Origin of the sequence: Aliiroseovarius sp. S2029 (assembly GCF_023195575.1) — a bacterium.
Classification (GTDB): Bacteria; Pseudomonadota; Alphaproteobacteria; order Rhodobacterales; family Rhodobacteraceae; genus Aliiroseovarius; species Aliiroseovarius zhejiangensis.
On sequence record NZ_JALPQE010000003.1, the window covers coordinates 225076 to 340418 of the forward strand.

The 115343-nt window shown below is 61.4% G+C and carries 102 protein-coding genes and 1 tRNA gene (2 of these 103 only partly in view); 61 read left to right on the forward strand and 42 right to left on the reverse strand.

Annotation, left to right across the window (positions count from 1 at the left end; genetic code table 11):
- From MUY21_RS07990 to MUY21_RS08005, 4 genes are all read left to right on the forward strand, one after another.
- Nucleotides 1–1467, forward strand: the 3' portion of a protein-coding gene (locus MUY21_RS07990) for an ATP-binding protein (RefSeq protein ID WP_248409789.1). It extends 303 nt beyond the left edge of the window; only the last 1467 of its 1770 coding nucleotides appear in the window; its start codon lies beyond the left edge, outside the window; its stop codon occupies nt 1465–1467.
- A 33-nt stretch (nt 1468–1500) separates the two neighbouring features.
- Nucleotides 1501–2835, forward strand: coding sequence for a sigma-54 dependent transcriptional regulator (locus MUY21_RS07995; RefSeq protein WP_248409790.1), 1335 nt, complete (start codon nt 1501–1503; stop codon nt 2833–2835).
- A gap of 115 nt (nt 2836–2950) precedes the next feature.
- Nucleotides 2951–3730 (forward strand): HpcH/HpaI aldolase/citrate lyase family protein, encoded by a 780-nt coding sequence (locus MUY21_RS08000; protein WP_248409791.1) that lies wholly within the window; start codon nt 2951–2953, stop codon nt 3728–3730.
- Between the two features lie 125 nt (nt 3731–3855).
- Nucleotides 3856–4854 carry a tellurium resistance protein gene (locus MUY21_RS08005; RefSeq protein ID WP_248409792.1) on the forward strand — a complete coding sequence of 333 codons (999 nt, stop codon included), beginning with the start codon at nt 3856–3858 and terminating at the stop codon, nt 4852–4854.
- Here the strand turns inward: MUY21_RS08005 and MUY21_RS08010 are convergent.
- Nucleotides 4851–5204 (reverse strand): MmcQ/YjbR family DNA-binding protein, encoded by a 354-nt coding sequence (locus tag MUY21_RS08010; RefSeq protein ID WP_248409793.1) that lies wholly within the window; start codon nt 5202–5204, stop codon nt 4851–4853. The genes MUY21_RS08005 and MUY21_RS08010 overlap by 4 nt on opposite strands.
- A gap of 204 nt (nt 5205–5408) precedes the next feature.
- Here MUY21_RS08010 and cysS point away from each other — a divergent pair, with 204 nt between their 5' ends.
- From cysS to MUY21_RS08060, 10 genes are all read left to right on the forward strand, one after another.
- Entirely contained in the window at nt 5409–6863 is a 1455-nt protein-coding gene (cysS, locus tag MUY21_RS08015) for a cysteine--tRNA ligase (RefSeq protein ID WP_248409794.1), read from the forward strand.
- Between the two features lie 118 nt (nt 6864–6981).
- Complete coding sequence (cimA, locus tag MUY21_RS08020) at nt 6982–8601, forward strand: citramalate synthase (protein ID WP_248409795.1); 1620 nt, start codon at nt 6982–6984, stop codon at nt 8599–8601.
- Nucleotides 8598–9398, forward strand: coding sequence for a squalene/phytoene synthase family protein (locus MUY21_RS08025; protein WP_248409796.1), 801 nt, complete (start codon nt 8598–8600; stop codon nt 9396–9398). Before cimA ends, MUY21_RS08025 begins: the two co-directional genes overlap by 4 nt.
- A gap of 114 nt (nt 9399–9512) precedes the next feature.
- Nucleotides 9513–10700, forward strand: coding sequence for an ectoine hydrolase DoeA (doeA, locus tag MUY21_RS08030; protein ID WP_248409797.1), 1188 nt, complete (start codon nt 9513–9515; stop codon nt 10698–10700).
- 3 nt (nt 10701–10703) lie between these two features.
- Complete coding sequence (gene doeB, locus MUY21_RS08035) at nt 10704–11696, forward strand: N(2)-acetyl-L-2,4-diaminobutanoate deacetylase DoeB (RefSeq protein ID WP_248409798.1); 993 nt, start codon at nt 10704–10706, stop codon at nt 11694–11696.
- Between the two features lie 194 nt (nt 11697–11890).
- Nucleotides 11891–13264, forward strand: a complete 1374-nt coding sequence (locus MUY21_RS08040; protein ID WP_248409799.1) for an aspartate aminotransferase family protein — start codon at nt 11891–11893, stop codon at nt 13262–13264.
- 142 nt (nt 13265–13406) lie between these two features.
- Entirely contained in the window at nt 13407–13922 is a 516-nt protein-coding gene (locus MUY21_RS08045) for a RimK/LysX family protein (protein ID WP_248409800.1), read from the forward strand.
- Complete coding sequence (rimK, locus tag MUY21_RS08050) at nt 13919–14824, forward strand: 30S ribosomal protein S6--L-glutamate ligase (RefSeq protein WP_248409801.1); 906 nt, start codon at nt 13919–13921, stop codon at nt 14822–14824. Before MUY21_RS08045 ends, rimK begins: the two co-directional genes overlap by 4 nt.
- The gene (locus MUY21_RS08055; protein ID WP_248409802.1) at nt 14824–15867 is read left to right on the forward strand and encodes a succinylglutamate desuccinylase/aspartoacylase family protein; all 1044 of its coding nucleotides are present in this window, start codon (nt 14824–14826) and stop codon (nt 15865–15867) included. Before rimK ends, MUY21_RS08055 begins: the two co-directional genes overlap by 1 nt.
- 26 nt (nt 15868–15893) lie before the next feature.
- Complete coding sequence (locus MUY21_RS08060; protein ID WP_248409803.1) at nt 15894–16901, forward strand: zinc transporter ZntB; 1008 nt, start codon at nt 15894–15896, stop codon at nt 16899–16901.
- A 36-nt stretch (nt 16902–16937) separates the two neighbouring features.
- Here the strand turns inward: MUY21_RS08060 and eda are convergent, their stop codons facing one another.
- Complete coding sequence (gene eda, locus MUY21_RS08065) at nt 16938–17579, reverse strand: bifunctional 4-hydroxy-2-oxoglutarate aldolase/2-dehydro-3-deoxy-phosphogluconate aldolase (RefSeq protein WP_248409804.1); 642 nt, start codon at nt 17577–17579, stop codon at nt 16938–16940.
- A gap of 11 nt (nt 17580–17590) precedes the next feature.
- Complete coding sequence (gene edd / locus MUY21_RS08070; protein WP_248409805.1) at nt 17591–19396, reverse strand: phosphogluconate dehydratase; 1806 nt, start codon at nt 19394–19396, stop codon at nt 17591–17593.
- 160 nt (nt 19397–19556) lie between these two features.
- Between edd and MUY21_RS08075 the strand changes: the two genes are divergently transcribed.
- Nucleotides 19557–20768 (forward strand): class I SAM-dependent rRNA methyltransferase, encoded by a 1212-nt coding sequence (locus MUY21_RS08075; protein ID WP_248409806.1) that lies wholly within the window; start codon nt 19557–19559, stop codon nt 20766–20768.
- Entirely contained in the window at nt 20765–21313 is a 549-nt protein-coding gene (locus MUY21_RS08080; protein ID WP_248409807.1) for a PIN domain-containing protein, read from the forward strand. The genes MUY21_RS08075 and MUY21_RS08080 overlap by 4 nt, the downstream gene beginning before the upstream one ends.
- Before the next feature lie 106 nt (nt 21314–21419).
- Here the strand turns inward: MUY21_RS08080 and MUY21_RS08085 are convergent, their stop codons facing one another.
- The 8 genes from MUY21_RS08085 to MUY21_RS08120 all read right to left on the reverse strand — a co-directional run bounded on the left by MUY21_RS08085 (nt 21420) and on the right by MUY21_RS08120 (nt 27636).
- Nucleotides 21420–22103: a M48 family metallopeptidase gene (locus MUY21_RS08085; RefSeq protein WP_248409808.1), complete on the reverse strand. Its 684-nt coding sequence runs from the start codon at nt 22101–22103 to the stop codon at nt 21420–21422.
- A gap of 60 nt (nt 22104–22163) precedes the next feature.
- Nucleotides 22164–23348 carry a VWA domain-containing protein gene (locus tag MUY21_RS08090; RefSeq protein WP_248409809.1) on the reverse strand — a complete coding sequence of 395 codons (1185 nt, stop codon included), beginning with the start codon at nt 23346–23348 and terminating at the stop codon, nt 22164–22166.
- Nucleotides 23349–23357: 9 nt separating this feature from the next.
- Nucleotides 23358–23516, reverse strand: coding sequence for a hypothetical protein (locus tag MUY21_RS08095; protein ID WP_248409810.1), 159 nt, complete (start codon nt 23514–23516; stop codon nt 23358–23360).
- A gap of 47 nt (nt 23517–23563) precedes the next feature.
- Nucleotides 23564–24940, reverse strand: a complete 1377-nt coding sequence (locus tag MUY21_RS08100; RefSeq protein WP_248409811.1) for a DUF2927 domain-containing protein — start codon at nt 24938–24940, stop codon at nt 23564–23566.
- A gap of 2 nt (nt 24941–24942) precedes the next feature.
- On the reverse strand, nt 24943–25380 hold the full coding sequence (locus MUY21_RS08105) for a GNAT family N-acetyltransferase (RefSeq protein ID WP_248409812.1): 438 nt from the start codon (nt 25378–25380) through the stop codon (nt 24943–24945).
- Between the two features lie 220 nt (nt 25381–25600).
- Nucleotides 25601–26305 carry an RES family NAD+ phosphorylase gene (locus MUY21_RS08110; RefSeq protein ID WP_248409813.1) on the reverse strand — a complete coding sequence of 235 codons (705 nt, stop codon included), beginning with the start codon at nt 26303–26305 and terminating at the stop codon, nt 25601–25603.
- The gene (locus MUY21_RS08115) at nt 26302–26709 is read right to left on the reverse strand and encodes an antitoxin Xre-like helix-turn-helix domain-containing protein (protein ID WP_248409814.1); all 408 of its coding nucleotides are present in this window, start codon (nt 26707–26709) and stop codon (nt 26302–26304) included. Before MUY21_RS08115 ends, MUY21_RS08110 begins: the two co-directional genes overlap by 4 nt.
- Before the next feature lie 66 nt (nt 26710–26775).
- Entirely contained in the window at nt 26776–27636 is an 861-nt protein-coding gene (locus MUY21_RS08120; RefSeq protein ID WP_248409815.1) for a MoxR family ATPase, read from the reverse strand.
- Between the two features lie 355 nt (nt 27637–27991).
- Here MUY21_RS08120 and dksA point away from each other — a divergent pair, with 355 nt between their 5' ends.
- A complete protein-coding gene (dksA, locus tag MUY21_RS08125; protein ID WP_248409816.1) occupies nt 27992–28414 on the forward strand; it encodes an RNA polymerase-binding protein DksA in 423 nt (140 codons plus the stop codon).
- A 166-nt stretch (nt 28415–28580) separates the two neighbouring features.
- On the forward strand, nt 28581–29750 hold the full coding sequence (locus MUY21_RS08130) for an FAD-dependent monooxygenase (RefSeq protein ID WP_248409817.1): 1170 nt from the start codon (nt 28581–28583) through the stop codon (nt 29748–29750).
- Here the strand turns inward: MUY21_RS08130 and MUY21_RS08135 are convergent.
- Complete coding sequence (locus MUY21_RS08135; protein ID WP_248409818.1) at nt 29747–30574, reverse strand: isocitrate lyase/phosphoenolpyruvate mutase family protein; 828 nt, start codon at nt 30572–30574, stop codon at nt 29747–29749. The genes MUY21_RS08130 and MUY21_RS08135 overlap by 4 nt on opposite strands.
- 197 nt (nt 30575–30771) lie before the next feature.
- Between MUY21_RS08135 and guaB the strand changes: the two genes are divergently transcribed.
- From guaB to MUY21_RS08165, 6 genes are all read left to right on the forward strand, one after another.
- Nucleotides 30772–32220 carry an IMP dehydrogenase gene (guaB, locus tag MUY21_RS08140; RefSeq protein ID WP_248409819.1) on the forward strand — a complete coding sequence of 483 codons (1449 nt, stop codon included), beginning with the start codon at nt 30772–30774 and terminating at the stop codon, nt 32218–32220.
- 48 nt (nt 32221–32268) lie between these two features.
- Nucleotides 32269–33429, forward strand: a complete 1161-nt coding sequence (locus MUY21_RS08145) for an RsmB/NOP family class I SAM-dependent RNA methyltransferase (protein ID WP_248409820.1) — start codon at nt 32269–32271, stop codon at nt 33427–33429.
- A 105-nt stretch (nt 33430–33534) separates the two neighbouring features.
- Nucleotides 33535–36066 (forward strand): ATP-binding protein, encoded by a 2532-nt coding sequence (locus MUY21_RS08150; RefSeq protein ID WP_248409821.1) that lies wholly within the window; start codon nt 33535–33537, stop codon nt 36064–36066.
- 202 nt (nt 36067–36268) lie between these two features.
- Nucleotides 36269–37345 carry a recombinase RecA gene (recA, locus tag MUY21_RS08155; RefSeq protein ID WP_282568987.1) on the forward strand — a complete coding sequence of 359 codons (1077 nt, stop codon included), beginning with the start codon at nt 36269–36271 and terminating at the stop codon, nt 37343–37345.
- Between the two features lie 136 nt (nt 37346–37481).
- Nucleotides 37482–40127, forward strand: coding sequence for an alanine--tRNA ligase (alaS, locus tag MUY21_RS08160; RefSeq protein WP_248409823.1), 2646 nt, complete (start codon nt 37482–37484; stop codon nt 40125–40127).
- 73 nt (nt 40128–40200) lie between these two features.
- Nucleotides 40201–40488 carry a DUF1330 domain-containing protein gene (locus MUY21_RS08165; RefSeq protein ID WP_248409824.1) on the forward strand — a complete coding sequence of 96 codons (288 nt, stop codon included), beginning with the start codon at nt 40201–40203 and terminating at the stop codon, nt 40486–40488.
- Between the two features lie 66 nt (nt 40489–40554).
- Here MUY21_RS08165 and typA read toward each other — a convergent pair whose 3' ends face one another.
- The 3 genes from typA to MUY21_RS08180 form a co-directional block, all read right to left on the reverse strand.
- The gene (gene typA, locus MUY21_RS08170; RefSeq protein WP_248409825.1) at nt 40555–42378 is read right to left on the reverse strand and encodes a translational GTPase TypA; all 1824 of its coding nucleotides are present in this window, start codon (nt 42376–42378) and stop codon (nt 40555–40557) included.
- Between the two features lie 137 nt (nt 42379–42515).
- Entirely contained in the window at nt 42516–42845 is a 330-nt protein-coding gene (locus tag MUY21_RS08175) for an SMR family transporter (RefSeq protein WP_248409826.1), read from the reverse strand.
- 21 nt (nt 42846–42866) lie between these two features.
- Nucleotides 42867–43664, reverse strand: a complete 798-nt coding sequence (locus MUY21_RS08180) for an enoyl-CoA hydratase (protein WP_248409827.1) — start codon at nt 43662–43664, stop codon at nt 42867–42869.
- Nucleotides 43665–43721: 57 nt separating this feature from the next.
- Between MUY21_RS08180 and MUY21_RS08185 the strand changes: the two genes are divergently transcribed.
- Complete coding sequence (locus tag MUY21_RS08185) at nt 43722–44147, forward strand: PaaI family thioesterase (RefSeq protein WP_248409828.1); 426 nt, start codon at nt 43722–43724, stop codon at nt 44145–44147.
- Between the two features lie 52 nt (nt 44148–44199).
- A complete protein-coding gene (locus MUY21_RS08190; protein WP_248409829.1) occupies nt 44200–45198 on the forward strand; it encodes an SLAC1 anion channel family protein in 999 nt (332 codons plus the stop codon).
- A gap of 15 nt (nt 45199–45213) precedes the next feature.
- On the opposite strand, the gene speE is transcribed toward MUY21_RS08190, so the two are convergent.
- A complete protein-coding gene (gene speE, locus MUY21_RS08195) occupies nt 45214–46059 on the reverse strand; it encodes a polyamine aminopropyltransferase (RefSeq protein ID WP_248409830.1) in 846 nt (281 codons plus the stop codon).
- Nucleotides 46056–46568, reverse strand: coding sequence for an adenosylmethionine decarboxylase (gene speD / locus MUY21_RS08200; RefSeq protein WP_248409831.1), 513 nt, complete (start codon nt 46566–46568; stop codon nt 46056–46058). Before speD ends, speE begins: the two co-directional genes overlap by 4 nt.
- Nucleotides 46569–46876: 308 nt before the next feature.
- Between speD and rplM the strand changes: the two genes are divergently transcribed.
- The 4 genes from rplM to MUY21_RS08220 all read left to right on the forward strand — a co-directional run bounded on the left by rplM (nt 46877) and on the right by MUY21_RS08220 (nt 50312).
- Nucleotides 46877–47341: a 50S ribosomal protein L13 gene (rplM, locus tag MUY21_RS08205; protein WP_191284513.1), complete on the forward strand. Its 465-nt coding sequence runs from the start codon at nt 46877–46879 to the stop codon at nt 47339–47341.
- Between the two features lie 2 nt (nt 47342–47343).
- A complete protein-coding gene (rpsI, locus tag MUY21_RS08210) occupies nt 47344–47832 on the forward strand; it encodes a 30S ribosomal protein S9 (protein WP_248409832.1) in 489 nt (162 codons plus the stop codon).
- Between the two features lie 345 nt (nt 47833–48177).
- Nucleotides 48178–50028 (forward strand): M10 family metallopeptidase, encoded by a 1851-nt coding sequence (locus tag MUY21_RS08215; RefSeq protein ID WP_248409833.1) that lies wholly within the window; start codon nt 48178–48180, stop codon nt 50026–50028.
- 207 nt (nt 50029–50235) lie between these two features.
- A tRNA-Arg gene (locus MUY21_RS08220) sits at nt 50236–50312 on the forward strand.
- Between the two features lie 36 nt (nt 50313–50348).
- Here the strand turns inward: MUY21_RS08220 and MUY21_RS08225 are convergent.
- A complete protein-coding gene (locus MUY21_RS08225; RefSeq protein ID WP_248409834.1) occupies nt 50349–51089 on the reverse strand; it encodes a glutamine amidotransferase in 741 nt (246 codons plus the stop codon).
- Nucleotides 51090–51263: 174 nt separating this feature from the next.
- Between MUY21_RS08225 and MUY21_RS08230 the strand changes: the two genes are divergently transcribed.
- Together MUY21_RS08230 and MUY21_RS08235 are read left to right on the forward strand one after the other, a co-directional pair.
- Nucleotides 51264–52922: a tetrathionate reductase family octaheme c-type cytochrome gene (locus MUY21_RS08230; RefSeq protein ID WP_248409835.1), complete on the forward strand. Its 1659-nt coding sequence runs from the start codon at nt 51264–51266 to the stop codon at nt 52920–52922.
- On the forward strand, nt 52915–53580 hold the full coding sequence (locus MUY21_RS08235; RefSeq protein WP_248409836.1) for a cytochrome b/b6 domain-containing protein: 666 nt from the start codon (nt 52915–52917) through the stop codon (nt 53578–53580). The genes MUY21_RS08230 and MUY21_RS08235 overlap by 8 nt, the downstream gene beginning before the upstream one ends.
- A gap of 100 nt (nt 53581–53680) precedes the next feature.
- Here MUY21_RS08235 and MUY21_RS08240 read toward each other — a convergent pair whose 3' ends face one another.
- The gene (locus MUY21_RS08240; RefSeq protein ID WP_191284507.1) at nt 53681–54262 is read right to left on the reverse strand and encodes a DUF882 domain-containing protein; all 582 of its coding nucleotides are present in this window, start codon (nt 54260–54262) and stop codon (nt 53681–53683) included.
- 469 nt (nt 54263–54731) lie between these two features.
- On the opposite strand from MUY21_RS08240, the gene MUY21_RS08245 reads away from it, so the two are divergent.
- From MUY21_RS08245 to MUY21_RS08260, 4 genes are all read left to right on the forward strand, one after another.
- A complete protein-coding gene (locus MUY21_RS08245; RefSeq protein WP_248409837.1) occupies nt 54732–56258 on the forward strand; it encodes a L,D-transpeptidase family protein in 1527 nt (508 codons plus the stop codon).
- Between the two features lie 69 nt (nt 56259–56327).
- Nucleotides 56328–57434, forward strand: coding sequence for a UDP-3-O-(3-hydroxymyristoyl)glucosamine N-acyltransferase (locus tag MUY21_RS08250; RefSeq protein WP_248410040.1), 1107 nt, complete (start codon nt 56328–56330; stop codon nt 57432–57434).
- 28 nt (nt 57435–57462) lie between these two features.
- Nucleotides 57463–57729, forward strand: a complete 267-nt coding sequence (locus MUY21_RS08255; protein WP_248409838.1) for an acyl carrier protein — start codon at nt 57463–57465, stop codon at nt 57727–57729.
- A 14-nt stretch (nt 57730–57743) separates the two neighbouring features.
- Nucleotides 57744–58952, forward strand: a complete 1209-nt coding sequence (locus MUY21_RS08260) for a beta-ketoacyl-[acyl-carrier-protein] synthase family protein (RefSeq protein WP_191285270.1) — start codon at nt 57744–57746, stop codon at nt 58950–58952.
- A gap of 71 nt (nt 58953–59023) precedes the next feature.
- On the opposite strand, the gene MUY21_RS08265 is transcribed toward MUY21_RS08260, so the two are convergent.
- A complete protein-coding gene (locus tag MUY21_RS08265; RefSeq protein WP_248409839.1) occupies nt 59024–59695 on the reverse strand; it encodes an invasion associated locus B family protein in 672 nt (223 codons plus the stop codon).
- A 549-nt stretch (nt 59696–60244) separates the two neighbouring features.
- On the opposite strand from MUY21_RS08265, the gene MUY21_RS08270 reads away from it, so the two are divergent.
- A complete protein-coding gene (locus tag MUY21_RS08270; RefSeq protein ID WP_248409840.1) occupies nt 60245–61795 on the forward strand; it encodes a helicase HerA-like domain-containing protein in 1551 nt (516 codons plus the stop codon).
- 16 nt (nt 61796–61811) lie between these two features.
- Here the strand turns inward: MUY21_RS08270 and MUY21_RS08275 are convergent, their stop codons facing one another.
- Nucleotides 61812–62168 (reverse strand): hypothetical protein, encoded by a 357-nt coding sequence (locus tag MUY21_RS08275; protein WP_248409841.1) that lies wholly within the window; start codon nt 62166–62168, stop codon nt 61812–61814.
- Nucleotides 62169–62289: 121 nt separating this feature from the next.
- Nucleotides 62290–63564, reverse strand: coding sequence for an HlyC/CorC family transporter (locus MUY21_RS08280; RefSeq protein ID WP_248409842.1), 1275 nt, complete (start codon nt 63562–63564; stop codon nt 62290–62292).
- 89 nt (nt 63565–63653) lie between these two features.
- On the opposite strand from MUY21_RS08280, the gene MUY21_RS08285 reads away from it, so the two are divergent.
- Nucleotides 63654–64955 carry an MmgE/PrpD family protein gene (locus MUY21_RS08285; RefSeq protein ID WP_248409845.1) on the forward strand — a complete coding sequence of 434 codons (1302 nt, stop codon included), beginning with the start codon at nt 63654–63656 and terminating at the stop codon, nt 64953–64955.
- Nucleotides 64956–65023: 68 nt separating this feature from the next.
- On the opposite strand, the gene MUY21_RS08290 is transcribed toward MUY21_RS08285, so the two are convergent.
- The 3 genes from MUY21_RS08290 to MUY21_RS08300 are packed head-to-tail and all read right to left on the reverse strand — an operon-like array spanning nt 65024 to nt 67180.
- The gene (locus MUY21_RS08290; protein WP_248409846.1) at nt 65024–65515 is read right to left on the reverse strand and encodes a CinA family protein; all 492 of its coding nucleotides are present in this window, start codon (nt 65513–65515) and stop codon (nt 65024–65026) included.
- Nucleotides 65512–66018 (reverse strand): phosphatidylglycerophosphatase A, encoded by a 507-nt coding sequence (locus tag MUY21_RS08295; RefSeq protein ID WP_248409847.1) that lies wholly within the window; start codon nt 66016–66018, stop codon nt 65512–65514. Before MUY21_RS08295 ends, MUY21_RS08290 begins: the two co-directional genes overlap by 4 nt.
- A gap of 4 nt (nt 66019–66022) precedes the next feature.
- The gene (locus MUY21_RS08300) at nt 66023–67180 is read right to left on the reverse strand and encodes a bifunctional 2-C-methyl-D-erythritol 4-phosphate cytidylyltransferase/2-C-methyl-D-erythritol 2,4-cyclodiphosphate synthase (RefSeq protein WP_248409848.1); all 1158 of its coding nucleotides are present in this window, start codon (nt 67178–67180) and stop codon (nt 66023–66025) included.
- Nucleotides 67181–67346: 166 nt separating this feature from the next.
- On the opposite strand from MUY21_RS08300, the gene dusB reads away from it, so the two are divergent.
- From dusB to hflX, 9 genes are all read left to right on the forward strand, one after another.
- Nucleotides 67347–68327, forward strand: a complete 981-nt coding sequence (gene dusB / locus MUY21_RS08305) for a tRNA dihydrouridine synthase DusB (protein ID WP_248409849.1) — start codon at nt 67347–67349, stop codon at nt 68325–68327.
- Complete coding sequence (locus tag MUY21_RS08310; protein WP_248409850.1) at nt 68324–69406, forward strand: ATP-binding protein; 1083 nt, start codon at nt 68324–68326, stop codon at nt 69404–69406. Before dusB ends, MUY21_RS08310 begins: the two co-directional genes overlap by 4 nt.
- Nucleotides 69407–69408: 2 nt before the next feature.
- Nucleotides 69409–70782, forward strand: a complete 1374-nt coding sequence (locus MUY21_RS08315) for a response regulator (protein WP_248409851.1) — start codon at nt 69409–69411, stop codon at nt 70780–70782.
- Nucleotides 70783–70922: 140 nt separating this feature from the next.
- Nucleotides 70923–73136 (forward strand): PAS domain-containing sensor histidine kinase, encoded by a 2214-nt coding sequence (locus tag MUY21_RS08320; RefSeq protein WP_248410042.1) that lies wholly within the window; start codon nt 70923–70925, stop codon nt 73134–73136.
- Entirely contained in the window at nt 73133–74566 is a 1434-nt protein-coding gene (locus tag MUY21_RS08325; RefSeq protein WP_248409852.1) for a sigma-54 dependent transcriptional regulator, read from the forward strand. Before MUY21_RS08320 ends, MUY21_RS08325 begins: the two co-directional genes overlap by 4 nt.
- A gap of 111 nt (nt 74567–74677) precedes the next feature.
- Nucleotides 74678–76054, forward strand: coding sequence for a Trk system potassium transporter TrkA (trkA, locus tag MUY21_RS08330; RefSeq protein WP_248409854.1), 1377 nt, complete (start codon nt 74678–74680; stop codon nt 76052–76054).
- A gap of 27 nt (nt 76055–76081) precedes the next feature.
- Nucleotides 76082–77629, forward strand: a complete 1548-nt coding sequence (locus tag MUY21_RS08335; protein WP_248409855.1) for a potassium transporter TrkG — start codon at nt 76082–76084, stop codon at nt 77627–77629.
- 172 nt (nt 77630–77801) lie between these two features.
- A complete protein-coding gene (hfq, locus tag MUY21_RS08340; RefSeq protein WP_248409857.1) occupies nt 77802–78038 on the forward strand; it encodes an RNA chaperone Hfq in 237 nt (78 codons plus the stop codon).
- 8 nt (nt 78039–78046) lie between these two features.
- Nucleotides 78047–79345 carry a GTPase HflX gene (hflX, locus tag MUY21_RS08345; protein ID WP_248410044.1) on the forward strand — a complete coding sequence of 433 codons (1299 nt, stop codon included), beginning with the start codon at nt 78047–78049 and terminating at the stop codon, nt 79343–79345.
- A 13-nt stretch (nt 79346–79358) separates the two neighbouring features.
- Here the strand turns inward: hflX and MUY21_RS08350 are convergent, their stop codons facing one another.
- Nucleotides 79359–81827, reverse strand: a complete 2469-nt coding sequence (locus MUY21_RS08350; RefSeq protein WP_248409859.1) for a penicillin acylase family protein — start codon at nt 81825–81827, stop codon at nt 79359–79361.
- 111 nt (nt 81828–81938) lie between these two features.
- On the opposite strand from MUY21_RS08350, the gene MUY21_RS08355 reads away from it, so the two are divergent.
- A complete protein-coding gene (locus MUY21_RS08355) occupies nt 81939–82811 on the forward strand; it encodes an NAD(P)-dependent oxidoreductase (RefSeq protein ID WP_248409861.1) in 873 nt (290 codons plus the stop codon).
- A gap of 79 nt (nt 82812–82890) precedes the next feature.
- Here the strand turns inward: MUY21_RS08355 and MUY21_RS08360 are convergent, their stop codons facing one another.
- A complete protein-coding gene (locus MUY21_RS08360) occupies nt 82891–83457 on the reverse strand; it encodes a YSC84-related protein (protein WP_191284488.1) in 567 nt (188 codons plus the stop codon).
- A 149-nt stretch (nt 83458–83606) separates the two neighbouring features.
- Nucleotides 83607–84623 (reverse strand): porphobilinogen synthase, encoded by a 1017-nt coding sequence (hemB, locus tag MUY21_RS08365; protein ID WP_248409862.1) that lies wholly within the window; start codon nt 84621–84623, stop codon nt 83607–83609.
- Nucleotides 84624–84866: 243 nt separating this feature from the next.
- On the opposite strand from hemB, the gene MUY21_RS08370 reads away from it, so the two are divergent.
- Together MUY21_RS08370 and mfd are read left to right on the forward strand one after the other, a co-directional pair.
- The gene (locus tag MUY21_RS08370; RefSeq protein WP_248409863.1) at nt 84867–85391 is read left to right on the forward strand and encodes a component of SufBCD complex; all 525 of its coding nucleotides are present in this window, start codon (nt 84867–84869) and stop codon (nt 85389–85391) included.
- A 44-nt stretch (nt 85392–85435) separates the two neighbouring features.
- Nucleotides 85436–88906 (forward strand): transcription-repair coupling factor, encoded by a 3471-nt coding sequence (gene mfd / locus MUY21_RS08375; RefSeq protein ID WP_248409864.1) that lies wholly within the window; start codon nt 85436–85438, stop codon nt 88904–88906.
- Here the strand turns inward: mfd and MUY21_RS08380 are convergent.
- From MUY21_RS08380 to MUY21_RS08390, 3 genes are read right to left on the reverse strand one after another with little or no spacing between them, the layout of a single operon-like run.
- A complete protein-coding gene (locus MUY21_RS08380) occupies nt 88903–90123 on the reverse strand; it encodes a multidrug effflux MFS transporter (RefSeq protein WP_248409865.1) in 1221 nt (406 codons plus the stop codon). The genes mfd and MUY21_RS08380 overlap by 4 nt on opposite strands.
- On the reverse strand, nt 90120–90782 hold the full coding sequence (locus tag MUY21_RS08385; protein ID WP_248409866.1) for a DsbA family oxidoreductase: 663 nt from the start codon (nt 90780–90782) through the stop codon (nt 90120–90122). The genes MUY21_RS08380 and MUY21_RS08385 overlap by 4 nt, the downstream gene beginning before the upstream one ends.
- Nucleotides 90783–90841: 59 nt before the next feature.
- Nucleotides 90842–92386 carry a class I adenylate-forming enzyme family protein gene (locus MUY21_RS08390; protein ID WP_248410046.1) on the reverse strand — a complete coding sequence of 515 codons (1545 nt, stop codon included), beginning with the start codon at nt 92384–92386 and terminating at the stop codon, nt 90842–90844.
- Nucleotides 92387–92465: 79 nt separating this feature from the next.
- Here MUY21_RS08390 and MUY21_RS08395 point away from each other — a divergent pair, with 79 nt between their 5' ends.
- Nucleotides 92466–93092 (forward strand): XRE family transcriptional regulator, encoded by a 627-nt coding sequence (locus tag MUY21_RS08395; RefSeq protein WP_248409867.1) that lies wholly within the window; start codon nt 92466–92468, stop codon nt 93090–93092.
- A 100-nt stretch (nt 93093–93192) separates the two neighbouring features.
- Here MUY21_RS08395 and MUY21_RS08400 read toward each other — a convergent pair whose 3' ends face one another.
- The 3 genes from MUY21_RS08400 to MUY21_RS08410 form a co-directional block, all read right to left on the reverse strand.
- Nucleotides 93193–93435 carry a hypothetical protein gene (locus tag MUY21_RS08400; protein ID WP_248409868.1) on the reverse strand — a complete coding sequence of 81 codons (243 nt, stop codon included), beginning with the start codon at nt 93433–93435 and terminating at the stop codon, nt 93193–93195.
- Nucleotides 93436–93792: 357 nt separating this feature from the next.
- Nucleotides 93793–94809, reverse strand: a complete 1017-nt coding sequence (arsB, locus tag MUY21_RS08405) for an ACR3 family arsenite efflux transporter (RefSeq protein ID WP_248409869.1) — start codon at nt 94807–94809, stop codon at nt 93793–93795.
- Nucleotides 94810–94893: 84 nt separating this feature from the next.
- The gene (locus MUY21_RS08410; RefSeq protein WP_248409870.1) at nt 94894–96693 is read right to left on the reverse strand and encodes an extracellular solute-binding protein; all 1800 of its coding nucleotides are present in this window, start codon (nt 96691–96693) and stop codon (nt 94894–94896) included.
- Between the two features lie 379 nt (nt 96694–97072).
- Between MUY21_RS08410 and MUY21_RS08415 the strand changes: the two genes are divergently transcribed.
- Both MUY21_RS08415 and MUY21_RS08420 read left to right on the forward strand, forming a co-directional pair.
- Nucleotides 97073–97858: a 3-hydroxybutyrate dehydrogenase gene (locus MUY21_RS08415; protein ID WP_248410047.1), complete on the forward strand. Its 786-nt coding sequence runs from the start codon at nt 97073–97075 to the stop codon at nt 97856–97858.
- 6 nt (nt 97859–97864) lie between these two features.
- The gene (locus tag MUY21_RS08420; RefSeq protein WP_248409871.1) at nt 97865–98917 is read left to right on the forward strand and encodes a patatin-like phospholipase family protein; all 1053 of its coding nucleotides are present in this window, start codon (nt 97865–97867) and stop codon (nt 98915–98917) included.
- Here the strand turns inward: MUY21_RS08420 and MUY21_RS08425 are convergent.
- Together MUY21_RS08425 and MUY21_RS08430 are read right to left on the reverse strand one after the other, a co-directional pair.
- On the reverse strand, nt 98914–99552 hold the full coding sequence (locus MUY21_RS08425) for a LysE/ArgO family amino acid transporter (RefSeq protein ID WP_248409873.1): 639 nt from the start codon (nt 99550–99552) through the stop codon (nt 98914–98916). The genes MUY21_RS08420 and MUY21_RS08425 overlap by 4 nt on opposite strands.
- Nucleotides 99549–100292, reverse strand: a complete 744-nt coding sequence (locus MUY21_RS08430) for a DUF502 domain-containing protein (RefSeq protein WP_248409875.1) — start codon at nt 100290–100292, stop codon at nt 99549–99551. The genes MUY21_RS08425 and MUY21_RS08430 overlap by 4 nt, the downstream gene beginning before the upstream one ends.
- Nucleotides 100293–100493: 201 nt before the next feature.
- Here MUY21_RS08430 and ligA point away from each other — a divergent pair, with 201 nt between their 5' ends.
- From ligA to MUY21_RS16080, 3 genes are all read left to right on the forward strand, one after another.
- Complete coding sequence (ligA, locus tag MUY21_RS08435; RefSeq protein WP_248409877.1) at nt 100494–102617, forward strand: NAD-dependent DNA ligase LigA; 2124 nt, start codon at nt 100494–100496, stop codon at nt 102615–102617.
- 3 nt (nt 102618–102620) lie between these two features.
- Nucleotides 102621–104711, forward strand: coding sequence for an ATP-dependent DNA helicase RecG (gene recG, locus MUY21_RS08440; protein WP_248409879.1), 2091 nt, complete (start codon nt 102621–102623; stop codon nt 104709–104711).
- 134 nt (nt 104712–104845) lie between these two features.
- Nucleotides 104846–104968: a hypothetical protein gene (locus MUY21_RS16080; protein ID WP_268246012.1), complete on the forward strand. Its 123-nt coding sequence runs from the start codon at nt 104846–104848 to the stop codon at nt 104966–104968.
- A 187-nt stretch (nt 104969–105155) separates the two neighbouring features.
- Here the strand turns inward: MUY21_RS16080 and MUY21_RS08445 are convergent, their stop codons facing one another.
- Nucleotides 105156–105599: an iron-sulfur cluster assembly scaffold protein gene (locus MUY21_RS08445; protein WP_248409880.1), complete on the reverse strand. Its 444-nt coding sequence runs from the start codon at nt 105597–105599 to the stop codon at nt 105156–105158.
- 71 nt (nt 105600–105670) lie between these two features.
- Here MUY21_RS08445 and hisI point away from each other — a divergent pair, with 71 nt between their 5' ends.
- A complete protein-coding gene (gene hisI, locus MUY21_RS08450; protein WP_248409881.1) occupies nt 105671–106030 on the forward strand; it encodes a phosphoribosyl-AMP cyclohydrolase in 360 nt (119 codons plus the stop codon).
- Nucleotides 106031–106099: 69 nt separating this feature from the next.
- On the opposite strand, the gene gluQRS is transcribed toward hisI, so the two are convergent.
- The 3 genes from gluQRS to gyrA form a co-directional block, all read right to left on the reverse strand.
- Nucleotides 106100–106942 (reverse strand): tRNA glutamyl-Q(34) synthetase GluQRS, encoded by an 843-nt coding sequence (gluQRS, locus tag MUY21_RS08455; protein ID WP_248409882.1) that lies wholly within the window; start codon nt 106940–106942, stop codon nt 106100–106102.
- Nucleotides 106943–106956: 14 nt separating this feature from the next.
- On the reverse strand, nt 106957–108303 hold the full coding sequence (gene trmFO, locus MUY21_RS08460; RefSeq protein ID WP_248409883.1) for a methylenetetrahydrofolate--tRNA-(uracil(54)-C(5))-methyltransferase (FADH(2)-oxidizing) TrmFO: 1347 nt from the start codon (nt 108301–108303) through the stop codon (nt 106957–106959).
- An 89-nt stretch (nt 108304–108392) separates the two neighbouring features.
- The gene (gene gyrA, locus MUY21_RS08465) at nt 108393–111152 is read right to left on the reverse strand and encodes a DNA gyrase subunit A (RefSeq protein WP_248409884.1); all 2760 of its coding nucleotides are present in this window, start codon (nt 111150–111152) and stop codon (nt 108393–108395) included.
- Between the two features lie 196 nt (nt 111153–111348).
- Here gyrA and ctaA point away from each other — a divergent pair, with 196 nt between their 5' ends.
- The 4 genes from ctaA to MUY21_RS08485 all read left to right on the forward strand — a co-directional run bounded on the left by ctaA (nt 111349) and on the right by MUY21_RS08485 (nt 114838).
- Nucleotides 111349–112503 carry a heme A synthase gene (gene ctaA, locus MUY21_RS08470; protein WP_248409885.1) on the forward strand — a complete coding sequence of 385 codons (1155 nt, stop codon included), beginning with the start codon at nt 111349–111351 and terminating at the stop codon, nt 112501–112503.
- 6 nt (nt 112504–112509) lie between these two features.
- On the forward strand, nt 112510–113988 hold the full coding sequence (locus MUY21_RS08475; RefSeq protein WP_248409886.1) for a carboxypeptidase M32: 1479 nt from the start codon (nt 112510–112512) through the stop codon (nt 113986–113988).
- Nucleotides 113989–114030: 42 nt separating this feature from the next.
- Complete coding sequence (locus tag MUY21_RS08480) at nt 114031–114351, forward strand: hypothetical protein (RefSeq protein WP_248409887.1); 321 nt, start codon at nt 114031–114033, stop codon at nt 114349–114351.
- A gap of 64 nt (nt 114352–114415) precedes the next feature.
- Nucleotides 114416–114838, forward strand: coding sequence for a VOC family protein (locus MUY21_RS08485; protein ID WP_248409888.1), 423 nt, complete (start codon nt 114416–114418; stop codon nt 114836–114838).
- Between the two features lie 6 nt (nt 114839–114844).
- Here the strand turns inward: MUY21_RS08485 and MUY21_RS08490 are convergent, their stop codons facing one another.
- Together MUY21_RS08490 and MUY21_RS08495 are read right to left on the reverse strand one after the other, a co-directional pair.
- A complete protein-coding gene (locus MUY21_RS08490) occupies nt 114845–115060 on the reverse strand; it encodes a hypothetical protein (protein ID WP_248409890.1) in 216 nt (71 codons plus the stop codon).
- An 11-nt stretch (nt 115061–115071) separates the two neighbouring features.
- Nucleotides 115072–115343 carry the 3' portion of an alpha/beta hydrolase gene (locus MUY21_RS08495; RefSeq protein ID WP_248409892.1) on the reverse strand. It continues 382 nt past the right edge of the window, so only the last 272 of its 654 coding nucleotides appear in the window; its start codon lies off the right edge, out of view; the stop codon is at nt 115072–115074.

The following is a 115343-nucleotide window of genomic DNA, read 5'->3' on the forward strand; positions in this document are numbered from 1 at the left end:
ATTTCCTATCGCGACGAGATCGAAGCCGCGTCGCTGATGCTTCTGGACAGTGACGGGCGCGCCGTGGCCGCCACCACGCGCGAGGCCCTTGGCTCGCAACACCGCACCAACCCGTATTTCGTCGAGGCGCTCAGAAGCTCGGAAACCGTGTTCACCACCGTGCAGACTGAGGCCGGGTCCTACGAGTTCTCTTATTCCCGCAAGATCGAGGACAGCGATGGCGTGATCGGGGTGATCGTCGTGAATGTCGACCTGCGCAAGTTTGAAAGCAGTTGGTCGGGGATTTCGGACGCGGTGCTTGTCACCAACAGCGAAGGCAACGTCATTCTGGCAACCGAACCGCGCTGGCGCGGCAAACCGGAAGGCGAGGCGCTGGCCACCGTGTCAGCCACCGACGCGATCAGGCGCAGTGTGCGCGATGCGGCGGATTGGTCGGGCCTGCCGTCGGACGTGTTGTTTCTGGGCGAAGAGGTGATGCGCCACGAAAGCCGGGTGCCGTTTCAGGGCTGGCGGATTGCGTCTTTCACCTCCTATGCCTCGGTGCGCGAGAAGGTGAACGCGGTTCTGGCGCTGGAAATCATGGCCTTCGCGATGCTCCTGTCGCTGCTGTTTTATCTGATCAGCCGCCGGGCGCAGTTCCGTTCGGTTCTGTTTGCGCAGGAATCGGCGGATTTGCGGCAGTTGAACCTTGCCCTGCAACGCGAGATTGCCGAACGCAAACGCGCCGAAGAAAACCTGCAAGTGGCCGAACAGACGCTGGCGCAAAGCTCGAAACTGGCTGTGCTGGGCGAAATGTCGGCGGCGGTCAGCCATGAATTGAATCAGCCTCTGGCCGCGATGAAGACCTATTTGGCCGGCGCGAAACTTCTGTTGCAACGCAAGCGCCCCGATGAAGCCCTGTCCAGTTTTCAGCGGATTGACGACCTGATCGAACGCATGGGCGCGATCACGCGGCAGTTGAAAAGCTATGCCCGCAAGGGCGGTGACGCATTCGAGCCGATGGATGTGCGCGAAAGCGTGTCCACCGCCTTGTCGATGATGGAACCCCAACTGAAAAGCCGCGAGGTGCGCATCACGCGCAATATTCCGCGCGAACCCGTCATGGTGATGGGTGATCGCTTGCGTCTGGAACAAGTGTTGATCAATTTGCTGCGCAACGCGCTGGACGCAACAAAAACCGTTGATTTGCCGCAGGTTGATATAATTGTCAGCCGGGGTGATTATGTGTTGATCACGGTGCGCGACAATGGAAACGGAGTGGACGATCTGGATAACCTGTTCGAGCCTTTCTACACCACCAAGGCGCCGGGCGACGGGGTCGGGCTGGGTCTGGCCATTTCATCCGGGATCGTCACCGATCTGGGCGGGCGTCTGACGGCGCGCAATGGTCAGGATGGCGGGGCTGTGTTCGAGGTCGAACTGCCGATTCTGGATGACAAGAATTTGGACGTGAAAGCCGCTGAATAGGGCTGTCACGCAACTGGAAATCAGGAGGCTGCGATGGCGCAGGCAATGAAAATCGCGATCGTCGACGACGAACAGGACATGCGACAATCCATCTCGCAATGGTTGTCGCTGTCGGGGTTCGAGACGGAAACCTACCCCTCGGCCGAGGATGCCCTGAAGGTGATCGGGCAGGATTATCCCGGGGTCATCATTTCGGACATCAAGATGCCAGGGATCGACGGCATGGGATTTTTGAAGAAACTGATGAGCATCGACAGTTCGCTGCCCGTGATCATGATCACCGGCCATGGCGATGTGCCCATGGCGGTCGAGGCGATGCGGGTCGGGGCATTCGATTTCCTTGAAAAACCGTTCAACCCCGATCAGTTGACCAGTCTGGCGAAGAAGGCGACGCATAAGCGACGTCTGGCCATGGATGCGCGCGCGCTGCGCCGTGAACTCTCGGACGGGTCGACCATCATGAAAAAGCTGATTGGCGCCTCGCCTGTCATGTCGCGGTTGCGCGAGGATATTCTGGACATCGGTCAGTCCGAGGGTCACGTGCTGATCGAAGGCGAGACAGGCACCGGCAAGACATTGGTCGCCCATGCGCTGCATGCGGTCGGGGCGAAGGCGGGCAAGAAATTCGTCGTCGCAACCTGCGCAGGGCAAGACGAAGACGACCTGACGCGCCGCCTGTTTGGCCCGATGGAAGAGGGCGGCCCCCAGCCGCTGGTCGAAGAAGCCCGCGGCGGCACGCTGGTGCTTGAGGACATCGAGGCGTTGCCGATGGGGCTTCAGGCCCGCTTGCTGACATGGATGAACGATCAGGGCACGCCCGCCGAAACCCGTGTTGTGGCGATCTGCAACCTGCAAGAGCAGGGCAAGACCTGCGAAGATTGCTTGCGGCCCGATCTGTTCTATCGCCTTGCCGCGATGAAGATCACCCTGCCACCCCTGCGCCAACGCGGTGAGGATATCCTGATGCTGTTCACCGGCTTTGCCGACCAGTTCGCCGATGAATACGGCTGCGCGGCCCCGACCGTCAGCGCGCAGGAAGCCGCCCAGCTTCTGCAAGCGCCGTGGCCCGGCAATATCCGACAGTTGATCAACATTGCCGAACGCGCCGTGTTGCAGTCGCGGCGCGGCACCGGCACGATCTCGTCGCTTCTGATGTCGGACCATGACGAGGTGCAGCCGGTGATGACGACCGAGGGCAAGCCTTTGAAGGAATACGTGGAAGCGTTCGAACGGATGCTGATCGACAACACGATGCGCCGCCACAAGGGCTCGATCGTCGGGGTGATGGACGAGTTGTGCCTGCCGCGCCGGACCCTGAACGAGAAGATGGCGAAATACGGTCTGCAACGGTCTGACTATCTGCAATAACCGTGAACGAATACAGTTAACGAGGCGCGACCGATCCATTCCTCTTGTGCTTGATCGCAGGGGCAGGGGTGGCTAGGCTGAGCTTGTTCACGTGTTAAATAATTTGCGGGGCGGTATGAAAGCACCAAAAAACCGGCTGAAACGCGCTTTGGCTGCGGAAGAAATGCAGATCGGGCTTTGGCTGAACCTGGCCAGCCCCTCCGCAACCGAAATTGTTGGGGGCACCGGCTATGACTGGGCGCTGATCGACGGTGAACATGCCCCTTTCGATCCGACCATGATCCAGACGCAGCTTCGGGTATTGGGGCAGTTCGATATCTCGCCCATCGTGCGGGTGCCCGTGGGCGAGGATTGGGTGATCAAACAGGTGATGGATCTGGGCGCGCAAAGCCTTCTGGTGCCTCTGGTGGATACTGGTGCGCAAGCCGAACGCATCGTTGCCGCCACCCGCTACGCGCCCGAGGGTCGGCGTGGCATGGGGGCAGGGGTCGCTCGTGCGGCACGATTTGGTCAGATGGATGAGTACTTGACCAACGCCAATGACGAAGTGTGCCTGATCGTGCAGGCCGAAACCCGTCTTGCCGTTGAAAATATCGACAAGATTGCAAACACTGCGGGGGTCGATTGTGTCTTTATAGGCCCCGCGGACCTGTCGGCCGATATGGGCCATCGCGGCAATCCGGGCCATCCCGAGGTGAAAGCGGCGATTGCCCACAGCGTCGCCCGGATCCGCGCCGCCGGAAAGGCCGCGGGTATTCTTCACTATGACCATGCCGATTTCCGGTATTACACCGATCTTGGCGTGACTTTTCTTGGGGTGGGGTCCGAGGCGACACTGTTGCGCGCCGCGCTGGCAGACAATCTGCGCGCCGCCCGCAAGGAAACAGTGGTTTAGAGGCACCGCACGACGACAGACCCGGCCTGCGGCAATCCGGACGCGATCGAGGTCTTTTTTTGTGCGGCCACACGGGTTAAATGGGCGTCGTTGTGTTCAGCGATTGCATTTCAAGGATTCCGCCGATGGCCAAAGCCCCGTATTTCCCGCCGCCGCCGCCCATCCCGCCGAAAACCAGGATGTTCCAGCGGATGCCCCCTGCCGTTTTCACCCCGATCATGGGCGTGTTCGGGTTGGGTCTGGCCTGGCGCCGCGCCGCAGATACGTTTTCCGCGCCCGGTGCCATCGGTGAGTTGATCCTGGGGGCGGTGACGCTTCTTTATCTCTTCAGTCTTGCGGCTTATGTCATGAAATTCATGCAGCGCTCTGGCACGTTCATCGAAGATCTCAGGGTGCTGCCCGGTCGCGCGGGGCTGGCTGCGATGGTTCTGACCGGGTATCTTCTGTCTGCGACGGTTGAACCGTTTTCGCTGGTCCTGGCGGGGGCGATCCTGCTTCTGACCTTTGCGGCGCATGTGTTGCTGGCCCTGCGGGTCATCCACATGCTGATCACCGGCCCCGTTGAGGCGCGGATCGTGACCCCGGTCTGGCACCTGCTGTTCGCAGGCTTCGTGCTGATCCCGCTGGCTGCCGTGCCGCTGGGATGGGTGGGATTTGCCGAAGCGGGCTTCTGGGGCGGTTTCTTTGCCGCCGCGATCATCTGGGGCGCCAGCGCCGCCCAGTTTCTGCGCACCCGCATTCCACCGCCGCTTCGTCCGCTTCTGGCAATCCATCTGGCCCCGGCCAGCGTCTTGGGCACCGGGGCCTTTTTGCTGGACGAAACCGGACTGGCGCTGGTGTTCAGCGTCATCGCCATCGTGATCCTGAGCGGATTGATTGGCCGTATCCGGTGGCTGCTGAAGGCGGGTTTCAGCCCGCTTTGGGGCGCGTTTACCTTCCCCCTGGCCGCATTTGGCAGCCTCATGCAACTGGGGGCAGTGGTCAATGGCGGCGACATCCTGCGGATCGTGGCAGGGGCCAGTCTGGTGGCCGCGACGCTGATCATTCTGCCGATCATCTATAAGGTTGTTCAGATGTGGACCAAGGGCGAATTGGCTGTGAAAACCAACGCGGCGATGGCCTAGGTGTCGGGATCAAACGGCGCCAGCGCCGCTTGCGCCTTTTTTGTCAGACTGGCCCGGATCAGCGCATAGGACCGGTGAATGCGGTAGGTCAGTTCGTCCTGCCCGGCATCGAAGGGCAACAGCACCCATGACCGGTGGAAATAAGGGGCTTTTGAGCCGACACCCGCTTCAATCAGCATAGACGCGGTCTCAACATCCGGCGTCTTGACCGAAACCCCCTCGGTCACAGCCCCCATCGCCGCAAAGATCTTGCCGCCTACTTTCCAGACGTCATGCCCCGGCCCAAACGGTTCGGACCATTCCGCGCCGGGCAGGGCAGCGCATATCTTGTTGATGGCGTCACGTGTCATGCGGTCACGATAACCCGCTTGGCAGGCGTGGGGAAGGGTGATAGCTTACGGCCCATGAAACGGACACGCATCATCATTATCTGCTGCATTACCCACTGAGATACTCAGGCGGGCCGTTCTTCTATTCCATACATGTCAGGAACTTGCTAAGCCCGCCCGGGATAATTCTGCGGGAACGCATATGCGCAGCTTTGCGAGGGAACCATGACGGACATCAGGCTTTACAACACGATGGCGCGGAAGAAGCAGGACTTCATCCCGATCGACGCAGATAATGTCCGCATATATGTCTGCGGGCCGACGGTCTATGACCGCGCCCATCTGGGCAATGCGCGGCCCGTGGTGGTGTTCGATGTGCTCTATCGCCTGCTGCGCCATGTCTATGGCCCGGATCATGTGACCTATGTGCGCAACTTTACCGACGTGGATGACAAGATCAACGCGACCGCGCTGGCCCGCAAAGAGGCGGGCGCCGAGGGTACGCTGGAAGAACTGGTTCATCAACGCTCGGACGAGACCATCGGCTGGTATCTGAACGACATGCGTGCCTTGCGCGCTCTGGACCCCGATGAAATGCCCCGCGCGACCGAGTTCATCGGGCCAATGGTCGCGATGATCGAGGACTTGATCGCCAAGGGCCACGCGTATGAGGCCGAGGGCCATGTGCTGTTCGCGGTCGAAAGCTACAAGGAATATGGTCGTCTGTCGGGCCGGTCGGTCGATGACATGATTGCGGGCGCGCGGGTCGAGGTCGCGCCTTACAAAAAGAACCCGATGGATTTCGTGCTGTGGAAACCGTCCTCGGACGAACTGCCGGGGTGGGACAGCCCGTGGGGTCGGGGCCGTCCGGGCTGGCATATCGAATGCTCGGCCATGAGCTATGAATTGTTGGGGGCAACCTTCGACATTCACGGCGGCGGCAACGATTTGCAGTTCCCGCACCATGAAAACGAGATCGCCCAGTCGAAATGCGCACACCCCGACGCGGGGTTCGCCAATTACTGGCTGCACAACGAGATGTTGCAGGTCGAGGGCAAGAAGATGTCCAAGTCGCTGGGCAACTTCTTCACGGTGCATGATTTGCTGGAACAAGGCGTGCCGGGCGAAGTGATCCGGTTTGTGTTTCTGGGCACGCATTACCGCAAGCCGATGGATTGGACTGAGAAGAAGCGGGTGGAGGCGGAAGCGACGTTGCGCAAGTGGAAAGAACTCACAAGCTTGCTCTATGATGAACAGCTTGATGAAGCCAAGAACTCACCGGTCCCCGATGCGGTTCTGAACGCGGTTGCAGACGATTTGAACACCGCGTTGGCCGTTACAGAGCTTCATAGGATCGCGAAAAACGCGAAGGATGATGTGCGTTCTCGTTTGCAGTTGGCGGCATCCATGCAGTTTCTCGGCTTCTCGTGGGAGCAAAGATGGGATCATTCTTTTGGTCATTCACTTGAGAAGATTTTGGGAAGCCCAGTTGATTTGTCGGCATATGAAAAGCATCTAGCAGCGGTCCGCGAACAAGCGATGCTGTCCAAAGACTTCACAGAAGTTGATCGACTCAAGCTGATGCTTGTGAATGCCGGTGTGGAAGTCCGAATGTCCAAAACTGATGTCACGCTCGATGCAACAGAATCTTTCGACCCTTCGAAACTGGAGGATCTGTGATGCTGAAATGCGCTGAGGACAGCGTCCGGCCCTGGGTGGGCGTGAAGCGCCCTCCCGTGGGGAGGGTCGGGCGCTGTCCGGTCTATCGACCGGACGGGACAGTTGGGGAAGGCGCCTCATGACCGATCGCCTCTACCTCTACGACACAACCCTCCGCGACGGCCAGCAAACCCAGGGCGTCCAATTCTCGCTCACCGAAAAGCAGCAGATCGCCGAGGCGCTCGACGCGCTTGGCGTGGACTATATCGAAGGCGGTTGGCCCGGCGCGAACCCGACTGACAGCGACTTTTTCGCCGCCGCCCCCAAGACCCGCGCCACATTCACAGCCTTTGGCATGACCAAGCGGGCCGGGCGCTCGGCTGACAACGACGATGTGCTGGCGGGCGTGATGAACGCGGGCACGCCTGCGGTGTGTCTGGTGGGCAAAAGCCATGATTTCCACGTCACCACCGCGCTGGGGATCACGCTGGACGAGAATGTCGAAAACATCCGCGCCTCGGTCGCGCATCTGGTCGCGCAGCGGCGCGAGGCGCTTTATGACGCGGAACATTTCTTTGACGGCTACAAGGCCAATCCCTCTTACGCGTTGGAGTGCCTGAAGGCGGCATATGATGCGGGTGCACGCTGGATCGTGCTCTGCGACACCAATGGCGGCACGCTGCCCCAAGAGGTGCACCAGATCACCAAAGCCGTGATCGAAGCTGGCATCCCCGGCGACCATCTGGGCATTCATACCCATGACGACACCGGCAACGCGGTCGCGTGCAGCCTTGCGGCCATCGACGCGGGCGCGCGGCAGGTGCAGGGCACGCTGAACGGCTTGGGCGAACGCTGCGGCAATGCGAACCTGACGACGCTGATCCCGGTGCTACTGCTGAAAGAACCCTATGCCAGCCAGTTCGACACGGGCGTTAACCACGACGCACTTCAGGGGCTCACGCGCCTGTCGCGCCAGTTGGACGATATCCTGAACCGGGTGCCCAACAAAGCCTCGCCCTTTGTCGGTTCGTCCGCCTTTGCGCATAAGGCGGGGTTGCATGCCAGCGCCATTCTGAAAGACCCGACCACCTATGAACACATCCCGCCCGAAACCGTGGGCAACACGCGCATCGTGCCCATGTCAAACCAGGCGGGGCAGTCGAACCTGCGCGCGCGGTTGGCGGATGCAGGAATCGAGGTTGCCAAGGGCGACCCGCGCCTGGGCGACATCCTGAACCGGGTGAAGGAACGCGAGGATCAGGGCTATGCCTATGACAGCGCGCAAGCCTCGTTCGAACTGGTCGCGCGCGAGGTACTGGGACAACTGCCGCAGTTTTTCGAGGTCAAACGCTACAAGGTCACGGTCGAGCGGCGCAAGAACAAGCGCAACCAGACCGTCAGCCTGTCCGAAGCCATCGTGGTCGTGAAAATCGGCAACGAAAAGAAACTGTCCGTGTCCGAAAGCATGGACGCGACCGGCACGGATCGTGGCCCGGTGAACGCGCTGGCCAAGGCGCTGGCGAAAGATCTTGGCCCCTATCAGGACATCATCGACGATCTGCGACTGGTCGATTTCAAGGTCCGCATCACCCAGGGCGGGACCGAGGCGCAAACCCGCGTCATCATCGACAGCGAGGACCGTGACGGCCACCGCTGGTCGACCGTGGGGGTCAGCCCCAACATCGTCGATGCCTCGTTTCAGGCGCTGCTTGACGCGATCACATGGAAACTGCTGCGTGACGGGGCGCGCCCGGCATGATCGAGCTGAACCCGCGCGACCCCATCGCCGCTTGCGCCGAGATGGTGCAGAAGGGCGATCCGGACCGGTTTCTGGCGACCATGACCGGCGCTGTGGAGGAACGCAAACGGCTGTTCCCGCTTTATGCGTTCAATCTGGAAATCTCGCGCGCGCCGTTCATGTCGCAGGAACCGATGGTCGCCATGATCCGCCTGCAATTCTGGCGCGATGTGATCGAGGCGGCAACCGATGGGCGCGAGGCTCCGAAGCATGATGTCGCGACCCCGCTGTCGCAACTGGTGATCTGGGGCGATCTGCGGGCAGCGCCCTTGTTGACCATGCTGGATGCGCGCGAGCGGGATGCGCAGGGCGCGCCGCGTCGCGACGCCGGGCAAATCCGCACCTATCTGCGTGACAGCGCGGGGGCGTTGATGCTGGCAGCGGGGCAGGCCACGGGGCTTACCGATTTTGAAGGCGACCATGCCCGGGATCAGGCGCTGACCGATCTGGGCGAGGCGGCGGGGATTGCCAACTGGTTGATGTCTCAACCCGCGCTGAAAGCGGCAGGGCGGGGGCATGTCGTGCCTGATGACGGCACGATCCGCGAACTGTCCGAAGCCGGATTGGCCGCGATTGACCACGCATATACCGTGCTGGGCAAGGATGGCAACGCCGCCTTGCGCAGCGCATGGCGAAGCCGCGCGATCTTGCGTCAGGCGCAGAAATCCCCTCATTCGGCCGTGGACGGGACATTGGGACAATCGGAGTTTTCCCGCCGGGGTAGCCTGTTGTGGCGCAGCCTGTGGGGCCGGTGGTAGGCACACCGACACCCCAACCCAGGCGCGCGCCCATCACAACGCTTGCCAAGAATCACATCCTTGCGTCAGCTAGGCTGAATTGTGATGACTTATCTTGCATGGGGGAGGAACAGGATGGACGCAGCGAAGCTCTGGTTCACGCGGGACGAATATGCGGAACGCCTGGAAAAGACGCGGCGCGAGATGGCGCGGCGAGGTCTCGACCTTCTGATCGTGACCGATCCGTCAAACATGAACTGGCTGACCGGCTATGACGGGTGGTCGTTCTATGTGCACCAATGTGTGATTATCACGACGGACGGCGCGCCGATCTGGTTCGGACGCGGGCAGGATGCGGCGGGGGCGCTCCGCACCTGTTACATGACGCCGGATCGCATTATCGGCTATCCCGACCATTACGTGCAATCGACGGAACGCCACCCGATGGATTACCTGTCGGCGCAACTGGCGGATCGCGGGCTGGACAAGGGTCGGATCGGGGTCGAGATGGACAATTACTGGTTCACGGCGGCCGCCTTTGCGTCGCTACAGACCCATCTGCCAGACGCACAGTTCATCGACGCCACCGCCTTGGTGAATTGGCAACGCGCGGTGAAATCCGAGGCCGAACTTACCTATATGCGGCAGGCCGGGCAGATCGTCGGCAAGATGCACCAGCGGATCTTCGATAAAGTCGAGCCCGGCTTGCGCAAATGTGACCTTGTGGCGGAAATTTACGATGCCGGTCTGCGTTACGACAATACGCTTGGGTATGGTGGAGATTATCCGGCCATCGTGCCGCTGTTGCCCTCGGGCGCGGATGCCGCCGCGCCGCATCTGACATGGGACGACCAGCCGATGAAATCCGGTGAAGGCACGTTTTTCGAGATTGCGGGCGTCGTCCACCGCTATCACTGCCCACTGTCACGCACGGTGTTCCTGGGCAAACCCACCCAGACCTTTCTGGACGCCGAAAAAGCGGTGTTGGAAGGGATGGACGCGGGATTGGACAAGGCCCGCGCGGGCAATACCTGCGAAGATATCGCGCTGGCCTTCTTTGATGTGCTAAGAAAATACGGGATCGAGAAGGACAACCGCACCGGCTATCCCATCGGTCTGTCCTATCCGCCCGACTGGGGCGAGCGCACCATGTCACTGCGCCCGGGTGACAAGACGGTGCTTGAAGAAAACATGACGTTTCATTTCATGACTGGTCTATGGATGGAGGATTGGGGGTTTGAAATCACCGAAAGCATACGCATCGGTATGGATGGCCCGGAATGTTTGTCCGATGTGCCGCGCAAGATGTTCGTGAAGGATTGAGCCATGATCAAGAACCCTATTACGCCCACCATTCCGCTGGATCAGGACGGCGCGCATCACGGCTTTCTCAGGCTGCCCTACAGCCGTGATGACAGCGCCTGGGGGTCGGTCATGATCCCGATCACGGTCATTCAGAATGGTCCGGGACCCACCGCGCTTCTGACCGGGGCCAATCATGGGGACGAATACGAAGGGCCGATTGCGTTGCAGGAGCTGACGGTGACGTTGAAGCCCGAGGACATTACCGGTCGCGTCATCATCGTGCCCGCCTTCAACTATCCCGCCTTCCGCGCGGGCACCCGGACATCGCCTATCGACAAGGGCAACATGAACCGATCCTTCCCCGGCCGCCCGGACGGCACCCCGACCGAGAAGATTGCTGACTATTTCCAGCGCGTGCTGCTGCCCATGGCCGATATCGCGGTCGATTTCCATTCCGGCGGCAAGACGCTGGATTTCCTGCCCTTCGCGGCAGTGCATATTCTGGACGACAAGTCGCTTGAGGCTGCTTGCGTGCGGGCCATGCAGGCTTTCAACGCGCCTTATTCGGTCCGGATGCGCGAGATCGACAATGTGGGCATGTATGACACCGCGGTCGAAGAGATGGGCAAGGTGCTGGTCACGACCGAATTGGGCGGGGGTGGCACCTCCACCGCGCGGTCGAATGCGATTGCCAAGAAGGGTGTGCGCAACGTGTTGATCCATGCAGGGATCCTTGATGCCGAAATGCAGATTGACGACACCGTGACGCTGACCATGCCGGATGATGACTGTTTCCTTTTCAGTGAAGGTGAAGGGCTGTACGAGGCGTTGGTCAATTTGGGCGATCCGGTTCGCAAAGGCGATGTGGTGGCGCGGCGCTGGCCGGTAGACCGAACCGGGCAGGTGCCGGTGGACTATCACGCCCGCCGTGACGGCATATTGATCAGCCGCCATCATCCGGGCCTGATCAAATCCGGGGATTGTGTTGCCGTGATTGGCGATGTCGTGGGCTGAGCAGGCTGGATTTCACGCTCGTCTTGCGTTATCCGGGAAAAGACCCAAGCAATAAAGGCATTGCGCGCTGCTGCTGGGGCTGAGCGGAGCCGACCCGCCCGACCCAAAGCCGCAAGACGCAAAGGGTCCATGCGCAAAAGCTCCTATCGTTATCAAACCCGGCGGCGCGCCCGCCCGAACGATTGAGGTAAGCCATGCTTCACAATAACCAACTTGACCAGTGGGATCGCGAGAGCTTTTTCCATCCTTCAACCCATCTGGCCCAACACGCGCGCGGCGAAAGCCCGACCCGCGTGATCCGCACCGCGTCCGGCGTGCATATTGAAGATCGTGACGGCAACAAGCTGCTGGACGCTTTTGCAGGGCTTTACTGTGTGAATGTCGGCTATGGCCGTCCTGAGATCGCGGATGCCATCGCCGAACAGGCGCGCGAGCTGGCCTATTATCACTCCTATGTCGGCCACGGCACCGAGGCGTCGATCACCCTGTCGAAGATGATACTGGACCGAGCACCTGCGCATATGTCCAAGGTCTATTTCGGGCTGGGTGGGTCCGACGCGAATGAAACCAACGTGAAATTGCTGTGGTATTACAACAACATCCTTGGACGACCCGAGAAGAAAAAGATCATTTCGCGCTGGCGTGGCTATCACGGGTCGGGGCTTGTCACCGGGTCGCTGACCGGGCTTGAGCTGTTTCACAAAAAGTTTGACCTGCCGCTGGCGCAGGTCATTCACACCGAGGCCCCATATTACTTCCGCCGAAATGATCTGAACCAGTGCGAGGCGGAGTTCGTGGCCTATTGCGTGGCAGAGCTTGAGGCGTTGATCGACCGCGAAGGGGCTGACACCATCGCGGGGTTCATCGGTGAGCCGGTTTTGGGCACGGGCGGGATCGTGCCCCCGCCGGAAGGCTACTGGGCCGCCATTCAGGCGGTGTTAAAAAAACACGATATCCTTTTGATCGCGGATGAGGTCGTGACCGGGTTTGGGCGGCTGGGCAGTATGTTCGGGTCAGACCACTACGGCATGACGCCCGATATCATCACGATTGCGAAGGGGCTGACGTCGGCCTATGCGCCACTGTCCGGGTCCATCGTATCCGACAAGGTGTGGCGCGTGTTGGAACAGGGCACGGATGAAAACGGCCCCATCGGCCATGGCTGGACCTATTCGGCCCATCCCATTGGTGCTGCGGCAGGGGTGGCGAACCTGAAGCTGATTGACGATCTGGGCCTGATCAAAAATGCAGGCGAGGTCGGCGCGCACTTGCAAAAAGGGCTGAAAGACGCCCTGTCGGATCACCCCCATGTGGGCGATATTCGCGGCGAAGGGATGCTGTGCGCCGTCGAGTTCGTGAAGGACCGCGACAGCCGCACGTTCTTTGATGCAAGTGACAAGATCGGGCCGCAGGTCTCGGCCAAATTGCTTGAGCAAAGCAAGGTGATTGCCCGCGCCATGCCGCAGGGCGACATTCTGGGCTTTGCGCCCCCTTTCTGCCTGACCCGAAACGAGGCCGACACCGTAATTGCCGCCACAACACGCGCGGTGTCTGAGGTGCTGGGCTAGGGGCCACCCGGCAGCGCGCTTTGTGCGCATGTTCCGATCGGTCCCGGTGTGGATTGACGTGTCGTCCGTTTTTTTTGTGGAAAGGCGTGCCGAGTTCGGGAATGTTCAATGAACCGGCACACATACAACTCGGACGACACGCATGACCAAACCACCCCCCTCCAGGCCACCTCAGATCATCGGCTGGCGCGAACATATCGCCTTGCCGGATTTCGGTATTCTCGACCTGCCGGCCAAGGTGGATACGGGCGCGCGGACCACGGCGCTTCACGCGGTGGACCAGACCCTGTTTGAACGCGATGGCGCGACTTGGGTCGAATTCATGGTCCCGTTGAAAAACCGCCGCACGACCCGCCGCCTGTCCGCCCCTGTGCTAGAGGAACGCGACATCAAGAACACCGGCGGCGTGCCGGAGCGGCGACTGGTCGTGCGCACCACGCTGGTGATCGGCAAGCGGCATTGGCTGATCGACGTTTCGCTGGCCAATCGTGAAAAGATGGAGTTTGATGTTATCCTTGGCCGCAGTGCGATCCGCAGGCACCGTTTGCTGGTGGACCCGCGCCGGTCCTATCTGGCCGGAGCACCCGTTCTGACGCGGCCCGGTCAGCCGATCAAGACACAACCCACATCCGACCCGCGCACAGGAGAAGTTGAATGAGAATTGCCATGTTGGCCCGCAATGCAGGTTTGTATTCCCACCAGCGTCTGAAAGAGGCTGCGGAAGAGCGGGGACACAAGCTGGACATCATCGACACGCTCAGATGTTACATGAACATCGCGTCGCGTCGGCCCGAAGTGTACTACAACGGTGAAAAACTGCGCCACTACGATGCGGTGATCCCGCGCATCGGGGCGTCCGTGACGTTCTATGGCCTCGCCGTTCTGCGCCAGTTCGAGATGATGGGCGTCTATCCGCTGAACGAATCCGTGGCCATTGGCCGGTCGCGGGACAAGCTGCGCTCGATGCAGCTTTTGGCGCGGGACGGGATCGGCCTGCCTGTCACGACCTTCGCGCATGATCCCAAACAGACGGATGAGGTGCTGAAACTGGCCGGAGGCGCGCCCTTGGTGGTGAAACTGCTTGAGGGCACGCAAGGCATCGGTGTGGTGCTGGCCGACACCAACCGTTCGGCCAAATCGGTGATCGAGGCGTTTCGCGGCGCCAAGGTGAACATTCTTGTGCAGGAGTTCATCAAGGAAGCAGGTGGCACCGATATTCGCGCGCTGGTGGTCGGCGGACGGGTGATTGCCGCGATGAAACGCACGGGGGCTGCCGATGATTTCCGGTCGAACCTGCACCGGGGCGGCAGTGCCGAGGCGATCAAGATCTCGCCCGAAGAACGGTCGACTGCTGTGCGCGCGGCCAAGTCGATGGGTCTGAATGTCTGTGGTGTCGACATGCTGCGCGCCAATCACGGCGCGGTGGTGATGGAGGTAAACTCCACCCCCGGTCTGGAAGGGGTCGAAAAGGCCACCGGCATCGACGTGGCCGGAAAGATCATCGAGTTTCTGGAAAAGGACATCAAGCGCGGCTCGACCCGGACCAAGGGCAAAGGCTAGTGGCGCGGCGCGAACCGTTTCGTCTGGGTGGGGTCGATGTCGCACCGGGCAGCCGTCAGACCATTGACCTTCCGGTCAGCGTATTGTCAGACCATACGCCGGTCACGATGTCGGCCCATGTGATCCACGGGCGCAAACCCGGACCCACGATCTTTGTCAGCGCCGGCATACACGGGGACGAGGTGATCGGGGTCGAGATCGTGCGCCGCCTTCTGACGATCAAGAACCTGCAAACCTTGCGCGGCACCTTGATCTGCGTGCCGATTGTCAATGCACCCGGGTTTCTGATCCGGTCGCGCTATCTGCCGGACCGGCGCGATCTGAACCGCAGCTTCCCGGGGTCGGGCACCGGGTCGCTGGCCTCGCGGCTGGCGGATATTTTCCTGCGCAAGGTGGTGTCGCGTTGCGATCTGGGCATCGACCTGCACTCGGCCGCGGCGCATCGCACCAACCTGCCGCAGATCCGCATTTCGCCCGGCAATAGCGAAACCCGCCGTCTGGCCCGGCTGTTTGGTGCGCCGGTGGTGCTGCGCTCGCCCTTACGCGATGGCTCGTTGCGGGCCGCAGCCCATGAGATCGGCGTTGATGTGTTGCTTTACGAAGCGGGCGAGGCGTTGCGGTTTGATGAAATGTCGGTGCGCGCGGGCGTGATGGGCATTCTGCGGGTGCTTCAGGACAAGGGGATGATCAGCCGCCGGGGCGTGTCCCGGGCCAAGGCCGATCCGGTGTTCTGCACCACAAGCCGTTGGATCCGGGCCGGGCAGGGCGGACTTTTGCGCACCTATAAATCCGAAGGCGACACGGTGGGGCAGGGCGACGTGCTGGCCGTCGTCTCGGACCCGTTCGGCGAGGTCGAGGCCGAGGTGATCGCTACCTTGCCCGGCATCATTGTGGGGCGCGCGGTCATGCCCATCGTGAATGAAGGCGACGCATTGTTCCATGTGGCCCGCGTGGAAAACGGCCAAGAGGCCGACGACAAGATGACCGCCCTTTCCACCCAGCTTGAGGATGATCCGCTGTTCGACGAGGATGAGATCATCTGATCCCGCGCGGCAAAAGGGCACCAACAGTGAGCGAATATGAACTTCCAGCCACCGAAGCGCCCGAAGATGACGGGCTGGTCTTTGCCATTACCCTGACCGGCGACGGGCGCGGTTCGTTTGCCGATTGGCAGGCCGTCGAAAGATGGCGTGCCCCGGATGGCCCGATCTGGGTGCATCTGGACCGTGCCAGCACGCGGGCGCAGACCTGGGTGCGCCACAAAAGCGGTCTGTCCCCCGCTACGGCCGAGGCGCTGTTGGCGGAAGAAACCCGCCCCCGCGTCTTTCACGGCAAGACCGGTCTGACCACGGTGATCCGTGGCACCAATCTGAACCCCGGTCAAAGGTCCGAGGACATGATTGCCCTGCGCATCTGGTCGGACGGGATGCGGGTCATCACGCTGCGCGATCAGCGTTTGCAAAGTGTTCGCGATATTCTGGCGGCGCTGGTCGATCATGGCACCGGACCTGCAACCATTGCCGAGACCTATGTCCGTCTGATCGCGCGCGTCAACGAAAGGATCGGCCCGGCGATCGACGATATTGAAGACCAGATCGACGATATCGAAAGCAACCTGGGCGACCGCGAGGCGTCAGAGACACGCAGAGCCGTCGCCGATATCCGTCAGAAATCGGTGATCCTGCGGCGCTATCTTGCGCCGCAACGTGCCGCGATGGGCGAGTTGCTGGCAGACCCGCCAGCCTGGGCAGGCGACAGTTGGCGCACCAGCCTGCGCGAAACGACCGATCAGGTGATCGGCTATGTGGAAGAGCTGGACCAGGTGAAGGAACGCGCCCTGGTGATCAAGGATGACATCGTCAACGAGCTTGCAGAAAAGACCAACCGCACGCTTTACGTGCTGGCCGTGGTGTCGGCGATCTTCCTGCCCTTGTCCTTCCTGACCGGGCTTCTGGGGATCAATGTCGGCGGCATGCCGGGGGTCGACAACGACAATGCCTTCTGGGTGTTCAGCGGGGCGGTTGCGGTGCTTCTGATCGTTGAAATTGCGATCTTCAGGCTTCTGAAATGGCTCTAGCGCAACTGCGCCTGTCGCGACCCGGGCGTCACGGGGTCAGCGCCCAAGTTGCGCGGCCTGGGTCGCAAGCCGTGTGATTCCCGCCCAGTCGCCCGATTTGACCAGTTCGCCGGGGGCCACCCATGACCCGCCCACACAAAGCGTGTTGGGCAGCGACAGGTAATCCGTCGCGTTTTTCAGGCTGACGCCACCCGTGGGGCAGAACCGGATCCGGGGCAGGGGTGAGGAAAGCGATTTCAGGAACGTCGCGCCCCCTGCGGCTTCGGCGGGAAAGAATTTCTGCACCGTGTAGCCACGTTCCAGCAGGCGCATCGCTTCCGTGGCCGAGGCCGCACCGGGCAGAAGCGGCAGGTCGTTGGCCTCGCACGCGTCCAGCAGGCGGTCGGTGGCACCGGGCGAGACACCAAAGGTCGCGCCCGCTTTCTTTGCATTTTCAACATCCTGCGAAGACAAAAGCGTGCCTGCGCCGACAGCACCACCTTCGACGCCTGCCATCTCGGCGATCACCTCCAACGCGGCATCGGTGCGCAATGTCACCTCAAGCGCGGGCAGCCCCCCGGCGACCAGAGCCTGTGCCAGCGGGGCAGCATGGGCGACCTGGTCAACCACCAAAACAGGGATAACCGGAGCCAGTCGGCAGATTCTCTCGGCGGCGATGCTTGCCTCTTGCGGTGTCATCTGTGTCTCCTTCAGGACAGGGTGCTGGCGCCTTCGGTCGCAGGGCGGGCTGCGCGACGGAAGGTTTCGAAAAGTTCACGGCCCATGCCGTCAGTATTGGCGCTCAGGTCCACCTGCACGGCGGGTCGATCCATGGCCCCGTCGGTCAGAACCTCAAGTGTGCCCCGGTCGGCGTCCAGACGAATGATATCGCCATCGCGAATGCGCGCGATCGGGCCACCATCTGCGGCTTCTGGGGCCACATGGATGGCAGCGGGCACTTTCCCGGACGCACCGGACATCCGCCCATCGGTCACCAGCGCCACCTGCTGGCCGCGCTGCTGCAGAACCGACAGGGTGGGGGTCAACCCGTGCAATTCTGGCATGCCATTGGCGCGCGGCCCCTGAAAGCGGACGACAACGATCATGTCGCCCTCAAGCTCTCCCGCTTTGAAGGCGGTTTTCACACTGTCCTGATCGTGGAACACGCGGGCAGGGGCTTCGATGATGTGCCGGTCGGGATCGACGGCCGAAACCTTGATCACGCCTTGCCCCAGATTGCCCGACAATTGCACCAGCCCGCCGGTTTTCTGAAACGGGTCAGAGGCCGGGCGCAGGATCTTGTCGTTCAGGCTTTCGCGCGGACCGGGTTCCCAGCGCACGCGGTCCCCATCCAGTTTCGGGTCCTGTGTATAGGCGCTCAGATCGCCCATGATGGTCTTGGCATCGGGATGCAGAAGCCCCGCGTCCAGCAACTCGCCGATCATATAACCCAGACCGCCCGCGGCATGGAAATGGTTCACATCGGCCAGACCGTTGGGATAAACCCGCGCCATTAAGGGCACAATGGCCGAGATGTCGGCGAAATCCTCCAGCGTCAATATGATCCCCGCCGCCCGCGCCATCGCGGGCAGGTGCAACACAAGGTTGGTCGACCCGCCGGTCGCCATCAGTCCGACCAGCCCGTTCACGAAGGCCTTTTCGTCCAGAACATGACCTGCCGGGGTAAACCCTGCCGACCCATCCCTGGTGATTGCCAGCGCGCGGCGGGTGCCTTCGGCGGTCAGCGCATCGCGCAGGTCGGTATGCGGCGTGACGAAGGAGGCGCCGGGCAGGTGCAGCCCCATGAACTCCATCAGCATCTGATTGGTGTTGGCGGTGCCGTAAAACGTGCAGGTGCCGGGGCCGTGATAAGCCGCCATCTCGGCGGCCATCAGTTCCTTGCGGCCCACCTCTCCCGCGGCGAACTGATTGCGGACCTTGGCTTTTTCGTCGTTTGACAGTCCCGAGGTCATCGGCCCGGCCGGGATGAACACCGCCGGGATATGCCCGAAACTGGCCGCAGCGATCACCAGACCGGGCACGATCTTGTCGCACACGCCAAGAAACAGCGCCGCGTCGAAGGTGTTGTGGCTGAGTGCCACCGACGAGGCCAGCGCGATCACGTCGCGGGAAAACAGGCTCAGCTCCATCCCCGTTTCGCCCTGTGTGACGCCGTCGCACATGGCGGGAACTCCGCCTGCGACCTGAGCGGTTGCCCCTTCCGCGCGGGCCACACGCTTGATCAGGTCAGGGAATGTCGCAAAGGGTGCATGCGCCGAGAGCATGTCGTTATAGGCCGTAACGATACCGATATTCGGCGCGCGCCCTTCCGCCAGCCTATCCTGATCGGGGCCGGCCCCGGCATAAGCATGGGCCTGTCCCGAACAACTCAGATGCGCCCGTCGCGGACCGTCTTCGGCGGCACGGTTGATCTTGTCCAGATAGGTTTGCCGCGTGTCCTTCGAACGGTCGATGATCCGTTCGGTCACTTTCAGAAGATCGCTGTTCAGGGTCATGTTCGCGCTCCTGTTCCTGATCGTATCAATATGGCACAGTTGGTTGGGCTTGTGGGGCTTCTATCAGGAAGTGATAGCGCTAACAACGCCCAATTTCCGGGTTTCCATGGGCGCGGGCACAGGCTAGGCACAATTCGACCAATATGAGGGATGATATCACATGGCCCAGCCACACACACCTGATCGTGCAACGATCCGCCTGAAACCCAAGGCGAATGCGCGTGCGATCCGCCACGGGGCGCCTTGGGTCTTTGACAATGAACTGGTGACCGATCGGCGCACCAAAGCCCTTGGCGCAGGTGTCATCGCACGGCTGGAAGAGGCCGGGCGCGAGCCGTTGGGCACGGTGGCGGTGAACCCCCGGTCCCGGATCATCGCGCGGATGCTGGATCGTGATCCGGATGCGGTGATTGATCAGAGCTGGCTGGCTGCACGGCTGTCCGCGGCGGTGTCCCATCGCAATACCCTGTTCGATGCACCCTTCTATCGCCTCGTCCACGCCGAGGCAGACGGGCTGCCGGGTGTCATCATTGACCGGTTCGGCGACACCGCCGTGATCCAGCCCAATGCCGCCTGGGCCGAGTTGCTGCTGGACGATCTGGCCGCCGCTCTCGCGCAGGTGACGGGTGCAACAACCATCTTGAAAAACGCCACCGGCCGCGCCCGCGCGCTGGAGGGGTTGGACGACCAGAACGCCGTGCTTCTAGGGCAGGCACCCGATGCGCCCGTGGCCGTGCCGATGAACGGGGCAACCTATGTGGCGGATCTGACGGGCGGGCAGAAAACCGGCCTGTTCTTTGACCAGCGCCCGAACCATGCCTTTGCGGCGGACCTGTCCAAAGGATCCCGCGTGTTGGACGTGTTTTCGCATGTCGGTGGCTTTTCGCTGGCAGCCCTTGCGGCAGGCGCGTCACACGCGGTGGCGGTCGATGGCTCAGCCCCTGCGCTGGCGTTGGCGGAAGAGGGGGCGCGCCAAATGGGCGCCGAGGACCGGTTTACCACAGCGCAGGGCGATGCCTTCGACATGCTAACCGCACTGACTGATGAAAACCAGACATTCGACGTGGTGATCTGTGATCCGCCCGCCTTCGCGCCTTCGAAAAAGGCGCTGGAACCGGGGCTGCGCGCCTATGAACGTCTCGCCCGACTGGCCGCGCCCCTGGTGGCGCCCGGCGGCTATCTTGGGCTGTGCTCCTGCTCGCACGCCGCCACGATCGACAAGTTCCGCGCAGCATCGATCCGGGGGATCGGACGGGCAGGGCGCAACAGCCAGTTGATCCACACGGGCTTTGCCGGGGCGGACCACCCGATGCACCCGCAGCTTGCCGAAAGCGGCTATCTCAAGGCGCTGTTCTTTCGCCTTCTGCCATGAAAGTTCTGATCGACGCCTGCGTGCTTTATCCCACCGTGATGCGCGAAATGGTGATTGGCGCTGCCGCAGAGGGCTGCTTCACCCCCCTGTGGTCGCCCCGTATCCTGGAAGAATGGGCGCGCGCGGCAGCGAAGCTTGGCCCCGATCAGGACAGTGTCGCCCGCGCCGAGATCGCGCTTCTGACCGATCGCTGGCCGAATGCCAGCGTCCTTCCGCGAGAGCGTGACCTGAGCCGCCTCTGGCTGCCCGACCAACATGACATCCACGTTCTCGCGGCCGCCATCGCAGGACATGCGGACGTGCTGTTGACCCTGAACAACGCCGATTTCCCCCGCCATACGCTGGCCGAAGAAGGCTTGCGCCGCGAAAGCCCCGACCTGTTTCTTCTGACATTTCTCAACGAATACACGGACGCCATCACGACGGTCGCCACCCGCGTTCTGTTTCAAGCCCGCACCTTGTCAGGCGAAGACTGGACCATCCGCCGCCTGATGAAAAAAGCGCGCCTGCCGCGACTGGGCAAGGCGCTTGAGACATTGCTCTGACCCGGGTTTCTTCTGGCCACAAATATCCTGGGGTGAATGCGCGCATGCGCAGAGGGGCAAGGCCCCTTAACCTTAACCCTCAACCCTTAACCCTCAAGCCTTCACTTTACCGAACCCACTTGGCCTCGTTCTTCTCGATCGCGGCGACGCGTTCTTGCGTCTTGGGGTGGCTCATCAGCCAGGCGGGCATGACCCCCGACCGGGACTTCGTCAACGCATCCAGCTTGCCGAACAGCGTCTTTTGCGGCTCGGCCCCGATCCCCGACTTGATCAAGAGCGCAGTGGCATAGGCATCGGCCTCGTACTCGTCGCCCCGGCTCAACCCCGCTGCCACCAGCCGGGTCAGGATGTTGGCAATATACACGCCAATCCCCGGCAACAGGCGCGAGATCATCATCGCAAGCACGGTGCGCATGGCGTTCTGCCCTGCAAAATCAATCATCCGTTTGCGCGCGTGCCCCAGCGCCACATGCCCCAGTTCATGGGCGATCACGCTGGACAGTTCCTCGGCCGATACCCTGCCTTGCCGATACTCATTGTAAAACCCGCGCGTGATGAAAATGCGCCCATCCGGTGCGGCCAATCCGTTCACCGGGTCGATTTCATAGATGTGCACGGGGATCTCCGCGATATCCAGCGCCGCCGCCATCCGGTCCGTCAGCGCCTTCAGCTTCGGGTCGGCCAGTCGCGTCGATTGCGCATCCAGTTCACGATGGGTGCGCCAGACCGAGAAATGATAAAGCACCAGGCCATAAAGAACTGGCAGAAGGATCGGAAGCAGTTTCAACATGAATTAGATATGTGTCCGCTCTGGTCGAAAAGGAAGGGGGCAGGGCGGGGCCGCACGCGCTCAGCGCCCCAGGTCTTTCATCCCGCGTTCGATCCCCTCCAGCGTCATCGGCACCATGCGGCCTTCGAAGATCTGGCTGATCATCTGAACGGACTGGGTGTAACGCCAGTGATGCTCGGGCAGGGGATTGATCCACAGGTTGTCCGGCCACTGTTCGCGAGCCCGCTCCAGCCAGACCTGGCCGGGCTCATCATTCCAATGCTCGTTCGCGCCGCCGCGATAGGCGATCTCGTACGGGCTCATCGAAGCGTCGCCCACGAAGATGCACTTGTAATCGGACCCATAGGTCCGCAGCACCTCCCATGTGGGGATCTGATCGGTCCAGCGCCGCGCATTGTCGCGCCACACACCTTCATAAAGGCAGTTGTGGAAGTAATAGTATTCCAGATGCTTGAACTCGGCCCGGGCAGCGGAAAACAACTCTTCCACCACCTTGATATGCGGGTCCATTGAGCCGCCCACGTCAAGGAACAAAAGGACTTTCACCGCATTGTGCCGCTCGGGCCGGGTTTTCACGTCAAGATAGCCGTGTTCGGCGGTGGCGCGAATGGTGCCGTCCAGATCCAACTCTTCGTCTGCCCCGGTCCGCGCCCAGTTGCGCAGGCGTTTCAGGGCCACCTTGATGTTTCGTGTGCCCAACTCAATTGAATCGTCCAGATTGCGAAACTCGCGCTTGTCCCAGACTTTCACCGCGCGTTGGTGGCGGGATTTGTCCTGCCCGATCCGCACGCCCTCGGGGTTATAGCCATAAGCCCCAAAGGGCGAGGTGCCCGCCGTGCCAATCCATTTGTTGCCACCCTGATGGCGCCCTTCCTGTTCTTTCAGACGCTCTTTCAGGGTCTCCATCAGCTTGTCGAACCCGCCCAGGGCTTCGATCTCGGCTTTTTCTTCGTCGGTCAGGAACTTCTCGGCCATTTTTTCAAGCCATTCCTGCGGGATGTCCACGGCCTCTAGCATTTCTTCTGAAGAGATCGCTTCAAGCCCTTCAAACGTCATGGAAAAGGCCCGGTCAAACTTGTCGAGGTTGCGCTCGTCCTTCACCATCGCAACGCGCGCGAGGTAGTAGAACCCTTCGATGTCATAGGTCACAAGCCCGGCCTTCATCGCCTCCAGAAACGCCAGAAATTCGCGCAGGGAAACAGGGACCTTGTTGGCGCGGAGGTTTTCAAAGAAGGGCAGGAACATCGCGCAAACCTAGCGGCTGATGAAGATCGAGGCGAACAGTGCGATCAGCGCAAACACAAGCGCATGCACCGCCGCATATTGCGCGATGTCCAGCCGGTTTCCACCGCGTTTGCGGGCGCGCATGACCCCGACCAATGCCCCGAAAACAAGTGCCGCGATGACCAGCATAAGCATAAACCCCTTGCACGGGGGCCGTCACAACAGCCCCAATCCGTCTAACCCGGCGATATGGCTGCGATTTCGCTGAGCCGCGCGCCGACCTGCTCGTTCGAGCCGAAGCCATACCGCGCCCAGCCCAGACTGTCGAGCCTGACAAGCTGTGCTTCACGCGGGCGTCCTTCAAGGTCAAGCGCCTCGGCCTTGATCATCATCAGCGTGGCCAGCAGGGCGGCATTTTCGGCGCGCATCACAGGGGCGATATGCGTGTTGACGATGGCAATTGCCTGATCCGCCTGACCGGCAGACAGGGCATAGGCGGCCAGTTGCACCCCCATATGGGCCGCATGCAGCGCGGTTTCCGGATTGGTGCGATAGATCGCTTCGGCCTCGCGGAAGGCGGCGAAGGCGTCCTTGTTGCTTTGGCGCATATGCAGGCGGCCATAGGCAAACAGACTGAAGGCCAGCCGCGTGTCGCGCCATCCCATCTTGCGGGCGAGCGCGACGGCAGTGGTGGCAGCTTCGCGGCGGCGGTTGGTCGAGGCGCCCTTGCCCAGCGCGGTCGCGATGGCGTCTTTCCACGACTCGGGGGACCGGCCTCCCATGCGGGGCGCTCCGGCGCCACCTGCCGGGTTCAGCCGTGCCAGTATGGCGGGCAGACGGGCCGCCACGTCGCCACGGCTCATGCCGGACGTCAGTTCCGGGGCGTAATAGGCGCGCAGGATCAGCATGTCGAACCCGGTCAGCACGGTATGGAAGTTGTCGTCGTTGAACACGCTGTCATGCAGGCGATACAGGTCATTCACCGGCCCCAGCGCCTGCGCAACTTCTTCATGCAGGCAATCGCGCAGCTCTTGTGGGCTGACATCGCCGGGCAGGAACACGGCCATTTGGGTTCGGGTGCGCAGGCGTGTCCAATCCAGCCGGGCGGTGCCGCGCGCCGCCTTGTAGTCCTGCCAGCTTGCCACATTGGGCGCCACGAAACAGGCCGCATGGGGCACGAGGCGTTGCAGTTGCCGTTTCGGAATGATCTCAAGCGTGATCGAGGCGGTCTTGTTGGCGGCAACTTGCCGGATATTGATCCCGGCCTCGATCCGAAGTCGGGACAGCAATCGGGTCAGGTCTGCCGTCATGTAAGGCGGCGCATCCCCTGTGACGCGCAGGGTAACCGGCCCCTCGAACCGGGTCAGAACGGGCAGGGGGCGTCCGCTTTCCAGCTGGAAGGACAGGTCCAGGAAGTCCCCGGCAATGACGCTGTTGGGTCGTGATGGCCGGATGATATGGGTCGAGCCGAAGGCCTTCATCGGCGGCAGGGCCGCAGGCAGGGCGATGCGGCGGGCGGCGACTTCCTCTCGTGGACTGTTCGCGGTCATCGGAATTGAACACCCGCTGATGGTGAACGCGGCCAACAGGGTCGGCAGGATCATCATTCGCATCGTCACGCCCTCCCATACCGGATGAAGGGCGTCTTGACGCCAATCCGGTCATAGAGTTTGCGGGCGGTGTGGTTGAAATCCTGCGTCAGCCAATAGACCGACGGTGCGCCAGCCTGATCGGCGGCGGCATAGACCGCTTCGATCAACGCCCGCCCGACGCCTGTGCCGCGCACGGAGGGATCGGCATACAGGTCTTGCAGATAACAGACGTTTTCGATTTTCCACGCGTGACGATGGAACAGGTAATGCACCAGCCCCACGGGCTGATCCCCCACGCAGGCCAGAAGCCCGTGGAACTCGTTCGGATCCTCTGACAGAAGCCGGGCGAAGGTGGTTTCATAGACCTCCGGGGCGACTTCGGTCTCATAGTAGCGCAGGTAGCCTTCCCACAGGCGCGCCCACGCATCTCTATCAGACGGCGTCAATGGCCGAACGGACATGTGCGCATTGCTTCCCATAACAACACCGTCACACCCGCATTTGTGCCCCCCCAGGCAAGGGTCAGAGTTTATGGGGGCGTTGTGGTTTGACCAAGGGAAATGGCGTGAACCTGGGCGCTTTTCCCGAAAAGCCGTAAAGAAAAACAATATCTTGTGCGGGGTGTTTCATGCGGCACTAGGCCGATAAGGTTGATCGGCGCGGGGTTGGCCGAATCGATACCTATAACCCCACCACGTCAAAATCAGGGCTGCCCGACCATGTGATGTCCCACTTGGCACCGGGGCGCACGTTCTGCACCGCCGCGGGTTCGAAGGCGACAAGGCAGGTGCCACCGGGGTGACGCACGGAGGGATAGACCAACCCCCGATGCCCGTCCGCGCGCAGGTGATTGGCCAGCTCCTGCCCGCGCGGATAACCCCGTGCCGGGTCTTCATGCAGCGCGGGGTGATCAGGCTGGCCGGTCAGGTCGGGGAAGTCTCCGATGAAATCAGCCAGCAATTCGACATAACGCACCTTGGTATCGAAGACGCCAATATACGACAGCTCGCGCGTGTAGTGATATCCGACCTCGGCCAGCGAGGTCATGGCGCTCCAACTGCAATACCATGCGCCGCGTGTTTCGTCATTGAACCGGTTGCCGCCCGCCCGGCGATAGGTGAAGGCCGCGTTCACATGGCTCAAACCATAGATGCGAAGATCGGCAGCACGACGTTCCCAGGCCAGCTCCAGACGGTTCACACCCAGATCGCGCCCACGTTCGGCCATGTGGCGGGCAGAGGTCATGGCCTCGACCTCGGCCAGCAGGGCCATTTCGTCGTCGCTATCGACCAGCCCGCGCAAGACGGGCGGTTTGTGATAGGTGGCGGGGATCAGGCGGACCAGTGCGCGGTCGCTGACCGATCGCAGCGGCAACGGGTCGGTCACATCCCACCCCGCAGCGCATCGACATAATTGCGCACGCGCAGGAATTGCGGCAAGCCATCCTCGATCATCGTGTCGATTGGACGCGCGCCGTCAAACAGCGGGCCGGTATTGGCAAGGGTGATCCACTGATCGGCAATTGCCGCGTCGAAATACAGATGCAGGGACTTGTAAATCCCCACCAGCGCGGACAGCCGCAGCATCTGGTCGCGGGTCAGATCGCCCTTGAAGCCGGGATTGCGCGCGCGCTTCCATGTGGACGTGGACATATCCGCCAGTGCCGCAGCCTCGTCCAGTTTCAGCCCCCAAGCCTCGGCAATCCGGCCATAGGCCTTGAGCGCCACGGCCGCGTGGTCCGAGGTCGGACGGGCCGGGGGCGGGGTGATCGGGTGTGGGGCGGCGTGCATGGTGCATCTCCTGTCGTGTTGATCAGAAGATAAGTTCATATGGTCCGATTGTCAAGATCAGATGGGCTAATGTCGCCCGCCACGCTCCTCGCGCCGGGCCATGAAGGCCAGACGTTCGAACAGATGCACATCCTGTTCGTTTTTCAACAGCGCCCCGTGCAGCGTTGGAAGCGCGGACGCCCCGTCGCGTTTCAGGGTTTCGGGGTCAATATCCTCGGCCAACAGAAGTTTCAGCCAGTCCAACACCTCAGACGTCGAGGGCTTTTTCTTCAGCCCCGGCTGTTCGCGGATTTCATAGAACTGGGTCAGTGCCTCGGTCAGCAGACGCGGCTTGATGCCGGGGTGATGCACCTCGACGATGCGGGCCAGTGTGTCGGCATCGGGGAAACGGATATAGTGGAAGAAGCAGCGGCGCAGGAAGGCGTCGGGCAGCTCTTTTTCGTTGTTCGAGGTGATGATGATGATCGGGCGGTGCTTTGCGCGGATGGTTTCGCCGGTCTCATAGACGTGGAACTCCATCTTATCAAGCTCTTGCAACAGGTCGTTGGGAAACTCGATATCGGCCTTGTCGATCTCGTCAATCAACAGGACGACACGTTCATCGGCCTCGAACGCCTCCCACAGCTTGCCGCGTTTGATATAGTTCGCCACATCATGCACACGCTCGTCGCCCAGTTGACTGTCGCGCAACCGGCTGACCGCGTCATATTCATACAGACCCTGCTGTGCCTTGGTGGTGGACTTGATGTTCCATTCGATCATCCGCGCGCCCAGGGCGCCGGCCACCTGCTTGGCCAGTTCCGTCTTGCCGGTGCCGGGCTCGCCCTTGACCAGCAGCGGACGTTCCAATGTGACGGCGGCATTCACCGCAACCTTCAGATCATCGGTTGCGACATAGCTTTCGGTGCCTTCAAAGCGTTTTGTCATCCTGTCATCCCTTTGCGGTCACGGCGGCGCTTACCGGGGCGAAGTAATGGGACCGGTGGGTTTTGGCAAGGGTTCGGTCGTGCCATTCCGGGCCGCGGTCACTTGCGACAGTTTCACAGCATGACCCGATCGCCGCGCCCCGGTGTTCCTGTGACCCGTTCGCGCGATCCTATTCCCGAGTGTTTTTTTATATATCAGATGTTTGCCCGTTATTGGCGAAAACCTTTCCTGATCCTGCGGTTTGGCTAGTGACAACCGGCAACAGCGGGTGTAAACGGGCGCCACAAGAAGCCGGACTCCTATGGTGCAACTTGGTTGTTACGTCTTTACGGTCCGGTAAGTTGAGGGAGTTGGTATGAAAGCAGAGACTTTCCTGCCCGACGATTACAGTCCTGCCGAAGACGAACCGTTTATGAATGAGCGTCAGACGGAGTATTTCCGTCGCAAGCTTCTGGCCTGGAAAGAAGAATTGTTGGACGAAAGCCGCCATACGCTGGAAGGTTTACAAGACAACACTCGGAACATCCCGGACATCGCGGATCGTGCGTCGGAGGAGACAGATCGGGCGCTTGAACTAAGGACACGTGATCGGTCGCGCAAACTGGTGGCCAAGATTGATCAGGCCCTGCGCCGGATCGAAGAGGGCGAATACGGGTATTGTTCCGAAACAGGCGAGCCGATTTCGCTGAAACGTCTGGATGCACGACCCATTGCGACGCTGAGCCTTGAGGCGCAGGAACGCCATGAGCGCCGCGAAAAGGTTCACCGCGACGATTAGGCCGTGGTTCGGTGAAAATCACACGATGGGCGCACTTGTCGCGTGGCATGTGGCCCTGATCCATGACAAAAGGCGCTGGTGAACCCGGCGCCTTTTTTCTTTGCCTGCCCATGACGTCAGCCGGGGGTGTGTGACCGTTGGGTGAACGCCAGAGGAACGTGCAACCATGATTGCAGGACAGGACGTGACCATCCTTGGCGCGGGGATCGGCGGGCTGACGGCGGCGGTGGCGCTGGCCCGGCGTGGGGCGCGTGTCACCGTGCTGGAACAAGCGCCTGCGATCACCGAGGTCGGGGCCGGGTTGCAAATCAGCCCCAATGGCGTGCGCGTGCTGGAGGCCTTGGGTCTGGGCGAGGCTGCGCGCGACCGTGCCGTGCACGGGCATGGCGTGTGGCTGCGCGATGGAGTGTCCGGCCACGAGGTGATTGATTTCAATTTCGACAAGGTGGCGCCGGGGGCGACCTTTCTGCTGTTTCACCGGGCGGACCTGATCGACCTTCTGGCGGATGCGGCACGTGACGCCGGGGTGACCATTCGCTGCGGCGTGCGGGTCGAACGTGTGATCCCCAGCCTGACCACTGCGCAGGTCCAACTGGTCGGAGAAGGGGCGCAGGAGATGGGGTTCATCATCGGTGCCGATGGCCTGCGGTCGGTGGCCCACCGGGCGATGAACGGGGCACGCGATCCGTTCTTTACCGGGCAGGTGGCATGGCGGGCGACCGTCCCGGCCACAGGCCGCGAACCGGCCGAAGCCACCGTGTATATGGGGCCGGGGCGGCATATGGTGACGTATCCCCTGCGCGGCGGCACCATGGTCAACCTTGTCGCGGTCGAAGAACGCGATGCCTGGGCGGACGAGGGCTGGACCCATCAGGACGACCCCGACAACCTGCGCCGCGCGTTCAGCGGGTTTTGCGACGATGCGCAGGCCCTGCTGGAACGGGTCGACAGGGTGCATCTGTGGGGCCTGTTCCGTCATCCGGTGGCGGTGAACTGGCATTATGGTCACTGCGCGTTGCTGGGCGATGCGGCCCATCCGACCTTGCCGTTCATGGCGCAGGGCGCGGTCATGGCGATCGAAGATGCTTGGGTTCTGGCCGCCTGTCTGGACCGTGACGGGCCAGATGCCGGCCCGGCAAGGTATCAGCAGTTGCGCCGCGCGCGCTGCGAAAAGATTGTGAACGCCGCCAGCCGGAATGCGCGCAATTACCACTATGCCAACCCGGTTGCGCGGCGTCTGGGCCACGAGGCGCTGCGGGTGGCCGGTCGTCTGGCCCCCAGGCAGGTGTTCAACCGGTTTCGCTGGATCTATGACGCGGATGTGACTCAGATCTAGTGCGGTTTGGTAGTCAAAAGGGCATCGACCTCGCCCCCCGGCATGCCCGTCCCCAGCATCGAAAAATCTCCGCTGTCGAACATCGCCTGAGCTGCGTCACGGATCACCCGGTGGGTTACGCGCGCCAGCGCCGACCCAAGCGAGATACGCGCCACGCCAGCCTGCGCCAAATCCGCGCGGCTGACCTGTGAAAGCGGACCCGCCGCCAAGGCGTTGACGGGCAGATCCGTGGCCGCACAGACACGCGCCTGATCGGCCAGCGTGCCGGGCAAGGGAACATAGACGCAATCCGCCCCCGCAGCCTCGTAGGCGATGATCCGGGCCAGGGCTTCTTCCAGATCGTATTGCCCGTTCATCACCCCGTCGGCGCGGGCCACAAGGACGAAGTCACCGGGCAGGGCCCGCGCGGCGGATGCGGCGGCTTTGATCCGTTCGACGGCCTGCGCGCGATCATAGGGCGTGGCCGCAGGCAGGGCGGTGTCCTCGATCGAGATGCCGGCCAGACCGGCCTCGTAGGACAGGCGCACCGTTTCAGCACAGGTGTCAGGATCATCGCCAAAGCCGTTTTCGAAATCGCCCGACACGGGGACCTGCACCGCCGCGACCAGATCCTGCGCATGGGCCAGAGCTTCGTCGCGGCTGACATGCCCCATGTCGGGCCGCCCCAACGTGAAGGCGTGGGCGGCGGACGAGGTGCCGATCGCCTGCGCCCCAAGCCCCGCCAGCATCTTCGCGCTGCCGATGTCCCAGGCATTGGCCAGGATGAACGGGTTACCCTTCTGGTGCAGGGCGCGAAAGGCGGTGCCGCGGTTCTGATCGCTCATCTGATGCTCCGATCCTGTTGGTCATGTCCTGCGCAGAAGCTTTCCGGCTGACGCGGCCTTTGTCAAACACGGGGTTCCCCAACCGGCACGCCGTGAAAAAACCCGCCATGCGCAGAAATGTCGGGCAACACTCTTTCCAAACAGCCCCCGCCATGAGATAGGGACGTGCCAAACGAACACTCCCGAGGAGAAAGCCCATGGAGATTCGCGAGGCGCTCACTTTCGACGACGTCCTTCTGGTTCCGGCCGCCAGCAATGTGCTGCCGTCCACCGCAAACACGACCACCTTCGTCACCCGCTCGATTGCAATGAACATCCCTCTGCTCAGCTCGGCGATGGACACCGTGACCGAAGCGCGCATGGCCATCGCCATGGCGCAGGCGGGCGGCATGGGAGTCATTCACAAGAACCTCGATGTTGACGAACAGGCCGAACAGGTGCGCCGCGTGAAGCGGTTTGAAAGCGGGATCGTCTATAATCCGATCACCCTGACCCCCGACCAGACGCTCGCCGATGCCAAGCAGTTGCAGGAGCGCTATCGCGTGACCGGCTTTCCGGTGGTGGATGAACAGGGCCGCGTGGTGGGGATCGTGACCAACCGCGACATGCGCTTTGCCACCGATGACGACACGCCGGTCAAGGTGATGATGACCTCGGACAACCTGGCCATGCTGCAGGAGCCGGCCGAGTTGGAAGAGGCGAAAAGCCTGATGAAGGCCCGCCGGATCGAGAAGTTGCTGGTCACCAATGGCGACGGCAAGCTGACCGGGCTTCTGACGCTTAAGGACACGGAACAAGCGGTGCTGAACCCGACCGCCTGCAAAGACGATCTGGGGCGGTTGCGCGTCGCGGCGGCCAGTTCCGTGGGCGATAGTGGTTTTGCCCGCTCCGAAGCTCTGATCGACGCGGGCGTGGATATCGTCGTCGTGGACACGGCGCATGGCCATTCCGAAGGGGTGATCGAGGCTGTGAAGCGGATCAAGGCACAATCCAACAGCGTGCAGGTCATCGCAGGCAACGTGGCCACGGGCGACGCGACGCGCGCCCTGATCGACGCGGGTGCCGATGCGGTGAAAGTGGGGATCGGGCCAGGCTCGATCTGCACCACCCGGATGGTGGCGGGCGTTGGCGTGCCTCAGTTGACGGCGATCGGGGATTGTGCCGCGGCGGCGGGCGATGTGCCAGTGATTGCCGATGGCGGCATCAAGTTCTCGGGCGATTTCGCCAAGGCCATTGCTGCAGGTGCAAGCTGTGCGATGGTCGGCTCGATGATCGCAGGCACCGATGAAAGCCCCGGCGAGGTGATCTTGTATCAGGGCCGCTCGTTCAAGGCCTATCGCGGCATGGGCAGCCTTGGCGCCATGGCGCGCGGCTCGGCAGATCGCTATTTCCAGAAAGACGCAGCGTCTGACAAGCTGGTGCCCGAAGGGATCGAGGGGCAGGTGCCGTATAAGGGCAGTGCGGGCGCGGTCATTCACCAGTTGGTGGGCGGTCTGCGGGCGGCGATGGGCTATACCGGCTGTGCCACCGTTGCCGAAATGCGCAAGAACTGCCAGTTCGTGAAAATCACCGGCGCGGGGCTGAAGGAAAGCCATGTGCATGATGTCCAGATCACGCGCGAAAGCCCGAACTATCGGATAGGTTAGGGAACACAATATGTTGCAGCGTGACATTGATGTCGTAAGGTCGGTGCGGTGACGCCCGGCGCCCGCGTCGCTGCGGCGATTGAGATCCTGGACGACTATCTGTCCGGCACCCCCGCGGAACAGGCGCTGACCGGTTGGGCGCGGCGGCATCGGTTTGCCGGGTCGAAAGACCGCGCCGCCATTCGTGATCATGTGTTCGACGCGCTTCGCCGGTTGCGCTCGGCGACGGGGCTGGGCGGGGGAAAGACCGGGCGCGCCATCATGATTGGTCTGATGCGCGGACAGGGAGTCGATCCGGACACGCTGTTCACCGGTGAAGGGCACGCACCCGCTCCGATGACCGATCAGGAACGCAGCTTCACAGCCACGCTCAGCCGCGCCGAACGTCTGGATTGCCCGGATTGGCTCTTGCCGCAGGTCGAAGAGAGCCTTGGCCCTGAGACCGAAGCGGTGCTGGAGGCCTTGCGCCATCGCGCACCGGTGTTCCTGCGGGTGAACACCGCGCGCACGACGCGAGAGGGGGTGCAACGCACACTGGCGCAGGAGGGCATCGTCGCACAGCCGCATCCGCTGGCTTCCACAGCGTTGGAAGTTTTGGAAAACCCGCGCAAAATCAGTGGTTCACAAGCCTTTCTTCAAGGTTTGGTGGAGCTTCAGGATACGGCCTCACAGGCAGTGGTCGAGGCGTTGCAGGTGAAACCGGGGCAGCGTGTTCTGGATTATTGCGCGGGCGGTGGCGGCAAGGCGCTGGCCCTGGCCGCGCTAGGGGCCGAAGTGGTGGCCCATGACATCGCACCAGCGCGGATGAAAGACCTGCCAGCGCGCGCTGAGCGGGCTGGTTGCAAGATAGACATTGCCACTCCGGACACGCTGCGCGATTTTGGCAGCTTCGATCTGGTGTTTGCTGATGCCCCCTGTTCAGGCAGCGGTTCGTGGCGTCGCGCGCCGCAGGGCAAATGGCTTTTGACGCCAGACCGTTTCGCCGCGTTGTTGGACACCCAGCGCATGGTGTTGTCGCAGCTTCCCGCGCTGGCCGCATCTGGTGGGGCGATCGCCTATGCCACCTGTTCCGTTCTCAAGCCCGAGAATCGAGGGCAGGTGGATCGGTTCCTGGCGCACCACGCCGAGTTTGACGTGGTCCGCGAGCAGCAGTTTTCCCCCCTGGACGGGGGTGATGGGTTTTACATCGCGCGACTTGAGGGAAAGTAACGCTTGGCAAGAACAATCTAAGGTTGATAACCTTGATCCCATTAATCGGCGCTTAACCGACCGTGCGTCATAACGGCGGGGCCGATTCTGTAAAAGGGGATCATTGTGTCGTACGTTGACGTGTCGTCCAATCCATTGACCGAAATCGCCCTGCGCCTGTCGCAGCGGGTCGGGTATCTTCTGTTGCTTGCGGTTTTGTCGGTCAGCGCAGCGTGGTTTGTCGCCTTGCCGGTTCTGGGGCTGAGCCTGTTGCTGATCGGGCTGACGTTTCTGGCGCTGGCGCTGACGGTCATGGCGCTGTGCGCGCTTCATCAACGTCGGCAGGATGCGATGATCCGCATGGTGCATCATGTGTCTGACCATGACGGTGCGGCCAGCTTTGCAACGGATGCGGACGGGATGATCCGTTATCAGAATCGCGCCGCGACCGAAGCATTCGGCGATCAGCTCGGCGCGACTTTGGCCGGTGCCGTGAAAGACATGTTTGCCGCCCCGGCCTCGGTTCTGTTTCGGCTGCAGAACAAAGCCCAGGCCAAGGGGGCGGCGTATGAAGATGTCGTCTTGCGGCGCGGGCATGTGCGGCTGTCGGTGCATGTGATGGACGGCGGCGGGTATCTCTGGCGCATGGAAGATTTCGGCGAACGCGGGCAAGGTACGCGCAGTGCTGAACATATCAGTCTGCCGATGATGACAGTGTCGAAATCCGGCACCATCCTGTTCATGAATGAAAGTGCGCGGCGTCTTCTGGGCGGGCGTGAAACCACGCTGGACCGGGTGTTTTCGGACTTGCCGGTCCAGGCAGGCACGGTGGTGCAGGTGTCGGCCCGAAATGGTCCGGTCCCGGCCTTTGTGTGCGAGTTGGAAATCAGCGCGGGCCGGCGCGAGATCTACTTGTTGCCACCCCCGGGCGGCCCGGTGATCACGGACGAAGAATGGGCCTTTATCGAACGCTTGCCCGTGCCCCTGATCAAGTTGGACACCGGCGGTGTCATCGTGCTGGCCAATCGGCGGGCGCGGGCACTTCTGGGCGACGAAGCAGCCATCGGCACCCAGTTGGCCGATCAGGTCGAAGGTCTGGGCCGCCCCGTCTCGGAATGGCTGCGCGAGGCACATGCCGGGCGTCATCTTGGGCGGGTCGAGGTGGTGCGCGCGGTAAAACCGGACGAAGATGTGTTTCTGCAAATCTCGCTGGGTCAAGTGGCTGATGATACCGGGCGGGCGCTGGTCGCCGTGTTGCAGGATGCGACCGAGTTGAAAACCCTCGAGGCACAGTTCGTTCAAAGCCAAAAGATGGAGGCAATCGGGCAACTGGCGGGCGGTGTTGCGCATGACTTCAACAATCTGCTGACGGCCATATCAGGTCATTGCGACCTTCTGTTGCTGGGACGTGACGAGAACGACCCGGAGTATTCCGACCTGTCGCAAATTCATCAGAATGCCAATCGGGCCGCGGCTCTGGTGCGTCAACTGCTGGCGTTTTCGCGCAAGCAGACACTCTGCCCCGAGAAACTGGCTCTGACGGACTCGCTGTCGGACCTGACCCATCTGCTGAACCGTCTCGTCGGGGAAAAAGTATCGCTTGATCTGGACCATGACCTGGATCTGAAGCCGATCCGCGCTGATCGTCGTCAGCTGGATCAGGTGATCATGAACCTTGTGGTGAACGCGCGCGACGCCATGAATGGCGAAGGCGAGATCCGCGTTGAGACACGGAATGTCACCATCGACCAGCCGCTCCATCGTGACCGGGCAACGGTGCCGCCCGGTGCCTATGTTACCATCCGCGTGATTGATCAGGGCACGGGCATCCCTGCCGACAAGCTCAGCAAGATTTTCGAGCCGTTCTTCACGACGAAGGGCGCTGGCAAAGGCACCGGCCTTGGCCTGTCGATGGCGTATGGCATCGTGAAACAGATGGGCGGGTTCATCTTCGTCGATTCGATCCCCGGCGCGGGATCGACCTTTACGCTGTATTTCCCGGTCTGTCAGGACACGGACCAACTGGAACTCGCGCCCCTTGATACGGAAGACGAACAGGTTGAATTGTCCGAAGCCGTAGGAGACGATCCGATCCGGGATACGCTGGATGCCTTGTCGGCCAATGACCAGATCCTGCTTGATGGTGCCTCTGCAAGCGTCACGGGTGCAGAAGGCGCGGCCTCGTCTGACGCGCTCGCCCGAAATGGTGTGGTCGATGCAACGGCGGCGGCACCGCCCGGGCTGCCAGACGCTCCGACACTTCCAATGCCCACTCATGCCCTGAAAGACGGCAAGGACAACATTGTCTTGCTGGTGGAAGACGAAGCCCCGGTGCGCGCCTTTGCCTCGCGCGCGCTGCGCATGCGCGGGTTCACGGTGCTGGAAGCCGAAAATGCCGAGGAGGCACTGAAAACACTTGAAGATACGACACTTTCGGTCGACGTGTTTGTCACGGATGTGATCATGCCTGGCATGGATGGCCCCACCTGGGTGGCCAAGGCGCTTGAGGACCGACCGGGCGTGAAAGTGGTCTTCGTCTCGGGCTATGCCGAGGATTCGGTCTCCGAACACCAGTCGCGCATTCCGAATTCGGTCTTTTTGCCCAAACCATTTTCCCTGACGGACCTGACCGCCACGGTGCAAAGGCAGTTGCATTGACCCGTCCCAGCCTCATGTTTTTGCCGATTTTGCTGTGGTTTCAGCGTTGTTAACCCTTTGCTTACCATTCCCGGGCAAACTTGTTTTGAAAACTTGACTTGAAATGTTCCTATTTTGTGCTCATAACGGGTGATGAGAACAAGAGCAGAACACGAGCATGATTGCCGCCCGTTCGCGGGTGTGAAATAAGGGATGATAACAAATGGCAACGGCGGATATCTTTGACATGAAACGTGACGGTGACAAACAAAAGGCGCTCGACAGCGCGCTGGCGCAAATCGAACGGCAGTTTGGCAAAGGGTCGATCATGAAGCTCGGCGCCGACAACCCGGTCGCCGAGATAGAGGCGACGTCAACAGGCTCGCTGGGTTTGGATATCGCACTTGGCATTGGCGGCCTGCCCAAAGGTCGGATCATCGAGATTTACGGCCCGGAAAGCTCGGGTAAGACGACGCTGACCTTGCATTGCGTGGCGGAAGAGCAGAAAAAGGGCGGGGTTTGCGCCTTTGTCGATGCCGAACACGCACTGGATCCGCAATATGCCCGCAAGCTGGGCGTCGATCTGGATGAGCTTCTGATCAGCCAGCCCGACACCGGCGAACAGGCGCTTGAAATCGTTGATACGCTGGTGCGATCAGGGGCCGTCAACATGGTGGTGGTCGACTCGGTTGCCGCACTGACGCCCCGCTCCGAACTGGAAGGCGATATGGGCGACAGCAATGTCGGCGTGCAGGCGCGCCTGATGAGCCAGGCAATGCGTAAACTGACCGGGTCGATCTCGCGTTCGAAATGCACCGTGGTGTTCATCAACCAGATTCGCATGAAGATCGGCGTCATGTTCGGTAGCCCCGAAACCACGACAGGCGGCAACGCGCTGAAATTTTACAGCTCGGTTCGGCTAGACATCCGGCGCATCGGCGCCATCAAGGACCGCGACGAGGTGGTTGGCAACGCCACGCGCGTAAAAGTCGTGAAGAACAAAGTGGCTCCGCCGTTCAAACAGGTCGAATTTGATATCATGTATGGCGAAGGCATCTCGAAAATGGGCGAGTTGCTGGATCTGGGCGTCAAGGCCGGCGTGGTCGAGAAGTCGGGGTCGTGGTTCAGCTATGGCGACGAACGTATCGGTCAGGGGCGCGAGAATGCCAAGAATTATCTGCGTGAAAACACCCGCACCGCGCTTGAGATCGAAGACAAGATCCGAGCCGCGCACGGTCTGGATTTTGACATGCCCGAAAGCGAAAAAGACGCCGATGACGACGGGCTTCTGGAAGCATGATCATGTGATTGATCGTCACCAAAGACGAAGACAGGTCGGGCATGTCCCGGCCTTTTCTTTTTGCGGCAACAGCCGGTGGACAGGGATGGCTGGCAAAGGTAAACGGATGTGAACGCCCCTTCAGAGACAAGATAACATGGCCAGCCTTAATGACATCCGCTCGACTTTTCTGAAATATTTCGAAACTAACGGACATACGGTTGTCGACAGCTCGCCTCTGGTGCCACGCAACGACCCGACGCTGATGTTCGTCAACTCGGGCATGGTGCAGTTCAAGAACCTGTTCACGGGGATCGAGACGCGCGATTACACCCGTGCAACAACGGCACAGAAATGCGTGCGCGCCGGCGGCAAGCACAATGATCTGGACAATGTGGGATATACCGCGCGCCACCACACGTTTTTCGAGATGCTGGGAAATTTCAGCTTTGGCGACTATTTCAAGGATGACGCGATCCCGTTCGCCTGGAACCTGATCACCAAGGAATTCGGCATCGACCCCAAACGCCTGCTGACCACCGTCTATCACACAGACGACGAGGCGTTTGAAATCTGGAAGAAGGTGGGCGTGCCCGAAGACCGGATCATCCGCATCGCGACGCACGACAATTTCTGGCAGATGGGCCCAACCGGCCCCTGTGGCCCTTGCACCGAGATTTTCTATGATCACGGCGACCATATCTGGGGTGGCCCTCCGGGCAGCGCCGAGGAAGATGGTGATCGGTTCATCGAGATCTGGAACATCGTGTTCATGCAAAACGAGCAGTTTGAAGATGGCTCGATGAAGGCGCTGGACATGCAGTCGATCGACACCGGCATGGGGCTGGAGCGGATCGGTGCTTTGCTGCAGGGCAGTCACGACAACTATGACACAGATCTGTTCAGGGCGCTGATCGAGGCGTCCGCGCATGTGACGAATGTCGATCCCTATGGCGATAAGAATGTGCATCACCGCGTTATTGCCGACCACTTGCGATCAACTTCGTTTCTGATGGCCGATGGGGTGATGCCCTCGAACGAAGGGCGCGGCTACGTGTTGCGCCGGATCATGCGCCGCGCGATGCGTCATGCCCATTTGCTGGGCGCGCAAGACCCGGTCATGCACCGCCTTGTGCCGGAGCTGGTGGCGCAGATGGGGCAGGCCTATCCTGAACTTGGTCGCGCGCAAACCATGATCGAAGAGACCCTTCTGAACGAGGAAACGCGGTTCAAGAAAACGCTGGATCGTGGGTTGAAGCTGCTGGATGACGAAGTGTCCAGCCTGCCCGAAGGCGCTGATTTGCCGGGCGAGACGGCGTTCAAGCTCTATGACACCTATGGGTTTCCGCTGGATCTGACGCAGGATGCGCTGCGCGAAAAGGGGCGCGGGGTAGATCAGGCCGGGTTTGATGCGGCGATGGACGAACAGAAGGCGCGGGCACGGGCCGCATGGTCCGGCTCGGGCGAAGCGGCGGATGCCACGATCTGGTTCGATCTGGCCGAACAGCATGGGGTGACCGAGTTTCTGGGCTATGACACCGAACACGCCGAGGGTCAGGTGCTGGCACTTGTCTCGGACGGCGCGCTGACCGACAGCGCCAAGGCCGGGGACGAGGTTCAGATCGTCGTCAACCAGACGCCGTTTTATGCCGAAGCGGGTGGCCAGGTGGGCGACACGGGTCTGATCCGCACCGATACCGGATCGGCGCATATCACAGACACCAAGAAGGTGGCCGACGTGTTCATCCATTTCGCCAGGGTCGACGAGGGCGAGATTGCGAAAGGGCAGGGTGCTGAACTGGCGGTGGATCACTTGCGCCGCACGGCGATCCGCGCCAACCATTCGGCCACGCACCTGCTGCACGAGGCGCTGCGCAACGAGTTGGGCGATCATGTCGCGCAGCGCGGGTCGCTGAACGCGCCGGATCGTCTGCGGTTCGATTTCAGCCACAACAAGGCCGTATCAGCGCAGGAATTGGGCAATATCGCGCGCGAGGTGAACACCTATATTCGCCAGAATGCGCCCGTGGAAACCCGGATCATGACGCCGGATGATGCCCGCGAGATTGGTGCGCAGGCCTTGTTTGGCGAAAAGTACGGCGACGAGGTGCGCGTGGTCTCGATGGGGCATGCCGCGACCGGCAAGGGCACGGATGGGCAGACCTATTCCATCGAACTCTGCGGCGGCACGCATGTGCGGCAGACCGGCGACATTGGGGTCTGCGTGATCCTGTCGGAAGGGGCCAGTGCCGCTGGCATCCGCCGGATCGAGGCACTGACCGGCAAGGCCGCCGTCGCCTATATCGAGGAGGAGGCTGCGCGGGCATCGGAACTGCAGGGCATGTTGAAAGCCAAACCGGAAGAGGTCGTGAGCCGGGTCAAGGGGCTTTTGGACGAACGCAAGGCCTTGCAGGGCGAGATTGCGAACCTGAAGCGCGAGTTGGCGAAAGCGGCGGGCGCAGGGGCGGAAGCCAAGGATATTGGGGGCGTGAAATTTCTGGCCATGACCATTGCGGGCGTCGCGGGGAAAGACCTGCAAACGCTTGTGAATGAACAGAAAGATGCGCTTGGATCGGGGGCGGTTCTGATCATTTCGGACAATGATGGCAAGGTTGCCGTCGCGGCCGGGGTGACGGCGGACATGACCAACCGTGTGTCGGCGGTTGACCTTGTGAAAGCGGCTGTGCCGGCGGTTGGCGGCAAGGGCGGCGGCGGTCGTCCTGAACTCGCGCAGGGGGGCGGGCAGGATTTCTCGGGGGCAGAGGCCGCCGTGGCCGCAGCCGAGGCGATCATCGCCGGCTGACGCCCATTGCAAAATCTGAAAGGCCGCGTATCGTCCATCGAAACGCGACTTTTTTTTATTGCAGGAGAGACCTATGCCCGCCCTTTGGATTGCCCATGTGACCGTGACCGACGACGACGCCTATGGCAAATACGCCGCCCTTGCCGGGCCTGCGATTGCCAAACATGGCGGGCATTTCATCGCGCGCGGCGGGCGCTATGTGCAGCTTGAAGGCAAGGACCGCCCGCGCAACGTGGTGGCGAAATTCCCCAGCGTCGAGGCTGCTGAAGGCTGCTATCACTCGCCCGAGTATCAAGAGGCGCTAAGTCATGCGCGGGGCGCATCCGAGCGGGAATTGCTGATTGTTGAAACCGACGAGTAACGTGTTGTCCTGAAACGCGAAAAGCCCCGGCAATTTTCCGGGGCTTTCCTGTTTTTGTCGGGGGGATTACTGGTCGGATGACCGCGCCTGTCTTTTCCGCTCATGCGGGTCCAGATAGCGTTTGCGCAGGCGGATGTTGTTCGGCGTGACTTCGACCAATTCATCATTGTCGATATAGGCGATGGCCTCTTCCAGCGACATGGTGATCGGGGTGGTCAGGCGCACGGCCTCATCCGTGCCCGAGGCGCGGACGTTGGTCAACTTCTTGCCCTTCAACGGATTCACTTCCAGATCGTTTTCGCGGCTATGTTCGCCGATGATCATGCCCTGATATACGTCTTCCTGCGCGCCGATGAACATGCGGCCGCGATCTTCGAGGTTCCACAGCGCATAGGCGACTGAGGTACCGTTTTCCATCGAGATCAGAACGCCCGCGCGACGACCGGGGATCGACCCTTTGTGGGGTGCCCAGCCATGGAACACGCGGTTCAGAACGCCCGTGCCGCGCGTGTCGGTCAGAAACTCGCCGTGATAACCGATCAGCCCGCGTGACGGCACATGCGCAATGATTCGGGTCTTTCCAGCACCTGCGGGCTTCATCTCGGTCAGTTCGCCCTTGCGCGATCCGGTCAGTTTTTCGATCACCGCGCCGGAATACTCGTCGTCCACGTCGATGGTGACTTCCTCGATGGGTTCGACGGTCTGGCCATCCTGTTCGCGCATGATCACCTGTGGGCGCGAGATCGACAACTCGAACCCTTCGCGGCGCATGTTTTCGATCAGAACGCCCATCTGCAATTCGCCACGGCCCGAAACCTCGAACGCTTCGCCGCCGGGGGTGTCAGCGATCTTGATCGCGACGTTTGATTCAGCCTCTTTCAGTAACCGTTCACGGATCACGCGCGACTGCACCTTTTTGCCGTCGCGGCCTGCCAGCGGGCTGTCATTGATGCCGAAGGTGACGGTGATGGTGGGCGGGTCGATGGGCTGGGCGTCCAGCGGTTCATCGACGGCAAGCGCACAGATCGTGTCGGCCACGGTGGCTTTCGACATGCCTGCAAGCGAGACAATATCGCCTGCCACGGCCTCGTCAATGTCCTGCTGGGCCAGGCCACGGAACGCCTGAATGCGGGTGACGCGGAATTGTTCGATCTTCTGGCCGACACGCGACAGGGCTTGCACGGTCGCACCCACTTTAAGGCGCCCCGTTTCCACGCGACCGGTCAGCAGGCGGCCCACGAACGGATCGGCCCCCAGCGTGGTCGCCAGCATCGAGAAATCTTCGTCCTGATGGGCCAGTTGGCGCGGAGCAGGGACGTGGTTCACGATCAGGTTGAACAGCGCGTGCAGATCCTTGCGCGGCCCGTCCAGTTCGGCATCCGCCCATCCGTTGCGGCCAGAGGCATACATATGCGGGAAATCCAGTTGGTCATCATCCGCACCGAGGTTGGCGAACAGGTCGAAACACTCGTCCAGCGCCCGGTCGGGTTCGGCGTCGGGTTTATCGACCTTGTTCAAGACCACGATGGGGCGCAGACCCAGAGCCAGCGCTTTCGAGGTCACAAATTTCGTTTGCGGCATCGGGCCTTCGGCGGCGTCAACCAGCAGCACGACGCCATCGACCATCGACAGGATCCGTTCAACCTCACCCCCGAAATCGGCGTGGCCGGGGGTGTCGACGATATTGATGCGCGTGCCTTTCCATTCGACCGAGGTCGGTTTCGCGAAAATGGTGATCCCGCGCTCGCGCTCCAGATCGTTCGAGTCCATGGCACGTTCGGCGACGGCCTGGTTTTCCCGGAACGCGCCGGATTGTTTCAAAAGCTCGTCAACAAGGGTCGTCTTGCCGTGGTCAACGTGTGCGATGATCGCGATATTGCGCAGGTCCATAGGGCCACCTTAAGGGGAAAACGTATCAAACGTATGAGAAGTTAGGGGGGCGCATAGCCCGGTTGAAGGTGGAACGCCACCAAAAAAACAACTCTTGTTAATTTTCTCGCCCGGTCGGGTCCGGTGTCAATGCGGCGTCAATGCTGTGCGGATTGCGAGAAAAGGTGGATGATCAGAATCCCGCCCAGGATCATCGCAAGGCCGAAGATTGCGGGCAGGTCCAGACGCTGTCCGAACAGAGCGTATCCGATAAGGGCAATCAGTACGATGCCCAGCCCGGACCAGATGGCATAGGCCACGCCGACCGCCATGTATTTCAATGCCCAACCCAGAAGCGCAAAGCTGATCCCATAGGCCACGACCACCGTGACCGAGGGCCAGAACCGGCTGAATTGCTGGCTGGCTTGCAGGGCTGTGGTGCCGATGGTTTCCGCAACCACCGCAAAGAACAGGATCAGGTAAGGCATGGCGACCTCGCGTCGTTGGGGTTAGCGGGACTGGTCCCAATCCGGTTTGCGCTTTTCGATAAAGGCGCTGATGCCTTCTTCGGTGTCGCGCAGCATCATGTTTTCGACCATCGCGGCACCGGCGAAAGCATAAGCGGCTTCAAGCGACATATCGGCCTGATCATAGAACCCGGCCTTGCCGATCTTGACCGCCGCGCCCAGCTTCGAGGCGACGGTTTGCGCCAATTCGTCGGTGGCGGCGCGCAAGTCTTCGGGCGGCACCACGCGGTTGACCAACCCGACCTCGCGGGCGCGGGTGGCGTCAATGAACTCGCCCGTGGTCAGCATTTCAAACGCCACCTTGCGCGGCACATTCCGGGTTAGCGCCACCATCGGGGTCGAGCAGAACAGCCCGATATTCACGCCATTCACGCCAAACCGCGTGCCTTCGGCGGCCACGGCCATGTCGCAGGTCGCCAGCAACTGGCATCCGGCGGCGGTGGCGATCCCGTGAGCCTGGGCGATGACGGGCTGGGGGAGGCGGGGGATCATGCACATGACCTCGGCGCAGCGGTCGAACAGGTCTTTGAAGTACGCAGCCCCGCCATCCTCGGCCTGTCGTCCGGCCGTCATTTCCTTCAGGTCATGGCCCGCACAGAACACCTTGCCCGCGCCCGCGATCACGACTGCACGAATGCTGTCATCCTGTGCCAGTGCCTCGAACTCGGCCTTCAGCGCGGCCAGCATCGCATCCGACAGCGCGTTCAGCGCGCCGGGGTTGTTCAGGGTCAAACGCGCAACTGACGCTGCGTCCTCGCGGATCAATAGGGGCTCTGACATCTTGTCCTCGCTCGTTGTTCTGGCCCACGATAGGCGGGAAATTCACGGGGGGAAACCATGCAGTTGGAAATGTCGCGCGACGAGCTTCAGTCTTTCATGGAGACCGCGTTTCCGCAGGTCGCCCCCGACTTCGAAGTGGCGGATGTGGCACCAATGCAGATCACTGTCCGCACCCGGATCGGCGACAAGCATTTGCGCCCCGGCGGTACCGTGTCGGGGCCGACGATGTTTGCGCTGGCGGATGTGTCGATCTATCTGGCGATCCTGGCGATGATCGGGCCGAAGGCGTTGGCCGTAACCACCAATTGTTCGATAGATTTCATGCGCAAACCGGCGGCGGATACCGATCTGGTGGCGCATGCGCGGCTGCACAAGCTGGGGCGTGTGCTGGCGGTAGGGGATGTTCTGATCCATTCCGAAGGCAATGACGCACCCGTGGCCCGCGCCAGTTTGACCTACTCGATCCCGCCGGAACGGGCTTGACCGCCGGCGGGGATTGACGCACCACCATAAGGACGCAAGCGACGAGGCCCCCATGTCCGAGCAGACCACCACAGCCCCCGATCCGATCACGCCCCCGGCCGAGACAAGCCGCCTGGCGCATTTTCCGGTGACGTTCTTTGCCATCGTCATGGGGCTGATGGGCTTTACCCTGGCACTGCATGCCGGGGCGCCCGCCGCCCGGTGGCTCGCCCATGCGTCCTCGCTGATCCTGCTGGTCGGCGGTGCGGTGTTCCTGACCATCGCGGGCTTCTATCTGGCAAAGGCGCTGCGGTATCCGGCGATGGTGGCCGAGGAATGGCACCACCCGGTGAAGCTTGCCTTCTTTCCGACGATCACGGTGTCGATGCTGCTGATGGCCACCGCCGTCTTTCCGTACAACGAAACGGCGGCGACATGGATCTGGCTGGCCGGGGTTGCGGGGCAGGGGGTGCTGACCATCGCGGTTGTGTCGGGCTGGATCAGCCATCGCAGTTTTCAGGTCGGTCACCTGACGCCTGCATGGTTCATCCCGGCGGTCGGCAACGTGATCGTGCCCATCCTTGGTGCGCGTATCGGGTATATCGAAGTCTCGTGGCTGTTCTTCTCGGGGGGCATCATTTTCTGGATCGTCCTGCTGACCCTTGTGATGAACAGGTTGATCTTTCACGATCCGATCGTCGCCCGGCTGTTTCCGACGATGGTGATCCTGATCGCCCCGCCCGCAGTCGCCTTTCTGGCCTATGTCAGCATGACAGGAACGGTGGACGGATTTGCCCGCGTCCTGCTGAACGCGGGCTATATCTTCGCTGCGCTGGTGGTGGTTCAGGTGCCGAAACTGGCGAAGCTGCCTTTTGCGCTCAGTTGGTGGGCGCTCAGCTTCCCGCTGGCCGCGCTGGCCATAGCGTCGCTCAGGTTTGCGCAGCTTGAGGGCGCGCGCGGACATCAGGCCATCGGCATGCTGATCCTGGCGCTGCTGGTCGTGGTGATTGCCGGGCTGATCTGGCGCACCATGTTTGCCATCCTGCGCGGAGAGGTGTGCCGCCCGGAATAGGGCGGCAGTCCGGCTTTAGGGGATCAGCCGCGCCACATAAGGGGGCAGGGCAAAGGCACTCTTGTGCACCTCGGGTGTGTAGTAATCTGTCTTGATCGCGGAGGCCGCAAACCTTTCCTTCAACACCTCGACGGATACGTGGCGCGCATCGCTGTCGGTGCCCCAGCCAAACGCCATCGGCCCGCCCGCATAGGTCGGGATGGTGGCGAGATAGCAGGTTGCGTCCGAGAACAGCGACTGAAAGGCGCGCATGGTGCCGGTCAGCTCGTCGCCTTGCATAAACGGCACGCCGTTTTGCGTGACCAGAATGCCACCGGGGGTCAAGGCCTTCTTGGCGTGACCATAGAAGTGATCGGTAAACAGAACCTCGCCCGGACCGATCGGATCAGTGCTGTCGACGATGATCACGTCAAACCCGCCATCGGTCGTGCGCATGAAATCCGCGCCATCCGCGATCACCAGGTTCAGACGCGGATCGTCAAAGGCCCCACGGCTGAGCTGCGGCAGGTATTCCTTTGAGAACTCCACCACGCCCGCGTCAATTTCCACCATGGTCACCTGCTCGACAGACGCATGATCCAACACTGCGCGCGCCATGCCGCCGTCGCCGCCGCCGATGATCAGCACGCGCTTGGCTGCCCCATGCGCCAGGATCGGTACATGGGTCAGCATCTCGTGATAGATGAAATTGTCGCCTTCGGCGGTCTGCACCACGTCATCCAGCGTCAGAACCCGGCCAAACGTGCCGTTCTGAAACACTTTCAACCGCTGATGCTCGGTCTTGCTGTCGTAAAGCATCTCTCCGATGCGCAGCGACTGGGCATAATCGTCGTGCAGCTTCTCGGTCAGCCAGTCGCTCATGCCGCAACCTCGGCCTGTACGATCCCGTCGCCCCGCAAGAGTTCCTTGACCCGCACGTTATCGGTGCCGAAGGCCGCCTTCAGGACATCCACCGATTTCCACGGCTGCGCGTCACCACACATAAAGACGTCAAACGCGCCATAGCCGATTTCCGGCCAGGTGTGCACCGAGATATGGCTTTCCGCCAACACCGCCACTCCGCTTACCCCTTGTGGGCTGAACTTGTGGGTGTGGATGTGCAGAAGCGTGGCCCCGCAGGTGTCGACGCAATCGCGAAACGCCTGTTGAATGCGGTCTTCGTCGTCCAGCCCGTGGCCGTCCAGAACCTCGATGATCAGATGCGTGCCCGCATAGACCTTGTCACCCTTGCGGATGAAATGGTCATCACGGTCGTCATCCATGAGATCACATGCAATATTTGAATTGGCCGCAATCGGGCCAAGTGAGCCTTCCTCGTGGGCGCCTGTCTCCAGACCGATCCCCAGTTGGAAGAGGTCCGCATCTTTCATAATGCTCCCCTTCGTTACCAGCAGTTCGTTCCAGTCGGTCCCTTAGCGCCCCCCCGTTTGTCCGGGGTTGGGATCGGTCCCTCATGTGGGGCGCCATTTAGGGGGGGTGATCGAGTCGCGCAAGACCTTTCTTTGATTTTACCAGATCCGGCCTTTTTTGGCAGAAGTGCGTCGGGGCAAGGTGGGGTAAAATAATACCATAATTATAAGTGTCTGTAAACGTACATAAAAACCAACACTTTGTCGCTTGACCTGCAGATGGAAATCACTAAAACCACCGCATCCGTAACCCAATCAGGGCTGAACACATGAAAACCTTTTCTGCAACGCCTGCAGATATCGACAAGAAATGGATCCTGATCGACGCCGAAGGCGTTGTTCTGGGCCGTCTTGCGTCGATCATCGCAATGCGTCTTCGGGGCAAGCACAAAGCCTCGTTCACGCCGCATATGGACATGGGTGACAATGTCATCGTGATCAATGCGGACAAAGTGCAAATGACCGGCAAGAAGCGCACCGACAAAGTGCACTACTGGCACACCGGTTATCCGGGCGGTATCAAATCCCGCACCGCTGGCCAGATCCTTGAGGGCGAGCACCCCGAGCGTCTGTTGACCAAAGCCGTTCAGCGCATGCTGCCCGGCGGTCCCTTGAGCCGCAAGCAGATGACCAATCTGCGCGTCTATGCCGGCGCCGAGCATCCGCACGAGGCGCAAAGCCCCGAAGTGCTGGATGTGAAATCCATGAACGCCAAAAACACGCGTGAGGGCTGATCATGACTGAAGAGATCAAAACACTCGAAGACCTGAACGCCGTTGCCGAAGGCACCGAAGCCGTGGTTGAAACCGCTGCCCCGCGCGAGCCTGTTCGTGACGAGCTGGGCCGCTCCTACGCCACCGGCAAACGGAAAGACGCGGTTGCCCGCGTATGGATCAAGCCGGGTTCCGGCAAGGTTTCCGTGAACGGCAAGGACATGGACAAGTATTTCGCCCGTCCCGTTCTGCAACTGATCGTGCGCCAGCCCGAGCAAGTCGCCGGCGTGGAAGGCGAGTTTGACGTGGTTGCCACCGTCAAGGGCGGCGGTCTGTCCGGTCAGGCCGGTGCCGTGAAGCACGGGATTTCGAAAGCGCTTCAACTTTACGAACCCAGCCTGCGCGGCGCCCTGAAAGCCGCCGGATTCCTGACCCGCGACAGCCGCGTCGTGGAACGGAAGAAATACGGTAAAGCCAAAGCCCGTAAGAGCTTCCAGTTCTCGAAGCGTTAAGTCAGCTTCTTTTTCTCGGCAAAACGAAAAACGTCCGCTGTTGCGGGCGTTTTTTTTGGCCGTGAAGCGCGGTGCTTTGTCGCGCTCAAAAGACCTGACTCTGCGGTCTCGGGCTTAACTTACGCTAATTTGGCAACATCATTGCAATTGTTGCGAGATCCTCAACAAACTCGCATTCTTTGAAAACCAAAGCCGATTTTGATCTGGTCTGAACCCAAACCCTGGGCTAAGTTCTACCCGCGAAAATTGTTCAAGTTCGGATGGACCTCGCCTGTGACATTCTGCGCATGGTTGCAATCACGAGGATTCAGCTGTCTGAACCTATAACCAGAGATTGAGTAGAGCATGCAACACAAGTCATTGAGTACGCTGGCAAATTACCTTGTTTCAGGGTTTTGGAACGAACAGGGATATTCGGGTTTGAAGTGGAACCTGACTGGGTACGGCAATGATCCGCAGTATGGCAAACTGACCTATTCGGTCAGTTCGAACTGGTTTGATGGCGATGGGCTTTCGGCAGGACGACGTGAAATGGTGCGCGACGCCTTCGATTACCTGTCGAATGTCACTGGAATCAGATTTGTCGAGACATCGTCATACAACTATGCCGATATCTCCTTCGGTGACGAAGACGGTGGCGCATATGCGGGTCTTCAGGACAGTGACGGTGGCGGCTTTGCGGATTACGGTTATGTAAATGTCAGCAGCTCCTGGGACTCCGGTTCGACCAGCAGGACCAGCTATGCAATGCAGACCATCCTGCACGAAATTGGTCACGCGCTTGGGCTTGGGCATATGGGCCAATATGATGGGTGGGCGGATTATCCCTGGGATGCGAAGTTCACCAATGACAGCTGGCAGAACAGCATCATGTCGTATTTCTCGCAAAGCGAAAACTACAATGTCGATGCCAGCTATGCCTATCTGCAAACCTATATGGCAGCGGACCTTCTGGCGCTGAACCGCATGTATGGCGGACAGTCCCATAATGGTGTCACCTTCGGGACGTCGAACGCGTTCAAGGGCAATACCATCTATGGGTTCAACACGAATATCTCGCAAAACAGTGATCCCTTCTTGGCGCGCTTGAAAAATAATGCGGATACCAACGCCTATACGATCGCGGATGGCGGTGGTTATGACACCTTCGATTTCTCGGGCTGGGATGACAATCAGACGATCAACCTGAACATTTCTTGGCCGGGAAAGGGCAAGCCGACCACCTCCAGCATTGCCGGACTGAAAGGTAACCTGGCATTGTCAGTTGGCACCGTAATTGAAAAGGCAATAAGCGGGGGGGGTGATGACAAGATCTACGGAAACAAGAAGTCGAATACGCTGATTTCAAACGAAGGCGACGACAAGATCTACGACTACGGTGGGAACGACAAGATCTATAGCGGCCCCGGAAATGACAAGATCTATGCCTCATCAGGGAATGATGTGATCAAGGGCGGTAAGGGATCGGACTGGCTACTGTTTACCACCTCGAAAAAAGCGACACTCAATCTTGAAAATACCGGCGCCCAGAATACCGGTTACGGTCGCGATACGGTTTCCAGCATCGAGAATGTGTGGGGCGGTAAATCCGCGGACAAGATTTACGGCAACGATGCCAGTAATTTCCTCGTCGGCAACACGGGCGATGACTCTCTGTACGGACGCGAGGGAAACGACAAGATCTACGGTGGTCGGCATAGCGATAAACTTCTTGGGGGCAAAGGCGCGGATCAGATCTATGGCGGCAAAGGGTATGACGTGATGTATGGGGAGACCGGCGATGACCTTTTGATCGCCGGGCCACATCGTGACAAGCTGTTTGGCGGAAAAGGTGAAGACACATTGGTCGGTGGCGAAGGTTTTGACCGGATGTACGCGGGCATCGACAATGATCGCGATGTGTTTGTTTTCTACGAGGTCGAAGAAAGCGCCACAGGGTCATATCGTGACCAGATTTATCAGTTCGACAGTGGCGAAGACGATCTAGACCTCGCCGCAATTGATGCCAGCGTGAATCTGGCCGGGGATCAGGCTTTCGTGTTCTCCAAATCCGGTGCCCAGGCGCACGCCGTCTGGACTGTGGATGTCGGTTCGGACACATTGGTGCGAGCCGATATCGACGGTGATGCAAAGGCCGATTTTGAGGTTTTGGTGGTCGGCGTGGACACGTTGTACGGGTCCGACTTCATCCTCTGATCAGGGCGTGTCGTTCTGCAGGAGCGTGGGCGTCAGGCATTTTGCACATGGCGTTTCACGCGGGACGGGTCTGCTTGCTCCGCCGCTAAACCGCCGACGGTAAACCAATGTCCGCGCTTGATTTTCGTTGATTGGCGGTCGCCCGTCCTTTTCATGTTGCGGCAGGCAGGGCGATGGCCTATATCCGCGCCAGACCCAGTGTCACTGGCACCCGTAGCTCAGCTGGATAGAGCGCTGCCCTCCGAAGGCAGAGGCCAGAGGTTCGAATCCTCTCGGGTGCGCCATAAACTCTGCTTGGAAAACGTGTGTCGGCGGTCCGGTCAGGCCCGGTACCGCGTCACGAAATTGTGCAGGATCCGTGCGGGCGCGTGGACATTCGCGGCGTGCACCATGTCGACAAGCGCCTCGGCCTCTTCCGGTGGGAAATAACCGTGGTGCTTGTAAATGCCGATCCGGGTTTCGAAACTGTGGGCGTCGGCTTCGGGGTGAAACTGAGTGGCATAGACGTTCTGCCCATGACGTATCATCTGGAACGGGCAACGGGGGGACGCGACCAAATGGTGGCACCCGTCGGGCAGGTGCTGCATGGCCTCCTTGTGGCCCACGAAGGCCTCGAACCGGTCGGGAATGCCGTCGAGCAGCGGATCATTTCGCCCTTCAGGCGTGACCTCGCAGGGGCTGGCGCTGACGGGTTCGCCATATTGGTCTTTTGTCACTGAACCGGGCGCCAGGTGATGGCCCAGTATGCCTATCCCATAGCAGCAGCCCAGAAACGGAATGTCCTGAGCGGTGATCTGCGGCATCAGGGAAAGGCATTGCGCTTCGATCCGCGCCTCGACCGAAGATTTCTGACCGGGCGCATCGGACACGCAGCCCGGCCCGCCCCCGACGATGACCCCGGAATATTCGCCAAGCCGAAGACTGGCGGGAATGTCCTGTTGATCCAGCCGGATGCGATGCACCTGGTCCGGTTCCAGCCCGCCCTTGGACAGAAACGCGCGAAATTCGTCATCCGACGCATCGGTTTCCGGGCGCAGTTGCAGGATCAGAAATGGTTTCATGGCGCCTCTCATCGCAGATCGGCCGACGATGGCAAACAGGCGGGTCCGGGTCAATCGCCCGGCGCGGGTGGTGCGGCATTTTGGCAGTAGGTGTGCTTTGCTGTCTCTGATACATATTAGAATAGCAGAATGTAATCCTCCGCCGCGCGAACCGGAGTTGAGGAAGGCTGAGCCATGAAGAAAATACTTGCACCGATTCTGACGCTTGCCTTGATGGTCGGGGCGGGCGGTTTTGCCGCTGCCGAAGATCAGGCCGCAGCGCCAACCCCGCCAGCCGCAACAGCTCTGTCGATTTCCAGTGCGACGGCGGACCACACGAAATTCGACATCCTGAAAAAGCCCTTTGCCTCGGGGCCGGAAGTGACCGAGGCCTGCGTCAGCTGCCACACGGAAGCCGACGACCAGATCATGCATTCGATCCATTTCGAATGGAAATATAACAGCGATAGCGGCCAGACGCTGGGTAAATCCAAGGTGATCAATGCCTTCTGTGGCAACGTGGCCGGGAACGAGGCCCGCTGCACATCGTGCCATGCGGGTTATGGATGGGACGATATGTCAAAGACGCCCGCGCAGGCGGGGGTTACGCCCGATTGCCTGGTCTGTCACGACCGGTCGGGTCAGTATACCAAGACCGCCACAGGCGCCGGGCACCCGCCGCTTGAGCCGGTGAAGGCCGGCACCAAGACCATCACGGGGGCGGCAGCCTGGCCTGTGGATTTGTCCAAGGCGGCGCAATCTGTCGGGATGCCGGGGCGCGACAATTGCGGGAACTGCCATTTCTATGGTGGCGGTGGCGACAACGTGAAACACGGTGACCTGAGTTCGGCGCTGTATAACCCGCCGAAAGCCGTCGATGTGCACATGTCGCCCGACGGGCTGAACTTCACCTGCTCGACCTGCCATGTGGAGGACAAGCACAACTGGGCCGGATCACGATATGACACGGTGGCCAAGGATGTGATCGGGCGCGGCAAGCCGGGGGCGGTGCGCACGGCGGCGACCTGTGAAAGCTGCCACGACAGCGACCCGCACCCTTTGACCCTCAAAGGTGTGAAGCTGAACGATCACACCGACAAGCTGGCCTGTCAAAGCTGCCACATCCCAGAATTCGCGCGCGGTGGCGTCGCCACCAAGACCTATTGGGACTGGTCGACCGCAGGCCGCATGGGCGCCGATGGCAAACCGATGCACGAGTCAAACTTCGTGCAGTCCGACGGGAAAGAGCTGCACACCTATCTGTCCACCAAGGGTGATTTCAAATGGGGCGAGGACGTGGTGCCGCATTACGCCTGGTTCAACGGTCATGTGGAATATGCGACCGGAGAACAGATCGACCCGACCGCCCCGGTCGAAGTGAACCGCATCAACGGATCCCCCGGCGGCGCGGACAGCCGCATCTGGCCCTTCAAACGGATGGAAGGGCGGCAGGCCTATGACACGGACAGCAACAAGCTGGCGTATTCGCATGTCTGGGGGCCAACCACCGATACGGCCTTCTGGACCAATTTCGATTGGCCCAAGGCGATCGAGGCGGGCATGAAAGCGGCCGGGCAGGACTATTCTGGTCATTTCGATTTCGTCGATACTGAGATGTATTGGCCGATCACCCATATGGTCGCCCCGGCCGAGGACGCTTTGGACTGTGCGGCCTGTCACGCGCAGGACGGGCGGCTGGACGGGATCGCCGCGGTCTATATGCCCGGCACCGAACCGCGTTCGCCGGTGGGTCTGTTGGGCATGGCGCTGGTGGCGCTGACAATTCTGGGTGTGGGGCTGCATATCATCTTGCGCCTTGCTGGTGGCCGAAAAGGAGACACAGATCATGGCTAGGCGCGTCGTCAAGGTTTACCCCCGCTTTGAACGTCTGTGGCACTGGACACAGATGGTGATGATCATGATCCTGATGTTTACCGGGTTCGGGTTGAACGGTGTGCATTCGCTTCTGCCTTTCGGCCCGGCGGTGATGCTGCACACCATCGCGGCGCTGGTGCTGCTGGCGGTCTGGATCTTCGCCACCTTCTGGCTGTTCACCACCGGCACCTGGCGGCAGTTCGTGCCGCAGCTTGAAGGATTGTTTCAGATGGCGCGGTTCTATGCCTATGGGGTCTTTCGTGGCGAGGAGCCACCCTATCGGAAAGTTTTCTGGCGCAAGCACAACCCGCTTCAGGCCCTGACCTATTTCGGGCTGAAAGTGTTGGTGTTTCCGGCCATCTGGGGCTCAGGTCTGCTGTATCTGACCTATAATCTCTGGGCCGCCGAAGAAGGGTCGAGCTTTGCGCTTTATGTGATCGCGAATGTGCACCTGCTGGCCGCCTATGTGATCGCCGCCTTCGTGATCACGCACGTTTATCTTCTGACGGTGGGGCATGGGTTCCGGTCGCATGTGCGCCCGATGGTGACGGGATATGATTTCATCGACCTGACGCCCGAGCAGGAGGCTTATCTGGAATCCAACGAACCCGGTCGCCTGATGCCCAAGGAAAACTGATACACTCGCACAAAAAAGAAAAGGCCCTCGCTACCGGGGGCCTTTTTCGTCTGTGCAATTTTCCGGAAAGGGATCAGAGTAGGGTCAGGGCGGGGCGGTGTCACCGGCCCCAGCTGCGCACCACGCCGCAATCCATATGCACGAAGTTCGACCCGGAATACTTGCCGACGCCACCACCATTGCAGGCAACGGCGGCCTTGAACATCTGGTTGACCGAGCGGGATTTCAGCCGCAGATCGGCCGCCTGGCCCTTCATGTGCAACGAGTTCTTGGCCACCCCGCGCGACCGTGACCGCAGCATCGCGTTGGTCTTGGGCGAGCGATAGCCTGACAGCATCATGTAAGGTTCGCGCACATCCAGAAGCCCATGCGCGGCGGCCATGATGTCCACCGTTCGGGTGTCAATCTTGATCGACTGATCGGTGCGCCAGTCGCGCATGAAATGATTGATCTCTTTCAGTGCGTCCTTGATGTATTTGCCTTCGATCCAATAGATCATGTTGATCGATTCACCGGTGCGCCCGGAATACATGGCGAGCCGGCGAACATCGCCCCCGCCACGCAGAAAGCCTGCGGCATTTGCATACATCGGTGCAGCGGTCACTGCCGTGGCGGCAAAGGCCCCCAGCAATCCGCGGCGTGTCAAAATGGATTTAGATCCGACCGAATTGTCGATAGTCATGTCCCAGCGTGTCCCGTCGCTTGCCTGTTTTAGTGCCTGAAACGGATCGTTGTCCATTCAGGTTAACAAGTGTTTAGCCTCTTCCCCAAGCTTGCCGAACTTATGGCACAACTCGAATCGCGGGCCAAGCGAAGATTTGGGGTGCTTAACCTGTTCAAGCAAAATCGGCAAAATTTTGCTGAAATCACTGAAAAAGTGGTAAATCGTGACCAAAACACGTCAAAGCGCGGGGCGCATGGCACAGGCTTGGAGAACACGCTTTTTAATCGGCTTTGTGAATGGACTTGCGCCTGCCAATCATGGATGATCTGGGATTATACGCAGGTACACTACTATTGGGCGAATTATGATTTCAAACGCGCTGCCACAACGTCGTGCCAACCCCCGTACGACAATTTTTGCGACTTTGATGGGGGCTTTGTTTCTGACCGGATCCATTGCACCGGTTACGGCACAATCCAAGAACAATATGGCTGGTCAGACCAAAGTGTCAGCCTTTGCGCAAGCTGTGGCCGAAGCCGCGGCGCGCGACACTGAAATTGCTGCGTTTTATCGCAACAATGGCTATCAGCCGATCTGGACCGGATCGCAGCCGCAGGATCTTGCACGCCGGGCGGCGCTGCTCAGGGCGCTTTCAGGTGCGGCTGATCACGGCCTGCCGGATTTCAACACGGCCGAGTTGAACGCCCGCCTGCGCAACGTCGCCAGCCTGCGCGATCTGGGCCGCGCCGAGGTCGAGCTGTCGAAGCTGTTTCTCAGCTATGCGCAAGGGGTCAGCAGTGGCGTACTGACACCCTCGAAGGTGGACAGCGGGATCGTGCGCAAGGTGCCCAGACAGGATGGGGCGGCACTGCTGGCGGGGTTTGTGTCCTCGGATCCCACCCGGTTTCTGAAGGCGCTGCCGCCGAAATCGCCGGAATATGCGAGACTGATGAAGGAAAAGCTGCGGCTGGATCATCAGATCGCCCATGGCGGATGGGGTGCGCCTGTGCCTGCCAGTTCCCTCAAACCGGGGCAAGCGGGGGCATCGGTCGTGGCCCTGCGCAACCGCTTGATCCGCATGGGATATCTGAGCCGCTCGGCCAGCCAGTCTTATGATGCGACCATCCAGAAAGCGGTGCAGCAGTTTCAGGAAGATCACGGGTTGACCACCGATGGTGTGGCCGGTCCGGGCACGATGGATGAAATCAACACCACGCCCGAGGCGCGTCTGGCGTCGATCATCGTCGCGATGGAGCGGGAACGCTGGACCAATATGGAGCGCGGCAAGCGTCATATCTGGGTCAACTTGACGGATTTTACCGCAAAGATCGTCGATGGCGGGCGGGTGACCTTCACCACGCGGTCGGTGATCGGCAAGAACATCCACGATCAGCGCAGCCCGGAATTTTCGGATGTGATGGAATTCATGGTGATCAACCCCACCTGGAACGTCCCACGCTCGATCGCGACGAAAGAGTATCTGCCGATGCTCAAGCGCAATCCGAACGCGGTGAGCCATCTGAAACTGATCGACAGCCGGGGGCGCGTGGTCAACCGGTCTGCGGTGAACTTCAACGCGTTTTCCGCGAAATCCTTCCCGTTTGCGATCAAACAACCACCGTCCAGCCGCAATGCGCTGGGGCTGGTCAAGTTCATGTTTCCCAACAAATACAACATCTATCTGCACGACACGCCCTCCAAAAGCCTGTTCGGGCGCGAGGTGCGGGCGTTCAGCCATGGGTGCATCCGGCTGAGTGATCCGTTCGATTTTGCCTATGCACTGCTGGCGCGGCAAACCTCCGACCCTGAAGGCACCTTCCACAAGGTTCTGAACACCGGACGCGAAACGCGGGTTGACCTGGAACAGCCGGTGCCGGTGCATCTGGTCTATCGTACCGCCGTGGCGCCAGCGAAGGGGCGCATGAATTATCGTCGTGACGTTTATGGGCGCGATGCCCGGATCTGGGAGGCATTGCAAAACGCCGGGGTGGCGCTCGGCCACGCAGACGGGTAAATCCTTGGGCAAAGTCGGTGGGGCAGATCGCCTTCTGACAATGGACAAGGGAAACAGATGCGGGATCAGATGCAGTTCACACTTTCAGACATTGCCGCCTCACTGGGGGTCGAGGTCATGGGCAATGGTGACATTGTCCTGGTTGGTGCGGCAGAGCCCGGCGATGCCAGCCCCGATCAGCTGGCGCTGGCGATGGACCCGAAATATGCCGACGGGATTGCCAAGGGGCGCGCCCGTGCGGCACTTCTGTGGGTCGGGGCCGACTGGCAGGCGCTTGGGCTTGAGGGGGCGATTTGCCTGAACCGGGGCAAGGCGGCGATGCCACTGCTGACACGGGCATTGGACCCCGGACTTGGCATTGCCGAGGGTATTCACCCGACCGCTGTCGTTGATGACACGGCAAGAATCGGTCCCGGTGCGCGTATCGGCCCGTTGGCCGTGATCGGCGCGAATGTCACCATCGGCGCACGGGCCACGATCGCGCCTCACGCCTCGGTCGGCTATGGCACGGTGATCGGCGATGACCTTGTGCTGCATCCCGGCGCGCGCATTGCGCATCTGTGCACCATCGGAAATCGTTATATCGGCCAGTCCAACTCGGTCGTGGGCGGGGATGGATTTTCCTATGTCACGCTCGACAAGGAAAGCGCGGTGGAAAGCCTGCGGGGCGGCATGGCCGAAGGCGAAAAAGCTGTCGCTGTCGAGGGAAGCCACCACTGGGCAAGGGTTCATTCGCTGGGCGGGGTCGAGGTTGGGGATGACGTCGAACTGGGGGCGAGTTCGACCATCGACCGCGGCACCATTCGCGCCACCCGCATCGGGCGCGGCACCAAGATCGACTGCCAGGTGCAGGTGGGTCATAACGCCGATGTTGGCGAAGACGTGATGATGTGCGGTAATGTCGGTGTGTCCGGGTCCGCCAAGATCGGCAACCGCGTCGTCTTGGGCGGCAAGGTTGGTGTCAGCGACAATATTTTCATCGGCGATGATGTAATTGCGGGCGGCGGCACCAATATCTACACCAACGTGCCGGCAGGGCGCGCGGTGCTGGGCAGCCCGGCGGTGAAGATCGAGACCGAGATGGCCATTCGCCGCGAATTGCGCCGCTTGCCACGCTTGGCCGAGACGCTGCGTGAGCTTCAGAAAACTGTTTCAAAACTCGTGGACAAGGATTAGAGATCCGTAAAACGCGAAAGGGTATATCATGTCGGACAATATCAAGGACCGCGTGATCGCCATTCTGGCAGAACAGGCCATGTTGGAACCGGGTGATATCTCGCCCGAGCAATCGCTGGAAGACCTGGGCATCGACAGTCTTGGGCTGGTCGAAAGCATCTTCGCCATTGAAGAGGCGTTCGATATCTCGGTGCCGTTCAATGCAAATGACCCGACCGAAGGCGATTTCGACATATCCTCGGTCGATGCAATCATCCGTGCGGTGCAGGGCCTGGTTGCCACGCAGGCTGCGTGACCGTGAGCGGTCACATGCGCCGGGTCGTGATCACCGGTCAAGGCACCATCAACGCATTGGGCCGCAATGTTCCCGAAACGCTTGCGGCGATGCGGGACGGGCGCTGTGGCATCAGTGACCTGGAGTTTCAGGACGTGGAACGGCTGTCGATCCGGATCGGTGCGCAGATCAAGGGCTATGAACCGGAAGCCAGTTTCAACCGCCAGCAGATCGCGCTTTATGATCGGTTCACACAGTTCACTTTGTTGGCCGCCCGTGAAGCCATCGGACAATCGGGGCTGAGTTTCTCGGGCGAGCTGGCGACCCGCTCCGGTGTGGTTCTGGGCACCTCGGGTGGCGGGATGAACACGTTGGACGAGAATTATCGCACCGTCTACGAGGACGGCAAGAACAGGGTGCATCCCTTCGTCGTGCCCAAGCTGATGAACAACGCCGCCGCCAGCCACGTGTCGATGGAATGGAACCTGAAGGGGCCGAGCTTCACCGTGGCCACTGCCTGCGCCAGTTCTAACCATGCGATGGGGCAGGCGATGCAGATGATCCGGGGCGGGATGGCCGATGTGATGATCACCGGCGGGTCCGAGGCGATGCTGTGCTTTGGCGGGATCAAGGCCTGGGAAGGCTTGCGGGTCATGTCGAAAGACGGCTGCCGCCCGTTCTCGGCCAACCGAAACGGCATGGTGCAGGGCGAAGGCGCGGCGGTGTTCGTGTTCGAAGACTATGACCACGCCCGGGCTCGCGGGGCCGAGATATTGGCGGAAGTTGTCGGGTTTTCAATGACATCTGACGCGGCAGATATCGTCATGCCCTCAAAGCAAGGCGCATCGCGGGCGATTGTGGGCGCGATGCGGGACGCGGGCCTGAACCCCGAGGATGTGGGCTATGTCAACGCGCATGGCACCGGCACGACAGCGAATGACAAGACCGAATGCGCGGCGGTGGCTGACGCGTTTGGGCATCACGCCGATGATCTGATGATTTCGTCCACCAAGTCGATGCACGGGCATCTTATCGGCGGCACCGGCGCGGTCGAGCTTCTGGCTTGTATCATGGCGCTGCGGGACGGCGTGATCGCCCCCACGATCGGTTACGAAGAACCCGACCCGGAATGCGCGCTGGACGTGGTGCCCAACGTGGCGCGCGATGTGAAGGTTGAGGCGGCGCTGTCAAACGCTTTCGCATTTGGCGGATTGAACGCGGTGCTGGCCCTGCGCGCGGCCTGATCGACCACGGCCTGAGCAATTAAAAACGCCGCCCGGTTGGGGGCGGCGTTGTCTGTTTCTGAACGCGCGGTTTACTGCTGCGCAGGGACCGGCACGACCAGTTCGTTATAGGAATCGGTGAACCCTTTCAACGACATGGTCAGGTTGACCTTCTGATCAGGGGCCGCTGCCGGAACGATGGTCACGGTGGCGGTCGCGCCGCGTTTGAACCCGTCCACCTCGGCCTGGGTGAAGCCGATATTCGCCACGCAACCGGGTTGCGCGCAGAACCGGAACGGATAGCGTTTGCCTTGCCCGCCATCGACCGCAACGGTCAGTTGCTGGGTCAACAGGGTTTCCAGCGGCACGACCACAGTGGCCCCTGCCACGGCCTGCCCACCATCTGGCAGACGTCCAAGCGAGATTTCGGCCACTGCGTTGCCCTTGTCGTCTTTCAGAAGCTGATACATCTGGCAGGGGTCGTCGCCCTTACCTTCGGGCAGGGTGATGCATTTACGTTCCCAATCGCCAACGACCTTTTCGATATAAGTCTGGCCGGGCTTGCGTTCACCGTCCACCGGCTCACCCAGATCGACCTGCGGTTGGTCCCCAGTGGCTTCGGGTGCGGCCTCGGGAGCAGCCTCTGTCGCTTCCGCTGCCGGGGCATCCTCGGCGGGGGTTTCGGTTGTGTCCTGTGCAAATGCCGGGGTTGCCAGCGCCAAAAGGGCTGCCAGGGGCAGCGTTTTCATCAGCTCAGCCTTCATATCGGATCCTTGTAAATATTTCGGGTCTCATTGGATGCGTGGATAACACGACCAAAATCGGGTGTCAGGTGCAAAACCTCGATCAGAACAGGCAGACCCACGCTCTTCCCCCGATTTGGGCAAAGGATCGCCGAATCCGCTCACAGAGTCGAACGATACGTCACAGCCTTTTTACTGGTCTCTGCCGCTGTCTGCCGGCCTGAAAAAGAAAAGGGCCCGACAGGCGGACCCTTTTCTGTTGTTCTCTCCCTGCCGGACTGACCGGCTTATGGGGCAGACGCTATGTCACTTGGTCGCAGGGGTCAAGGATTTTTGCGACGTGTTTTTTGGGTGAAATGTCGGTTTTTGACGTCGCGGAAGATTTTTATGCCGTGACACGTAATTACTTCACCTTGTTAAGAAAAATGCCCCGCCCGAAGGCGAGGCCAGTCTGACAGGGAGGATGTCAACCCCGACAGTCAACATCTGCCGGGATGAATCCACTCTGGCGCAGAAGGGTTAATTTTGTATTGTTCTGACAGGTGATTTCAGCCCTTGGGGAGAGTGTGAATGGACGGTGCGATTTTTGTGGGTGGTGGCGGAGAGGATTACGCCACCAAGCAGGGGCTTTTGCTGAAATACGCCAACCGGCACGGGTTGGTCGCTGGCGCCACGGGCACCGGGAAAACCGTCACCCTGCAAATCCTGGCCGAAAGTTTTTCCGCCCAGGGCGTGCCGGTGTTCTTGTCGGATGTGAAAGGCGATTTGTCCGGGTTAGCCAAGGCCGGATCGGCCAGCTTCAAGCTGCACGAGGCCTTTACCAGCCGCGCCCAAAAGATCGGCTTTGACGATTACAGTTACGATGCCTTTCCGGTCACCTTCTGGGATCTTTTCGGCGAACAGGGCCATCCGGTCCGCACCACCGTGACCGAGATGGGGCCGCTTTTGCTGGCGCGTCTGCTGGAACTGACCGAGGCGCAGGAAGGTGTTCTGAACATCGCGTTCCGGGTGTCGGACGAACAGGGTCTGCCGCTTCTGGACCTGAAGGACTTGCAAGCTTTGCTGGTCTGGGTCGGTGAGAACGCGAAAGACCTGTCGCTGCGCTATGGCAATGTCTCGACCAGTTCCGTGGGGGCGATCCAGCGCGCGCTTTTGGTGCTGGAAAATCAGGGTGGTCACAAGCTGTTTGGGGAACCGGCGCTGGATCTGGCCGACATCATCCGCACCGATATCGACGGGCGCGGGCGCATCTCGATCCTGGCGGCGGACAAGCTGATGGGCGCGCCGCGCCTCTATGCGACGTTCCTTCTGTGGCTGTTGTCCGAATTGTTCGAGGACCTGCCCGAGGTGGGCGATCCCGACAAACCCAAACTGGTGTTCTTCTTTGACGAGGCGCATCTGCTGTTCGACGACGCCCCCAAGGCGTTGGTCGACAAGGTCGAACAGGTGGCACGGCTGATCCGGTCCAAGGGGGTGGGAGTCTATTTCATCACCCAGAACCCGGCGGATGTGCCCGAGGATATTCTGGGCCAGTTGGGCAACCGGGTGCAGCACGCGCTGCGCGCCTTTACCGCCAAGGACCGCAAGGAACTGCGGCAGGCGGCGGAAACCTATCGTGACAACCCGCGCTTTTCCACTGAAGACGCGATCCGCGAGGTCGGCGTGGGCGAGGCCGTCACCTCGTTTCTGGAAGCCAAGGGCGCGCCGGGCGTCGTGGAACGCACCCTGATCCGTCCGCCCAGTTCACAGCTGGGACCAATTGATCCGGGCGAGCGCAAGGCGCTGATCGACAACTCGCCGATCGCTGGCAAATACGAGACACTGAAAGACCGCGAAAGCGCCTATGAGGTGCTGACAAAGCGCGCCGCCGACGCCGCGAAAGCCGCGGAACAGGCCGAGCGCCGCGAAACCGAGGAAACCCTGACCTTGCGCGAGTTCAACGCCGGGCGCCGATATACGGGCAGCGAAGACGACGCGCGCCCGTCGCGCCGACGGTCGCGCAAATCTTCGGATGAAGGGTTCGGGGATGCGGTTCTGAACGTGGTGGTCAAGGAGTTGAAGGGCACCACCGGCAAACGCATCGTGCGCGGCATCTTCGGGTCGTTGTTCAAGGGGCGCTAAAGTCGCCGCGCCCGACCTATTTCAACGTATAGGTGCGTGTGGTCCCGTCTTCGCTGGTCAGAGTGGCCTGATCGCCGTCGATCGACACCTCCAGACAGCCGGACGAGCGCATCGGCTCGGGGGTCGGCTCGGTCAGGGTGCGGCAGTATTTGCCGTCCTCAACAGTCCATGTGCCAGCAAACTTCAACGCGTCATTGCCGCCGGAAATCGTGCCGTCGGGTTCAAGTTTGATCGCCAACCCGGTTTTGCCGACAAAGGATTTCCCGGCCAGTTGCTGGAACAGGGGGTCTTGGCTGTCGCTTTGGGCCATGGCGGACGGGGCGGCGATCAGCGCCGCGCAAATCGTGGCTGTCGCTTTGAAGAAGGACATCATGCAATACTCCGATACCGGTTCGTGTTGACCCAGCTAACGGCCAAAAGCCGGTCAGGTGCAAGCGTTATTCCAGCGACAATGGCGCGCAGTCCAACGCTAAGTGGCCGGGTTCGGACGGGGATCACAACGGGCGGATTTTCAGCATCGCCACCCGGTTGCCGTCGCGTTTCATCACCTCGAACCGGAAGCCGTGGAAGGAAAACACCTGTCCTTCATTGGGAATCATCTGGGCCTCGTGAATGACCAGACCGGCGATGGTGTTCGCCTCGTCATCGGGCAGGTTCCAGTCATTGGCGCGGTTGATGTCGCGGATTGTCACGGCACCGTCGACCAAAAAATTGCCGTCGGGCGCGCGTTCGATCTCCAACTCGGTCTGGTTGTCGAACTCGTCGGTGATCTCGCCCACGATCTCTTCCAGGATGTCTTCGAGCGTGATCAGACCCTCAAGCGACCCGTATTCGTCCACCACCAGCGCGAAATGCGTGTGGCGGCGCAGGAACTGGCGCATCTGGTCGTCTAGTGTGGTCGTTTCGGGGATGAAGTAAGGCTTCATCGCCACTTGCAGCACGTCAAACTCCTCGATCGGTTTGCCTTCAGCCTGCGCCATGTACATCGCGCGGCTCAGATCCTTGGCGTGAATGACGCCGATGATGTTTTCCGGCTCGTCACGATAGACCGGCAGACGGGTATGGGGCGAGGCCAGGATCTGTTCCAACACTTCGATGGCGGGGGCCGAGGCGTCGATCATCTCGATCTGGCTGCGGTGAAGCATGATTTCCTCGACCGCGCGATCCCCCAGGTCCAGCGCGCCCAGTAGGCGGTCGCGGTCTTCTTTTTCCACCGCGCCCTCGGAATGGCCCAGCGCGATGGCGCCCATGATTTCCTCGCGCACCGCCAGGATATGACTGTCCGGGTCGGTCTTTACGCCAAACAGGCTGAGCAATCCGCGGGTGATCACGCGCACCGCCGCAACGATCGGCGCAAACACCAGGATCACCATGGAAATCGGGCCAGAGGCTTTGGCCGCTGCGTCCTCGGGCCGGGTGATGGCATAGGTTTTGGGAAGCACCTCGGCGAAAATCAGGACCAGCAGGGTCATCACCAGGGTGGCCAGCGCCACGCCGCTGTCGCCGAAGAGCCGTGTGAACAGCGCGGTGGCCAGTGAAGCGGCGAGGATGTTCACCAGGTTGTTGCCCAGCAACACAGAACCGATCAGCCGCTCGTTGTCTTCGGTGATCGACAGGGCGCGTTCGGACCCCCGATCGCCCCGGTCGGCGCGTGACCTGAGCTTGCCGCGCGAGGCTGCGGTCAGCGCCGTTTCTGATCCAGAAAAAAAGGCAGACAAAACAAGAAGAGCCGCAATCGCGGCGCTGCTGATCCAAAATCCGGTATCCATGATGTTCCTGATTGCCTTTCGTATTTCCTGTTAGTGTTATGTAGCGCAACGCGTATGCTTTCAAGGGACGGACAGGAAAGGGGCGTCGGATGGGCGTGGTCATGGAGGAACTTTCGCGCTTCGGCATCGGGCCGGTGCGGGGCGATGCGGGGCACGCCGCGCGCGAGATGATGGCCCTGTCACTGATGGATTGGGCCTCGGTCACGATGGCCGGCACGGGCGAACCCGTGGCGCGGATCATGCGCGACATGGCGGTTGACGACGGGGGCGGGGCACAGGCCAGTGTGGCGGGGCTCGCGCGGAAGCTTCCGGTGCGGGCGGCGGCGATGGTCAATGGCACTACGTCCCATGCGCTGGATTATGACGACACGCATTTCGCCCATATCGGGCATCCGTCCGTGGCCGTGGTGCCGGCCGCGCTGGCCATTGCCGAATGGATCGAGGCGCCGGGCGCGGATATGCTGGACGCGGCCCTGATCGGCGTCGAAGGGTCGATTCGCATGGGGCGCTGGCTGGGACGCAGCCATTATCAGACCGGGTTTCATCAGACCGCCACCGCCGGGGCGTTTGGGGCCACACTGGCGGCGGGGCGTCTGCTGGCGCTCAGTGCCGATCAGATGGCCCATGCGCTGGGTCTGTGCGCCACCCGGGCGGCGGGTCTGAAAAGCCAGTTCGGCACGATGGGCAAACCTTATCACGCGGGGCTGGCCGCCCAGACCGGGGTCGAGGTCGCACGCGCCGCCAAGGCGGGCTTTGTCTCGACCCTTGACGGGATCGAAGGCGCGCAGGGCTTTGGCCGCACTCATGCGGCGCAGGCGGATATCTCGGCCATCGAAGGGCTGGGCCGGACCTGGGATATACTGACGATCAGTCACAAATTTCATGCCTGCTGTCACGGCACGCACGCGATGCTGGAGGCGCTGGCCAAGATCGACATCGCCGCGCCCGACATGGCCGAGATGCAGCTTTGGACTCACCCGCGCTGGATGAGCGTGTGCAACATCCCCCATCCCCGCACCGGGCTTGAGGTCAAGTTTTCCTATGCGCATTGTGCCGCGATGGCCTTGTCGGGGCTTGATACCTCGGCGCTGGACAGTTTCACCGACGCCATTGCGCGGGACAGCTATCTGACGGCGCTTGCGTCACGGGTGCATGTGGTGGCGGATGACAACATCGCCGAAACGGCGGCCCGGATCGAGGTGACGATGCAATCCGGCGCGGTCCACACGTCCGAGCACAATTTGAACCGGGCCATGCCCACCGGTTCGCGTCGCGACAAGCTCGAAGCGAAAAGCCGCGCCTTGCTGGGCGCGCGGGCTGCAGAGCTGATCGACGCGGTGGGCGCGTTGCCCGATCTGCCGACACTGTGTGCGTTGTTACGGGCGGCTTGACGGGCAGGGCGCGGGCCGGGCCTTCCAGGCGCCAGTGGTTGACTTTCAGGGCTGGATCGCGGTGCAGATCAGCGCGCATCTGCCTGTCGGGCGGCGGTCAGCAATAATGATACCGCATGTGCGGCGGCCGCCCGGCGCACCCGGTCACGGCCAATCGCGCCGAACTCCACCGTTTCGGTGGTGCAGCCGCTGCGCGTCGCAAGGCCAAAGCACACACGCCCCTCCGGCTTGTGCTCGGACCCGCCCGGCCCGGCAATGCCGGTGATGGACACCGCAATCTGGGCGTCCGAGGCGGCCAGCGCGCCTTTCGCCATCTGATCCGCCACCGGTTCGGACACCGCGCCATGGCTGACCAGCAATGCCTGGCTGACGCCCAGCATGTCCCGCTTGGCCGCGTTGGAATAGGTGATGAAGCCGCGATCAAACACATCCGAACTGCCCGCGACCTCGGTCAGCCACGCGCCGACCATGCCGCCGGTGCAGCTTTCCGCGGTGGTGACGCGCAGACCCTTGGCGCGGCACAGGTCAAGCAGTTCGGCAACAGCGCGTTGATCGGTCATGGCGACATCAAGGCCGCATGGGCGCCATAGGCGGCAAGGGTCACGGTGATGGCGGCGGCCACTCCGGCATAAACGTCATCCATCATGACCCCCGTGGCATCCCCGCGCCGGTCGGCCGTGCCAATCGGCCCCAGCTTGGTGATGTCGAAGAAACGAAAGGCAAAGAAGCCGACGATCCAGCCGGGATAGAGCGCCAGAATATCCGCACCCATCAGTTTTGCTCCGAACGACACCGGAAACAGGGTGATCCACATGCCGACCACCTCGTCTATCACCACCTCGCCGGGGTCGTGATTGTCCGACCCGGAGGTGTAGGCCTCCGTGGCCTTCAGGCCAAGGTAATAGGCCACGATCGTGGCGCCGGTCAGCAGAACCGGACCGCCGATCAGGTGCAGAAGCCACGCGGCGGGCAGGGCGGCCAGCGTGCCCCATGTGCCGGGGGCGGGCCTCAGCAATCCGGCATAGAAGAAGGTGGCGATCACCTTGGCGGTGGATTTCTGCATCGGATCAGTCCTTGATCAGGGTGGCCGACGCCAAAGACGCGATGCCTTCGGAGCGCCCGGTAAATCCAAGCCGTTCGGACGTGGTGGCTTTGACCGACACCCGGTCCACCCCGATCCCCATGATCCGGGCCAGTTCAGCGCGCATCGCGTCCGCATGGGGCCCGATTTTCGGCTGCTCACAAATCAGCGTCACATCGGCATTGGACAGGCGATAGCCGCGCGTAGCGGCCAGATCGACCGCATGGCGCAGGAAAATATGGCTGTCCGCGCCCTTCCATTTTGGATCAGAGGGCGGGAAGTGCTGGCCGATGTCACCCTCGGCCAATGCGCCATAAATCGCATCGGTCAGCGCGTGCATGCCCACATCCGCATCCGAATGGCCCTTGAGCTTGCGGTCATGTGCAAGACGCACCCCGCACAGGATAACATGGTCGCCGTCTTCGAACGCATGCACGTCGAACCCGTTGCCGATGCGGATATCCATGGTCTGCTCCTTTGCCTGTTCATTCGCCCGTTGGCGGATCATCCGTTCCGCGCGGGTAAAATCGCCCGCTGTGGTGATCTTCAGGTTCCCCTCATCGCCCATCGTGATGGTCACGTCCAGCCCGGCGTTGCGCGCGACCTCGACATCGTCAGCCGCGGGGCCGGCATGGGCGCGATGGGCCGTCAGGATCGGGGCGAAGTGAAAGCCCTGCGGGGTTTGGGCGCGATAGAGCCCGTCGCGCGCCACTGTGCCGGTGACGATGCCGTCCGCGCCACGCCAAAGCGCATCGGTGACGGGCAGGGCGGGGGCGGCGCCTTGCGCTGTTGCCAACGCCTCGATTACCCCGTCGATCACCCCTGCGCTGACCATGGGGCGCGCCACGTCGTGGATCAGCACCAGATCGGGCGCGTCAGCCGCCAGTGCCTCAAGCCCCGCGCGCACGCTGGCGTCGCGGGTGGCGCCGCCATGTACCAGTTCGACCCCCTCGATCGCTTTGGCCTGCGCCCTGTCATCGGGATGGATCACCAAAAGGCAACGGGTGATGTGCGGATGGTTGCGAAACGCGGCCACGCTGCGGGCCGCCACAGTCGCGCCTGCGACCTGTCGCCACTGTTTGGGAAGGCCCGCGCCTGCACGGGTGCCGCGCCCGGCGGCGACGATAAGGGCTGCAATATCCATGGCTCTTGTTTAGGCTGTGCCGAAATGAAGGACAATGGGGCCATTTCGGCCGAAAAAACTGCACAAAAAATAGGCAAGCTGGGAATCTAGTCCTCGCGTGCGCGACGGGAAGTTGCTATTTCACAAGGCGTCTTTCAACGTCACGGGTGTTGCACAAGGATTAGGCATGACAGTCCGCGTCAGGGATATTTCCATTGATCCTCCGGTTTTACTGGCCCCGATGGCTGGCATTACCGATCTTCCGTTTCGCACCCTCGTCTCCGGTTTCGGCGCTGGGTTGGTGGTGTCGGAAATGGTGGCCAGCCAGGAAATGGTACAGGCCAAACCCGGTGTGCGCGAACGGGCGGAGCTGGGGTTTGGGCACGCCAACACCGCAGTCCAACTGGCGGCGCGTGATGTGTATTGGGCCGGAGAGGCCGCGCGGATGGTCGAACAGAACGGCGCGAAGGTCATCGACATCAACATGGGTTGCCCCGCGCGCAAAGTGGTGGGGGGGCTGTCGGGGTCGGCCCTGATGCGCGATCTGGATCGCGCGCTTCGGCTGATCGAGGCGATTGTGGGCGCGGTGTCGGTGCCCGTCACACTCAAGACCCGCCTTGGTTGGGATGATAACAGCCTGAATGCCGCCACGCTGGCGCAGATGGCCGAGGCTGCGGGCATTCAGATGATCACCATTCATGGCCGCACCCGCTGTCAATTCTACAAGGGACACGCCAATTGGGCGGCGATCCGCCCGGTGAAAGAGGCCGTTTCGATCCCGGTGATTGCCAATGGCGACATCGTGGACACAGCGACCGCGCGGCGGGCGTTGACACAAAGCGGCGCGGATGGCGTGATGATCGGGCGCGGCAGCGGGGGGCAGCCTTGGCTGCTTGCACAAGTGGCCCATAACATCTGGGGCACGCCCGCCCCCATCATTCCGCAAGGAATGGCGCTGGCGAACATGGTGACGGACCATTACCTCGCCAGTCTTGATTTCTATGGGCCGGACCTGGGCGCGCGGGTCATACGCAAGCATCTGGGCTGGTATATGGATTGGGCGGGCACCGAGGCCGGGTTGCGCCGGCGCGTCCTGTCCAGCCGGAACACGGCAGAGGTGCTTGCCATGCTGCCCGACGCGGTGCTGACCGAACGGCGCGCGGCATGAGTGGGGACGGACATCTCTGGTCGGCATTGCCCGTGCCGGCGATCGAACTGGATGCGGATGCGCGCATTCTCAGGGTCAACGGAACCGGCGAGATGTTTCTGAACACCTCGGAACGCAGCCTTCAGGGCTCACGGCTTGGGGCAAAGATCGCGCTGTCGATCAATGTCGACGACGCGATTGACCGGATCACTGGCACCGGCGGGCCGCTTTATGTGGACGGTGCCAAACTGACCCTGCCGGGCGGAGAGCTACGCGAGGTCAACCTTCAGTTTTCACCACTTGCCACATCTGCGGGGGACACCGGGCATGTGCTGGTCCTGCTTCAGCCGCGCAGCGGTGCCGAGCATCTGGGCTGGGTGCAAGGCTCGCAGGTGGCGACACGACAAGCCATCGGCATGGCCGAGATGCTGGCCCATGAAATAAAGAACCCGCTGGCCGGGATCACCGGGGCGGCGCAGCTTCTGTCGATGTCACTGTCGACCGAGGACCGGGAACTGACCGACCTGATCGTGGCCGAAAGCCGCAGGGTGGTGGCGCTGCTGGATCAGGTCGAGCATTTCGGCGATCTGCGCCCACCTGCCTGTGCGTCGGCCAACATCCATGATATTCTGGACCGGGCACGGGCCACGGCGCAGGTTGGGTTTGCGCCCGGCATGATGATCGCGGAACACTATGATCCGTCGCTGCCTGACGTCTGGGTCGATAGCGACCAGATGCAACAAGTGTTCCTGAACCTTCTGAAGAACGCCTCGCAAGCCTGCAAAGGGGAAGGGAAAATCGAGATCAGGACCTTCTATGAGGGTGGCCTGCGTCTGCGCTTGCCGGACGGAGGCCATGCAAGTTTGCCGTTGCAGGTCGAGGTGATCGACAACGGCCCCGGTCTGCCCGCCGACATCGCCAATCACGTGTTCGATCCCTTTGTGTCCGGGCGCGAGAACGGCACCGGCTTGGGGCTGGCCCTGGTGTCCAAGATCCTGACCGATCACGGCGCGTTGATCTCGGTCGACAGTCGCCCCGGACGCACCGCGTTCCGACTGTCCCTGCCAATCGCCCCGGCGCCCAATCGAAAAGGAACCTGACCATGGATGGCACCGTTCTTGTCGCGGATGATGACCGCACGATCCGCACCGTGTTGACCCAGGCGCTGACCCGTGCCGGGTGCCGGGTGCATGCCACCGGGTCGATGGCGACCCTGATGCGCTGGGTGGAAGACGGGCGCGGGGATGCGGTGATCTCGGACGTGGTGATGCCCGACGGCAATGGGCTTGAGGCCCTGCCACGGATTGCCAGGATCCGCCCCAACCTGCCGGTGATCGTGATTTCGGCACAGAACACCATCATGACCGCCATCCAGGCCGCCGAGGCCGAGGCGTTCGACTATCTGCCCAAGCCGTTCGACCTGCCGGACCTGATGAAACGCACGGCGCAGGCGCTGGAACGCAAGCGGCTGCGTGTCACACGCGATGACGAGGGGACGACCACAGACGAAGCCGCAACCGACCTGCCTTTGGTGGGCCGCACGCCGGCGATGCAGGAACTCTATCGCTTGGTGGCGCGGGTTCTGAATGTCGATCTGCCGGTGCTGATCACTGGGGAAAGCGGCACCGGCAAGTCACTGATCGCGCAGGCGCTGCACGATTTCTCGGATCGGCGTGACGCCCCGTTCATCATCGCCACGCCTGATGATCTGGCGCCCACTGACGGGGCCAGTGACGTGGTGCGCCGCGCGCGGGGCGGCACGATCCTGTTTGATGGCGTTGGCGACCTTGACGGCGATGCGCAAGCCCGCCTGTCCCGGCTGCTGGACGGGTTGGGTCCGTCCGGTCCGCGCGTTCTGGCCATTTCGCAAGGTGATCTGGCCAAGGCGGCGGCGAAAGGGGCCTTTCGCGAGGATCTCTACTATCGCCTTGCCGGGGTGGTGATCCCGGTGCCCAGCCTGCGTGAACGGATGGAGGATATTCCTGCGCTGTCCGATCATTTCCTCGCCCGCGCCGCGCGCGATGGCCTGCCCGAACGCCGGTTTTCACGCGACGCCGCGCAAACCCTGCGGGCCTTCCCCTGGCCGGGCAATGTGCGCGAGCTGGAAAACCTGGTGAACAGGCTGGTCGTCACCAGCGCCGAGGATGAAATCTCGAAATCCGAGGTGGATCTGGCGCTCGGCGGCATGGCGGCGACCAAATTCGTCGCGACCGATCTGTCGGATGAACGGCTGTCGGATTCGGTCGCGCGCCATCTGCAACGCTATTTCGATTTGCATGGCGGAACACTGCCGCCGGCGGGGCTTTACCAGCGGATTCTGCGCGAAATCGAGCTTCCTTTGATCGAAATCGCGCTGGATGCGACCGGCGGCAATCAAGCTAAATGTGCCGATTTATTGGGAATCAACCGCAATACCTTGCGTAAAAAGATCACCGAGCTCGAAATCGAGGTGACACGCCGCCGCAAATTGATGTAAAAGGGCAACAGAGCGTGGCAATTGGGCACAAGACCCGGGCCACACAGGCGGTCGCCGCGGCAACGCGGCCATGACGAGTAGGGGCGAGCACAGTGGCGCGACGCGCGGTGCGGAAGTCGAGGCTGGATCAATATCTGTCCATGCGCCGGTGGCGCAGGTTCAGGTCCGTGGGGGCCTTTGGCATGGTCGTGCTGGGGCCGGTTCTGACCATCGTGACCTTCCTGACGCTTGGACCCTTTGCACAGCGCGCCGACAGCAATACGCTGCGGCTGATCCTTCTGGCGGATGCGATCTATGTGATCATGGTGGCCGGGCTGGTTCTGGCCGGTGTGAGCCGGATGATCGTGGCGCGCCGTCAGGAAAGCGCGGGCTCGCGTCTGCATCTGCGCCTGACCATGGTTTTCGCGGTCCTCGCGCTCAGCCCGACCATCCTTGTGGCCATCTTTGCCATGCTGACCCTGAATATGGGGCTTGAGGGCTGGTTCTCGGACCGGGTGCGTACGGTTGTCGGCAATTCCCTGTCGGCCGCTCAGGCCTATAAGCAGGAAAGCCGCGACGGGCTGGTGCAGGATGGCGAGGCGCTTGCCCTGTTTCTGGAACGCCAGCGCCAGTCGCAGCTTCTGCTGACCGATGCCGAACTGGGTGCGCTTCTGACGCAGGGGCAGGCGCGTATCCAGCGGGGGCTGCGGGAAGCCTATGTGATCGACTCCAATGGCGAAATCCGGGTGCGGGGCGGTGGCTCTTATCTGTTTGACTATGAAAAACCTGATCAGGCCGCGCTGGACCGGGCGCTGGCGGGCGAAACCGTGGTGATTGAGGATTGGCAGAACAACGAGTTTCGCGTGCTGATCAAGCTGGACAATTTCTCGGACCACCTGATCCAGCTGACCCGCGACGTCAACGGCGCGATCCTTGATCTTGTGGATGAAACGCAAGAGGCCGCACTGGTCTATAACCAGTTGGAAAGCCAGCGTGGCCAGCGGCTGTTCCAGTTCGGACTGATTTATCTGGGCTTTGCCGTGATCCTGATCCTGGCCGCGATCTGGATGGGCATGTCCTTTGCCGAACGGCTGGCCCGCCCTGTCGGACGGCTGGCGGGTGCTGCACAGCGCGTCGGCGCCGGTGATCTGGATGTGCGCGTGATCGAGGAAGAGGGCGATGACGAGATTGCCATGCTGGGGCGCTATTTCAACCAGATGACCACGCAACTGAAGGCGCAACGCGAACGGCTGTTGGAAAATACCGAACAGATCGAACGCCGCCGACGCCTGTTTGACAGTGTGCTTGGGTCCGTGACCGGGGGGGTGATCGGGCTGAACGCTCGCGGGCAGGTGACCTTCGTGAACCGCGCCGCAGAAGACGTGCTGGACGTGCGCGATGAGACCGGCATTGAACAGGAACTGGCGCTTGTGGTGCCCGAATTTCAGCCTTTGCTGGACGAAGTTGCCAGCGGCACCCGTGAAACCGCCCAGACCGAGCTGCGGCTGACGCGCGGCGGCAAACAGGAAAACCTGTTGGTGCGTATCGCCACGCGCCGCTCGGACGAGGGCGGGTTGGAAGGGTATGTGGTGGCCTTTGATGATGTGACCGAACTTGTTTCGGCCCAGCGCATGGCCGCCTGGGGCGATGTGGCCCGCCGGATCGCGCATGAAATCAAGAACCCGCTGACCCCCATCCAACTGTCGGCAGAACGGATCAAGCGCAAGTTCAGCCGTGTGGAGGGCATCGATGTCGAGGCGCTGGAACAATATACCGATGTGATCGTGCGCCAGACCAATGATCTGCGCCGCATTGTCGACGAGTTTTCAAAGTTTGCCCGCATGCCGGAACCCGAACGCCGCGCCACGGATATCGTCACGCTGGTGCGGGACGCGGTGGTGCTACAACAGGCGGGGCAAGAGGGTGTGAGCATCAAGGCCAACCTTCTGAACGGTCCGATTGACGTCGAAATCGACGCCACCATGATCGGGCAGGCGTTGACGAACTTGATCAAGAATGCCGGGGAAGCCATTGAAACCCTGCAGGAAAAAGGTGTGCCAGAAGGACACGCGCCGGAAATCCGGGTGGATATGACCAGCGTTCCCGGCGGGATCGAAATTACCATCGCCGACAATGGCATTGGTCTGCCGGAAGACCGCGCGCGCCTGTTTGAACCTTATGTCACCACGCGCGCCAAGGGCACCGGGCTGGGGCTTCCGATCGTAAAGAAGATTATTGAAGAGCATGGTGGGCGCCTGACCCTTGAGGATGCGCCTGCCTTCAACACGGACAGCGCCCATTTCGGAGCGTTGGCCCGTATATTCCTGCCCACCGAGCATGGGCAGACCGAGCAGCAGAAAGCGGGGGCAATATGAGCGATATTCTGATTGTCGATGACGAACGGGACATTCGGGAACTGATCTCGGATATTCTGGAAGACGAGGGGTTTACGACCCGATTGGCGGGCACCTCAGACGAAGCGGTGGCCGCGGTGAAAGAGGAATTGCCGTCCTTGATGATCCTGGACATCTGGCTGAAGGACTCGGCCATGGACGGGATCGACATTTTGAAGATGGTCAAGCGCGAACATCCCGAGGTGCCGGTGGTGATCATCTCGGGTCACGGCAATATCGAAATTGCCGTCGCCGCCATCAAGCAGGGGGCCTATGATTTCATCGAAAAGCCCTTCAACATCGACCAGTTGATGGTGGTAATCACGCGCGCGATGGAAACCAGCCGTCTGCGTCGGGAAAACACCGAACTGAAACGCCGCGACACTCATCCGACCGAAATGATCGGATCAAGTGCGGCGTTCAAGGCTTTGAAATCACATCTGGACAAGGTGACCAAATCCAACGGCCGCGTGCTTCTGTCAGGCGCAGCCGGGGCGGGCAAGGAAATGGCCGCGCGCTATGTGCACGCCAATTCAGACCGCGCATCAGCGCCGTTTGTGGTGGTCAACTCCGCCTCGATCGAAGCGGACCGGATGGAAGAGGTCCTGTTCGGTCGCGAAAGCACCGAACGCGGGGTCGAGCCCGGCCTGCTGGAGGAGGCCAACGGCGGTGTGCTCTATTTCGACGAGGTGGCAGACATGCCGCTGGGCACGCAATCGAAGATCCTGCGCGTTCTGGTCGATCAGCGGTTCCAGCGGGTCGGCGGGACGGACAAGGTGTCGGTCGATCTCAGGGTCATATCCTCGACCAACCGCGATTTGCAGGCCGAGATTGCGCAAGGACGGTTCCGTGAGGAACTGTATCATAGGCTGAACGTGGTGCCGATCGCCGTGCCGCCTCTGGGCGAGCGGCGCGAGGATATACCGGAGCTCGCGCGCTATTTCCTTCAGGCGTTCAACCGCGATCAGGGTTTGCCCCTTCGCGATCTTGCCGAAGATGCTGAAGCGATGCTTCAGACCATGCAATGGCCGGGTAACGTGCGGCAGTTGAAGAACATGATCGAACGGGTACTGATCCTGGGCGAAGGCACGGGGCCGATCCAGGCATCGGATCTGCCGGGGCAGGACGGTGGTGGCGAGGATAGCGGCGACCAGGGGATCGTGGTGTCCGGCGCGCTGGCGATGATGCCACTGCGCGAAGCCCGCGAGGCGTTCGAGCGGGAATACCTTTTGACCCAGATCAACCGCTTTGGTGGAAATATCTCACGCACGGCAAATTTTGTCGGCATGGAGCGGTCGGCGCTGCACCGCAAGCTGAAATCCCTGGGCGTCGTGACCGGGTCGAAGGCAGGCGCGCGGATTGCCTATGTGGCGGACGAAGCAGAAGAGGCCGGGATCGAGGCCGAGGCCTGATCTTCGGGGCGGATTGTCCACCTTGGGGTGCTGGCGTCCGTGCCCTGCGGGCATTGACCCGGATCGGGCCATCTGCCAAGTGTTTCCTGATGTGACATCAAGGGGAACCGGATGAAGGTCATCATTTGCGGTGCCGGTCAGGTGGGCTGGCAAATTGCGCGTCACCTGTCCAGTGAAAAGAACGATGTGACGGTTGTCGACAACAATGCCGAGCTTGTCGCACGGGCCACCGACACGCTGGACGTACAGGGGGTGTCGGGCCATGCGTCCTATCCCGATGTGCTGGACCGGGCCGGGGCCAGGGATGCCGACATGATCATCGCCGCGACCCATTCGGACGAGGTGAACATGGTCACCTGCCAGATCGCCCATTCGGTCTTTGCCATCCCGCGCAAGATCGCGCGGCTCAGGGCGCAAAGCTATCTGGATGCGATCTATGCCGACATGTATCGCCGCGACCACCTGCCGATTGATGTGGTGATCAGCCCGGAACGCGAAGTTGCACAGGCGGTGCTGAAACGGCTGCAAGCGCCCTCGGCCTTTGACATCGAAAGCTTCATGGACGCACGGGTGCAGCTTTTGGGCATTCAGATTGCCGATGACTGCCCGGTGGTGAACACCCCCCTGCGGCAATTGACCGACCTGTTCTCGACGCTCAGCGCGGTGGTGGTGGGCATTCGCCGCGACGGGTCGCTGTTTGCCCCCGAGGCGGGCGATCAGTTGTTCGGCGGCGACCAGATCTATGTTTTCACCCGCACCGAGGATGTAAACCGCACCCTGGAAGTGTTTGGCAAATCGGTCAAACGGCAGGAACGGGTCGTAATTCTGGGCGGGGGCAATGTGGGCCTGGCCGTCGCGCGCGAGTTGGAAAACCGCACCGACCGCATCCGCGCCAAAGTGGTCGAGCTGAACCGCACTGTCGCAGAACGGGCCGCTGATGCGTTGGAGCGCACCGTGGTCCTGCATGGCGACGCCATGAACATGGAACTGATGAAAGAAGCCGGGGTGCCCCGCGCCGATGCCATTCTGTCGGTGACGGACGACGACAAGGTGAACCTGCTGGCGGCGGTCCGGGCCAAGACGGCCGGCACCGCCATGTCGATTTGCCTGATCAACGACCCGTCGCTGGTCAATCTGCTGGCCCCTTTGAAGATCGACGCCTATATCAACCCGCGCACCCAGACCGTCAGCTCGATCCTGCGCCATATCCGCCGCGGCAAGGTGCGCGAGGTCTATTCGCTTGGCGACGCCGAGGCCGAAGTGATCGAGGCGCAGGTACTTTCGACCTCGCCCATCGCAGGCAAGGCGGTGCGCGATATCGACTTTCCCGAGGGGGTTCTGGTCGGGGCCATTCTGAAGGGCGACAAGGTCGTGAAACCCACAGCCCAGACGCGGATTGACGAAGGCGACGTGGTCGCCCTGTTCTCGATGGCCGCCGATGTGCCCGAGGTCGAACGCCTGCTTCAGGTGTCCATCGACTTCTTCTGATCCCGATGCACCGATAGGGCCGACATCATGCTTGCGACCATCGCCAAACTGCCGCTGCTTGTGATCCTGATGGGGATCAGCGCGCTTGCGATGCTTTTTCCCGCCGGGTTCGGCTGGATGATCGGGGAGTTCTATGAAGCGCGGGTGTTTCTTTATGGGGCGCTTTTGTTCGGGTTCATCACCTCGTTTCTGGCGATGGCGATGGCAGACCGCGAACGCTCGACCCGGCATCGGCGCCACCTTCTGGCGCTGTTGGGCCTGTTCGTGCTGTTGCCGCTGATGCTGGCAGTGCCGTTTCACCAGGCGGTGCGCACAACGACCTTCCTGAACGCCTATGTCGAGATGGTGTCGGCCCTGACCACCACCGGCGCGACCCTGTTCGAGGATGCCAGCCGCATCGCGCGGTCGGTTCACCTGTGGCGCGCGTTGGTCGGCTGGATGGGCGGGTTGTTCATCTGGGTGGGTGCCATCGCGATCCTGGCCCCCATGTCGCTGGGCGGGTTCGAGGTGCGCGCGCGCTTTGGCAAGCGCGGCACATCCGCCCCCGATGACACGCGGTTCGGTGCGGGCATCAGCCAGATTATCCGCGTCGCCGATTTTTCGGAACGGATCCGCACCTATGGGATCCGGTTACTGCCGATCTATGCCGGGCTGACGCTGGCCTTGTGGCTGGGGCTGATCCTGGCCGGCGATACCGCCTTTGTTGCGCTGTGCCACGCGATGTCGACCATGGCCACCAGCGGCATTTCCCCGGTCGGCGGCCCTGTGGGCAGTCAGTCGGGCTATGTCGGTGAAATGATGCTGGCACTGTTCTTCTTCTTTGCCATTTCCCGCGTGACCTTTGCCTCGGACATGCAGGGCAGCGAACGGCGGCGGCGGCTGCCAGAAGATCCTGAAATCCGCTTGGCTCTTGTGATCGTGATCGTCCTGCCCCTGTTTTTGTTCCTGCGCCACTGGGTCGGTGCTTATGAGGTCGACGAGGAACAGAACTGGATCGCCGGGCTGACCTCGCTTTGGGGCAGCTTCTTTACGGTTCTGTCTTTCCTGACGACGACCGGCTTTGAAAGCGCCGCCTGGTCCGTCAGCCGCGACTGGTCCGGCCTTCAGACGCCGGGGTTGATCCTGATGGGGCTGTCGCTGATCGGGGGCGGGGTCGCCACCACCGCGGGCGGCGCCAAGCTGATGCGGGTCTATGCGCTTTATCTGCACGGACTGCGCGAGATGGGAAAGCTGGTCCACCCCTCATCGGTGGGCGGGTCGGGCACCGAGGCGCGGCACCTGCGGGGGCGCGGCGCCTATATGGCCTGGGTCTTTTTCATGCTGATGTCGATGTCCGTGGCGCTGGTGATGGGGCTGTTTTCGCTGCTGGGGCAGGACTTCGAAAGTGCGATGACCCTGACCATTGCCGCGCTGACCACCACAGGACCGATTGCGCAGGTGGCGGCGGCAGAGCCGATTTCCTATAGCACCCTGTCCGACCCGGCCAAGGCGGTGCTGGCGGGGGCGATGATCCTCGGGCGGCTGGAAATGCTGGCGATCATCGCGCTTTTCAGCCCCGAGGTCTGGCGGCGCTGACCCGCCACGCGACATGTGCCACCCACCCTGAGGCACCTGTTCTGCGCGGGGAACGGACGCAGATCAAAGGGTGAAAAAAGGGGTGGAAAAGGACAAAACCACACGCCATAGTGGCGTCACGATGAACTTCTGCCGGGGGTCCGGCAGCACGAGAGAAAAAAGGAAAAAAGCGATGGCTGCCGACAAACAGAACCTTCAGGACGTCTTTCTGAACCATGTTCGAAAATCAAAAGTCCCGGTGACGATCTTTCTGATCAACGGTGTGAAACTACAGGGCGTGATCTCGTGGTTCGACAATTTCTGCGTGCTCTTGCGCCGCGATGGGCAGTCGCAGCTTGTCTATAAGCATGCGATTTCGACCATCATGCCGGGTCAACCGATCAACCTCTATGATGGCGAAGACAGCTGAGCGACTTCATTGACCGGGAAGAACAGCCCACGCGGGCCTGGGTCTTTCACCCTGAACTGACAGCCGACCGCAACCGCCGTGACGCGGCCCCCGCGCTTGAGGAAGCCGTGTCGCTGGCGTTGGCGCTACCGGACATTGACGTGGTCGGGGCCGAGATTGTGCGCTTGCCCACGCCGCATCCGGGCAAGCTGTTCGGCAAGGGCAAATTGCAGGAACTGGGCGCGAAGCTGTACGCCGCAGAAGTGGAGCTGGTTCTGATCGACGGACCGGTCAGCCCGGTGCAGCAGCGCAATCTTGAGAAGGAATGGAAGGTCAAGATCCTAGATCGGACCGGCCTGATCCTTGAGATCTTTTCCGACCGCGCGCGCACCCGTGAAGGGGTGTTGCAGGTGGAAATGGCCGCGTTGTCCTATCAACGCACGCGACTGGTGCGCGCCTGGACCCACCTTGAACGCCAGCGTGGCGGGCTTGGCTTTGTCGGCGGCCCCGGTGAAACCCAGATCGAGGCCGACCGCCGCGCCATTGACGACCAGTTGAACCGGCTGCGCAAGCAGTTGGAAAAGGTCGTGAAAACCCGCGAACTGCATCGCGCCGCGCGCGCCAAGGTGCCATATCCGATCGTGGCGCTGGTTGGTTATACCAATGCGGGTAAATCCACCCTGTTCAACCGGATGACAGGGGCTGATGTATTGGCCAAGGACATGCTGTTTGCCACGCTGGACCCGACCATGCGGCAGATCGAATTGCCCGCCGTGGGCAAGACGCCCCAGCAGGGCGGCGGGCGCAAGGTGATCCTGTCGGACACCGTGGGCTTCATCTCGGACTTGCCGACCCAGCTTGTGGCCGCCTTCCGCGCCACGTTGGAGGAGGTGCTGGCCGCCGATCTGATCCTGCATGTGCGTGACATCAGCCATGACAGCACGGACGAACAGGCCCGGGACGTCGAACAGATCATGGCCGATCTTGGCGTCAGCGACGACACCCCGCAGTTGGAGATCTGGAACAAGATCGACCTGCTGGACGAAGAAGACCGCGAAGCCCGCCGCCGCGAAGCCGCGCGAAACGACACGATCCTGACCCTGTCGGCGCTGACAGGCGAAGGGTTTGACGCGCTGGTGCAGGCCATCGACACGGCGTTGGATGTGCCGCGCCGGACCGAAACGCTGACCCTTGCCTTCTCAGACGGGCGCAAGCGCGCCTGGCTGTTTGACAAGGGCATTGTCGAGGCCGAAGAGCCGGGCGAGGACGGCTGGGCGATCACCGTCACCTGGACCGAACGGCAAGCGGCGGAATTTGAAAAGCTTTAAACCCGATCTCTGATCAGTCTTTCGGCAGCAACTGCGTCACCCCCACCGAGGCTGCCCGCGCCAGCGCCGGGTCCAGCGACATCGGCGTGTATTCCCCGCGCCGCCACAACTCGCCCAGATCGTCGTAATGGCGAGACAGCGGATGGCCCGACTGCCCGGTCGAGATCACAAAGAGCGAACTGTTGGGGTCGGCGAAATCATAAACCCCGCGAAACCCGGCGCCGTGTACGTTGCGATAGGGGTTTTTCCCGGTCCCCGCGGTGCGCCCGCGCAGAAGCGTGTTGTCGCCGCCCGAGGTGGATTGGCGAATGTTCACAAACCATTTCAGGAACGGCACATCCCCCAGAACCGGGTGCTTGTGTGTGGCCTCGTGATAATCGCCCCAACGCAGGCTTTCCTGTGCGCCGCCGGCGTTTTCATTCAACCACAACAGGGCATCGTCCAGCGCGTCGCGGGCAATGTCGGTGCAGGTTTCGATCGGCGCGGACTGGATCACGTCGCACCAGACACCGGCCCCTTCGACATCTCGAAAGACCCGCTCGATGAAGATCGGTTCCACGTGTTTGAACTCGGTCGCGAGCGGCCCAAGTTCGTCCCGGATCAGGCGCGTTTGCAGGGCCCGCAGCCAGGCCGAATAGATCAGCGGCTCGGGCATGTGTTCGTTCATCTCGCCGTTCCAGTTGGCCAGAAGCTCCAGCGCGCGTTGGCGGGCGCGTTCAGGGGTGCCGTCGGGCGCGGCCTCGCCGGTGAACCACAGATCGGCCCCGACCAGCGGCAGCAGCGTGCGCGCCGTGACCGAGACGGGATCAAGCTGCGCCTCGATGAAACTGTCGCGGGTGTGCACCTCGCGCGCCTGCATCAGGCGGCTCCACCGCTGGACGCGCTGGCTGTCGCCCCAGTCATAGCTCATGTGGTTGGGGAAGGGGCGGTCGACCAGCTTGTTGTTGGTATTGCCGACAATACCGCCGGTGGGCTGCACAAACTCGGGGTTGGCGGAATAGCTCAGCACCCCCTGCCAGCGGTTTTCGGCGATCCAGCCGGGGCTGGGGATGCGCCCACGGGTCTGGTGCTGCGCATCGCGCCGGGGCATGGCACCAATCACCTTCATCGCGATGCTGTCCTGATCCGCCAGGGTCAGGGTCAGGCTGGGCGCCACATAGTCCGCCCCCGCCGCGATCCCCTCCATCACGGTTTTTGACCGCATCAGGCGGATCGCCGCGCTCATCGAGCGGTCTTCGCGGGTCAGCAGGGTCCAGTTCAGCGACATGGCATGGCCGGGTGGGGTGATGATCCCCAGATCAAACAGATGCCCAGGCAGGATCGGGCCATTGTCGGACCATTGCAGGTCGAAGGTCACGGGGGCTTCGTCCTTGATCTGCACGATCGAGCCACGTTTGGTCAGCGGTTTGAACCCGTCGGGTGTCTGCACTTCGCTCGGGTTGTCGGGGTTCAGCTTTTCAACATGCAGGTCCTGATCGTCCAGGTAGGACGATGTGATCCCCCAGCCAAAGCTGTCGGACCGGCCGACCATCATCGCGGGCATACCGGGAATGGTGCCGCCGATCACGCCCCCCGTCGACAGCTCCAACCGGGCCAGATACCAGATCGAAGGCGCGTTGAACCCCAGATGCGGGTCATTGGCCAGAAGCGTGCCCCCGGCGGCCGAGCGTTTGGGCGCCGCTGCCCAGGCGTTGGACGCCCCGGCAAGGCCCCGACGTGGGGCAGGCCACAAATCGGGGCGGTCCTCACGGGCGGGCAGGTTGGCGAATTGTGACTTTGGCACACCCAGCAGTGCCGCATAATCGGGCAGGGCAGCGATGCCCGTGCCGGGAATGTCGGGCAGGATGTCCTTGACCCGTTCATCGGGCAGGGCAAGGGTGACGCGGGCGCGCAGCAGCTCTTCTTCCAGATGGCCGGCCAGTTGCACCCCCATCAGCTTCAAAATCGCGATGCTGTCGGCGGGTTGCCAGGGCGACACGTCATTCGAGAACAGGAAGAACTCCGGTGCGCCACGGCCCAGCGCCTCGGCGTTCACGCGGCTCAGATACGCATTGACGCCTGAACTATATGCCTTGAGTGCCACGCGGGCATCGTCATCCTGCACCTCGACCGCCGCCTTGGCCAGCGTGTACAGATCCAGTCGCCGCATCAGCTCGTCCACCTGCAGGGTGCGACGCCCGAACACCTCGGACAGGCGCCCCTGCGCGGTGCGGCGCATCACCATCATCTGCCACAATCTGTCCTGCGCATGTGCATAGCCCAGGCCGAAAAAGACGTCGGCGTCGTTCTGGGCAAAGATATGAGGGATATTGGCGTTGTTGCGCACGATCTCGACCGGGGCAGAGATGCCGGCGGTCTTTCGTGTGACGCTGTAGTCGGGCAGCGATTGCGCCGCCAGGTAATAGACCAGAAGCGTCGCCAGGCTGGCCAGAACCAGAAGGCCCGCCACGATGCGGATCATCCACAGAACGACCTTGCCCATCACACCCTATCCATCACTTGATCTGCATTTCACTCGCGGTCGACGTTGACCTTGCCCGCTGTCGCGGTAACTACTGTGCATCACAGGGGATTTCAACGGAAGGACGCGGTTATGGCGAAATGTGCATTTTTGGGTTTGGGCGTGATGGGCTATCCGATGGCCGGACATCTTGCGGCCAACGGGCACGAGGTCACCGTGTTCAACAGGACCGCCGAAAAAGCCGATCGCTGGGCGGCGCAACATGGCGGCACATCCGCCGCCACCCCGCGCGAGGCCGCCATGGGTGCGGATTTCGTGATGGCCTGTGTGGGCAATGACGATGACTTGCGCACGGTGGTTCTGGGCGAAGATGGCGCTTTGGCAGGGATGCGGAACGGGACGGTCTTTGTCGATCACACCACCGTATCCGCTGCCGTGACCCGCGAGTTGTTCATAGCCGCCGCCGATCAGGGCGTGTCTTTCGTGGATGCGCCCGTGTCCGGCGGGCAGGCCGGAGCCGAGAACGGCGTCTTGTCGATCATGTGCGGCGGCGATCAGGCGGCGTTCGATGCGGCGCTTCCGATCATGCAGACCTATGGGCGCAGCGTGAAGCGGTTGGGCGACAGCGGCGCGGGGCAGTTGACCAAGATGGTCAACCAGATCTGCATTGCCGGGCTGGTGCAGGGCCTGTCCGAAGGATTGCATTTCGCCGAGAAAGCCGGGCTGGACATTCGCGAAGTGGTGGATGTCATTCAAGGCGGGGCTGCGGGCAGCTGGCAGATGGTCAACCGGCACGAGACGATGGCGGATGATCATTTCGATCACGGGTTTGCCGTGGACTGGATGCGCAAGGATCTGGGCATTTGCCTGTCCACCGCGAACGAAAATGGCGCGTCCTTGCCCGTGACCGCGCTGGTGGATCAGTTCTACAAGGATGTGCAGAAGATGGGCGGCGGGCGCTGGGATACATCAAGCCTGTTCAAAAGGTTGAAGGCACTGGGATAAGGTGCTGAGATATAAGGAAAGGGCGGCCTTTTGCCGCCCTTTTTGCGTGTGATCCGGTGTCGGTTCTGTTCCGGTTGGATCAGGGAATGATCCGCGTGTATTTCGCCCCTTCGATCGAGGCACCGGCGATCAGCCCGGCCTGACCGAACACCACGGCCACGACCGGCGACGAGGCCGTGATCGTGTCGGCGGTCAGGCGGTCGCCATCGGTCTGGAAGGCATATTTGATGTCGGCAGATGCGACCCAACCAGCGGCGCTGCGGAAATCCTGCAACGCCTGGTCGGTCATGAAAAACAGCACATGCGCGAATTGCTGGGCGCCGATTTGCAGCCCCGCGCTGGCCTGCGTTAGCAGATAGTAGTCCACCGTCGCGTCATTGATACGCAATGCACCGCGCCCGTAAGCACCGCCAAGACCGAAGCCGGCTTCGGTAACAAGCGGCATGATCAATTGACCTGTTGATTTCGCGGCCAGTTCGCGCGTGCCGGGATAGCGGTTATAGAGATAGTCCAACGTGCTGTCGACGCGGGCGTCGATCCGTTCGCCACTGCGTGACCCAACCCCGTTGGCACAAGCCGCCAGCGACATGCTTGCGCCGCCTGCGGCGATGATGAATCCTCTGCGGGAAAGCCTGTTCTTTTCCATGTATTCGCCTCGTAAGATGCGCCTGCGGCGCGATTGTGTGCTCGTTTGTGGCTCTGGGTCCACTTGGCCACAAGATATAGCGCGTTGTGGCAGGGCTGTCACCCTCAATGCGATGACAGTGCGAAAATTGGCCGATGAAGCGCCTTGGTTTACAAGCCGTTAAGCAAACGCGCCATGCGTGGGGCGAAATAGGTCAGAATGCCGTCGCAGCCCGCGCGTTTGAACGCCATCAGGCTTTCGGCCATCACCTTGTCGCCATCCAGCCAGCCGTTCTGGGCGGCGGCCATCAGCATCGCGTATTCGCCCGATACCTGATAGGCGAAGGTGGGCACCCCGAATGTGTCCTTGACCCGGCGGCAGATGTCCAGATAGGGCATCCCCGGCTTGACCATGATCATGTCCGCGCCTTCGGCCAGATCACGCTCCACCAACCGCATGGCTTCATCCGAGTTCCCCGGGTCCATCTGATAGGTTTTCTTGTCGCCCTTCAGCGCCCCCGATGCCCCCACCGCATCGCGGAACGGCCCATAGAAGGCCGAGGCGTATTTGGCCGTGTAGCTCATGATCGTGACATTCCGATGATCGGCGGCCTCCAGCGCGTGGCGCATGGCCCCGATCCGCCCGTCCATCATGTCCGAAGGGCCAAGAATGTCCGCCCCGGCGTCTGCTTGCGCAAGCGCCATTTTCACCAGCGCCTCGACGGTCTCGTCATTCAGGATCTCGCCATCCACGACGATCCCGTCATGGCCGTTGATGTTATAGGGGTCGAGCGCGACATCCGTCATCACGGCAATCTCTGGCACCGCATCCTTGATGGCACGAATGGCGCGGTTCGACAGGTTGTCCGGATTCCACGCTTCTTCGCAGCCTTCGGTTTTCAGGGACGGATCGGTGTTGGGAAACAGGCAGATCGCCGGAATGCCCAGATCGGCAGCCTCGCGCGCCGCCAGTACCAGACGGTCGATGGATTTACGTGCAACACCGGGCATCGAGGGGATGGGTTCCTCGTGGTCCTGTCCATCCACGACGAAGACCGGCCAGATCAGGTCATCCACCGTCAGCGTGTTTTCCCGCACCAGATTGCGCAGGTTGGCGCTGGACCGCGTGCGGCGCAGGCGAGTCATGGGAAACGGGGCGACCGTGGTGGGGTGGGGGGTGCGGCTCATCTGGGTCTCCTGTGGCTGGGGCAGGGCATGGGCGGCCCCGTCCGCATTGGCTGTGAACTTCCTGCCACGGGATCGCACCCGTCACAAGACTGCAATCGGGTGTCTTTGGGTGCAAAACCGGGCTGGCCTTGACCCGCTGCGGCGGCTAGTCTGACCGAACACAAGACAGGCCCGAGCAGGCATAGCGTCCGATCCCGCACCCGGACCGCCCGGAATACGGCCAAAATGCAAGGTAAAGCGCCCGTGGATTGGTATTCCACCGTATTCGAAATCATCGACATGCGATCATTTTCCAACCTGTGGTATTGGATCGCGCTGGCCGTGGCCTGGTCAACGGTCAGCCACTGGGTCGTCGGCGTGCCCTATGACCTGATCCAGAAAGCCGCCCGGCTTGAAGGCGAGGCGCAACAGGATCTGGAAGACATGGTGCGCATCAATTGCAACCGGATATTGTATGTGGCGGGTGTATCCGGGCTGTGGATCCTGGGGTTCGCCGCGGCGCTGTTCACGTCGATGGCGATCCTAGGGTTCTGGTACAAGGTCGAATTTGCGCAGGCTGTGTTTTTGCTGTTGTTCCCCATTGCACTGGCCGGGTTGATGTCGCTGAACACGGCGGCGGTGATCCGGGAACGGGCGCTGATGGGCGAAGACCTGCGCGACCGTTTGAACCGCCATCGGGTTCAGACCCAGTTTCTGGGGATGGGCGCGATCTTCATCACCTCGCTTTGGGGGATGTATCAGAACCTGTCACTGGGTGTGCTGCGCTGACCGTGCGCCCTTGACACCAGACCACAGGGCGTTACCTCCGCGTCATGGAAAAATTGCTGCTCTCTGGTGCCCCTGAAGGGTTTGACGCCACGTTGCTGGTCAAGGAACTGGACCGTGGGTCCGGGCCGGTCGTGCATGTGGCGCGCGATGACAAGCGACTGGCCGCGATGGAGGCCGCGCTGGCGTTCTTTGCGCCTCAGGTGCCGGTGATCCGCTTTCCGGGCTGGGACTGTCTGCCCTTTGATCGCATGTCGCCCAATGCCGCCATCTCGGCCACGCGCATGGCGACCTTGGCGGGGCTTGCGACCGGGCAGATCTCGGGGCGCTTTGTCCTGTTGACCACGCTGAATGCGGCGATTCAGCGCGTGCCGGAACGCGCGCTGTTGCAGGAAACATCCTTTACTGCCCGCGTCGACCACCAGATCGACGTCGATCAACTGCGTGCCTTTCTGGTGCGCATGGGGTTTTCGCAAGCCCCCACGGTGATGGAGCCGGGGGATTTCGCCGTCCGGGGTGGCATCATCGACATTTATGCCCCCGGCCATGACGGCCCGGTGCGGCTGGACCTGTTCGGCGACGTGCTGGACGGCATCCGCCGGTTTGACCCGATCACGCAGCGCACAACCGACACGCTGAAATCCATCGAACTGGCCCCGGTGTCCGAGGTCATCCTGGATGCGGCGGCGATCACCCGGTTCCGGCAGAACTACCGGATCGAGTTTGGCGCGGCCGGGTCCGACGATCCGCTGTACGAAGCCATTTCGGCGGGGCGCAAGCATCAGGGGAACGAACACTGGCTGCCGTTCTTTCACGACCGGCTCGAGACGATCTTCGACTACGTGCCCGATGCATCCGTGATGCTGGACGATCACCTGACACCCGCCCGCCTCAGCCGGTGGGAGTCGATTGTTGACCAGTACGAGACCCGCAAGATCGCGATGACGGCAAAGAACCGGATGGATACGGTCTATAAACCCTGTCCACCGGAGCTTCTGTATCTTGATGATACGGCGTGGGAGGCCACATTGGCGGACACCCGCGTGGTTCAGTTTGCCGCGCTTCCGCAAGCCACCGGTCCCGGTGTGTTGGATGGCGGGGGGCGTATCGGGCGCAACTTCGCGCCGGAACGACAGCAGGAAAATATCAACCTGTTCAAGGCGCTGGCCGATCACATTGCCACCAAGGATGATGCGCCGGTGATCGTTGCGTCCTATTCCGAAGGTGCGCGCGAACGGTTGCAGGGGCTCTTGGCGGATGAAGGCCTGATCGCCACCACACGGATCACCGATTTCCGCGATGTGCCGGACGGCAAAGGCGGCGTTTATCTGACCGTCTGGCCGTTGGAGCACGGGTTTGAAGGCCCGGATCTGACGGTGATCTCCGAACAGGACGTGTTGGGCGACCGCCTGATCCGCGCGCCCAAGCGCAAGCGCCGGGCCGAGAACTTCCTGACCGAGGCGCAGGGCCTGTCCGCCGGCGACCTGATCGTTCATGTCGACCACGGTGTGGGCCGGTTCACCGGTCTTGAAACCGTGACCGCCATGGGCGCGCCGCATGAATGTCTGGCGTTGGAGTACGCGGGCGGGGATCGGCTGTTCGTACCGGTCGAGAACATCGAGCTTCTGTCGAAATTCGGGCAGGACACCGGGCTTCTGGACAAGCTGGGCGGCGGGGCGTGGCAGGCCAAGAAAGCCAAGCTGAAGGAGCGTATCCGCGAGATTGCCGACAAGCTGATCCGGCTGGCTGCCGAACGCGAGCTGCGCAAAGCGCCGGTGCTGGACGCACCGCATCATGCGTGGGAAGAGTTTTCGGCCCGTTTCCCCTATCAGGAAACCGAGGATCAGCTTGGCGCGATCGAGGACGTGCTGAGCGACCTGTCCTCGGGCCGCCCGATGGACCGGCTGATCTGTGGTGATGTGGGCTTTGGCAAAACCGAAGTGGCCATGCGCGCGGCCTTCGTCGCGGCCCTCTCTGGTCAGCAGGTCGCGGTGATCGCGCCCACCACGTTGCTGGCGCGACAGCATTACAAAAGTTTCTCTGAACGGTTCCGGGGCTTTCCCATGCAGGTTGGGCAACTCAGCCGTTTTGTCGGGCAACGCGAGGCGAAGCTGACGCGCGAGGGCTTGTCGCGCGGCACCGTGGATATTGTCATCGGCACCCATGCGTTGCTCGCGAAAGACGTGCGGTTTCAGAACCTTGGGTTGTTGATTGTCGATGAAGAACAACGGTTCGGCGTGGGGCACAAGGAACGGCTGAAGGAAATGCGCTCGGACGTGCATGTGCTGACGCTGTCGGCCACGCCCATCCCGCGCACCCTGCAAATGTCTCTGTCCGGTGTGCGTGATCTGTCGATCATCGGCACCCCGCCGGTCGACCGCCTGTCGATCCGCACCTATGTGTCCGAGTTCGACAGCGTGACGATCCGCGAGGCACTGTTGCGCGAACATTATCGCGGCGGGCAAAGTTTCTTCGTGGTTCCGCGCATCAAGGACCTGCCGGAAATCGAGGCGTTTCTGGCCGACCATGTCCCCGAAGTGTCCTTCGTCGTGGCCCATGGCCAGATGGCGGCGGGCGAACTGGATCGGCGCATGAACGCATTTTATGACGGCAAATACGATGTGCTTCTGGCGACCACGATTGTGGAAAGCGGCATCGACATTCCGACCGCGAACACGATGATCATTCACCGCGCCGACATGTTCGGACTGGCGCAGCTTTACCAGATCCGTGGCCGGGTGGGGCGCTCGAAAACCCGCGCCTATGCCTATCTGACGACCAAACCGCGAGTGCCGCTGACACCAACTGCCGAAAAACGTCTGCGGGTTCTGGGGTCACTGGACGCGTTGGGGGCGGGTTTCACCCTGGCCAGTCAGGATCTGGACATTCGCGGCGCGGGCAATCTGGTGGGCGAGGAGCAGTCTGGCCAGATGCGCGAAGTGGGCTACGAGCTTTATCAGCAGATGCTGGAAGAGGCGATTGCCAAGATCAAGGCGGGCGAGTTGGAGGGGCTGACGGATGCCGACAGCACATGGGCGCCGCAGATCAATCTGGGCGTTCCTGTTTTGATACCAGATACTTACGTGCCGGACCTTGATGTGCGGCTTGGCTTGTATCGGCGCCTGTCATCGCTGTCTACCAAGGTCGAGTTGGAAGGCTTCGCCGCCGAACTGATCGACCGTTTCGGCCCGCTGCCGAAAGAGGTGAACACCTTGCTTCTTGTCGTGCGCATCAAGGGCATGTGCAAACGTGCCGGTATCGCCAAGCTGGACGGTGGGCCGAAAGGCGCGACGATCCAGTTCCACAATGACAAATTCGCCTCGCCCGAAGGGTTGGTCGAGTTCATCCATGCCCAGAATGGGTTGGCCAAGGTGCGTGACAACAAAATCGTTGTGCGCCGCGACTGGCGCAAGACCTCCGACAAGATCAAGGGGGCGTTTGCCATCGCGCAGGATTTGGCAATGAAGGTGAAAGACGCGCGAGCGAAGGCTGAGAAAGCCAAACCCACCGCGTCTTAGTTCATGTTCCCCCGGTCCAACTGCATCAGCGCCCATGCGATTGCCGAACACAGGACAACACCGATCAGCAAGGGAAAGGGCGTTCCGTTGAAGGCCAGCCCCACCGGGGCGGCAATGGCGATGGCGGCAACGGTCGGCACGGCGCCAATGACCGCGGCGGCGGTGCCTGCCACATGACCCAAAGGCTGAATGGCCAGCGCGTTCAGATTGCCGAAGCTCAGCCCGTTCAGGAAGAACAGCGTCGTCGCCCAGCCGCAGAACAGCCACAACGCAAACGCGCCTTCTGGGGCCAGCACCCACCATGCGAAAAGCGTCAAAGAGGCCAGCACCGTTTGCGTGGCAAAGCCCACCAACGCCAGCCTGCGCATGCCAAGCCGCATCACCAATTGCGCGTTCAGAAACCCGGATGCGGCGGAAAAAACCGTCACCATCGCGAAGTAATATGGAAAATTCGTGCCTGCTCCCAACACGTCGACAAAGATCTGCTGCGCCGAGCTGATGAAGGACATGAGCTGTCCAAAGGCCAGGGTGATGATCGCCATGTAAATCAGCGTAACCCGTGTTTGCAGAACCAGCCTGAAGGCTTGCAGGGTGGGCCGCAGGGACAGCGGGCGTCGTCGTTCAGGCGGCAGCGTTTCAGGCTGGCGCAGCAGGAACCAACCAAGGATCATCGCGGCCAGCAGGATATAGGCGGTGAACATCTGCCGCCAGCCAAAGCCCAGCACGATCCACTGCCCGATCATCGGGGCGACGGCGGGGACGAAAACGAAGAACCCGAAGGCCATCGAGTTCACCCGCGCCATTTGACGCCCTTCATAGAGGTCCCGGGTCATCGCCATGCCGCAGGTGCGTGGCCCGGCGGCGCCCAGACCCTGTACGAAGCGCCAGAACAGGATCGTTTCCAGCGTTTGCGCCCAGAGGGCGGCAAAGGCGGCTGCCATGTAAAGCAGCATCCCCATCGACAGCGAAAAGCGGCGCCCCATACTGTCGGATAGGGGGCCGAAAATCAGTTGTCCCAATCCCGCGCCGATGACGAAGGCGCTGATCAAAAGCTGCGCCTTGTTGATGTCGTCGGGCACCAGTTGCGCCCCGATCTCGGGCAGGGCGGGCAGGATCGAGTCGATCGAGAACGCCACCATCGAGAATAAGGCCGCGATCAACAGCACATATTCCCGCAGGCGAAGCGGGGTCTGTGGCGGAAAAGGGCGGGATGTCACGCTTCGGGGCTTTCGGCAGCCCCGTCGCGCAATTGTTCGGCCAGGTCGTCGATCACCTGCGTCCAAAGCTCTGTTGGTTGCGCACCCGGCACGACATGCTGGTTGGCCACCACGAAGGTCGGCACGGATTGCACCCCTTTGCGGCGGGCATCTGCGTCGCGGGCGCGCAGGTCATCCGCATCCGCGTCCGAGGACAAAAGCCGCGCCACCACGTCGCCATCCATCCCCGCCGCGCGTGCGATCCTGACCAGTTCGGCCGGGTCGCCGATGTCGATCCCATCGACGAAATAGGCGCGAAACAGGCGATCGACCACCGCATTCTGCTTCCTTTCGATCCCCGCCCAGTGGATCAACCGGTGCGCATCCAGCGTGTTGGGCGTGCGCGCGATGGCGTCCAGATTGATCTCAACCCCCGACGCTTCGGCTTCGCTCATCACGGGAAGATAGGCCTTCACAGCCCCGTCCTGCCCGCCAAATTTCGCTTCCAGGTAGGCGCGTCGGTCCATCCCCTCTTTCGGCATGTCCGGGTTCAGCTGAAAGGGGTGCCATTCGACCTTGAAGGGATGATCGGGACGCGCCTCCAGCGCGCGGTCCAGTCGGGATTTGCCGATATAGCACCAGGGGCAGATCGGGTCGGAAAAGATATCAAGGCGGATCATGTGGGTCTCCTTGACCGAAATCTCTAGCGGGGAATGTCAGGGATGGGAAGTGTCGTGGATCACAGCGTGATCAGCGCGCCTGCTTCGAACTGTGCGCGCAAGGTGCCCCGCAGCAGTTTGTTGTTGGCACCGCGCGGCAGCGCCTCCAGCGCGATGAACAGCCGGGGGCACTTGTAATGCGCAAGCTGGGCGTGGGCATGGGCCGAAAGCTCGTCCGACCGAACCGGCCCGGTTTCAGGTGTGTAGAAACAGGCAATCACCGTCGCGTCATCCTTGACCGCGACCTCTGCGCATGCGGCTTCGTGAACGCCGGGATGCAGGGTCATGGCGGCTTCGACCTCGATCGGAGAGACGCGGAAGCCACCGGCATTCATGATGTCGTCCGACCGTCCTTCAAAACTGATGGCGCTGTCTGGCCCCATGCTGACGGTGTCGCCGGTCAGGAACCAATCGCCAGAAAAGCGGTTCTTTGTGTCCTGTTCGGCGCCAAGATAGCCCAGCATCAGACCCGGATCGCTGCGGTGCACCGCCATGATGCCCGGTGTGCCGCGCGGGACGATGCGGCCTTCCTCGTCCAGTACGGCGACATGACGCCCGGTCTGCGGAAAGCCCAGCGTGCCGGGCGGTGCCGGGTGGTCCGGCGCACCGGAAATGAAGGTCGAACATTCCGACATGCCATACGCCTCGTGGATCGGGACCTGTGCGGCCTCGACCCAATTGTCGCGGGTGGTTGCGGGCAGCTTTTCACCCGCCGAGAGGCCGTGGCGCAAAGCGGGCAGGGCAGGCAGGGGCGCGCGCAGCATCTGGCGATAGACGCCGGGCGCGGCGGCAAAAATCGTGACCCCTTCACGGGCCAGAAGCGCGCACAGTTGATCCGAACCTGTCCCGGCCGCCGGGATCAGAGCGGTTGCGCCTGCCGACCACGGGTCCATCAACCCGGTGCCCAGCGTATAGGTCCAGTTGAACGCGCCCGCATGCATCAAACGGTCGTCGCGGGTCAACCCGTACCAGCCATCCCACATCATCTGCCGCGCCCAGATGGCGCGATGGGCATGCACCACGGCCCGCGCCTTGCCTGAGGTGCCGGAGGTGAACACGATGTAGCCCGGCCGCTCCGGGTCACCCATGTGAAACGGCGCTGGCGCATGGTTTGCCAGCGCGTGCAGCGCGTCTCTGTCCAGAACCGGCGCGTCGGTGTCCGAGGGCAAAGCGATCCCGTCACCTGCCACGATCAGACTGGGGGCAACCATGGCCGACATCTTGGTAATCTCGGCCCCGGTCAGTTGCGACGAGGTCGGCACCGGCACCAACCCCGCTGCAATCGCGCCCAGAAAGGCCAGTGGAAAGTCCACCGTGTTGCCAAGACGCAGAAGCACCCGGTCGCCGGGCGCTAGCCCGCGTGCCAGCAACCCGCCGGCCAAACCGCGAACGGCCCGGTCCAGTTGGCCGAAAGTCCAGTGTGTTTCACCCGTCCCGTCAGGCGTCACAACCGACAGCGCCGTCTTGTCGCCAAGGTCCGTCGCATGGGACAGCACATAGCGCGCCATGTTGAAAGTCTCGGGCGGGGCGGGCAGCGGGGAGGTGGGGCGAAATTCGGACAACATCGCCCAGATGTGCCAAGGGGGTGCGCAAGTTGCAAGGGCGTGCAGTTGCATCGGTCGGGTTTCCGTGTATTGAAGGCGCATGACAACGCCCGAACAACCCAGCCTGATCCGACTGGCCCGTGAAAACGGGGATGACCGCCCCGATCCCAGCCCACTGGACCTTGGAGCGCGCGTGCGGGACCTGCGCAAATCGCGCGGCTGGACATTGGAGCAGGCGGCGCGGCAGGCGGGGCTGGCCCGGTCGACCCTATCGAAGATCGAAAACGGTCAGATGTCGCCCACCTATGAGGCGTTGAAGAAACTGGCGGTGGGGCTGGAAATCTCGGTGCCGCAACTGTTCACCGCGCCAAAAGCCGCGCAGGTGTCGGGCCGTATGACGGTGACAAAAACGGGCGAGGGGGCCGCCCATGCGACCACCACCTATGAACACGAGCTGTTGGCCGGTGCGCTGACCAAGAAAACCATGCTGCCTTATCGCGCACGGGTGCGGGCGCGATCGTTCGACGAGTTCGACGGCTGGGTGCGTCATGACGGCGAGGAGTTTCTTTATGTCCTCACCGGCGGGATCCGCCTGATCACAGAGTTCTATGAACCGGTCGACATGAAACGCGGCGACAGCGCCTATTACGACGCCTCGATGGGACACAACGTGATCTCGACCAGCGCCGAGGACGCGACGATCCTGTGGGTGACGTCGCTGGTGTAGCCCACGGGTGACATCCCTGTTCGCGGATCGCAGCCCAATTCTCTCTGTGTCAATCCTGAACAAGACACGAGCACGCCACGCTTTGCCTGGTTGTAGAGGTTTAGCTTCGAATTTCTATCACCCGTCCGCCGGCCAGATCCGCAGGAAATACCTCGTTGGTTTGGGTCAGCTGGCGAAACAGGACACCTTTGCACAGCCCAACCTGATAAGCTTGCAAAAGCTCTTGGTTTGGAACTGTGCGCAGGTTGAATGTCACAAGCGGCGCAAAAACACGAAGGGCTTCGATGGTTGACTTGTTCCCGCAAAGTGTCGCACCTGCGCCTAAATCATTCAGATTGCGCACTTGTCCCCCGTCTGGCACCACGAGATACCCAACCACACGGGTGGCAGACGACTGTGTCGATGGCGCGTCGGTTCGCAGACCTTGAGTCAGCCAATAGATCAATACCCCGGTCAAAACGGCGAGTGTCAGTTTGGAAAACCAGTTTGCCATAAACCTTTCTCCCGACGGAAAGTTGAATGATACCACTCTTCCCAGTCATGGTCTTTGTGTTGAATCAAGCAACAATCACGCGATCTGACATTGATTGCGTACAGAAAACAGCGGGAGAACCGCGTATCAACTGGTTGCGAACTTCAAGCGCCGTGACGCGAAAACTGTTGCAATAGCTGTCGCAAAACCAAGCTCTGCGGGGTTGCCTTAGCTAACAAACCAATGCCGTGTGCGGTTCGCAAAGGCCACCAGCGACAGCATCACCGGCACCTCGACCAGCACGCCGACGACGGTGGCCAGCGCCGCGCCGGAGTTCAGGCCGAACAGAGAGATCGCGACCGCGACGGCCAGCTCAAAGAAGTTCGACGTGCCGATCATGCAGGCCGGGGCGGCGATGTTATGGGGCAGTTTCATTGCGCGTGCCGCACCATAGGCGATAGCAAAGATGCCGTAGGTCTGGATCAACAGCGGGATGGCGATCATCACGATGGCGAACGGTTGGGCCAGAATGGTTTGCGCCTGAAACCCGAACAAAAGCACGACGGTGGCCAGCAGACCGATGACGGACCAGGGTTTCAGACGGGCAAGGAAAGCGTCAAGCCGCGTCTCACTAGAGCGCATCAGACGGTGGCGGGTCCAGACCCCGGCCGCCAGCGGCAGCACGACATATAACATGACCGACAGAAGCAACGTCTGCCACGGCACGGTGACGTCGCTGATCCCCAGGAGGAACGCGGCAATGGGGGCGAAGGCGAAGATCATGATCACGTCATTCACGCTGACCTGCACAAGCGTATAGGCCGGATCGCCCTTTGTCAGTTGGCTCCAGACAAAGACCATGGCAGTGCAGGGGGCGACGCCCAGAAGGATCATGCCCGCGATATATTCGCTGGCCGTCTCCGGATCGACGAACCCGGCGAAGATCACCCGGAAAAACAACCAGCCAAGCGCGGCCATGGTGAAGGGCTTGATCAGCCAGTTGATCACCAGCGTCAACAGCACCCCTTTCGGCCGACGACCGATATCCTTGATCGCGGCGAAATCGACCTGCACCATCATCGGATAGATCATGACCCAGATCAGCACCGCGACCACCAGATTGACGCTTGCAAACTCAACCCCGGCGATCATCGCAAACAGGTCGGGCGCCGTGTTTCCCAACACAACGCCCGCCAGAATGCACAACGCCACCCACAGCGACAGATACCGTTCAAACACGCCCATCAGATGCTCCGATTCCGAAAAGTCACGCGTGTTTAACCGCGCTTTGTAACAGCGCCGTAACGCGGCGGATGGGGCAGGGCAATCCTATTCTTCGTACCACCAGATTTCCGGCTGGAAGCCGAGGTAATCTCCATACATCGGGATGCGATCGGGGTATTTCAGCTCTTTCACATGGGCGATATGGGACAGGTCGGTATAGCCCAGCGGAATGACATAGCGGCCTGCGGTCAGCACGCGGTCCAGCGCCTTGGTCGCGGCGCGAAATTCGTCCTGCCCGCGGGCGTTCAGCATCTGGTCGATCAGCCCGTCGATGGCCGCGCTTTTCACACCCATCCAGTTGCGGGTGCCTTCCTTGTCGGCGCTCTCGGACCCCCAATACAGGTGCTGTTCGTTGCCGGGGCTCAACGACAGGCCGCGCCAGTAATAGGCCATATCGAAATCGAACGCATTGGTGCGTTCCTTGTATTGCGCACTGTCGACCGAGGTGATCGTGGGCGTGATCCCCATCCGCCCGAGCGCGTCGGCGAAGATGTCGATTTCCTGCCGATTTTCGGACGATCCGGTGTTCAGCACGATTTCGAACGTGAAGGGCTGCCCATCGGCGTTCTTCATCACGCCATCCTGAACGGTCCAGCCGGCCTCTTCCATCAGCTCCATTGCGCGCCGCAGGCCAGCGCGGTTGCGCGCCGATCCGTCCGAGACAGGCAGGGCATAGCCTTCGAGCGCGCCTTCAGGCAGGTCGTCATAGCCCATCAACATCTCGCGCACCAACCCTTCGGCAGGCTTGCCCGGTGCCATCCCAAGGACCGAGTTGTGGAAATAGGACTGGATGCGCTTCTTCGCGCCGGCATTCAGGCTTTGGTTGATGAACTCGAAATTGAACGCATGGATCATCGCGTCCCGCACACGGATATCCGAGAAGGCGGGGCGGCGGGTGTTCATCACATAGCCCATGATCCCGGTGGGGCGTTGATGGGGAATATCGGACAACACGATGTCACCCGATTGAACCGCCGGGAATTTGAACTGCGTGGCCCATTTTTGCAAATTCGTCTCGCGATGAGTGGTGGCTTCGCCCGCCTTGAAGGCCTCGAACGTCACATCACCGTCACCATAGTAATCGAACCGGATTTCATCCAGGTTGGCCTGTCCCTGCATGAAGGGCACATCCTTGCCCCAGTAATAGGGGTTGCGCGTCAGGGTCAGATAGCGACCGGGTTCGAAATCACCGATCACGTAGGGCGACGAGCCGATCGGGATCACACCGACGCCCGAGGCTTCGAAATCCTTCCCCTCCCACTGCGCCTTTTTCAGGATGGGGCGCATCCCCAGGATCAGCGGCAGTTCACGATCTTCAGTGTTGAAAGTGAACTTGACCGAGCGGGGGCCGGTCTGCTCCATCGTTTCCACCTTGGCCCAGGCCCCGTGATAACGCGGGTGGCCAAGCGTGCCGAGCACCTCGTAGGACCACATCACGTCTTCGATGGTCAGGGGGCTGCCATCCGAAAAGGTGGTGCCTTCGCGCAGCGTATATTCGACCCAGGTCCGCGCGTCATCGGTTTCAACCGATTCGGCCAGAAGGCCATAAAGCGTGAAGGGTTCGTCGTAACTGCGGCCCATGAGACTTTCAAACAACATGAAGCGCAACTGCCACGGCGCGCTGCCTTTTCGGATCACGGGATGCAGCGAATCATAGCTTCCCGCTTCGGCGAAAATGATCTTGCCGCCTTTGGGCGCATCGGTGTTTACATGGGGCAGGGACACAAAATCCGGTGGCAGGGCAGGGTCGCCATACATAGCTATGCCATGTTTGGGCTCGGCAAGACCGATCTGCGCGGCGAAGACCGACAGGGAAACCGCGCCGATCAGGCTGCGAAATGTCATTATGTGTGCTGCTCTCATCAACGTCGTTTTCCTTCACATCCCTGATTTGATTTGGGGAAACTTTAGAGGCGGAAAATAGTCTTTTCAAACTTTTAGCTTGGAACGCGGCGCCGGACCGCTTATAAAGGGGTCACTGCTCGATAGGTTTCTTGCCTGTATGAAACCTGCCTCAATAACTTAACGCCCGCTTCGTGCGGGCGTTTTTTTTATGACTGTTATCCCGGTGCCTCCTTTGCGGCCCGGAGCAAGAGAATCGGGTGCAGGTCTCTGACACAAAACCAACCTTGCCCGCCGCGGGATTGCGGGTGGGAAACCACTGGCGCCCGAAAGACATTGGGTTATGCTGCATCGCAACAACAGTCGTCTGAAAGGGATCACCATGGCCATCACCACGTCGCTGGACGGAAAAACCGCCGTCATCACCGGATCGAACTCGGGCATCGGGTTGGGGATCGCGCGCGAACTGGCGCGGGCCGGGGCGGATGTCGTTCTGAACTCGTTCACCGACAGTGACGACGATCACGCGCTGGCGGCCCAGATCGCCCAGGAACATGGCGTCACCGCGCGCTATATCCAGGCGGATATGTCGAAGGGCGATCACTGTCGCGCCCTGATCGAGAAAGCCGGGCAATGCGACATCCTGATCAACAACGCAGGCATTCAGCACGTCGCCCCGATCGAGGATTTTCCGACCGATAAATGGGATGCGATCATCGCGATCAACCTGACCTCGGCGTTTCATACGGTCGCGGCGGCGCTGCCGATGATGCGCAAGGCGGGCTGGGGACGGGTGATCAACATCGCCTCGGCCCATGGGCTGACCGCGTCACCTTACAAATCCGCCTATATCGCGGCCAAGCACGGGATCGTCGGTCTGACCAAGACCGTGGCGCTGGAAACCGCGCGCGATCCGATTACCGCCAACGCGATCTGTCCGGGCTATGTGCTGACGCCGATCGTCGAAAAGCAGATTCCCGACCAGATGAAAACCCATGGGATGAGCCGAGAGGAAGTGATCGAGAATGTCATGCTGTCGCGCCAGCCGTCGAAAGAGTTTACCACGGTCGAACAGATGGGCGGCACGGCCGCCTTTCTGTGCTCGGACGCCGCCGCCCAGATCACCGGCACGACCATTTCCGTCGATGGCGGCTGGACGGCGCTGTAACCGGGTATGGCAACACCAAAGCGTATCAATCTGGCCCTTCAGGGCGGGGGCGCCCATGGCGCCTTCACCTGGGGCGTTCTGGACCGCCTGCTGGAAGACGACGGGATCGAGATCGCCGGGATCTCGGGCACCTCGGCAGGCGCGCTGAACGGGGCGGCGCTAAAAGCCGGGTTGGTGGCCGATGGCAAGGGGCAGGATCGTGATGCGGCGCGCGCCAATCTGGATGCGCTGTGGCACAAGGTGGCCGGGGTGCATGACCTGCGCCTGACTTCGTGGTTTGCGCAGTTTGCCCCGCAGAACGAGCTGATCAGCCAGGCGTTTCAGACCTCGCCGATGTTTATCTGGGCCGACATGGCAAGCCGGGTGGTCAGCCCCTATGCCTATGGGCCGTTCTACAAGAACCCCTTGCGCAATATCGTTGCGGATTTCGATTATGACAAGGTCTGCGCCGATATCGGCCCGCGCCTGAATGTCTCGGCCACCAATGTGCGCACGGGCAAGATCCGGGTCTTTGGCGACGACGAGATTAGCACCGATGCTATTCTGGCGTCGGCCTGCCTGCCCACGGTGTTTCAGGCCGTCGAAATGGTCGATCCGAAAACCGGCACGGACGAGGTGTTCTGGGATGGTGGCTATACCGGCAACCCGGCTCTGTTTCCGCTGTTCGACCCCGCATTGCCCGCCGATATCGTGGTGGTGAATATCAATCCTTTGTATCGACATGATATTCCTCGCAACGGGGCGGATATCCAGAACCGGATCAACGAAATCAGCTTCAATTCCTCGCTTCTGCGCGAGCTTCGGGCGATCAACTTCGTCAAGCGGCTGATTGCGGCGGGGCAATTGTCGCCCGGACAGATGCGCGATGTGCTGGTCCACATGATTTCAGATGATGAACTGATGCGTGATCTCAGCACCGCGACCAAGCTGGTGCCGTCCTCGGTGACGCTGCATCGGTTGAAGGATGCCGGACGGGCGGCGGCAGGTGCGTTTCTGGACGCCCATCGCGCGGATCTGAACCAGCGCGGCACCGTCGATCTGGAAGAAATGTTCGGCTAGCTGCCGATCGACCCTGTGACCACGCCCCGGATCAGCCCCGCTGCAATCGCCCACATGGTCAAGCCGATCACCACGTCCAGCACCCGCCATGCGCCGGGTTTCTGCATGATCGGCGCAAGCAGGCGCGCGCCATAGCCCAGAGAGAAGAAAAAGGCGAAGCTGGAGGCCACGGCGCCCGCCCCAAACGCAATCCTCTGCGCCCAGTCGGCAAACGAGGTTGAGATCGCCCCGATCAGGCCCAGCGTGTCCAGATAAACATGGGGGTTTGCCCAGGTGAAGGCGGCGGCTATGGCGATCACGGCGCCAAGGGATCGGGATTTCCCCGCGATCTCCATCTCGTAACGGCCCTTGATCGCCGCATGAAACCGCATCGCCCCATAGATGATCAGAAAGCCCGCCCCTGCCAGCGCCATGATCAGGGGCAGGCGGGGCCAGGCCTCGACCAGCGCGCCGAAGCCCAGCACACCGGCAGCGATCAACAGCGCGTCCGAGGCGGCACAGAACAGACACAACCAGAACACATGCTGGCGCAACAGCCCTTGCCGCAGCACAAACGCGTTCTGTGCGCCGATGGCAAGGATCAGGGAAAACCCCGTTGCAAAGCCAGTGATCGCAGGCGCGGCCAGATGGGTCATTCGGGTGCGATTTCAGGGGGTGTCTTCGGATCTTTCCCGTTGGGATAGACAAGCCCCGCAGAGATGACCAGCTTTGCTGCATCTTCGACCGTCATCGAAAGTTCGATCACCGAATGGCGCGGCACGAACAGCAAGAAACCCGACGTGGGGTTGGGCGTGGTCGGCAAAAAGACCGAGATAATATCCTCGTCCACCGGGATCCGTGCGTCAATCTCGCCCTTGGCCTTGGTCGAGATGAAGGCGATGGCCCAGATCCCCTTGCGCGGGTATTCGACCAGGCAGGCCTTGTCGAACTTGGTCTCGGTCGATTGGCTGAAAATGGTCTCGGCGATCTGCTTAAGCCCGTTATACAGCGAGCGAACAACCGGCATCCGGTCGACCAGGCCTTCGCCCCAGGCGATGAACGACCGTCCGATCAGACCCTTGGCGATCCAGCCCACCAGCACGGTGAACAGCAGGAACACAACCACACCCAATCCGCGCACATTGATGCGCACGTCTTCGCCGAACAGCATCTTGAACCATTCGCTGTCGCCGAAAAACGTGTTGATCAAAGCGTCGGGATGGTACCGGGCGGGCACGAAAGGTAGCACCCAGCTGTCGATCCAGCCCACAAAGGTCCAGATCAGCCACATGGTCACGGCAATCGGGACCACGACAACAAGCCCGGCAAGGAAGTTGTTGCGCAGCCCGGCAAACGGGCGCCGCTTGCGCTTTGCGTGTTCGTCGTGTTCGGTCATGTAAACCCGTTCCCCGGCAGTACCCAGCGAAACTTAGGCACTGTGACCGGGCTGGGCAATAGCTCACACGCAGGCAACGGGATGAAATGACCGAATTTCAAATGGCTGGCCCGGCGTGTCGATGTTGCATTGCGGATCGGGGCTGGACGGCGGACATGGCGGCGCCTATCACATTGGGACCAGGTATGGGGGGCCCTGCGCGTGACAGACCGAACCGATGTTGATGACCTGACCGAGGCCGAAGCCCGCGCTGAACTGAAGCGTCTGGCCGGTTTGCTGTCCGATGCCAATCGCGCCTACCACGCAGAAGACGCGCCCACGATTTCGGATGCCGAATATGATGCGGCCAAGATGCGAAATGCGGCCATCGAAGCCAGATTTCCCCACCTGAAACGCGCTGACAGTCCGACAGATCAGGTCGGTGCGACCCCATCCGAGGGCTTTGGAAAGATCACCCACGAAGTGCGGATGCTGTCGCTGGGCAACGCGTTTTCGGACGCGGATGTGACCGAGTTTGACGCGCGTGTCCGCTCGTTTCTGGGTCTCAGCCCGAAAGATGATCTGGCCTACACCGCCGAGCCGAAGATCGACGGTCTGTCGCTGTCGATCCGTTATGAAAACGGACGGTTGGTTCATGCGGCCACGCGGGGCGACGGTGCGGTTGGCGAAAACGTGACTCAGAATGCCCGGACCGTTGCGGATATTCCCGAGACGATGAACGGTGCGCCTGATCTGCTTGAGGTCCGGGGCGAGGTCTATATGTCCCATGACGACTTCGCCGCGCTGAATACCCGGCAGGCCGAGCGCGGCGGCAAGACCTTTGCCAACCCGCGAAACGCCGCCGCAGGTTCGCTGCGCCAATTGGACGCGAGCATCACCGCCGACCGCCCGCTGCGCTTTTTCGCCTATGCGTGGGGGGCGCTCAGCGCCCCGCTGTCTGACACCCAGATGGGCGCGGTGGAACGGCTGGCGGAACTGGGCTTTCAGACCAACCCGCTGACCCAAAGGTTCACGGATCTGGATGCGATGCTGGCCCATTACCACGCGATTGAATCGCAGCGCGCGACGCTGGGCTATGACATTGACGGGGTGGTTTACAAGGTCGACGATCTTGGTTTGCAGGCGCGGCTGGGCTATCGCTCGACCACGCCGCGATGGGCGATCGCGCACAAATTTCCCGCCGAACGCGCCTGGACCCGGTTGGAGGCCATCGACATTCAGGTCGGCCGCACAGGCGCGCTGAGTCCCGTTGCACGGCTGACGCCCGTCACCGTCGGGGGCGTGGTCGTGTCGAACGCCACGCTGCATAACGAGGACTACATCGCAGGGCGTGACAACAAGGGCGACGTCATCCGGGACGGCAAGGATATTCGCGTCGGTGATTGGGTCGAGGTGTATCGCGCGGGCGATGTGATCCCCAAGATCTCGGACGTGGATTTGTCGCAGCGGCCCGAAGATGCGCAACCTTACAAATTTCCGCAGAGCTGTCCGGAATGCGGATCAGATGCCATTCGCGAGGAAGGCGACGCGGTGCGCCGCTGCACAGGCGGCATCATCTGCCCCGCGCAAGCCGTTGAGAAACTGAAACATTTCGTCAGCCGGGGTGCGTTTGACATCGAAGGTTTGGGCGCGAAACAGGTCGAGATGTTCTATCACGACGAAGCCCTTCCCATCCGCGAACCGGCCGATATATTCACACTCGCCGCGCGCGACAAGAACAGCCTTGCCCGGTTGAAAAACCGCGATGGCTGGGGCGACAAAAGCGCCGAAAACCTGTTTGCAGCGATTGAAGACCGCCGTGCAATTCCCATGAATAAAATGATTTTTGCGCTTGGTATTCGCCATGTGGGGGAAAGTGCAGCAAACCTTCTGGCCCGCCATTACGGCACGTGGGAGGCGTTTGAAACCGCCGTGACCGCCGCCCAACCCGGCACGCCGGAATGGGATGATCTGGTCTCCATCGACGGGGTTGGGACCGTCATGGCCGGGTCATTGGTCGCCGCGTTCTCGCAAGAGGCCGAGCGCGCCTCCATCGACCGGCTGGTGGCGGAACTGGACGTGCAGCCCGTCGCCGCCCCCAAGACCGACGGCAGCCCCGTGGCGGGCAAAGTCGTGGTGTTCACCGGAACGCTCGAAAAAATGACCCGCGCCGAAGCCAAGGCGCGCGCTGAAGCTTTGGGGGCGAAGGTCTCAGGCTCGGTGTCCGGCAAGACCGATCTGCTGGTCGCGGGGCCGGGGGCGGGGTCCAAGGCGAAGAAAGCCGCCGACCTTGGGGTCGAGACCATCGACGAAGACGGCTGGCTTGCCCTGATCGGGGACGCGTGAACCATGGCAACCCGCCCCGAGATTCTGTTTCCCCTGTTTGCCGATCTGGAAACCCTTGGGGGGATTGGGGACAAGACCGCCAAGGCGTTGGGAACATTGGGGATTGAACGGCCGCGTGACCTGCTGTTCTGGTTGCCGCACGCAGGCATCGACCGCAAATTCCGCGCCTCGATCACCGAGGTGCGGCCGGGCGACATGGCCACCGTGGAAATCGAGGTGGGGCAACACAAACCGGGCCGCACCCGCACAGCACCCTACCGGGTCGAGGTTCGTGACCCCCTGACCACGTTCGAACTGGTGTTCTTTCACGCCAATGGCCCCTGGCTGCAAAAGCAACTGCCCGAAGGGGCGGCGCGCGTTGTGTCGGGCAAGGTGGAAAGCTTCGACGGCAAGCTGCAAATCGTTCATCCCGACTATATCGTGACCCCGGCCGAGGCCGCCAGCATCCCTGATTTCGAACCCGTCTATCGCTTGACCGCCGGGGTCACCGGGCGCGTCATCGCCAAGGGCGTGGGCGAGGTGCTGACCCGGCTGCCCATCCTCAAGGAATGGATCGACCCCGAACTGAAAGCGCGCGAACATTGGCCCGATTGGCATGAGGCGCTCAGGGCGGCTCACGCGCCCGAGGGCGTCGATGACCTGTCGCCCCAATCGCCCGCGCGCCGGCGGCTGGCCTATGATGAGTTTTTTGCCCACCAGCTGACGCTGGCACTGGCCCGCGCCAAGGTCAGGCGGGGTAAGGGGCGGGTCAGCGTCGGCACGGGCGATTTGCAGGCCAAGGTGCTGGCCGCACTGCCCTACAAACCGACCGGCGCCCAGACCCGCGCGGTCGAAGAAATTAGCACCGATCTGGCCTCGGGCAAGCGGATGAACCGGCTGTTGCAGGGCGATGTGGGGTCGGGCAAGACGCTGGTCGCGCTGCTGTCGCTTCTGATCGCGGTCGAGGCGGGCGGGCAGGGCGTCATGATGGCCCCCACCGAAATTCTGGCCCGTCAGCATTTGGAGGGGCTGCGCCCCTTGGCGGATGCCGCGGGCGTGGTGGTCGAGATCCTGACCGGGCGTGACAAGGGCGCCGAGCGGCGCGCGAAACTGGAGGCATTGGCGCGTGGCGACATTCACATTCTGGTCGGCACCCATGCGGTGTTCCAGAAAGGCGTGGAGTTCCACGATCTTCGGCTCGCCATCGTCGATGAACAGCACCGCTTTGGCGTCGCGCAGCGGATGGAGCTGGGCGCGAAGGGGCAAGCGGCGGATGTGCTGGTGATGACCGCGACGCCCATCCCGCGCAGCCTGGCGCTGGCGCAATATGGGGATATGGATGTCTCGGTCTTGGATGAGAAACCGCCGGGGCGAAAGCCGATCAAGACGGTTCTGGTGTCATCGGGCCGGATCGACGAGGTCGTCGAACGCCTGCGCCGCGCGATGGCCGAAGGCGCGCAGGCCTATTGGGTCTGCCCGCTGGTCGATGAAAGCGAGGTCATGGACCTGACCGCCGCTGAGGAACGATTCAAACACCTGCGCGCCGCCTTGGGTGAAGGGGTTGTCGGCATGGTTCACGGCCAGATGCCGCCCGTGGAAAAAGACTCCGCGATGGCGGATTTCGTCGCCGGGCGCACCAAGCTGCTGGTCGCGACCACGGTGATCGAGGTGGGCGTGGACGTGCCCAATGCCTCGATCATGGTGATCGAACGGGCGGAACATTTCGGGCTGGCCCAACTGCACCAACTGCGCGGGCGCGTGGGGCGGGGGCAGGCGGCCTCGACCTGTCTGCTGATGTATCAGCCGCCCCTGACCGAAGGCGGCGAGAAACGGTTGGCGGTGATGCGCGACACGGAAGACGGGTTCGTGATTTCTGAAGCTGATCTTGAAATGCGCGGGGCGGGCGATGTGCTGGGCACGGCGCAATCCGGCCTGCCGCGCTTCTGGGTCGGTGATCTGGAACATCAGGCGGGACTGATGGCTGTGGCACAGAAAGACGCGCGGCTATTGCTGCAACAAGACCCGGATCTGACCACGCCACGGGGTCACGCGGCGCGGGTGCTTTTATGGCTGATGCGACAGGACGAAGCGATCCGTTTGATTTCAGTGGGTTAAGCCATTTGTTCTCAAAAGTTCACAAATGTTCTTAAAAAGTTCTTTACAGAACCGTTAAGAATATGCGAACAAAGTAGCAACAAAGCGGATGGCAGCCCCGAAATGCCATCGAGATCGAGAGCAGGAGACACCCCATGTTGCACGATGTGAAAGCCGTCATGTCCCGTTCGTCCGCCACAATCTGGCAAGACGCAATCGGGGGGATGTCCTTGTTGGTTCTTCTGTTCGGTGCGCTGCACCTGCCAGGGGTGATCTGACCCCAAACCCAGTTTCTGCCAGCTCAGGGTCCGGACACTGCATCATGTCCCAAATGCGATGCGTCCAGACGGTTCACTGCCCGTCGCCTGTCCCACGTTCCGGTGTTTTGCCTCATTCCTGCACCGAAACGGTTTATCCCGAGCCGCAACTGCCGCCGCCTCCCTGCCAGGAGCGCGGCGGTTTTTTTCAGGCCGCCGCCATTGCTGCGTCGATTGCATTCAGCGTGGCGTCGAACGGAAGCAGGATCGAGGCATGGCGGTTCTTGAATTCACGCGCGGGTTGCAGGACCTCAAAACCCTCGAACGGCGCAGCGGGGACCGGGCCGTTCTGGCTCAGCATCGCGTGCAGCGCATCGCGCCCCTGTTGCAACACGGCCCGGTCCAGTCCAATCACTACGCCGCCAAGGATCGCAGCCGACGCCTGGCCCAGGGCGCAGGCTTTCACATTCTGCGCGAAATCCGTGATCGTTCCGGCGTCAAGCGTGATGCCGACTGTGACAGTTGATCCGCACAAGGGCGAACGGGCCTTTGCTTCGCCATCCGGCGCCTCAAGGCTGCCCAGATGCGGGATCGCCGCGGCAAGGGCGAGGATCTGTTTTGAATAGAGCTTGATCAGGTCGCTGTCGGCCATCTGTCCTGCCTTTTCCGTCGCGGTTTCCCGGTCTACATAGGGTGCTGACAGGCAATTGGAAAGGATAGTCCATGAAATTCGAGACAGGCAGTCTGCGCTATGACGGCAACGGGTTGATCCCGGCGATTGCGCAGGATGCTGCGACAGGTGACGTTCTGATGATGGCCTGGATGAATGAAGAGGCCGTGACGCGCACGCTGGAGACCCGGCGCGTTACCTATTGGTCGCGATCACGGCAGGCATTCTGGGTGAAGGGTGAGACATCGGGGCACGTGCAGGAGCTGGTCGATTTCCGTGTCGATTGTGACCGGGATTGTCTGCTGGTGACGGTACACCAGACGGGACCGGCCTGCCACACCAACCGGCGGAGTTGCTTTTTTACGGCGGTCCGGGGTGGGGAAGAGGTCGAGATCATGACGCCCATGCTCTGAGGCTGCGCCGGGGGTTTTGCACCCCCGGACCCCCGCAGGATATTTTTGGCCAGAAGAAACCGGGGGCGGTCAGAGGTCGACCATTGCGCGGATGTCGGCGGGTGTTTTGCCTTCTGCACGATAGGTCGCGATGGCGCGCGCATCGTCGCGTTTGGCGAGGCGTTTGCCCTGGTCGTCGCGGATCAAACGGTGGTGATGATAGGTCGGCACGGGCAGGTTCAAAAGCGTGAGCAGGATCACTTGGATCGCGGTGAAATCGAACAGGTCCTCGCCACGAATCACGTGGGTGATGTCTTGTCTCGCGTCGTCGATGGCGGAGGCGAGGAAATAGGCCACGATATCTTCGCCCTTGCGCGACAGGACCACGTCGCCGATCTGCGTGTGGGCTTGACTGGTGTCGATCTGGTGAGTGCCTTTGTGAGCCTCGCCGGTTTCCACGAACCGGGGGAGGTCATCGGTCAGCAGGGCAAGCGCGCGGTCGAGGTGCAGGCGCAGAGCGTCGCCAGGTTTGCGGTTCGACATGGGGCGCGATTTGCAGGTGCCGGGATAGACCTCGTGCGGGTGACCTTCCTGCGGGGCAGTGAGGGCGGCGCGTATGTCGGCGCGGCTGCAGGAGCAGGGGTAGAGCAGATCGCGTGCCGCGAGTTGGGCTAGATATGTGTCGTAGGAGGTCAGTTGCGTCGACTGTCGCAGGACCGGTCCGTCCCAATCAACGCCGAGCCAGGTCAAGTCTGTGCGGATCAGCGCATCCCATTCGGGTTTGCTGCGGGGCAGGTCGGTGTCCTCGATCCGCAAGAGAAACTGGCCGTTCGCCGCGCGGGCCAAATCATGGGCGAGTATTGCGGAGTATGCGTGACCCAGATGCAGGGGCCCGGTGGGGCTGGGGGCAAAACGCGTTATGAAATCCGTCATATACGCGCCGTTCTTTATGTTGATTGCTCAAGCCAGTCGATCCAGGCGGCCTTGGCCCGATCGGTATAGGCCTTGTAACGGTCCTTGCGCCCGCGTCGTCCGCCCTTCAGCCCGTCAACCGGGCGAAACAGACCGAAATTGACATTCATCGGCTGGAAAGATTTGGCCTCGGCCCCGCCCGTGATGTGATGGATCAGCGCGCCCATGGCGGTGTCCTGCGGCACATCGGGCAGGTCCAGCCCCAGCAGTTCAGCGGCCGCGAGGCGACCCGCCAGAAGCCCCATTGCAGCACTTTCCACATAGCCTTCCACCCCCGTCACTTGGCCTGCGAACCTGAGGTTCGGGCGGGATTTCAGGCGCATTTGACTGTCCAGCAGCGTCGGTGAGTTCATAAAGGTGTTGCGATGAATACCGCCCAGCCGCGCGAAAGAGGCGTTTTCCAGGCCGGGGATCATCCGGAACACGTCCGTTTGCGCGCCGTATTTCATCTTGGTCTGGAAGCCGACGATATTATAAAGCGTTCCCAATGCGTTATCTCGGCGAAGTTGAACCACCGCATAGGGTTTGTCATCAGGCTTATGAGCATTGGTCAGGCCCACGGGTTTCATCGGGCCGAACCGCAGCGTGTCACGCCCGCGCTCGGCCATCACCTCGATCGGCAGGCAGCCGTCGAAATAGGTGGCGGTTTCGCCTTCGTGAAACTCGGTCTTGTCGGCGGCGAGCAGCGCGTCGATGAAAGCCTCGTATTGGGCCTTGGTCATCGGGCAGTTCAGATAGGCGCGGCGTTCGTCCTCGGTGTCGCCCTTGTCATAGCGGGACTGTGCCCAGACCACATCCATGTCGATGCTGTCGGCATAGACGATGGGGGCGATGGCATCGAAGAAAGCCAGACGGTCGGTGCCGGTCTCATTCGCGATGGCGTTCCCCAGGGAGGGCGAAGTCAGGGGGCCAGTGGCAAAAATCCAATGCCCGTCGTTGGGCAGATCGCATATTTCGCCATACTCGACCCGGATATTCGGCAGTGCACGCAGTTTTTCCGTGACATATTGCGCAAAGGCTTCGCGATCCACGGCAAGCGCGCCGCCCGCGGGCAGGCGGTTGTGGTCGGCGCTGGACATGATCAGCCCGCCCGCCTGACGCATTTCCCAATGCAGAAGGCCCACAGCGTTCTGTTCATCATCATCAGACCGAAACGAATTCGAGCACACCATTTCAGCAAAATCGCCGGTCTGGTGGGCAAAGGTTCCGACCTTTGGGCGCATTTCATGCAGCACCACATCCACGCCCATATGCGCGGCTTGCCATGCGGCCTCGGACCCGGCCATGCCGCCGCCCACGATGTGTAATGTCTTGTCTGTCATGGGGTGCAGATATGAGATCGCCGTGCAAAAGGGAAGGCCCCCTTTTCCGCAGGACGATATGGGAAAAGGGGGCCGTCTGGTGTCGGGGATCAGTTGTCGCCGTCCGCGACCTCTTCTTCTTCGGATTGCTCGATGATGCGGGCGACCGATACGACCTCTTCACCCTTGCCGGTGCTGAACACCTTGACGCCACCTGCGCTGCGCGACCGGAAGCTGATGCCGTTGACCGGGCAGCGGATGGACTGCCCCTTGGAGGTTGCCAGCATGATCTGATCCTCCAGATCGACCGGGAAAGATGCCACGATGGGGCCACCACGCATGGATTTTTCCATAGCGGTCACGCCTTGCCCGCCGCGCCCGCGCACCGGATAATCGTGTGACGAAGTCAGCTTGCCCACGCCGCCTGTGGTGATGGTGACGATCATCTCTTTTGCCGCAAGCATTTCCTGATACCGCTCGTCGGACAGCACGCCCTCGGCCAACTCGCCGTTCTCGGGCTCGGTCACGTCGTCGTCGCTTGGGTCGCTGCCCAGTTCCGCGCGATAGCGTTTCAGGAAGGCGGTGCGTTCCCACGGTTCGGCATCGAAATGGCGGATCACCGAGGCAGAGACGACCTCGTCCCCGTCATTCACCAGTTTGATGCCCCGAACCCCGGTGGACGACCGCGAGTTGAACACGCGTACATCCGTCACCGGGAAGCGGATCGCACGACCAGATGACGTTACAAGCATAACATCATCATTTTCATCACAAATCCGCGCGTTGATCAGGCGCGTGCCTTCGTCGTCACCTTCGAATTTCATCGCGATCTTGCCGTTGCGCATCACATTGGTGAAATCCGACAGACGGTTGCGGCGAACCGAACCCTTGGACGTTGCAAAGATGATTTGCAGGTCGTCCCATTCATTCTCGTCGCGATCGACGGGCATGATGGCCGCAATCGACACGCCGGTTGGGATCGGCAGAATGTTCACCAAAGGCTTGCCCTTGGCGGTGCGCCCGCCCTGCGGCAATTGCCAGGTTTTCAGCTTATAGGCCATCCCGTCATCAGTGAAAAACAGAAGCTGAGTATGGGTGTTGGCCACGAACAAGGTGGTGATTGCATCCTCGTCCTTGGTCTGCATCCCCGATAGGCCTTTGCCACCGCGCTTCTGCGCGCGGAAATCGGCCAGCGGCGTGCGCTTGGCCCAGCCTGACGCGGTGATGGTCACGACCATGTCTTCGCGTTCGATCAGGTCTTCGTCGTCCATATCACCCGACCAGTCGACGATCTGGGTGCGGCGGGGGACGGCGAAGGCCTCTTTCACCTCGTTGAGCTCATCCGAGATGATCGCCATGATCCGTTCACGCGAGCGCAAGATATCCAAGTAATCCCTGATCTTTGCGGCGAGGTCCTGAAGTTCGTCCGTGACCTCTTTCACGCCCATGGCGGTCAGACGTTGCAGGCGCAGTTCAAGGATCGCACGAGCCTGCGTTTCGGACAGGTTATAGGTGCCGTCCTCGTTCATCTTGTGTGTTGGATCGTCGATGAGCTGAATATACTCGGCGATGTCCTGCGCGGGCCAGCGCCGTTCCATCAGCCTGGTGCGGGCGTCGGCGGGATCGTGCGACGCACGGATGGTGGCGACCACCTCATCGACATTTGTCACCGCCACGGCCAGACCACACAGCACATGGCTGCGTTCCCGTGCCTTGCGCAGTTCGAACGCCGTGCGGCGCGTCACAACTTCTTCGCGGAAGGTGATGAAATGGCTCAGGAAATCACGCAGAGTCAATTGTTCAGGCCGCCCCCCGTTCAGGGCTAGCATGTTGCAGCCGAACGAGGTTTGCATCGGTGTAAAGCGGAACAGCTGGTTCAACACGACCTCGGGCGTGGCGTCGCGTTTCAACTCGATCACCACGCGCACACCGATCCGGTCGCTTTCATCCTGCACCGCCGAGATGCCTTCAATCCGCTTGTCACGCACAAGTTCGGCGATCTTCTCGATCATCGTGGCCTTGTTCACCTGATAGGGGATCTCGTCCAGCACGATGGCATAGCGATCCTTGCGGATTTCTTCGACACGGGTCTTGGCGCGCATGATGACGCTGCCACGGCCGTCCAGATACGCCTTTCGCGCGCCGGACCGGCCCAGCATGATGCCGCCGGTCGGAAAATCAGGGCCGGGCACGTATTCCATCAAGCCCTCGGACGTCAGATCGGGGTTTTCAATCAACGCAAGCGTCGCGTCCACGACCTCGCCCAGATTGTGAGGCGGGATGTTGGTGGCCATACCGACGGCAATGCCGCCCGCGCCATTGACCAGCATGTTCGGGAAGCGGGCGGGCAGGACGGTCGGCTCAAGGTCCTTGCCGTCGTAATTGTCCTGAAAATCGACCGTGTCTTTTTCGATATCCGCCAGAAGCGAGGCGGCAGGCTTGTCCATCCGCACCTCGGTATATCGCATGGCCGCGGCATTATCGCCGTCCATCGAGCCGAAGTTTCCCTGACCATCCAGAAGCGGCAGGGACATCGAAAAGGGCTGTGCCATCCGCACAAGGGCGTCATAAATGGCAGAATCCCCATGCGGGTGGTATTTCCCCATCGTATCGCCCACCGGACGCGCCGATTTGCGATAGGGTTTGTCATGCGTGTTGCCCGTCCCGTACATCGCATAAAGGATGCGCCGGTGCACCGGTTTCAATCCATCGCGCAGATCAGGAATGGCCCGGCTTACGATCACGCTCATCGCGTAATCGAGATAGGAGGTTTTCATCTCCTCTTCGATGGCGATCTGGGGGCCGTCATACTGGGGTCGTTCAGGCGGCAATTCGCCTGTCTGCTCAGGGGGTTCTGGGGTGTCTGTCACGTTGTCCGCCGTTTTGGTGTTTGTCACACTATATCTGGTTGCGATGACTATATCATCGGGCTGACCGCAGGGGCAACCAGAACGACCCGTTTTCCCCCGGAAACCGGCGCATATTCACGGATTTTCCTGTCCGCTGCCCCCTTGGCTTTCACCGCCAAGTAAACGAATATCGCGCCAAAGCCTATGGGAGAGCAGAATGTCCAAACCCCGCAGCATTTTTGAAGAAGTCGGCGACCAGACGAAGACCGCGCGCACCGCGCCCAAGGCGGGTGTGATCGAACGCGGCTCGGGCGGAGGTGCCGCGCGTGGGGCCGTGCGGTTGTGGCTGATGGTTCTTTTCATGCTGGTGACCCTGATGGTGGTCGTGGGCGGATTGACGCGTCTGACGGATTCAGGCCTGTCTATCACCGAATGGGCCCCGATCACCGGCGCAATCCCCCCGATGGACGACGCCGCCTGGATGGCAGAGTTCGAGAAATACCAGCAAATCCCCGAGTTCAAACTGCAAAACCGCGGGATGGAGATGGACGATTTCAAGTATATCTATTGGTGGGAATGGGGGCATCGCCAATTGGGCCGCTTCATCGGTCTGGTTTGGGCCATCGGCTTTTTCGGCTTTCTGGCTGCGCGCAAGATCCCCAATGGCTGGACCGGACGCCTGTTGCTTCTGGGCGCGCTTGGCGGCGTGCAGGGGGCTATTGGCTGGTGGATGGTCTCGTCCGGTCTGTCGGGGGATCGGGTCGATGTCGCGTCCTATCGGCTGGCGATCCATCTGGGGCTGGCTTTTGTCATCCTGGGGCTGATCGCGTGGTATGTACTGCTGCTGGGCCGGAAAGAGGCCAGCCTGATGGCCGCACGTCGCGGGCGCGAGGCGAAACTGTTTGGTATGGGCACCGGCCTGATGCATCTGGCGCTGCTTCAGATCCTGCTGGGCGCGTTGGTGGCCGGGATCGACGCGGGCCGCAGCTTTGTCGACTGGCCTTGGATGGCCGGGCAGTTTTTCCCGCCGGATGCCTTCGACCTGACCCCGGTCTGGCGCAACTTCTTTGAAAACGCAGGTCTTGTGCAGTTCATGCACCGGATCACCGGTTATCTGTTGGTGATCTATGCCATCGTGGTTTGGCGTGTCTCGCGCAAGTCCGGCAATCAGATGGTGCGGACGGGGTTCACCCTTGCTGCGCTGATGGTGCTGGGGCAGGTGGTGCTGGGCATCACGACGGTCTTGCAGGCCTCGCCCCTGCATGTGGCGATCACCCATCAGGTGGGTGCGATCCTGACCTGGGTTCTGATCCTGAACGCGCGTTTTCTGGCGGGCTACCCGGCCGAACAATCCATTCGCAGCAAGGGATAAGGCGATATGACCGCGTTTGACGATCTGATGGCGTTTCAGCGCGACACGCAGGCACTTGCCGAAGTCGCGGGACGTCTTGGCTGGGATCAGGAAACCGTGATGCCCGACGGCGCCGCCCCGCAGCGCGCCGAAGAAATGGCAGCGATGGAAAACATCCTGCACGCCCGGCGTATCGACCCGCGCATTGCCGATTGGCTGGAGGCGATTGACACGGCCCAACTATCACCTGTCGGGGCCGCGCAGATCCGCGAAATCGAACGCGCGCGGCAACGCGCCCTGAAAGTGCCGGTCGCGTTGTCGATGGCGATCGCCCGCGCCACCTCCGCCGCGCATCGCACATGGGCGGCGGCAAAGGCGGCTGACGATTTCGCGTCCTTTCAACTGGCGTTGGAGGAAATCGTGTCCCTGCGCCGGGAAGAGGCTGCCGCCCTTGCGGGCGGGGGCGATCTTTATAATGCGCTCTTGGATGATTACGAACCGGGGGCGTCGGGGCAGGACATCCAAACCATGTTCGACGCGATGCGCCCGCGACTGGTCAAGCTCAGGGATGCCGCCCTCGGCTCTGACCACCAGCCCGAGAAAGTGATCGGCACCTATCCGGCCAAGAAGCAGATGAAGCTGGCGGCAAAGCTGGCGCGCACATTCGGCTATGACCTGACCCATGGGCGGATCGACAAGGCGTTGCATCCGTTCAGTTCCGGCTCGGGCCTTGATGTGCGCATCACCACGCGCACCAATCCCGCCGATCCGTTCAACTGCTTCTATTCCACCATCCACGAGGTCGGCCATGCTTGTTACGAACAGAATGTAGACCGTGCCTATCTGCTGACGCCGATTGGGCGCGGCGCGTCAATGGGGGCTCATGAAAGCCAGTCGCGGATTTATGAAAACCAGTTGGGGCGTTCGCGCGCCTTCACGGGGTGGCTGTTTGACAGGATGGAGCAGCGTTTTGGCTATGCGCCTGCCAGCAACGCCGACGCTTTCTATGGCACGGTCAACCGATTGGAAAAAGGTTACATCCGCACAGAGGCGGACGAGGTGCAGTATAACCTGCATGTCTTGCTGCGCTTTGATCTGGAACGTCGCCTGATCACCGGCCAGTTGGACGTGGCCGATCTGGAAGAGGCCTGGAACACACGTTTCGCCGCCGATTTCGGATACGAGGTCGACCGCGCCTCACACGGCGTGTTGCAGGACGTGCATTGGGCCGAGGGTCTGTTTGGCTATTTCCCGACCTATAGCCTTGGCAATGTTTATGCAGGCTGCCTGCACGACGCCATGCGCCAAGACTGCCCCGATCTGGATGCCCAACTGGCGCAAGGCAATGTTTCATACGCGACCGACTGGCTGCGCGACAAGGTCCAGCAGCACGGTGCGCTTTATGCGCCGGAAAAGCTGATCGAACAGGCCACCGGCAAACCGGTCTCGGTCGAGCCATTGCTGGCGTATCTGGAAGCCAAGTTTGGCGAGATATATCAACTGTAGATGGGGCGATGCGGCCGCCTCCGTCTGAAAGGAACGTTCTGAATGACGTCGAACGATGACAACGATTGGCGCCAGATCACCACGAAAGAAGCCTTTGTTCGCACCTTCGCCGACAAGGTTCTGGTGGGTGACGGGATGGAGTTCACCATCCATTCCGATGGCCGGATGTCGGGCCGGATCAACGGCGAGGTTTTGACGGGCAATTGGTACTGGTCCGGGAAGTTTTTTTGTCGAACCGCCATGTGGCGGGGCGAAGACCTTGGTCTGGACTGTGAAACAATCGAAGCCCGTCGATCTCAGATGCGCTATACTCGTGACAAAGGGCGCGGCGAAGCGTCGGTTGTCGAAATCAAGCTGCCCTGACAGCGCAGCGTGTGCCCCATAACAGGCCAGACGTTCAAGCGTCCCGGCCACATCAAGGGAAGGATTGACGATCGCAAAGGTAACCGGCATCGGCGGCGTATTCATCAAGTCGACCGGCGATGGTGCGACGCTCGCGAAGTGGTACAGGGATCATTTGGGGATCGAACTGTCCGATTTTGGTGGTGCGATCCTGAAATGGCAGGACGACACAGGCGATGACGGGGGGCTGACCGTCTGGGCGACGGCCGACAGGGACAGCACCTGGTTTGCCCCCAGCAGGGCCGGTTTCATGATCAACTACCGGGTGGATGATCTGGATGGCCTGCTTGCCCAGCTGAAGGCGGCAGGCGTACAGATCGTCGCCGGATCCGAGCGTCATGAGAACGGCGATTTCGCCTGGATCATGGACCCGGAGGGAAACAAGGTCGAGCTTTGGCAGCCTTGCGAATGGGATGATACGCGCAGGAAAGACCGGGAACCGACGTGATCCAGCTCAGGTATATTTCCTGAGCAGCGCCTGCAACTGCGCCCGCCCGCGCGCCTCGGCGCGGCGGATGCGGACGGCGGTCATAAACGCTTCTTCAAGCGTGGTCGAAGAGGATCCGATGGTCTTCTTGATCTCGTCCACAAGGTCTTCGTTTCCCGTCAGCTCAACCGCTTCCAGCACGTCCTTGGCCATCGCGTCTGCAACCTGTTCCAGAAGATCCATCGTGACCCCGTTCAGCGTGTCGTTTCGGTCAGGCGGCGGCGGACATATTCATCCACATGGGTGATCATCGTGTCCATATGGTCATTTTCGAAGAAATGGCCGGAGCGCTCGATCTCGGTGTGGGTGATGGTGATGCCCTTCTGTTCGTGCAGCTTGTTCACCAGCGCATGGGTGTCAGCAGGTGGGGCCACACGGTCGGCGGTGCCGTTTATGATCAGACCCGAACTGGGGCAGGGGGCCAGGAAGCTGAAATCATACATGTTGGCAGGCGGGCTGACCGACA

Coding starts and splice junctions, on each gene's coding strand:
- trmFO (WP_248409883.1), bottom strand. CDS start 108,303: ATGACAGACAAGACATTACACATCGTGGGCGGCGGCATGGCCGGGTCC.
- hemB (WP_248409862.1), bottom strand. CDS start 84,623: ATGAGCCGCACCCCCCACCCCACCACGGTCGCCCCGTTTCCCATGACT.
- MUY21_RS08325 (WP_248409852.1), top strand. CDS start 73,133: ATGAGCGATATTCTGATTGTCGATGACGAACGGGACATTCGGGAACTG.
- MUY21_RS08130 (WP_248409817.1), top strand. CDS start 28,581: ATGATTGCAGGACAGGACGTGACCATCCTTGGCGCGGGGATCGGCGGG.
- doeA (WP_248409797.1), top strand. CDS start 9,513: ATGGACGCAGCGAAGCTCTGGTTCACGCGGGACGAATATGCGGAACGC.
- MUY21_RS08165 (WP_248409824.1), top strand. CDS start 40,201: ATGCCCGCCCTTTGGATTGCCCATGTGACCGTGACCGACGACGACGCC.
- MUY21_RS08285 (WP_248409845.1), top strand. CDS start 63,654: ATGGGCGTGGTCATGGAGGAACTTTCGCGCTTCGGCATCGGGCCGGTG.
- gluQRS (WP_248409882.1), bottom strand. CDS start 106,942: ATGACGGATTTCATAACGCGTTTTGCCCCCAGCCCCACCGGGCCCCTG.
- speD (WP_248409831.1), bottom strand. CDS start 46,568: ATGAAAGATGCGGACCTCTTCCAACTGGGGATCGGTCTGGAGACAGGC.
- rpsI (WP_248409832.1), top strand. CDS start 47,344: ATGACTGAAGAGATCAAAACACTCGAAGACCTGAACGCCGTTGCCGAA.
- MUY21_RS08105 (WP_248409812.1), bottom strand. CDS start 25,380: ATGTCCGTTCGGCCATTGACGCCGTCTGATAGAGATGCGTGGGCGCGC.
- MUY21_RS08260 (WP_191285270.1), top strand. CDS start 57,744: ATGCGCCGGGTCGTGATCACCGGTCAAGGCACCATCAACGCATTGGGC.
- eda (WP_248409804.1), bottom strand. CDS start 17,579: ATGACACCGCAAGAGGCAAGCATCGCCGCCGAGAGAATCTGCCGACTG.
- rimK (WP_248409801.1), top strand. CDS start 13,919: ATGAGAATTGCCATGTTGGCCCGCAATGCAGGTTTGTATTCCCACCAG.
- MUY21_RS08080 (WP_248409807.1), top strand. CDS start 20,765: ATGAAAGTTCTGATCGACGCCTGCGTGCTTTATCCCACCGTGATGCGC.
- MUY21_RS08235 (WP_248409836.1), top strand. CDS start 52,915: ATGGCTAGGCGCGTCGTCAAGGTTTACCCCCGCTTTGAACGTCTGTGG.
- MUY21_RS08045 (WP_248409800.1), top strand. CDS start 13,407: ATGACCAAACCACCCCCCTCCAGGCCACCTCAGATCATCGGCTGGCGC.
- MUY21_RS08320 (WP_248410042.1), top strand. CDS start 70,923: ATGCGCCGGTGGCGCAGGTTCAGGTCCGTGGGGGCCTTTGGCATGGTC.
- MUY21_RS08250 (WP_248410040.1), top strand. CDS start 56,328: ATGCAGTTCACACTTTCAGACATTGCCGCCTCACTGGGGGTCGAGGTC.
- MUY21_RS08040 (WP_248409799.1), top strand. CDS start 11,891: ATGCTTCACAATAACCAACTTGACCAGTGGGATCGCGAGAGCTTTTTC.
- MUY21_RS08295 (WP_248409847.1), bottom strand. CDS start 66,018: ATGCAGAAATCCACCGCCAAGGTGATCGCCACCTTCTTCTATGCCGGA.
- MUY21_RS08120 (WP_248409815.1), bottom strand. CDS start 27,636: ATGACAAAACGCTTTGAAGGCACCGAAAGCTATGTCGCAACCGATGAT.
- MUY21_RS08185 (WP_248409828.1), top strand. CDS start 43,722: ATGCAGTTGGAAATGTCGCGCGACGAGCTTCAGTCTTTCATGGAGACC.
- MUY21_RS08490 (WP_248409890.1), bottom strand. CDS start 115,060: ATGGATCTTCTGGAACAGGTTGCAGACGCGATGGCCAAGGACGTGCTG.
- MUY21_RS08000 (WP_248409791.1), top strand. CDS start 2,951: ATGAAAGCACCAAAAAACCGGCTGAAACGCGCTTTGGCTGCGGAAGAA.
- MUY21_RS08175 (WP_248409826.1), bottom strand. CDS start 42,845: ATGCCTTACCTGATCCTGTTCTTTGCGGTGGTTGCGGAAACCATCGGC.
- MUY21_RS08275 (WP_248409841.1), bottom strand. CDS start 62,168: ATGATGTCCTTCTTCAAAGCGACAGCCACGATTTGCGCGGCGCTGATC.
- MUY21_RS08300 (WP_248409848.1), bottom strand. CDS start 67,180: ATGGATATTGCAGCCCTTATCGTCGCCGCCGGGCGCGGCACCCGTGCA.
- edd (WP_248409805.1), bottom strand. CDS start 19,396: ATGACCCTGAACAGCGATCTTCTGAAAGTGACCGAACGGATCATCGAC.
- MUY21_RS08445 (WP_248409880.1), bottom strand. CDS start 105,599: ATGGCCGACAGCGACCTGATCAAGCTCTATTCAAAACAGATCCTCGCC.
- MUY21_RS08310 (WP_248409850.1), top strand. CDS start 68,324: ATGAGTGGGGACGGACATCTCTGGTCGGCATTGCCCGTGCCGGCGATC.
- alaS (WP_248409823.1), top strand. CDS start 37,482: ATGGCCAGCCTTAATGACATCCGCTCGACTTTTCTGAAATATTTCGAA.
- MUY21_RS08265 (WP_248409839.1), bottom strand. CDS start 59,695: ATGAAGGCTGAGCTGATGAAAACGCTGCCCCTGGCAGCCCTTTTGGCG.
- MUY21_RS08005 (WP_248409792.1), top strand. CDS start 3,856: ATGGCCAAAGCCCCGTATTTCCCGCCGCCGCCGCCCATCCCGCCGAAA.
- MUY21_RS08410 (WP_248409870.1), bottom strand. CDS start 96,693: ATGACATTTCGCAGCCTGATCGGCGCGGTTTCCCTGTCGGTCTTCGCC.
- cysS (WP_248409794.1), top strand. CDS start 5,409: ATGACGGACATCAGGCTTTACAACACGATGGCGCGGAAGAAGCAGGAC.
- mfd (WP_248409864.1), top strand. CDS start 85,436: ATGGAAAAATTGCTGCTCTCTGGTGCCCCTGAAGGGTTTGACGCCACG.
- MUY21_RS08090 (WP_248409809.1), bottom strand. CDS start 23,348: ATGTTCCTGCCCTTCTTTGAAAACCTCCGCGCCAACAAGGTCCCTGTT.
- MUY21_RS08355 (WP_248409861.1), top strand. CDS start 81,939: ATGGCGAAATGTGCATTTTTGGGTTTGGGCGTGATGGGCTATCCGATG.
- MUY21_RS08230 (WP_248409835.1), top strand. CDS start 51,264: ATGAAGAAAATACTTGCACCGATTCTGACGCTTGCCTTGATGGTCGGG.
- MUY21_RS08480 (WP_248409887.1), top strand. CDS start 114,031: ATGACGTCGAACGATGACAACGATTGGCGCCAGATCACCACGAAAGAA.
- MUY21_RS08430 (WP_248409875.1), bottom strand. CDS start 100,292: ATGACCGAACACGACGAACACGCAAAGCGCAAGCGGCGCCCGTTTGCC.
- speE (WP_248409830.1), bottom strand. CDS start 46,059: ATGAGCGACTGGCTGACCGAGAAGCTGCACGACGATTATGCCCAGTCG.
- MUY21_RS08225 (WP_248409834.1), bottom strand. CDS start 51,089: ATGAAACCATTTCTGATCCTGCAACTGCGCCCGGAAACCGATGCGTCG.
- hisI (WP_248409881.1), top strand. CDS start 105,671: ATGAAATTCGAGACAGGCAGTCTGCGCTATGACGGCAACGGGTTGATC.
- MUY21_RS08190 (WP_248409829.1), top strand. CDS start 44,200: ATGTCCGAGCAGACCACCACAGCCCCCGATCCGATCACGCCCCCGGCC.
- dksA (WP_248409816.1), top strand. CDS start 27,992: ATGAAAGCAGAGACTTTCCTGCCCGACGATTACAGTCCTGCCGAAGAC.
- MUY21_RS08245 (WP_248409837.1), top strand. CDS start 54,732: ATGGCTGGTCAGACCAAAGTGTCAGCCTTTGCGCAAGCTGTGGCCGAA.
- guaB (WP_248409819.1), top strand. CDS start 30,772: ATGGAGATTCGCGAGGCGCTCACTTTCGACGACGTCCTTCTGGTTCCG.
- MUY21_RS08180 (WP_248409827.1), bottom strand. CDS start 43,664: ATGTCAGAGCCCCTATTGATCCGCGAGGACGCAGCGTCAGTTGCGCGT.
- trkA (WP_248409854.1), top strand. CDS start 74,678: ATGAAGGTCATCATTTGCGGTGCCGGTCAGGTGGGCTGGCAAATTGCG.
- MUY21_RS08025 (WP_248409796.1), top strand. CDS start 8,598: ATGATCGAGCTGAACCCGCGCGACCCCATCGCCGCTTGCGCCGAGATG.
- arsB (WP_248409869.1), bottom strand. CDS start 94,809: ATGGGCGTGTTTGAACGGTATCTGTCGCTGTGGGTGGCGTTGTGCATT.
- cimA (WP_248409795.1), top strand. CDS start 6,982: ATGACCGATCGCCTCTACCTCTACGACACAACCCTCCGCGACGGCCAG.
- MUY21_RS08095 (WP_248409810.1), bottom strand. CDS start 23,516: ATGCTGGTCATCGCGGCACTTGTTTTCGGGGCATTGGTCGGGGTCATG.
- MUY21_RS08350 (WP_248409859.1), bottom strand. CDS start 81,827: ATGGGCAAGGTCGTTCTGTGGATGATCCGCATCGTGGCGGGCCTTCTG.
- MUY21_RS16080 (WP_268246012.1), top strand. CDS start 104,846: ATGTTGCACGATGTGAAAGCCGTCATGTCCCGTTCGTCCGCCACAATC.
- typA (WP_248409825.1), bottom strand. CDS start 42,378: ATGGACCTGCGCAATATCGCGATCATCGCACACGTTGACCACGGCAAG.
- MUY21_RS08215 (WP_248409833.1), top strand. CDS start 48,178: ATGCAACACAAGTCATTGAGTACGCTGGCAAATTACCTTGTTTCAGGG.
- MUY21_RS08255 (WP_248409838.1), top strand. CDS start 57,463: ATGTCGGACAATATCAAGGACCGCGTGATCGCCATTCTGGCAGAACAG.
- rplM (WP_191284513.1), top strand. CDS start 46,877: ATGAAAACCTTTTCTGCAACGCCTGCAGATATCGACAAGAAATGGATC.
- MUY21_RS08280 (WP_248409842.1), bottom strand. CDS start 63,564: ATGGATACCGGATTTTGGATCAGCAGCGCCGCGATTGCGGCTCTTCTT.
- MUY21_RS08335 (WP_248409855.1), top strand. CDS start 76,082: ATGCTTGCGACCATCGCCAAACTGCCGCTGCTTGTGATCCTGATGGGG.
- recA (WP_282568987.1), top strand. CDS start 36,269: ATGGCAACGGCGGATATCTTTGACATGAAACGTGACGGTGACAAACAA.
- MUY21_RS08395 (WP_248409867.1), top strand. CDS start 92,466: ATGACAACGCCCGAACAACCCAGCCTGATCCGACTGGCCCGTGAAAAC.
- MUY21_RS08415 (WP_248410047.1), top strand. CDS start 97,073: ATGGCCATCACCACGTCGCTGGACGGAAAAACCGCCGTCATCACCGGA.
- MUY21_RS08240 (WP_191284507.1), bottom strand. CDS start 54,262: ATGACTATCGACAATTCGGTCGGATCTAAATCCATTTTGACACGCCGC.
- MUY21_RS08475 (WP_248409886.1), top strand. CDS start 112,510: ATGACCGCGTTTGACGATCTGATGGCGTTTCAGCGCGACACGCAGGCA.
- MUY21_RS08270 (WP_248409840.1), top strand. CDS start 60,245: ATGGACGGTGCGATTTTTGTGGGTGGTGGCGGAGAGGATTACGCCACC.
- MUY21_RS08315 (WP_248409851.1), top strand. CDS start 69,409: ATGGATGGCACCGTTCTTGTCGCGGATGATGACCGCACGATCCGCACC.
- MUY21_RS08390 (WP_248410046.1), bottom strand. CDS start 92,386: ATGTTGTCCGAATTTCGCCCCACCTCCCCGCTGCCCGCCCCGCCCGAG.
- MUY21_RS08075 (WP_248409806.1), top strand. CDS start 19,557: ATGGCCCAGCCACACACACCTGATCGTGCAACGATCCGCCTGAAACCC.
- MUY21_RS07995 (WP_248409790.1), top strand. CDS start 1,501: ATGGCGCAGGCAATGAAAATCGCGATCGTCGACGACGAACAGGACATG.
- MUY21_RS08135 (WP_248409818.1), bottom strand. CDS start 30,574: ATGAGCGATCAGAACCGCGGCACCGCCTTTCGCGCCCTGCACCAGAAG.
- dusB (WP_248409849.1), top strand. CDS start 67,347: ATGACAGTCCGCGTCAGGGATATTTCCATTGATCCTCCGGTTTTACTG.
- MUY21_RS08425 (WP_248409873.1), bottom strand. CDS start 99,552: ATGACCCATCTGGCCGCGCCTGCGATCACTGGCTTTGCAACGGGGTTT.
- hfq (WP_248409857.1), top strand. CDS start 77,802: ATGGCTGCCGACAAACAGAACCTTCAGGACGTCTTTCTGAACCATGTT.
- MUY21_RS08360 (WP_191284488.1), bottom strand. CDS start 83,457: ATGGAAAAGAACAGGCTTTCCCGCAGAGGATTCATCATCGCCGCAGGC.
- MUY21_RS08385 (WP_248409866.1), bottom strand. CDS start 90,782: ATGATCCGCCTTGATATCTTTTCCGACCCGATCTGCCCCTGGTGCTAT.
- MUY21_RS08010 (WP_248409793.1), bottom strand. CDS start 5,204: ATGACACGTGACGCCATCAACAAGATATGCGCTGCCCTGCCCGGCGCG.
- doeB (WP_248409798.1), top strand. CDS start 10,704: ATGATCAAGAACCCTATTACGCCCACCATTCCGCTGGATCAGGACGGC.
- MUY21_RS08115 (WP_248409814.1), bottom strand. CDS start 26,709: ATGCACGCCGCCCCACACCCGATCACCCCGCCCCCGGCCCGTCCGACC.
- recG (WP_248409879.1), top strand. CDS start 102,621: ATGGCAACCCGCCCCGAGATTCTGTTTCCCCTGTTTGCCGATCTGGAA.
- MUY21_RS08290 (WP_248409846.1), bottom strand. CDS start 65,515: ATGACCGATCAACGCGCTGTTGCCGAACTGCTTGACCTGTGCCGCGCC.
- MUY21_RS08085 (WP_248409808.1), bottom strand. CDS start 22,103: ATGTTGAAACTGCTTCCGATCCTTCTGCCAGTTCTTTATGGCCTGGTG.
- MUY21_RS08420 (WP_248409871.1), top strand. CDS start 97,865: ATGGCAACACCAAAGCGTATCAATCTGGCCCTTCAGGGCGGGGGCGCC.
- ctaA (WP_248409885.1), top strand. CDS start 111,349: ATGTCCAAACCCCGCAGCATTTTTGAAGAAGTCGGCGACCAGACGAAG.
- MUY21_RS08100 (WP_248409811.1), bottom strand. CDS start 24,940: ATGCGAATGATGATCCTGCCGACCCTGTTGGCCGCGTTCACCATCAGC.